This window comes from Lactobacillus amylovorus DSM 20531 (assembly GCF_002706375.1).
GTDB classification, from domain to species: domain Bacteria; phylum Bacillota; class Bacilli; order Lactobacillales; family Lactobacillaceae; genus Lactobacillus; species Lactobacillus amylovorus.
Window position 1 is genome coordinate 2,018,367 of record NZ_CP017706.1, and the last position, 115,343, is coordinate 2,133,709.

Sequence of the window (115,343 nt, forward strand, 5' to 3'; positions counted from 1 at the left end):
CTTGAAGCACAAGAACATGGCTGTCCCGCAGTTAGCTATGATATTAATTATGGTCCTAATGAGATTATTACCAATAACTACAATGGTAGATTAATTCAGGCGGGGGATGAAACGGCGCTGGTTAATACGCTGGATCTTCATCATGCAATGATTGAAGAATATTTGAAAAATGCTTATCAAAGTCGACAGAAATATAGTTTTGGCAATGTAGCCAATGCGTGGCATAATTTCTTGCAATTAAAGGAAATAATTTAAAAATTGCAGGGGATAGACTATGAAATCGGTTTGGAGATCAATGATTTGGATATTGATCGTCGAGATCTTTATAACATGGATGGGCTACCAGAATACTCATAGTGCTAAGGTGTTGCTTATCTGCGTGATAATTATTCTCATTGGAATGCCCATTAAATTCTTTGACGAGAGAAAAAAATATCTGAAAGAACAAGAAAAGAAAAAAGAGTAAATGAAAAGCAGGCAGGATTTGATTCCTGTCTGCTTTTTGTATGTTATTAAGGGTTAATTTTTACGTTTATTTTTGTCGTAATCTAGTCCAAATAAACCAGCCAATGCAGCAATCCTAGACCAATGATTCCTAAGTTAGATTTGTTTTCACCAGTTTGTGGAAGTGTATTTTGCTTATTAGTAGTTGTCTTTGAAATAACAGGCTTTATCTGACCCTTTGACTGAATAGCATCTTTTCAATGTAAGTACTGGTTGCCTTAGGGGCGCTGAGATAGTTGTAGTCGTGACAATGTTTTTGCGTTTGACTATGAGGAGCAACGTTAGTACTTGATTTATAGTTAACTCTTTTAATTTCAGATGGTTGTACAGGAGTAGTGTCTGGTAAAACCGTTGCGTTAGTTGGTTGAGCAGTTGCAGTTGGCTCGACAGTAGGAAGTGGTGTTACTGGAGTAGTGGGATCTGGTGCCGGAGCTAAAGTAGGTTGTTGAGCTGGTTGAGTTGATTTAGGAGTTGATGGATTTATAGTTTGAATATATGGAATTTGAACTATGATTGAACCACCATTTTGGTTATATAGAGAAGTTATTTCATCGTCATTAAATGAAATGCCTGGAATACTGCCATTATCACCCTTAATGATTAAAAATGGTTTGCCAGTATTGTTGTTCACAATAAATGTACCATTTGCATCAAGCTTGTAGTTTCCAACCAATGTTTGTGGTAATTGACTAAATGGAATAGCCGGAAGTGAAATTGCATTGCCATTAGCGTCTACGAGTTTCCAGTTGCCATAGGCAATTACTCCAGTTACCAAATCAGTTTGTCCATCACGAGTAAAATGCAATTCTTGATTTATTGGGGCATATTGATCAGGAACAGTTTGTCCTTGCTTTGAGCCGTTCTCGTAGTAATAAGAAACGTGTTCTGTTATCGTGGTTGATTGTGATTCAGCTGCTTGCTTTTTATGTGTAAAGTGGACGATGAAGTATTGTGGGTGAGAGTCAGTTCCGTCTGTGTTGTTATTGATATTATTGAATTGAGGAAGATGCCGGTTACGGCAAAACTAGCTGGATTACCATCGGAGTCTAAAATAGTATCTGCACTGTCGGCATTTTCACTTTGGTAATTATCAAAAGTTGTCGCAGCTTCATCACCAAAATTAATCCAGTTACCAGCTGGGTCATTTACAGAAATAGCTTGATTATTAAAATTACTATCAACGTTTAAAAATTGCTTTAAATCATCATAATAATATCTGATTACTGCTTGTTGTTGCACTTGAGTTTCAGATCCATTACCGCTATTGTTTTGCCAAACGATAATATGGTTAGAAGTAGTGCCAGTACCTTTACTGTGAATTTCTAACCACACTGGTGAATTTCTTGGATTTTCAACCGCGGCGTCAACTTGAATGAAGTAGGCGTGTCTACTATAAGAAGTGTCATTTTGACCATTAGAAGGAACATGAAAAGGACCGTCACTTGATTGATCAACAGAGAAGCCAGATGAATTGGAATGAGCTTTTAGATAATCCTCAAAAGCTGTTTATTCATCTGGATGAGTAGTTAAGTAACTATAAACATTTTGTGTTTGACCAGAAGGTATGTCATCAATACCGTAACGATTACCTTGACCATCTGAAACTAAATTTGTTGGGACTTCAAAGATGTTAATTGAACTTGGCAAGAAAATTTGATTATGGAAGGTTGTGCTAAACTGAGCATTTATAAGCGTGAGAATATCATTAGGGTTTAAGTTATTACCATAATTGAAGTAGAATCACCATTGATATATGGTATCGTTATCCTTTAAATTGTTGTCGCTATAGTCCTTGTCACTTATATTATTCCATTGTCTTTCTGATCCGGCATTGGTAGTTACCATTTGAATCCTTGAAGAATTTCGCCTGAACTAACCCTGTCTTGAGTAGGAATGTAATGAGCATAAAATGCAGTTTTAGTTTCCGTATTACCTGTAGGATATGTAATTTTTACGCTTACAGGAATGTCTTCACCAGTTTTACCAGCGTTGCTTGCAAGATAATCCTTTACTTTACTATTATTTGCAAGAACATTAACACTAAGGGTAACGCTGGTAGTTAAATTGGTTCCGCTATACCAAGCGTTTAGCTATATCGGTACGTTTTTCAAAGTACCAATTTCCGCCATTATTGATTCCGTCATTAGTCATTAAAGGATCGGTTGAGCCAGTATCACCGTTAACGATTTGAACGGTAATCGGATTATCATGAGTGACGGATCTAACGTTGTTTAAATTAACAGTGGTATCAACTTGAACAGTATCTTGATCAGATGCTAAGTTAGCTGGATTATTTGGGGTAGTTGTTTGAGTTAAATTTGTACCATTATTCTTCTTTGTTGCGGGAACGGTAGAAGAGTAGGAAGGCTGATCAGTATCAGCTTCGCTTTTAGCTAATGAGATTGCGAGCTTGCTGTCGTTCTGTTTTTCTTGGGATGCAGTACTGTCTCCATTTTTATTGTTAGAAGATGATTCTTGGGTGTTGTCCTTAGAACTGATTTCTGATGAAGTAGAATTATCCGTCTTTGTTTCAACATTTTGTTGATCGGAATCTACTGTTTGAGCATTTTCTTTAACTTCAGTAGTTTGCTGAGATGCATTATTTTCGTCTGCGTGAACAAGTTGACTATTGCTTAAGAAAAATGTAGTACCAAGTGCTACTGCAGCTAAACCTACAGATATTTTACGAAAGCCAAATCTTTGTTTACCGTAAAGTTTGGCATTAAAATCTAAATCTTTTTTATGTTCCATAATATTTAAACCTTTCTTGGGAATTAAGATTTTTATAACACCTTTACAATAACACTTTTAAATAACAAAGCTACACAGAAAATACAAAAAATCTTATAGAAGTATATGGGCATAGCTATACCTATAATTACAGATTGGTAGGGATCTTATTTAACAATATAAAATAACGGCAATTTTATATAAGTACATAAAAAGGAGTAATATAAAATTACTCCTTTTTAAATATAAATATTATTTTAGTCGTTATTTATTTTGCAATTGCTAATGCGGTTACCACGAAAGCGGCAATCATTGCAACTGTAAAACCAATGATACCCAATAAAATATTCATTTCAGTCATCTTCCTCTATATATGTTACTTCTATAAATGTGGCATAATTTAAGTGTAACATAAAAATCGTCCAATGGCTGAATAAATTGTAAGCGTTTTTATTCAAGCAGATCAGCAAACTTAGCTTCTGTAACTTTGGCCAAGTCTTCTGGATTTAAGAAAACACTGCGTCCAAGTTTACCACTTGAAACACCAACTTCGTCTGTTTCCTTCATTGTGTTATCTAGATAGATAGGGAAGTGGTGCGTAAAGTGAATACCAATAGGAGTATTAGCACCATGAACGTAACCTGTTGTCTTTTCTAGTTTCTTTAAAGGAAGCATTTCACATTTCTTATTTCCAGAAACCTTAGCAAGTTTTTTCATGCTTAAATGTTCAGTAACTGGTACAACTCCGACAAGTGGGCCGGTTTTATTTCCTTCACATACCAAGGTCTTGTAGACGAATTGCTCTTTGTCCCTTAGAATAGAGGTGTCCATTTGCGCAACTCCACCTTTATCTTTGGTGACCGCAAATTCGGCTTGACGATACTTGACCTTATGTTGGTCTAATATTTTTTCGACTAATGTTTTCTCAAGTTTATTCTTTTTATTTTTCTTCTTTGACATATTTATCACCTTTAACCATGATAGCATTGCTCAAAGAAAATCCCAAAGGAGTTTATATATTAATGAAGTTACTTATTATTAAAATTGACACAAGTCATGAAGTAGAAGATGCTTTAGGCGTTTATGCTCAAGACAACTTAAATGCACTCGGCATTGAATCAAGAAAGCGCAGCGACTTTGAACAAGCCGGTTGGCTTCATGATTCGACTGTCGTTGAGATGGACGACATCAAAGATTTGCCTAAGGATACCTATTTCTATGCCTACTTTGATGAAGAAGCTGATAAAGATGAACTTGTTAAAAAATTCCAAGCTAAGCTCAAGGAACTTGCAGGTTATGGCTTAAATATCGGTGAAGGTAAGATCACTACTTCTTATATTAAGGACCAAGACTGGAACACTGCTTGGCAAAAGTATTACCACGTAATCGACTTCTCCAGACACTTGGCTATTGTACCTGAATGGGAAGACTACAAGCCTGCCTTTAGCGATCAACAATTGATCAAGCTTGATCCAGGTCTTGCCTTTGGTACAGGTAACCACAAGACTACGCAACTAGCTATGATGGGACTTGAACGTGCCATGATTAAGCCAATGAGCGTAGTTGATGTAGGTACTGGTTCTGGTATTTTGGCTATTGCTGCTTCCAAGCTTGGCGCAACCGATGTTTTAGCTACCGATATTTCAGATGAATCAGTGACTGCAGCTAAACAAAACTCAGCTTTGAATGATTTAACCAGCATTCGCGTACAAAAGACTAGTTTGCTTGCGGATGTTAAGGGTAAATTCGATATTATCGTAGCTAACATTTTAGCTGAAATCTTGCTCGACTTGATTCCACAAATGGATGCTCACTTAAATGATGGTGGTCAAATCATTTTCTCAGGTATTGATTACTTACAATTGCCTAAGATTGAAAAAGCCTTAGATGAGAATGGTTTTAAAATTGACTTGACCATGAGACAAGGTCGCTGGATTGGGTTAGCTATTACTAGAAAAGAAAAATAAACGTGGTAAAATATTATCAATTAAATTAAACTTTGATGAGAGACACAAATTTTTAATGAAAAAAATTGGGGATAAAATAAAAGAAATTTCAGTAATCAAGAAGTTAAATGCCCATGCATGGATGCCGCTTGTCTGGTGGAGTATTTTGGTGGCAATTTTGCCATACATTTTCAGTATCTGCCGTTTGCCAATAGTTTTTAGAGTTGGTTTGCTGTTTTTCATCATTAATGGCGTGATTGCCTATCATTTAGGCAGTTTAATCAGTCATTTGAACTTAAGCAGATGGTGGTTAATATTGATGCCAGTCGTGTTCGATTTAGCAATTTTGCCAAAATTTGCTCTGTATAATTTAATGTTTGGTTTGATTTATCTAATAATCGAACTCTTCGGACTACTGAATAAAAATATTTACCGTTAGAGGGGATGACCTTAATGTCCAAATATGTTGAAATGACTCATGATCAGGTAATTGATGCCTGCAAAAAATATATGAATGATAAGCAAGTAGCTTTTGTAGAGAAAGCATATGAGTTTGCCAATAAGGCTCATGCTGGACAAAAAAGGGCATCTGGCCAACCTTATATTATTCACCCTACACAAGTTGCTGGAACGCTTGCAACCTTAGGCCTTGATCCAGATACAGTGGCTGCAGGATTTTTGCACGATACTGTTGAAGACACGCCAGTAACCAATGATGAACTGAAAGAAAAATTTGGCGAAGATGTTGCTTTTATTGTTGATGGCGTAACCAAGTTAAACAAGTACGAATATAAGTCACACCAAGAATTTTTGGCTGAAAATCACCGTAAAATGTTGATTGCGATGGCTAAGGACCTGCGGGTAATCATGGTTAAATTGGCTGACCGTTTGCACAACATGCACACATTGCAGCACCTGCGTCCAGACAAACAACGCAGAATTGCTTCAGAAACCATGGATATTTATGCTCCGCTGGCCGATCGTTTAGGTATCGGGACGATCAAGTGGGAGCTGGAAGATATGAGTTTCCACTACTTAAATCCTGAAGCTTACTACCGTATTGTTAACTTGATGGATGTTAAGAGAAGTCAACGTGAAAAGTACATTGCTGATACGATCAAAACGCTTAAGAAAACTTTAGATGAATTAGGCATCAAGTACGAAATTTACGGTCGTCCAAAGCATATTTACTCCATCTACAAGAAGATGGTGAATAAGCACAAGGACTTCGATGAGATCTATGACTTGCTGGCTGTTCGTGTAATTGTTAAAAATGTCCGTGATTGTTACGCAGTTTTGGGTGCCGTTCATACCGAATGGAAGCCAATGCCAGGACGTTTCAAGGACTACATTGCTATGCCAAAGGTAAACGGCTATCAATCACTTCACACTACCATCATTGGACCCGGCGGTCGTCCACTTGAAATTCAAATCAGAACTGAAGCTATGCACCAAGTTGCTGAATACGGTGTTGCTGCCCACTGGGCATATAAGCGTGGCAACTTCAATGGGGTTGAAGCTACTTCATCAGGTGAAAAGCTAGATATGGTTCGTGAAATCCTTGAATTGAAGGATGAAACCAAGGACGCCGGCGAATTTATGAAGTCAGTTAAGAGTGATATCTTCTCTGACCGTGTTTACGTCTTCACGCCAAAGGGCGAAGTTTACGAATTGCCAAAGGGCTCTGTAACTTTGGACTTTGCATACGCAATTCATACCCAAGTAGGAAGTCATGCAGTTGGTGCCAAGGTTAACAATAAGTTAGTGCCACTTGACTACAAGTTGAGAAATGGTGACGTCATTGAAATTATGACGCAAACTAATGCCACACCATCTCGTGACTGGGCCGACATGGTTAAGACCTCAAGAGCACGCAACAAGATTCGCCGCTACTTCAGAGGACAAGACCGTGAAGAAAGCATCAATCACGGTGAACAAATGGTAGCCAATATGATTCGTGAAGAAGGACTTGCTCCTAAAGACTTCATGGATAAAGAGCACATTGAAAAATTATTGGACCACTTCAATTACCATACTGAAGAAGAATTGTATGCCGCAGTTGGTTTTGGCGATTTGTCAGCTCAAGCCGTTGTTAACCGTTTGACCGTTGACTTGCGTCGTGAAGACGAAAAACAAAAGCAAAAGAAACTCGAAGAGAAGATTTTGAATTCTGGTCAGCAATCTGTTCAAGAAGAGCAGCCAAAGAAGAATTCAAATTCTGTCATGAAGGTTAAGCATAAGAATGGCGTCATGATTCAAGGCGTCAGTGACTTAATGCTTCACTTGGCTAAGTGCTGTAACCCAGTTCCTGGTGATAAGATTATCGGTTATGTTACTAAGGGGCGTGGTGTTACTATTCACCGTACCGATTGCCGCAACATTACCAAGGAAGCTGAAGAACAAGGGCGTTTGATTGATGTTGAATGGGAGAATGTTGAAGAAAACAGTGTTCAATCATTCAATGCCAACATCGAAATCTTTGGCTACAACCGTTCAAACTTGCTTAGCGACGTCATTAACAAGTTGAACTCACTTACCAAGAACATCAATAATATTTCTGGTAAGGTTAACGAAGACAATATTGCTCATATTTATGTCACAGTTGCGGTTAAGAATGCTAACCAGCTTGATGAAATCTTGAGCAAATTGCGTGATATTCCAGATGTTTATGAAACAAAGAGGTCAGATAATTAATGCGAGTTGTAATTCAAAGAGTCAATCATGCGCAAGTCGATATTGCTGGCGAGACAGTTGGCAAGATTGGCAAAGGATTTTTGCTACTAGTTGGTATTAAAGAGGGGGATGAACTTCCCGTAGTCAAAAAGGCAGCCGATAAGGTTGCCAAAATGCGTATTTTTGAAGATGAATATGGTAAAACTAACTTGTCTTTAAAAGATGTACATGGTGAAATTTTGAGCGTTAGTCAATTTACTTTGCTTGCTAATACTAAGAAGGGTAATCGCCCTAGTTTTGTTGAAGCAATGCGTCCACCAAAGTCCAAAGAACTTTGGGAAGATTTCAATCATGAGCTTGAGCAAGATGGCTTCCATGTTGAGACCGGTGAATTCGGCGCCGACATGCAAGTTAGCTTAGAAAACGATGGTCCATTCACAATTGTGTTAGATCTTTAGAGAAAATCGCTTTCAAAGGTTGACTTTAATACAATAAAAATATAAGCTAAAAAAGAATTATCGATGACAAAGAATGAAGATTAGCAGAAATCTATTTAAAGAGACTGCTCATTGTGGTGAGAGAGCAGATAGATCGCGGTCTGTGACACCTTTAACAGATAATGGATCGTCTGGCGAGCGTTAATCGCAGCAACCAAAAAGGTGGTACCGTGCTAATTTAAGCGCCCTTGATTTTAGTTCAAGGGCGCTTTTTTTTATTAATAAAGTTATCAAAATAAAAAAGGATGATTAAATGAGAGTACAAAAACCAAAAGGCACAGTCGATATTTTGCCTGAACAATCCGGTTCATGGCAAAAGGTCGAAGAAACTGCAAGAAATTTCTTCAACCGTGCCAACTACCGTGAAATTCGTACGCCAAGTTTTGAAAACTACGAAATTTTCTCACGTTCAAGCGGTGATAGTTCTGAAATCGTAGAAAAGCAAATGTACGACTTCAATGATAAGGGTGGTCGTCATATTGCCCTTCGTCCAGAAGGAACTGCCGGAGTAGTTCGTGCTTACGTTGAAGACAAGATGTATGCACCAGAAGTAGTTAAGCCATTTAACGTATTTTACATGGAATCTACTTTTAGATACGAACGTCCTCAAGCAGGTCGTCAACGTGAATTCCACCAAATCGGTGTAGAAAGCTTCGGTTCAAGCAATCCACTTGCTGATGTTCAAACCATTATGATGGGTCACGACTTGCTTGCTGAATTAGGCGTTAAGAACTATCAACTTCACATCAATACTTTGGGCAATGAACAAGTACGTAAGGATTACCACAACGCACTTGTAAACTACTTCACTCCAGTTAAGGATGAATTATCTGAAGATTCTCAAAGAAGATTGCGTGATAACCCATTACGTATTTTGGATTCTAAAGATGATCGCGACAAGAAGTTCTTGCCAGATGCTCCTAAGATTCGTGACTTCCTTGATGATGATTCAAAGCAAAACTTCGAATCAATTTTGAAGATGCTTGATCAATTGGGCATTGACTATGTTATCGACGATGACTTGGTTCGTGGCCTTGATTACTACACTGGCGTAATCTTTGAATTCATGGTTGAAGATAAGAGCCTTTGGGAATCAGCTACTACTATTTTGGGTGGTGGCCGTTACGATCACTTAGTTGAAGAATTCAACGGCCCAGCTACACCAGCTGTTGGTTTTGGTATTGGTGAAGAAAGATTAATGCTTGTTTTGGAAAAGCAGAATCCAGCTTTATTTGAAAATAGAGGCATTGATTTCTTCATCACTAATATTGGTGATGGTACTGCTCAAAAGGCTATTGAAATTACTAGAAGTTTGCGCAAGCAAGGCTTTGAAGCAGATTTTGATGTTAACCAAAAGAAGCTTAAGGCACAATTCAAGAAGGCCGACCGTGATCATGCTAAGTATGTAATTACTTTAGGTGAAAAGGAACTTGAAAACGGCGTTTTGAATATCAAGCGTTTAGCTGATGGTAAGACCATTGATTTAAGTCTTGAAGACATCAATGATATGAGTAAGGTAATGAAGGATTTAGAGGATTAACAATGGAAAAGATCGAAGAAAGAACAGACTATTGTGGCAATATTACTGAAAAATATATAGGCCAAGATGTAAACCTTTATGGTTGGGTACAACGTGTACGTAACCTTGGTAACTTGGTTTTCATCGATTTGCGTGATCGTGAAGGTTTAGTACAAATCGTTGTTAACAAGGATTCCGGTAAGGAATTGATGGATATTGCTGACTCACTTGGTAACGAATACGTTCTTCAAGTTAAGGGTAAGGTTGTTAAGCGTTCAGAAGTAAACCCTGACATGAAGACTGGTCAAGTAGAAGTTGATGCTACTGAAATCATCATCTTGAACAAGGCTAAGAACCCTCCGTTTGAAATTAAGAATGGTGTTGATATTTCTGAACAAACTAGATTAAAGTACCGTTACCTTGATCTTCGTCGTCCAGAAGTTCAACAAGCTATTATCTTACGTTCAAAGATTTTGCGTGCTACTCACGAATTCTTTGACGAAAACGGCTTTATCGATATTGAAACTCCAATTTTAGGTAAGTCATCTCCAGAAGGTGCACGTGACTACTTAGTTCCTTCAAGAATTTACCCAGGTAGCTTCTACGCACTTCCACAATCACCACAATTGTTCAAGCAACTTTTGATGGGTGCTGGCTTTGATAAGTACTACCAATTGGCACGTTGTTTCCGTGACGAAGACTTACGTGGCGATCGTCAACCAGAATTTACTCAAATCGATATGGAAATGTCATTTGCTGACGAAGAAACTATCCAAGGCTACACTGAAGGTCTTTTGAAGAAGATTATGAAGGATGTTAAGGGTATTGACCTTAAGACTCCTATTAAGCGTATTACTTGGACTGACGCAATGAACAAGTACGGTAGTGACAAGCCTGATACTCGTTACGGCATGCTTATCCATGACTTAAGCTCAATCTTTAAGGACAGCGACTTCAAGGTATTCTCAGGTGCAATTGCTGATGGCGGCTTTGTTAAGGGTATTGCTGTTAAGAACGGTGCTAAGGAATACTCACGTAGGAAGCTTGACAAGAAGGCTGACTTCATCAAGCGTTTCCACGCTAAGGGTTTAGCTTGGGTTAAGTACGAAGATGGTGAATTCTCAGGTCCTGTTGCTCGTTTCTTGACTGATGACAACAAGGAAGCTTTGAAGAAAGAATTCGACCTTGAAGGCGGCGAATTAGTAGTATTTGTTGCTGACAAGTGGAAGGTAATTTGTGACTCATTGAACCACCTTCGTCGTGAATTCGCTAAGGAAACTGGTATTATTCCTAAGGGCGTTTATGACTTTGTCTGGGTTGTTGACTGGCCATTATTCGAATACGATGAAGGTCTTGGCCGTTGGGTAGCAGCTCACCACCCATTCACCATGCCAGATGATGAAGGTGTAAAGCTTTTGACTACTGAACCACACAAGGCACACGCACGTAGTTACGACATCGTTATGAACGGTGACGAAATGGGTGGAGGTTCAATCCGTATTCACAAGCGTTCAATCCAAGAAAACATGTTTAAGGCACTTGGTTTCACTAAGAAGCGTGCTTACGAACAATTTGGTTACTTAATGGATGCTTTGGACATGGGCTTCCCACCACACGCAGGTCTTGCAATTGGTCTTGACAGATTTGCTATGATGCTTGCTGACAAGGATAATATTCGTGACGTATTGGCATTCCCTAAGAACGCTAGTGCTTCAGAACCAATGATGCACGCTCCAGCTCCAGTAGCAGATCAACAATTAGCTGACTTAGGTATTGAAGTTGAAGATAAGTACCAAGACAGTGTTAAGGCAACTGAAGAACGTCTTGAAAAGATGGCTGCAGAAGATGCCGAAGAAAACTCAACTTGGGACAAGTAATCTTTAAGTAAAAACACAAAAATAGACTTCCGAAAAGGAAGTCTATTTTTGTGTTTTTGTTTTATAAATCGTTAACGAAATCGGTAATTCGCTTTAAACTTTCGTATAATTGTTCAGTTGATGATGCATAAGATAGTCTTACGTAGCCTTCGCCACCTTTACCAAAATAACGACCAGGAGTTACACCAACTTTAGCCTTTTGTGCCAATTCAAAAGCAAATTGTTCATCATCGATGCCATATTTTTCAGGAATTTTGGCAAAGATATAAAAGGCACCTTGTGGCGTAGCCATTTCAAAACCAAGCTTTTCCAAGCCGATTTGCATAAATTGCAACCGCTTTTCATAGATTGCTCTTGCTTCAGCAGGATCACTTTGACCATTGTTCAATGCCTCAACGGCAGCCATTTGCACATTGTCAGTAACAGAGGTTACTAAAAAGGCATTAACTTTTTGAATGCTCTGCATGATTTGCTTAGAAGCAGCGATGTAACCTAAACGCCAACCAGTCATTGCGTATGCTTTAGATAAACCAGAAATTAAAATATTGCGATCTGGAATATATTCGGACAATGAATGATGTTCCGCATTGCCATAAACGAGTTCAGCGTAGATCTCATCAGTAATTGAATAGATTTTGTATTCTTTAATTACTTCGGCTAGTTGTTGCAAAGTTTCTTTAGCATAAACACGGCCGGTCGGGTTGGATGGGTCGGTCAAGATGATTGCCTTTGCTCCCTTGCCGCGACCGTTTAAAACGTGACGCAAATGTTCAGGCGTTAAAATGAAACCGTCTTTTTTGGTATCAAGTTGAATAGGGGTAGCACCAGTCATCTTGATCAACTGGAAGTATAGTGCCCAAACTGGAGTAGGAACGATAATCTTGTCCCCAGGATTAAGCAAAGTCATAAAGACGTCGTTTAAAGCACCGGTTGCACCAACAGTGACGCAGATTTCATCTTTGGGATCATAATGAACACCGATGGAACGGTCAAGGTAGCAGCTGATTGCTTTAAGTAGTTGAGGTTTACCAGCTTGTGGTGCGTAGTGTGAGTCATCATCGTTAATGTCGCGAATGGCAGCCTTTTTAATATGATCTGGTGTAGCAAGATCAGGCTCACCAATAGTTAACTTGATAATGCCAGGGATGCCTGAAACTTTTTGATCAAATGCACGAATTTTTGAAGCGGATAAGTTACTAAGGTTAGTATTGATAATTGATTTTAAATCACTAGATAAATTTGGCATATAAGTAAAGTCCCTTTCTATATTAATATAGATTCTAAAGTACAGAAATGAAGATGACAACCTTTTTATACTCAATCAAAAAAGAAGTTACTATATGTCACCCCTCTAAGAATTATCTTTTAAAATACCATTAGAATTGGTATAAATCGCTTTCTTTTCGTGAACTGGCTTTTGCCATGGAAGTAGTGGCAAAGGTCTAGTAGGTGGTTTAACTCTATTCTTCTTTTTCAAAGAAACTGGCTGATTAATTACTTTAACTGTAGTAATTTCTTTGTTAGGTGGTTTGGGTTGTGCCTGCTTGCTACAGCCAGCTAGTGAAGCAAGGCTTAAGGCAACCAGCGATAATTTTATTATAAGCTTCATTTTATCCTCCAAAAATTTATCCCTAGCCGTTATTCTACTATTTTTAGCAATAATGATAAAATAAAAATAAATTTGTTTGAGAAGAAGGAATAAAAAATGGCAAAAGTAGCAGTCTATATGACAGGCGGCATTGCTATGTATAAAGCCGTGCAAGTCGTGCGAAATCTTGAAAAAAGTGGTCATGAAGTACGGGTAGTAATGACTAAAAATGCGGAACGTCTGGTTACTTCTAACACATTGGCCGCATTGACTAAGTATCCAGTATTGGATAATCTATGGAAAAAAGAAAATGAAGCTAGCATACCGCATGTTCATTTGGCTCGCTGGACTGACTTAGCCTTAGTTGTTCCAGCAACGGCTAACTTTATTGCTAAAATGGCTAATGGTCTAGCTGATGATGCCGCTAGTACCACGATTCTGGCAACAAGCGCACCAAAATTGGTTGTGCCTGCAATGAATGATCAGATGTGGAGTAATCCTGCTACTCAACGCAATTTGCAATTTTTAAAAGAAAATCAAGTGCAGATTATGGAGCCAGCGGTGGGGATGCTGGCGGAAGGTTATGCTGCTAAAGGTAGAATGCCTGAGACAGAACAAATCTCTGCTTGGGTAGAAAACTTTTTGCAGCAAAAAGAAATCTTAAAAGATAAAACCATTATCGTCACCGCCGGAGGAACAGAAGAAGCAATTGATCCGGTTCGCTTTATTGGGAATCGTTCTAGTGGCAAAATGGGAATTTCTATTGCTCAAGCCGCTGCCGAGATGGGCGCAAAAGTAAAATTAATTTATGGGAATGTTACAGTTGCCTTGCCGCAAGATGAAAAGATTGAATTGTATCATACTGCAAGTAGCGAAGAAATGTTAACAAAAGTAAAGCATGAATTTGCCAAAAGTGATGTGTTAATTATGGCGGCTGCCGTAGCTGATTGGAAGATGGCTAAAGTGGCCGACCATAAATTGAAAAAGCAGGCAAATCAAGCTACTTTGAAATTAACTTTAGTTAAAACGAAAGACATTTTACGCGAAGTGGTCAAACATAAAAATCCAGGGCAATTAGTAGTTGGTTTTGCTGCTGAAACAAATGATTTGCTAAAGAATGCAGAAAAGAAGCTGCATGAAAAAGGAGCAGATCTGATCGTGGCTAACGACGTTTCGCAAAATGTCTTTGGCAATGATAATGATAAGGTGACTATCCTTAAGCAAGATGGCACGATCGATGAATGGCCTGAGATGAGTAAAAAAGTAATTGCTAAGAAATTATTGATATACGTGAATAACTTTATGCATAAATAATTAATGTAACATTTTTGTAACATAGCACAAACAGCCTATACAAATAGCATTGCAATAGGATTCTGACTATAAAATATAACCAAAATTGTGCAAAGATACGATAATTATGCTTGTTTTAGTACAGAAAACTAGTATTATAGGTTTTGGAATTAAGAGACTGAAGAGAAAGAGTTGATGGTTTATGAAATCAGCCCCTTCTTTTTTTGTATATAAAATCTCGTCTAAGAAATGACTGATAATCTGCAAAGAAATATCGCTATAGCCTATTTCATCGCGCTTTTTGCTCTGTTGTTTAAAATGACAATTTTGTTAAAAAGTAAAAATTATGAGTATATGTATAGGATTTTAATAAGATTTGGTGTATGCTATTCACAGTAGGTTCAATACATTAGATTACAAAAATAATGAATCTTTTTATTAGCTATGCACATATAGGAATTAAAAAACAACAGAGACATATTAGATAAAAATATAGAGGTGTAGAGTATGTACTCTGATAAAACTTTAACGCTTAACAACTGAATAAAGATTCCTCAGATACAATTAGGTACTTGGCTAATCAATAATGATGACGTAAAAAAGTCGTTCGTCAGGCCATTAGTGTTGGTTACCGCGCTTTTGATACCGCAAGAGACTATGGTAATCAGAATAGCGTAGGCAAGGGAATTTGGATTCCGATGTTTAACGCAGTGATATATATTTAACAACTAAATTGCCAACTGCCGTCAAAGACTATGAGGGCACTAAGAAGGCAATTGATGAAGCTTTGGATCGCTTCAGCTTAGAATACATTGACATGCTTCTGATTCACTCACCGCAGCCTTGGATTGAAGTAAATAGAACCAATGACCGTCACTTTGAAGGTAACCCTGAAAACTGGTGGGCTATGGAAGAAGCCGTAAAGGCCGGTAAAGTTAGATCAATTGGTGTGTCTAATTTCTTGCAAGAAGATGTGGCTAACATTGTTAATAATGGTACGATTAAGCCAGCTGTTAACCAGATCGAAGTTCATATTGGACATGTGCCAACAGATTTGATGAAATATTGTGAGAACTTAGAAATTCAAATCGAAGTATATTCACCACTTGCTCACGGACGTTTACTTAAGGATCGTAAGATCAATGAATATGCTAAAAAATATGGCGTAAGTCCTGCACAATTGATGCTTGTCTTCGACTTGCAACTAGGCTGTATCGTTTTACCGAAGAGTGACAATGTCAGTGAAATGAAAGATAACTTGAGTGTTGATTTTGAAATTAGTAAAGAAGATATGGACGAACTAGTTAAATTAAAAGAAAACACTCAGGCCATGTCAGTTTAATAAGTATCGCTGAAAAAGCGGTGCTTTATTTATTTTAAAAAGAAAAATGAAAAAGATAGATTTAGTCGCCATTGATATTGATGGTACTTTAGTAAACTCTAAAAAAGAAATTACCCCTGCCGTGAAAAAGGCAGTGTTAGATGCCAAAAATCAAGGTAAACAAATAGTGATCTGCACAGGAAGACCATTATCTGGTGCACAACGCTATTTGGATGAATTAGGTTTAAACAATCAAGATAACCAATATGTAGTCAGCTTTAATGGCGCAGTAGTTGAATCAACCAGTGGCCAAGTAATTTTTAAACAAGGGCTAAGATATGAAGACTATGTTGATCTAGAAGCAATTGCACGCAAATTGAATCTGCATTTTCATAGCGTTAGTTTAGATCGAATTTACACCTCTAATCGTGATTTAGGACACTACACGATTTATAACTCGCGGGTGGTTAAACTGGAAGTCTCATATCGTACACCAGAAGAAATGAAGCAAATACCGATTATCAAATGCATGTACATTGATGATCCAGATTATTTGGATAGTAAAATTACCAGTCCGCTTTTTGAGCAAATGAAAGATCGCGTCGTTTTCTCCAAAACTGAACCATTTTATTTTGAAGCAACGGCAGCCGGCGTTGATAAAGGAACTGGTCTTAAGCGCCTGTGTGATTACCTTAAGGTTAAACCAGAAAACGTGATGGCTTTGGGTGATCAAGCAAATGATATGCCAATGTTAAAATATGCTGGTTTAGGTGTGGCGATGGGCAACGCAGTGGACTATACTAAAAAGCATGCAGATGAAATTACTGCAGATTGTGATCATGACGGAGTGGCAGTCGCAATTAACAAAATTTTATAAAGGATATGGAATAGAGGCTTCATAATGAGTAAAGCAAAGATTTTAATTTTGGGTGGATTGAGAAAAGATTAGCTTACTGATTTAGAAAAGGAATGCGATGTTACAGTTGGTCCAGCAGTCCATCGCTTACATGATGATTGTGAATGGGTATTAGATCATATTGCAGATTATGACGGTGTCATTGTGGCAAAGATGGCTTTTGATAAAGAAATGATTGATGCTGCCAAGAATTTGAAGATAATTTCTACTTACGGTGTAGGTTTTGATCATGTAGATGTGGAATACGCTAAGGAAAAGGGATTTGTTGTTTCAAACTGTCCTAAGAGCGTATTGTGTCCAACTGCTGAATTGACTTTAACCATGATTATGGCTTCAGCTCGTCGCTTGCGCTATTATGACCATGCTTTGCGTGAAGGCGTATTTTTAGATGCTGACGAATATGATAACCAAGGCTACACGATTGAAGGCAAGACTTTAGCTATTTTAGGTATGGGCAGAATTGGCCAACAAGTAGCTCGTTTTGCTAAGGTATTGGGGATGAAGGTTATTTACCACAATCGTCACCAACTTGATAATGAATTAGAAGCAGAATTAAATGCTAAGTACGTTGACTTTGATACCTTAATTAAGGAAGCCGACTTTTTATCATTGCATGCTCCAGCAACTGATGAAACTTACCACATTATTAATGCTGATGTCTTTAAAGAAATGAAAGAAACGGCATATTTGATCAATGTAGCTCGCGGTTCACTAGTTGATAGTGATGCTTTGATTGCCGCTTTAAAGAATGGTGAGATTGCAGGTGCAGCTTTAGATGTCTTTGAAAATGAACCACATCCTAAGCAAGAATTGGTAGATATGGATAACGTAATCATGACTCCACACGTCGGCTCAGCTACTCACGTTGCTAGATTCAATTTATCTAAAGAAGCAGCTAACAATGTTTTATCATTCTTCAAAGATGGTAAAGCTGTTAACCAAGTTAACTAAAATAAATTAGAGTAAAACAAAAAAGCGGCTAAGCCGCTTTTTTTATTTTATTCATGTTCTAGTTGACTGTGACGATAACCATAAACGAAGTAGATAACTGTCCCAAGGATTAACCAAATTGCAGCCATTAAGTAAACTTCTGAGCTTAAGTGACAAATCATAAAGATACAGATTAAGCCAGAAATGATTGGCAGGTATGGATAACCAGGAACCTTGAAACCGTCGTTAACGATATCTGTTCTCTTTCTTAATTTTAAAATACCAAATGATACTAAGGTGAAGGCAAATAATGTGCCAAAGTTAACCAAGTTGGCTAATTTATCTACTGAGAAGAATGCCGCACCCAAGGCAATAATAATTGTTACTGTAACTAAGGCATTTTGAGGAGAATGGTGCTTTTTATCAAGCTTACTGAAAGTTGCTGGTAAAAGACAATCTCTAGCCATGGCGTAAATTAAACGCGAACTTGAATAGATCATCGTGAGCATCATGGTTGCCATTCCTAGCATGGCACCAAATGATAATAATTCGGCTACCCAGTCTTGGTGGACATATTGTAAGGCAAAAGCAACCGGATTAGCTACGTTTAACTTGGTGTATTTAACCATTCCTGTCAAGACAATGGAAACGCCAAAGTAAAGGACAGCCGCAATTGCTAGAGTACCAATAATGCCTAGTGGCATATTCTTCTTAGGATTCTTAACTTCGGCAGCTGATGAAGAAACAACGTCAAAGCCTAAGAAAGCAAAGAAAACGGTAGTTGCACCTTTAATCACACCAGAAGCGTGGTATGGCAAGAATGGGTGATAATTGCTTGGCTTAATAAATTGCATCCCTACAAAGATGAAGATCAAAATAATCGCAATCTTAATGAAAACCGCAACAACGTTAATCTTGATGGAATTTTTCATTCCACGTGACAGCAGGATACTAATAATCAAAATTATTAAAACGGAAACAAGGTCAAAGTAAACGCCATGTGACAAATTCATTGGCCCTGAAACGGCCTTAGGAATTTTTAAGCCAAACGGACTAATAAATGAACTAAAGTATGATGACCAACCTGCGGCAACGGTAGCCACAGATAGCATGTATTCCAAGATTAAGGCCCAACCAATGATCCAACCGGTGAACTCGCCGTAAACGATGTTACCGTATGAATAAGCACTACCAGCAACTGGAATTGCGGAAGCAAACTCGGCATAACACATTCCGGCAAAGGCGCACACGATTGCTGCGACCATGAATGACAAACTAACTCCAGGCCCAGCAGCTGTAGCAGCTACCGTACCAGGCAGAATAAAGATCCCAGTCCCGATAACTGCACCAACCCCAAGTGACATTAGGTCGAGGGCATTCATTGTTTTGGAAAACTTGATATCTTTTCCTAAGTAGTTTTGAATGCTTTGTTTCCTAAATATGTAAAATTTCATCGCAACATTCCCCTCTATGTAGTATGTAAAGATAGATTAATTTTACATGATATTTTTAATTTCTTGAAGGGCAAAAAAAGCACTATTAAAATAGTGATTTTAGTCTAATCAGCCTTTATTTTTGTTTTGTACCATTTAAATGAGCCATAGATAAGGGCAATGATGATGAAACCGGCAATGATCAGTGAGTATTCTTCAAAGATATTCACGATGACTTGCCAATTTTCACCCATGTAGGATCCTAATGAAACTAAAATGATGTTCCAGATCAAACTACCAAGAGTAGTGTAAATTAAAAACTTGGAAAGCTTAACGTGAGCGGTACCTGCTGGAATAGAGATTAAACTTCTGATAACGGGGATGCAACGACCATAGAAAATTGCGCCTGTTCCATATTTATCAAACCAGTCAATTGCCTTTTTAACATCACCCTTTTTGAAACCAAGCGTCTTGAACATTTTATGATTAAACACTTTTTCAAGACGGTCCTCACTCAGTAAAGTTCCGATCCAATAGAGAATGATTGCTCCTAAAGTGGCACCGATTGTGGCGGCGATTATCACTAAGGAAACGGTCATTTGCGAGTGATGCGTCGCAAATCCTGCAAATGAAAGGATTACTTCAGAAGGAATAGGCGGGAAGATATTTTCAACCGCAATTAAAAAGCTGATGGCCATGTAGCCAAATTGGTTAATTAAATCAAAAACTATATTAGTCATCGGTATTTCTCCTAAGCGTTTTCTTTTAATATAGCAAGTTTTGGTTTAGATAGCTATTTCTATAAGCAAAGTTAATATCTTCTTAAAAAAGCTGTGTTAAACTATTTAGTGCGAATTTTTTATTGGGGTGCGATAGAATGGCAACACAATTAATTGAGAATAAGTTGAAGCTATTACCAGAAAAACCGGGCTGCTACTTAATGAAAGATATCAATGGCACGGTTATTTATGTTGGTAAATCCAAAAATTTAAAAAATAGAGTGCGTTCATACTTTAAGAGTAAGCAAGTAGGACGGCGTGCTGAATTAGTGCGTGAAATTCGAGACTATGACATTATTACGGTTTCTACTGATAAGGAAGCTTTTTTACTAGAAATTACTTTAATTAAAAAATATCAGCCATATTACAACGTGCAGTTAAAGCAGGGGACAGGCTATCCTTACATTGAAATTACGCGCGAACATGATCCGCAAACGCGCCTGACCAGTATCGTGCATAAGGATGGTGGTTATTACTTTGGCCCATATCCTAACGTTTATGCGGCCCAGGCTACGTTAAAGTTTATCCAAAAAGTTTATCCATTAAGACGCTGCCATGGCTACCAAGGCCGCCCATGTCTTTACTATCATATGGGGCAGTGTTTAGGGGCCTGCTTTAAAAAGGTGCCGCAAAAAGAATATGACGAGCAAATTAAGAAGATTAAGAGCTTCTTGAATGGTGATATTGCAGAAGTAAAGCAAGACTTGACCGTCAAGATGGAAAAGGCTTCTGAGCAGTTAGAGTTCGAACGCGCAGCCGAAATTCGAGATCAATTGAAGTATATTGAAGAAACGGTTGAAAAGCAGAAAATCATTTCTAACGACAACACTCAACGCGATATCTTCAACTACTACGTTGATAAATCTTGGATTTCAATTCAGATTTTCTTCTTGCGTCAGGCTAAGCTACTTAGAAGAGAAACCAGAATGTTTCCTTTAACGGATACAACTGATCCAGAAGATGCATTTACTTCATTCATTGTGCAATTTTATTGGCAAAGAAACCGCGTTTTGCCAAAGGAAGTCTTAGTTCCTACTGGCCTTGATAACGATACTTTGGCGGAAGTATTAAAAGTTCCAGTTAGAACGCCGCAAAGAGGACAGAAAAAAGCGTTGCTTGATATGGCTAAAGATAATGCCAAGTTGAAATTAGATGATAAGTTTAGACTACTTGAATTAGGTAATCGTAAAACTAAGGGTGCGCAAAAAGAGATCTTTGATGCTCTAGGTTTGCCATATGGTCATATTATTGAAAGCTTTGACCACTCGCATATTCAAGGTGCAGATCCAGTTTCGGCCTTAGTTGTTTTTAAAGATGGTGAACCAGATAAAACTTCGTACCGAAAGTACAAATTAAAGGGTGAAGTTGAACACCAAAATGGCGGCGATGAAGTTCGTAACACCAGGGAAGTTGTTAGAAGACGATATGGTCGACTTTTACGTGAAAACAAAAAAATGCCTGATTTAATCCTGATGGATGGTGGTCAAATTCAAGTAGATGCTTGTGAAGACGTTTTGCGTAACGAATTAAACATAAATATTCCTGTTGCCGGGATGGTTAAAGATGATAAGCACAGAACAAACCACTTGTTATTCGGCGATCCGATCAATGGTATTCCGTTGAAACTGATCCCGCTTAATCCTAAGTCAGAAGGTTTTTACTTAATGACAAGAATTCAGGATGAAGTGCACCGCTTCGCCATTACTTTCCATAGAAGACGTCATGCCAAGAATGCTTTATCAAGCCGATTAGACTCGATTAAAGGCATTGGTCCTAAGAGTAGAAATAAGCTGCTCAGAAACTTTGGTTCATTAAAGAAGATTAAAGAGGCATCGGTTGATGAGCTTCGAGCTGCCGGACTTACTTTGACCCAAGCACAGACAATAAAATTGACGCTGTAAACCTAGAAAACGCCCAAGAATGCGCGTTTGTGTGGTATAGTAATAAAAGTTAGATTAAGACGGAAGGAAGAGATAAACATGCCAACATTTGTTGATCAGACTAAAATTGAAGTACAAGCTGGAAAAGGCGGCGATGGCATGGTGGCTTTCCGCCACGAAAAGTACGTTCCAAATGGCGGACCAGCTGGCGGCGACGGTGGTCGCGGCGGCAGCATTATCTTTGTTGCTGACAGCGGTTTGCGTACATTGATGGATTTTCGCTACCGTCGTAAATTTAAGGCGGACAATGGCGAAAATGGTCGCATCAAGTCCCAATATGGTAGAGCTGCTAAAGACCTTTATTTAAAGGTGCCTGTTGGGACAACAGTTTATGATTTTAATACCGGTGAATTAATCGGTGATTTAGTAGAAAAAGGACAAGAATTAGTTGTAGCTCACGGTGGCCGTGGCGGTCGTGGTAATATTCACTTCGCTACTAGTGTTAATACGGCACCTGAAATTGCCGAAAACGGTGAACCAGGTGAAGACCGCGTTTTACGCCTAGAACTTAAGTTACTAGCTGATGTAGGTTTAGTTGGTTTCCCATCAGTTGGTAAATCTATGCTTTTGTCAGTAACAACTAAAGCTAAGCCAAAGATTGCAGCTTACCAATTTACTACTTTGACTCCAAACTTAGGGATGGTAATTTTACCTGATGGTCGTGACTTCTCTATGGCTGACTTGCCTGGCTTAATTGAAGGTGCTAGCCAAGGTGTGGGTTTAGGTATCCAATTTTTGCGCCACGTTGAAAGAACTAAAGTAATTTTGCACTTAGTATCAATGGATCCTAATAATGGTCGCGAAGCAATTGACGACTATCACACCATCAGAAAGGAATTGCAAAATTATGAAACTGATTTGTCTAAGAAGCGTGAATTAATTGTTGCTTCACAAATGGATATTCCAGGTGCAGAAGACAAACTCAAGGAATTTAAGGAAGCTTTGCAAAAAGAAGGTAATGACGAACCAGTTTATGAAATTTCTAGTGTAACGCACCAAGGCATATCCAAGTTGATGAGCGACACTGCTAACTTGGTTGCCGAAGTCGAAGAAGAACGTGCACAAGAAGAACCTAAGACTGTTGAAAAGACTAAGGAATACAAGTACAAGGCACCACAAAAGAACGAATTTACCGTTGAAAGAGTTGGCGAGCATGAATTCGTTGTTAAGGGTGAGCAATTGCAGAGATTGGTACAAATGACCAATTTGGATCACCAAGATGGTATCATGCGTTTGGCTAGAAGACTTAAGCGTTTAGGCGTAGATGATGCCTTGCGTGAAAAGGGTGCGGTTAACGGAGACGATGTTGCAATCGGCAAGTTTGTCTTTGAATTTGTACAATAATATATGCGTAGAGATAGATTATGAGAAGAAATCGGTTTATTACAGGGTATTCTGGACTTAGAGCATTAGCGGTGATCGGAGTAATACTCTATCACCTTGATTCTAATTCGTTTATGGGAGGATATTTGGGTGTGCCGATTTTTTTCGTGCTCTCAGGTTACCTCGTCACGGATCATATACTTAATTCATATGACAGAACGGGAGATTACGATAATAAACACTTTTATTTAAGTAGAATAAAGAAGATTTATCCGCAGCTGATTTCGGTTTTATGGCTCAGTGCGGCGTATATTTTTCTGTTTCAACACAATCTTTTAGCTAAGCTGAATCAGATTGTCCTGGCTAACCTACTGAATGTCTACAATTTTTGGCAAATTCATAATGGTCAAAGCTACTTTGAACGTTTTGCGGTTAATGAATCGCCTTTTACTAACCTATGGACGATGTCAGTAGATGGGCAATTCTACATTTTGTGGCCGATTGTCATTTTCTTACTGGTAAAACTAGTAAAGAAAAAGAAGAATATTTTTGGGATTCTGATTGGACTTTCATTAGCATCTGCAATTGAAATGCTGGTTCTATATTTAATGAAAGCTGACATTAACCGTATCTATTATGGAACGGATACACGGTTCTTCTCATTAGGTTTAGGAGCCGCATTAGCAGTTATTTGGCCAATAGAGCAGCTGAATCCTAATGTGACCAAAAAGGATACACGAATACTTGATTTGGTTGGACTAGTTTCCTTTATTTTGATGCTGGTCATGTTCTTCTCAAAGGCAATTAATCCGCAACAGGCATTTGCTTATTGTGGTGGGATGCTTTTGTTTACTTTGATTGTCTGCGTGTTTGCCGGAGTAATTGCGCATCCAGGCAGTCACTGGAATAGAATTATGACTAATGTCATTTTTGATTGGATTGGTTCAAGAAGCTATGGGATTTATCTTTACCAATTCCCAATCATGATCTTTTTTGAAGATAAATTTACTAATATTGGTGATCATCCGGTACTGTACCATGTGATTGAAATCATCTTGATTTTGCTAGTAAGTGAAATTACTTACCGCTTAATTGAAAAGCCAATGGGCAAGATCACGTGGAGTAAAACCAAGGCCTACTTTGCTCGAATTTTGGATTTAGAGACTAAGGATTACGTCAAAAAGACGCAAGCAGTTTTTGCGGCATTTGTTTTGATTTTAGGTAGCATTGCTATTGCTGTTTCGCCTAGAGCAAAGGCGGAAGATTTTAATAAGACTCAACTTGCTCAAAGAATTCAAAAGAATACCAAAAAGCAAAAGAGCGACAATGCTAAGCTGATCAAGAAGTTAAAAAAGCAAAAGCAGAAAAAAGAAGGTAAGTCGAAAATCATTAGACAAGCGGAAAAAGATGCTAAAAAGCATCCAGTTAATAAATCATATGTTAAATATGGTATTTCGCAGCTTGATTTGCAGTTAGCACAAAAAATTCAAGTTACTGCAATCGGCGACTCTGTCATGGCCGGTTCAAGTGACAACTTAAAGAAATTAATGCCTAAGGCCTTAGTTGATGCGGCTGTTTCTAGACAATTAGATGTTGCATTTGGCCTACTTGACAGTTATCAAAAGCAGGGAGTTTTAGCCGATAACGTATTGATTGGTTTAGGCACAAATGGACCATTCTCGATGGATGACTTAGATCGAATCATGCATCAAGTTGGGCCTAAGAGAAAAGTTTTCTGGATTAATGTTCATGTACCAACTAGAGATTGGCAAAAACCGGTGAATGATTTGCTAAGACAAGGTGCAAAACGGTATCATAATCTTATAATAATTGATTGGTATTCATATTCGAAGAATCATCCAGATTGGTTTTATGGTGATCACACGCACCCTAATATAGAAGGATCGAAATATTATAGTGCATTTATTACCAAAGCAATTGTTAAACATTCAAAATTTTAAGATAGAAATAGGATTTTCATGGAATTACAATTTTTAGGAACAGGTGCAGGGCAGCCATCCAAGCAGCGCAATGTTTCTTGTGTAGCGTTAAAGCTACTAGATGAACTTAATGGGATTTGGCTGTTTGATGTAGGGGAGGCTACTCAGCATCAAATTTTAAGAACAAATATTAGACTACGCAAAATCACTAAAATTTTTATCTCACATAACCATGGCGATCATATTTTTGGTTTGCCAGGATTGTTATCAACCCGTTCTTTTCAAGGGGATGTTGGACCATTAACGATTTATGGTCCGGCTGGAATTGAGCAATTTGTGCGTACGTCTTTACAAGTATCAAGAACCAAGGTTTCTTATCCCATTAAGTTTGTTGAATTATCTGAACCAGGATTGATTTGTGAAGACAAGGGCTTTCGCGTTTATACGGACAGACTAGATCACCGTATTCCAAGCTTTGGTTTTAGAGTAGTTGAGGCTACTCATCCAGGTGAACTTTTAATTGATAAATTAGCAAAGTATAATATCCCTAATGGGCCAATTCTTGGTCAACTAAAACGAGGCGAGCAAGTGACCTTGGCTGATGGGACCGTCTTAAATGGAAAAGATTTCTTGGGACCAGAAAAGCCTGGCCGCATCGTCACGATCATTTACGATACCCGCTCAACGCCAAGCATTGCTCGTTTAGCAAAAGATGCGGATGTTTTAGTTCATGAATCAACTTTTGCTGGAGACGAAAGCAAAATGGCTCGCAATTATTACCACTCAACTTCTGTTCAGGCAGCTAAAATTGCTAAACAAGAAAATGTTAAGAAGTTGTGTTTGAACCATATATCTGCTCGTTATATGGGAGCAAAAGCTAAGAAATTAGAGAATCAAGCTAAGAAGGTATTTCCAAATACAGTTTTGGTAAATGACTTTGATCGTATTGAAATTCCGATGAAAGGTGCAGAATAATGAAAGATTCACTAAGAAATAAAGTTGTTATTATTACAGGTGCTTCTAGTGGCATTGGTCGTTCAATTGCTCTTGAAAGTGCTGGCCATGGTGCTACTGTCATTTTGATTGCCAGAAGAAAAGATCGTCTGGAAGAAATTGCGGCAGAAGCTAGAGAATTATCAGGTGCTGAAGCTTATGTCTTCCCAACAGATATGGGTAAGCCTGATGATATTGAAAAGACCTTTGATGAAATTACCAAGCAAGTAAAGCATATTGATTTCTTAGTCAACTGTGCCGGTTTTGGTAAATTCGAAGAATTTATGGAACAAAAGATGCAAGACGTAACCAACATGTTCCAAGTAAACATCTTAGGCTTAATGTACTTCACTAGACTTGTTGGCCGTGTCATGATGGAACAAAAGACTGGTCAAATTATTAACTTTGGTTCAATCGCTGGTAAGGTGCCAACTACTAAATCAGCTGCTTACAGCGCATCTAAGGCTGCAGTCATTCAATTTTCAAATGTATTGCGCCTAGAACTTAAACCATTTGGCGTCAAGGTAATGACCGTTAACCCTGGTCCTGTTTACACTAACTTCTTTAACATTGCTGATAAGTCTGGCAATTACGTCAAAAACGTTCAAGAGTTTATGCTTGATCCAGACGATGTTGCTTGGCAAGTGGTTCACTTCTTTGGCAGTGACAAGCGTGAGCTTAATTTGCCACTTAGCTTGGCAGTATTAGCTAAACTTTACAACTTGTTCCCAGTCATCGGTGATGAACTTTCCTTGAGATTTGCTTCTAGGAAGTAGTGGCGATGGAAAAACAAAGAAACTTAATTATTGGCTCAGTCGTTGCCCTAATTGCAGTCATTTTCGTGGTGCTTAATACTTCACCAGTTGCTATTAACTTTGGCTTTTTCAAGGTTAGATTGCCCTTGATTGTGGTGTTAGTAGTGATGGTGATCATCGGAATGATTATTGCCTGGTTTTTCGGACGCGATAGCCAAGAGCATAAAGCACAAAACAAGGTTGCTTTTTTGAATAAAAACAAGAAGAAAACTGAATAGATCTTGATTTATTCTTAATTTAATAGTATCATTGAATCACGTGAGTAATTCAGGACGCTCAGTCCTGAAGCTTAAGACTACAATAAAGGAGATCAATTAAATGGCAGTTCCTGCAAGACATACTTCTAAACAAAAGAAACGTTCACGTCGTGGTCACATTAAGTTGAGTGTTCCAGCAATGCACTATGATGCAACTACTGGTGAATACCGCTTAAGCCACCGTGTTTCACCAAAAGGTTATTACAAGGGTCGTCAAGTTGTTAACAACAACGATAACGGCAATAACTAATTAAAAGACACCTGTAATGATGGTGTCTTTTTTTATGCCTAAGAAAAGGATTTAGAACAATGAAATTAGTATTTTTGCACTCAAGTGATACGCATGGCTTTTTATTGCCAACTGATTACCATAATAAAACCGACTATGATGCACCCATCAGCTTAAGCCGAGTAAGCTCTGTAATTAAGTCAGAGAAGGAAAAATACGGTGCAGATCATGTTGTAGTAACAGATGCTGGTGATTGCCTGCAAGGTTCTCCATTAGCTTCTTACACCCATTCAACGGGTGATTATAATGATTTGTTGAAGTTTACCGAAGCATACAACGCAGTTGGCTATGATGCACGCTGTCTTGGTAACCATGACTTCAACTTTGGTCTTGATTATTTAAGCTACTACGTTGATCAAAATAAGGCACCTATCATCAATGACAATATTTTGGATGCTGAAACCAACGTGCCATTCTTTGGCAAGGAATATGTCATCATCGAAAAGAATGGACTTAAGATTGGTATTCTAGGGATTACCACGCAATATATTCCACATTGGGAACCAGCTAAAAATGTTGCCGGCTTAAAGTTTGCCTCCGCCTATGAAAAGATTAAGCATTATGCTAAGATTTTGCGTCCTCAAGTTGATGTCTTGGCTGTAATGTATCACGGCGGTTTTGAAAGTGACCCAGTAACAGGCAAGGCCACGGAACCTCATCGTGGTGAAAATGAGGGTTACAAGATTTTAACCGAGATTCCAGAAGTAGATGTCTTTTTAACTGGTCACCAACACCGTCGTTTGAATGTGGTAACTAAAGATACCGCAATCGTGCAACCAGGTTACCGCGGCGAAGCAGTAGCAGAAGTAGTTTTGGATATTGATGATCAAACTAAGAAGATTACTAATATGACTACCAAGCTGATTGACACCAACGATTATGATCCAGATCCAGCAGTAGTAGAAAAAGTAGCTGATTTGGATAAGAGAACGCAAGAATGGCTCGATCAACCTATTGCTCACTTAAACAAGTCTGCTCGAATTGAAAATGCGATGAAGGGCAGAATTGAAGGCGCACCATTCATTAATTTGATTCAACAGATGCAATTGTGGTTTACCAAAGCAGACGTTTCAGCTACTGCCGTAATGAGTGAGACTGCTAAAGGCTTTGATAAGACGGTTACGATGAGAGATATTTTACTTAACTACCCATATGCTAACCAATTATGCAGAGTGAAATTAACTGGTAAAGAGCTGCGTCATATTATTGAGCATAGTGCAGGATTTTTGAAGAAGGATAAAGATGGCAAGATTACCTTTATCGATCGCTGGATTAAACCTAAGCCAATGCTTTATCACTTTGATGTCTTTTATCCTGTCGAATATGAAGCCAATTTATCTAAGCCGGAGGGTGAACGTTTAACTAAATTGACTTTGCATGGCAAGCCAATTGAAGATGATCAGATTTATCACTTGGCCGTAAACAACTATCGTGCAATGGGCGGCGGCTTCTATCCGGAATACAGCATGGATAAGATTGAAACAACCCTTGATAAGGATTACGTGCAAATGTTTAGCGAATACTTAACTCATGGCGATGTTCAAGTAGACACTAAGAAGAATTACAAGTTCTATTAAAAGACAAAAAAATACACGTTAGATAAATGATTCTCACGTGTATTTTTGTTTAATTAATAAATTATTTTAACTTGCTGTACTTACTATTATCTTTTTTTGTGTGAGCAGTAATGGTTGCAATAATTGCTGAGAAAAGAATACCAAAGATAACGCCAACAATGACACAGTTTTTCATGTCGGTTACGTTAAATGAAGCACTTTGGGTTAAAGGACCAGCAATAAAGCCTACAATAAACATGTAGATTACGCTCCATACGATTGTAATGATATATCGACCCATATTAATTCCTTCTTTCGTGTAGAATTTTATCAAAATCCGAAGCTAATTTCAAACTCGATTAATGCAATTTGGTATACTAAATTTAATACAAGTTTGGCGAAAGGTGGTTACTATTATGCAAATAGCTGCACTGCAAAATCTAAGCTCATTTACATTGCTAGATAGTCCAACCAAAGTGGCGGATTTGATTAAGACGGCCAAAGAAAAGGGCTATAGTGCTGTAGGTTTGGCGGATATCAATGTAACGTATGGTTTAGTTAACTTCTATGAAATTGCTAAAAAAGAGGGGATTAAGCCACTTTTAGGGATCCAAATTCGCTTAAATGGCTTGATTGATAGCACGCAAAAATATGATTTGCTGGTCTTTGCGAAAACTAATGCGGGCTATCATAATTTGTTGCGGCTTTCTAGTGCGATTAATTTGTTAACCGAAAATGGTCAAAACGATAAGATTTTAACCCTCAAAGAACTGACCAAATACTTAGATGATTTATTGGTAATTATTCCCGCTAATACTAGAAGTGAATTAGTCTATCTTTTTGAAACTAACCAGCAACTGGGCAGTGACTATTTGCGTGATTTAAAGAAAATTGTGCCTGACTTTTATCTTGGCGTTTATGCGGCCGAAAATGCTCAGGACTATCTCGATTATGTTCGCTCTTTAAGCAAGCAGTTCGATTTACAATTAGTTGCCGTTGAAGACAGCGAATATCTAAGACCGCGCGATCAATTTTTACAAAAGACTTTGCGGGCCATTCGCTCAGGTCAAAAGATGCAGGATATGGTGCCACTAGCTAAGCAAGACGGTTCGCATTATATGGTTGATGCAGAACAGATGCTTGAAAGATACCATCGCTTTGATTTGGATGATGCGGTTAATAACACTGCTAAAATTGCCGAAAAATGCAATGCAGAAGTAATTTTTCAAAAGCCAGTTTTACCAAAATATCATCAAAATAAGTTTCCAACTTCTGAGGAGTATCTGCATTACTTAGCTCAGACAGGCCTGCAAGCAAGATTTGGGCAAGAAAAAATTCCGGCAGAATATCAAAAACGCCTCAACTATGAATTGCGAATTATTAATCAGATGGGCTTTGATGATTATTTCTTAATTGTTTGGGATGTCATCAATTATTGCCACCGCGTCAAAATTACAACGGGCCCTGGAAGAGGTTCCGCTTGTGGTTCGCTTGTCTCTTATTCATTAAGAATCACAGAAGTAGACCCATTGAAATACCATTTATTGTTTGAACGTTTCTTAAACCCAGCTAGACATGAAATGCCTGATATCGACCTGGATATTCCTGATATTCATCGAGATACGGTTATTAAATACATGTATCAAAAATATGGCATGGATCATGCGGCACAGATTCTTACTTTTGGTACTTTAGCTGCTAAGCAAGCCTTGCGTGATGTAGGCCGCGTTTTTGGTCTAACAATGGTTGAAGTTAATAAATGGGCCCGTGCTGTTCCGTTTTCTAAGGGAAAAATGACGTTAAAACAAGCCTACGAAGAATCACGTGAATTACGACTGCTTGTTGATGCCACAGAAGAAAATAAGCTGCTTTTCAGAACGGCAATGGCATTAGAGGGGTTGCCGCGACACTATTCAATTCACGCGGCCGGATTAGTCATTAGTGATGATTCGATTGCCGGAATTTCAGGCTTGCAAGCAGGTCCACTTGGCATCCCTGTTACTCAACAAACTAAGAAATATGTTGAATCTTTGGGTCTATTGAAAATTGACTTCTTAGGCTTGCGTAACTTAACTGTTTTGGGCAATATCTTAGACTTAGTGCGTAGTCAAGGAGTTAAGATAGATCCTAATAAGATCCCTTTGAATGACGCTAAGACATTAGAATTATTCCAACAAGGGAAAACTGATGCGATTTTCCAATTCGAATCTGAAGGAATCAGACGCGTTTTGCGTCAGCTTCATCCAGATAATTTTGAAGATCTTGTAGCGGTAAATGCTTTGTATCGTCCAGGTCCAATGCAAAATATTGATACGTTCGTTGCCAGAAAGAATGGCAAAGAAACAGTACGCTATCCTGATCCAAGTTTGAAGCAGATCCTGCAGCCAACTTACGGAATTTTGGTTTACCAGGAACAAGTTATGCAAACGGCACAAATTCTGGCTGGATTTTCACTAGGAGAGGCCGACATTTTGCGCCGGGCTATGTCGAAGAAAAAGCAAGATGTCATTGAGCAGGAAAAGAGCAAATTTATTGCTGGTGTAGTTAAAAACGGGCACGCTAAAGAAGTAGGTGAGCGCGTTTACCATTACATTGAGCAGTTTGCCAATTATGGTTTTAACCGTTCTCACGCTGTGGCTTATACCAAGATCGCCTTTTGGCTAGCTTATCTTAAAGTACATTATCCAGCAGCTTTCTATACTGCAATGTTAAATTCTGCTACTTCGGCTAAGGCTCAGCAATATGTAATGCAGGCTCAAGAAGCAAATATTCGTGTTCTAACGCCTGATATCAACCACAGCCAATTGGAATACACGTTGCAAAATAACAATATTTTAGTTGGCTTAAAGGCAATTAAAGGCTTGCGTGTAGACTTTGCCCAAGAAATTGCGGCTAATACTAAGCCGTATAAGTCACTTAGTGATTTCTTGCGTAGAATAGATTCTAAATTTTTACAAATTGATGCCATTGAAGCCTTGATCATGGCAGGAGCATTCGATCAGATTGAGGATAACAGAAATGAATTGTTGGCTAACTGTAAGGATATTATTGCAAATGTGCAATTGACGGGGCAGAATATTTCATTATCTGAGATTTTGGGGGATGCACCACTGAAGCCAGCTGAAAAACCAACTAACGGTGAAAAAGCCGAAATGGAAGAAAAAGTTTTGGGCTTTGCTACGACAACAACGCCGCTGGTTGCCGTTCAAAAATATGCGCAAAAGTTTAACGCCCTGCCTTTGAATCAGTTCCAGTTCAATGAATCAGGAATCGGTGTAGGCAAGTTAATGAGTCTTAAAAGAATTAGAACTAAGAATGACAAGACGATGGCTTTTGCCAGTTTTGCCGATTCTTCAAGTCAGCAGGAGGTTATCATTTTTCCAGCTGCTTATGAAAAGTTTAACGATGTTCTGAAAATAGGCGATATTTATTTGCTTGGATTGCGGACGCAGGGCGATCGTTTTGATCAAAATAAAATGCAATATTTGTTAACTAATCTGCGAAAAGTAAACTTCAAAGACTAAATTTTGTTAAAAGAAGAACAATTATCGCAGATGAAAGTGCTATCAATTCGATTTTCGAAAATAAAGCTTAAATTAGCGCAATTTTTATGAGCTTTTTGAACCAAAAAATGTTAATATTTACTTGATGTGAGAAATTACACAAAATAATCATGATGAGGTGAATTCATGAAACGGATTGGTATTTTAACTAGTGGTGGAGACGCCCCTGGCATGAATGCAGCAATTAGAGCTGTGACAAAGACTGCCATTCATCATGGCCTTGAAGTCTTTGGAATTCGTTACGGTTTCGCTGGTTTGGTTGCAGGTGACTTTGTTCCGCTAACTACGGAAAATGTTGACCACAAGATTAATGAAGGCGGTACATTCTTGTACAGTGCTCGTTTCCCTGAATTTGCACAAGAAGAAGTGCAACAAAAGGGTGTAGAGCAATTGAAGAAGCACGGTATCGATGCAGTTATCGTTATTGGCGGTGACGGATCATACCACGGTGCTTTGGCCTTAACTCGCCACGGCGTAAACTCAGTTGGTTTGCCAGGAACTATCGACAACGATATTCCTTACACTGACTACACGATCGGCTTTGATTCTGCTTGTCGTACTGCTATGGACGCAATTGATAAGATTCGTGACACTGCAAGTAGTCACCACAGAGTATTCATTGTTAACGTAATGGGTCGTGAATGTGGTGATATCGCTATGCGTGTTGGTGTTGCAAGCGGCGCAGATGCTATTGTAATTCCTGAACGTCCTTATGACATTAAGGAAATTGCAGAAACTCTTAAACGCGGATTTGCAGATGGCAAAGATCATGGTATCATTGTCTTAGCAGAAGGTGTCATGGCTGCCGATAAATTTAAGGATGAATTACTTAAATATGGTGACTTTGATGCCCGTGCTAATGTCCTTGCACATATGCAACGTGGTGGCTCACCTACTGTCACAGATAGAGTAAATGCTACTAAGATGGGTAACTATGCTGTTAAGTTGCTTCTTGATGGGAAGGGCGGTTTAGCTGTCGGCATCGAGAATAGCAAACTTGAAACCCACGACATTCTTGATTTGTTTGATGGTAAACACCAAGGCGACTATGCGCTTATGGATGTAAATGAAGAAATGACTAAATATTAATTTAGTTGATTTTTGGAGAGGATTTTTTTAATAATGAAGAAAACTAAGATTGTTAGTACTTTAGGGCCAGCTTCAAACGATATTGAAACTATTACCGCTTTAGCAAAAGCTGGTGCAAACGTATTCCGTTTCAATTTCTCACACGGTGACCACCCAGAACACCTTGCTCGTATGAAGATGGTTCGTCAAGTGGAAAAGGATACTGGTTTGCTTCTTGGTATCGACCTTGACACTAAGGGTGCTGAAATCAGAACCACTGAACAAGAAGGTGGCAAGTTTACTATTAACACCGGTGACATGATCCGTGTATCAATGGATGCTACCAAGAAGGGTAACAAGGACATGATCCACGTTACCTACGATGGTTTGTACGATGATACTCACGTTGGTGGTCACGTATTAATCGATGACGGTTTGGTTGACCTTTTGATCAAGGAAAAGGACGACTCAAAGAGAGAATTAGTTTGTGAAGCTCAAAACACTGGTGTTATCGGTTCAAAGAAGGGTGTTAACGCTCCTGGCGTTGAAATCCGCCTCCCAGGTATCACTGAAAAGGATACTGACGACATCAAGTTCGGTTTGAAGTTCGGTATTAACTTCATTACTGCTTCATTTGCACGTAAAGCTCAAGATATCTTAGATATCCGTAAGCTTTGTGAAGAAGCAGGTGCAGACTACGTTAAGATCTTCCCTAAGATTGAATCACAAGAAGGTATTGACAACGCTGACGAAATCTTGCAAGTATCAGATGGTTTGATGGTTGCTCGTGGTGACATGGGTGTTGAAATTCCATTCATGGAAGTTCCATTTGTACAAAAGAGCTTAATCCGTAAGGCTAACGCACTTGGTAAGCCAGTTATCACTGCTACCCAAATGCTTGACTCAATGCAAGAAAACCCACGTCCAACTCGTGCCGAAGTTTCAGACGTTGCTAACGCTGTTCTTGATGGTACTGACGCAACTATGCTTTCAGGTGAATCAGCAAACGGTCTTTACCCAGTTAAGGCTGTTAAGGCTATGGCTGAAATTGACGAACGTACTGAAAAGCAAATGCTTAAGCGTAACACTTTAGCACTTCAAAGATTCGAAGCTTACAAGGGTTCAAACGTAACCGAAGCTATTGGTGAATCAGTTGTACGTACTGCTCAAGAATTAGGTGTTAAGACTATCATTACTGCAACTAATTCAGGTTACACTGCACGTATGATTTCTAAATACCGTCCAAACGCAGACATCATTGCATTGACATTCGACGAAAAGATTCAACACTCATTAGGTATTGTTTGGGGCGTTCAACCAGTATTGACTGAAAAGCCTAAATCAACTGATGACATGTTTGAAGTAGCTGCTAAGGTAGCTAAGGAAAAGGGCTTTGTTAAGGATGGCGACCTTGTAATCATCGTTGCCGGTGTTCCAGTTGGTGACTCAGGTACTACTAACTTGATGAAGTTACAAATCATCGGTGACAAGCTTGTTCAAGGTTTAGGTGTTGGTAACGGTTCAGTTATCGGCAAGGCCGTTATAGCAAACTCAGCAGAAGAAGCTAACAGCAAGGTTAAGGAAGGCGACATCTTAGTTGCTAAGACTACTGACCCTGACTACAACCCAGCTATTAAGAAGGCTTCAGGCTTAGTTGTTGAAGCTTCAGGTTTAACTTCACACGCAGCAGTTATCGGCTTATCATTAGGTATCCCAGTTGTTGTTGGTGCTACTGACGCAACTTCAAAGATTTCTGATGGTTCAACTATTACTGTTGACGCTCGTCGTGGTGCTATCTACCAAGGCGAAATCTCAAACCTTTAATTTAAGATATAAAAAATAAGATTAGCTAATCAAAAAATAGTCAGCATTCGAGCTGGCTATTTTATTTTGCTCAAATTTCACTTATACTTATATATAAGAATATGTAAAGTAGGAGACGCTAAATATGCTTGGAACTGTTGAAAAAGGAAAAATTATTGATGAAAATGAGAATGCTTATTATGTTCAGATCGATGGAATTACTTATGAACTAAAGAAGCATGAAATCACTCAGGATGATATTCCTAAAGTTGGTGATGAAATTGAAGGCTTCATTTATGACAATAAGCATCATGATCGTGAAATGACGCAATTTTTACCGTTTGCTCAACCAGATCAATATGGCTGGGGGAAGGTCACTGAAGTAAGACCTGGTTTAGGTGTATTCGTCGATGTTGGCCTTCCTGATAAGGATGTTGTATTGTCAATGGATGATCTGCCACGCGAAAAGGAAAGATGGCCACGCCGTGATGATCGTTTATTGGTTAGATTGGAAACAGACTACAAGGATCGAATTTGGGCAAAGCTTGCTGATGAAAACATTTTTGATCAATTAGCTGCCAACTTCCCTAATAATATGAATAATCAAAATGTCTTTTGTACTGTTTATGCCAGTCGTGAAATTGGAGCCTTTGTTTTAACTGACGACTATTACTTGGGCTTTGTTCACGCTTCCCAAATGCCTCGTCCAATGCGTTTAGGCGAACAATTTAAGGGAAGAGTCATTGGTGTCAGCCAATATGGTCGTTTGAACCTGAGTGCTTTGCCTCGAGCATTTGAAGAAATTGACGACGATGCACAAATGATTTTGATGAGTTTGCGTAGACGTGAAACTAAGACTTTGCCTTTCTACGACAAGTCTGATGCTCAAGAGATTAAATCTTACTTTGGTATTTCAAAGTCAGCCTTTAAGCGTGCTGTAGGTCACTTGCTTAAAGATGGCTTAATTGAAGAAAATAAAGACGCAGGAACGATCACCTTGATTAAGGATCCAGAAGAGGATGTCGATGACGAATAATGAGTTGCAGGATCAAATAGACGATTACTTACGCTTTAGCCAAGTTGAGCGAGGCTTGAGCACCAATACAATTAGTGCTTATCGACAAGACCTCGAAGAATATCTTTCTTTTATCAAAAAAGAGGGGATGTCTTCATGGCCAACAGAAGCTAGTGATGTTGATGCCTTTTTAGCTAGACAGCGTGATTTGAATAAGGCAACGAGTTCGATTAGTCGACTTATTTCGAGCATGCGTAAATTTTATCAATGGCTAGCAAGACAAAGTATTCAAAAGTTAAATCCAATGCTGGAAATTGATTTACCCAAAAAGGAGCGGCGTCTGCCAACTGCTTTGAGTCGAGAAGAAGTTAATCGTTTGTTAGAACAACCAGATGTAGAACAAAAATTGGGTCTGCGGAATCGTGCGATTTTGGAAACTTTGTATGCTACAGGAATGCGGGTTAGCGAATTGATTAATTTAGAATTACAAGATATCCATGAAGATCTTGGCTTAATTCGTGTTTTAGGAAAGGGATCAAAGGAAAGACTGATTCCAATTAGTCCTGTAGCATTGCACTGGATTGATAAGTATCAAAAGCAAGTTCGCGATCCACTAATTCTTAAATCTGGGAAAAATGATGAACATCTTTTCTTGAATAATCGTGGAGGAAAATTAACTAGGCAAGCTATTTGGCAAATGATTAAGAAATATTGTCAAATGGCAGGTATCACTAAAGATGTTACGCCTCACACTTTGCGTCATACGTTTGCGACGCATTTATTAGAAAATGGTGCAGATTTGAGAGTTGTGCAAGAGATTCTAGGTCACTCTGATATTAGTACCACTCAAATCTATACTAATTTGTCGCAAAAACATATTTTACAAGTGTATCAAAAGACTCATCCACGTCTTTAGGTGAAAGTTATGCTAATACAATATAAAAAAGATTATGAAAAGACGGCTATGGGGTTGCTCTCATATTTGCCAGATTTCAAAAATATCGAAAACCTAAAAGAAGAAATCAGTTTGAATCAAGAAGACAATGATTTCGTGCTATTTTTGTACCGTAACAAGCAAAATAATGTTGTCGGTGTGTTGGGTACACAAATGACAGATAAGTTCATTATTATTCGCTACTTGTCTCTTGCTCCAGGTTTTCGTGAAATTAGTTATGAAAAGGATATTTTTGCCGAGTTAAAGAATGAATATCCAAATAAGCGAATTACGGCAGTACCCGAATATACCGACTTATTGAAGGCAGTTGAAGCAGATGGATAAAAAAGATTTAACAGTAGAATTACCTAATTTTGAAGGTCCATTGGATTTATTGCTGCACTTGATTCAGTCACAAAAAATCGATATTTATGATATCCCTATTGCCCAAATTACGAGTCAATATCTTGCATACTTGGGGCAAATGCAAAAACTAAATTTGCAAATTGCTGGTGAATACTTTGTGATGTCTTCGACTTTATTGCGGATAAAGTCACAATACTTATTGCCACAAAATGACTTTGTAGATGAAGTTGAACCAGAAGAAGATCCACGTGATGAGTTGGTTCAGCAATTGATTCAATATTCAGTGTTTAAAAAGATTTCAGCCTATTTTAAAGAGCGTAACGAAGAAGTGCCGATTACGGTTTCTAAAGAGGCTAGTGTCTCCAAATCGGTTAAAGTGCAGCCGTTGCCTAAAGGTCAAATTACGTCGGATGAATTAGCTACGACTTTTAGTATGGTTTTACGACGCTTAAAAATACGTAAGCCAAATACCGCTTCAATCGAAGTGGCAGAAACGCCAATTAACGATATGATTGATTATTTGCATGAGCGATTAGAGCAAAAAAAGAGAGTCAGCTTTTTTAGTTGTGCTGATCGCATGCGGTCTATTTCTGATGTGATTGGATTGTTTTTGGCGATGCTCGAATTAAGCAAAAAGCATGAAATTTATATTATGCAAGCAAGAGAATTCGGTGATTTGGATTTAGAAAGAGCGGATGTAAATGGCAAGTAAGGAAGCAAATTTAGAAGCACTTCTATATGCAGCTGGAGATAGCGGAATTGAAGAGCAAAATTTGACTGCGCTTCTTGAAGTAGATGGCAAAGAGTTAGGGCAAATTGCAGAAAAGGTTAAGCAAAGATTAGCTGCGGACAAAGATTCTGGAATTCAGTTAATTCATGTAGCTCACACCTATAAGCTGACTACTAGTCCTCAAACAGCTGAAATAATTGAAAAATATTTCCAAAAAGATTTAACGAAAAACTTAAGCCAATCAGCTTTAGAAATTTTGGCAATTGTCGCATATCGTCAACCAATAACTAGAGTAGAAATTGATGATATTCGTGGTGTTAATTCTTCGGGTGCGCTACAGACCTTGGTTTGGCGCGGTTTAATCGAAACCAATGGTAAGAAAGAAGCACCAGGCCATCCAAAGCTTTATGTGACTACTGATTACTTTTTACAATACTTCAATTATCAAAGTTTAGCTGATCTTCCACTAATTGAAGACTTTGAAGATAGTGCGAATAACGAAGAAATAGATTTGTTTGATCCTAAGAAGACAGATCAAGATACTCAGAAAGAAGGACAATAATGGCAGAAAGACTGCAAAAAGTTATTGCGGAAGCAGGCATTGCGTCAAGACGAAAAGCAGAAAAAATGATTACTGCTGGACGCGTTAAAGTCGACGGTAAAGTTATTACTAAATTAGGTACTAAGGTCGACACTTTTAGCAATATCACAGTGGATGATGAACCAATCGAAAGAGAAAGTCTACACACTTATCTTTTCTATAAGCCACGTGGTGTTGTTTCAACTGCTAGCGATGACAAAGATCGAAAGACAGTAGTGGATTATTTTGAAGACGTACCATACCGTTTATATCCTGTAGGTCGTCTGGATTACGATACCTCTGGTCTTTTATTAATGACTAATGATGGTAAATTGGCCAACTTGTTAATGCATCCAAGAAACGAAGTTTCAAAGGTTTATGTAGCCAAGATCAAAGGGATTTTGACTCCAGAAGAGATTAAAACTCTGACCCATGGTGTTAAGCTGGATCATTTTAAGGCTGCTCCTGCCAAGGTTAAAGTGCTTAAAACAGATAAGCGTAAGGATACTCAAATTGTCCAATTGACTATTCATGAAGGTCATTACCACCAGGTAAAAAGAATGTTTAAGGCAGTTGGCCATTTGGTTGAAAAATTGTCACGAGAAAAATATGCTTTCTTAACTTTGGATTCGCTTACTTCCGGTCAATATCGGGAATTATCGAAAAATGAAGTTGACAAGTTAATGCGTTTGGATTAACTTATAATTGTAAATTGAATATCAGGTTATTGTCTTCAGGGCAGGGTGAAAGTCCCGACCGGCGGTGAGAGTCCGCGACCCACTTTTGTGGCTGAATCTTTTATGATACCGATAGTTAGAGTCTAGATGGAAGAAGACAGATCAATAAAAATCTTACTTTACTTTTAAGGGTCTGTTGCTGAAGCAATAGACCTTTTTTCTTGGAAAGGAACGTAAGTTATGGATAAAGCTAGAACTAAATCTGGTAACTTAACCAATGTTGTCGCATATGCCTTAATTGGCTGTATTGCATTTGTAGTTATGAAATTCGAATTTCCAATTATGCCTGGTGTGGGCTTTTTGAAATTTGATTTTTCAGACGTCATTATTACCATCGGGATGTTTATTTTCGGAGCCGTTCCAGGAATTATCATCGCTGTGATCAGAATGATTTTGAGTTTAATTTTTAGCGGTTTTGCACTTCCAATTGTCATTGGTGAAATAACAGCGTTTTTGGCATCTATGTCGTTTTCATTGCCATTTTATTTCTTTAGTAGGAAAGTAACCCCTGAGAGTAGAAAGACGCTGAGAGGACGTTTAATGCCGGTTGTAGGATTAATCATTGGTGTTTTAGCAATGACATGCATCTTAGCTGTAGCTAATGCCTTTGTTTTAACTCCTGTTTATGCAATTACTGCAGTGCCTAATTTGCCAGCAATTAAAGGTTATGGTGCGCTTTACCACTTTACGGAAAAAGTATATTTGGGGCAATTGCTCCATTTGCCATCAATGAAGGCGTACATCTTTAGCATTATTGTTCCGTTCAACTTGTTAAAAGGTGTCATCAACAGTGTGGCAGTTTACTTGTTATTTGAAGCAACGATTACAACGATTAAACCATTTGTCCGTAAAAGATTTAATTTAAACTAAAAAAATATTCCATCAGCTGCAAAAGTTGATGGATTTTTTTATATTCAAAGCTTCGTAAAATATGCTAGAATTAATCCGTTAAGTGAATGGAGGAATTTATAGATGGATAAAAAATCAACGGGTCCATACAAGCACTATGAGCGTCCTACTGAGAAGCGAAGCGCAAAAGATCATCGACCTAACGGCTCTGGTCGCTGGATTGCAACAATTGCAATTCTAGCAGTGATCTTAATTGCACTTGTTCCAACAGTATATCGCTTAGCCTCAAATCATTCTTCTGAAAAAGCTACTGAAGTTCAAACAGTCAAGAAAACTTCTTTAAGTTCAAAGAGCAAGAGCTCTCAAGCTAAGAAAAAATCATCAGCTTCCTCAGCTTCTTCAAAGAGCAATGATTCTGCCAAAACTAGTTCTAGTTCATCGGAAAAGACTATTTATACAATTAAAACCGGTGATACTTTGACTAGTATTGCGCAAAAACATGGACTCACTGTTGATCAATTAGCCAAGTTAAATAATCTTAAAGACACTTCAAATGTCAATATTGGCCAGACACTTAAGTTAAAATAATCTTTCAGAAAGGATAAAAGAGGTCGACGGTAAGATCTCTTTTTTGTTGAAATGCAAGTAGCAGTTGATGGTCCTGCATCAGCAGGAAAGAGCACGGTTGCTAAAATCATCGCTAAAAAGTTGTCATTTGTATATATTGACACAGGTGCAATGTACCGTGCATGTACAGTTATTGCTCGTAATCATAATTTGGATTACGGGGATGAAGCGGGAATCTTAAAAGCCATTGATGAAGATGGAATCGAATTAAGATCCGAAGATGGTGAACAAAAAGTTTACGTAGCTGGAAAAGACGTTTCTAAAGAAATTAGAACTCCAGAAATTTCAGCTAACGTATCACAAGTTTCCGCTTTACCTAAGATTCGTGAAAAGATGGTTAGTTTGCAACGTCAAATGGCAGGCAAGACCAATGTTATTATGGATGGTCGTGATATCGGAACTACAGTATTGCCTAATGCTGAATTAAAGATCTTTTTGGTAGCTTCTGCTAGATCACGTGCTGAACGCCGTCTTTTAGATCTTAAGGAACGTGGGATCGAATCAAAGCAAACTGTTGATGAAATTGAAAAAGACATCGCAGCAAGAGATTACAAGGATTCACACCGTAAAATTTCGCCACTTAAAAAGGCAGATGATGCAATTGAAATTGACACTACAAATATGTCGATCGACCAGGTTGTAGAGGCAATTTTAGCTCAAATCAAAAAAACTCAAAAAATTTTTTAAAAAACAGCACAAAATAGTAGAAAAATATCTGACTTTCATTTAAAATGGAACGTGATATTGGGAGGTACATATGTCAGAAAACAGTAATCAATTTTTAGACGCATTAAAGCAAATGCAAGGAGTTGAGGTCGGAGATATTGTCGATGTCGAAGTATTAGACGTTGAAGACGGCCAAATCGATGTTGGCGTTGAAAACGCTGGTGTTGAAGGTGTTATCACTCGTCGTGAATACACTTCAGATCGTAACGCAGACTTACGCGATTTAGTTAAGCCTGGAGACAAGTTCAAGGCCTTAGTTTTAAGAAGAGCCGGTGGCGACAAGGAAAATGGTGAATTCTTCTTCTCAGTTACCCGCTTAAAGGAAAGAGAAGCATACGACAAGTTACAAAAGGACTTCGAAGAAGGCAAAGCTATCGAAGGTACTGTAACTTCATCAGTACGTGGTGGTTTACTTGTTGATGTTGGTACTCGTGGTTTCTTACCAGCTTCATTAATTTCAAACCGTTACGTTTCAGATCTTAAGCCATACATTGGTAAGGCTATGAAGCTTAAGATTACTGAAATCGATCCAAACAAGAACCGTTTGATCCTTTCACACAAGGACTTAGTTGAAGAAGAACGTGAAGAGGCATTCGACAAGGTTGCATCACAATTAGTTGTTGGCGACGTTGTCGAAGGTAAGGTATCACGTTTGACTAACTTCGGTGCATTCATCGATGTTGGTGGTGTTGACGGTTTAGTTCACATTTCAGAAATTTCTTACAAGCACGTTGACAAGCCAAGCGATGTTTTAAAGGCTGGTCAAGATGTTAAGGTTAAGGTCATTGGTATTGACAATGACAGACATCGTATTTCCCTGTCTATTAAGCAAACTGAACCTTCTCCTTTTGAACAAGCTACTGCTAACTTAAATGAAGGCGATGTTTTTGAAGGTGAAGTTAAATCATTGACTAACTTTGGTGCTTTTGTTGAAGTTGCTGACGGTATCCAAGGTTTGGTACACGTTTCAGAAATCTCAAACAAGCACGTTGACAAGCCAAGCGATGTTTTAAAGGTTGGCCAAACTGTTAAGGTTAAGGTTTTGAACATTGACCCAAGTGACAGAAGAATTTCACTTTCAATCAAGGCTGCTGACTCAAACGCTTCTTCATCAGACAACAACAGTTCTCGTCCACGTCGTTCACGTAACGAAAACTCAGTAAACAAGAAGTACATGAGTGACAATGACAACGGCTTTGCATTAGGTGACATCATTGGTGACCAATTAAAGGACCGTAAATAGTCATTTCTATTAAAAAAGCCGACAGACGTCGGCTTTTTTATTTTCTAATTTGTAAAGGAGGGTGAAAATGGCTTTACCAGTTGTAGCGATTGTGGGCCGACCAAACGTCGGTAAATCAACGCTCTTTAACAGAATTATTAATCAGCGCTTAGCAATTGTTGAAGATAAGCCTGGTGTAACTCGCGATAGAAACTACGCTCAAGCCGAATGGATGGGCCATAAATTCGATCTAATCGATACTGGGGGTATTACCTGGGAAGGCGGTAAAATCGAAGAGGAGATCCGTGCACAAGCTGAAATTGCTATTGAAGAAGCAGACGTTATCGTTATGCTAACTAGTGTAGTAAATCATATGACGGATCTTGATGAACGTGTTGCTCACTTGCTTTACCGTACCAAAAAGCCAGTTATCTTGGCTGTAAACAAGGCTGATAACCCTGAACAAAGAAATGATATCTATGATTTCTATAGTTTAGGTTTAGGCGATCCAATTCCTGTATCAAGTAGTCATGGTACCGGTATTGGTGACTTGCTTGATGCCATTGTTGATAAATTCCCTGAAGATAAGGATACCCAAGCTGAGGATGTTATTTCATTCAGCGTAATTGGTCGACCAAACGTTGGTAAATCTTCTATTGTTAACAAGTTGCTCGGTGAAGATCGAGTTATTGTTGCTAACGAAGAAGGTACGACTAGAGACGCGGTTGATACGCCTTTTACTAAAGATGGGGTAAAATTCAAGGTAGTCGACACCGCCGGAATCAGAAGACGCGGCAAGGTCTACGAAAAGACCGAGAAGTATTCTGTCTTGCGTGCTATGAGCGCTATTGAACGCTCAGACGTGGTTTTGCTGGTTCTTGATGCAAGTACAGGCATTAGAGAACAAGACAAGCACGTGGCCGGATATGCGCATGAAGCAGGCCGTGGAATTATCATTGTGGTTAACAAATGGGATCTGCCTAAGAAGAACAGTACCAGTGCTAAAGAATTTGAACGTGAAATCAGAGAAGAATTCCAATACTTGGATTACGCTCCAATTTTGTTTGTTTCTGCTAAGACTGGTCGACGTCTCGATCAAATTCCATCAATGGTCAAAGAAGTTTATGACAACCAAAACCAACGTATTCAATCAAGTGTCTTAAACGACTTATTGCTGGAAGCCAGCAAGCTTGTTCCTACGCCTATGGTTAAAGGAAAGAGACTTCGCGTTTACTACATGACCCAAGTAAGCACTAATCCGCCAACTTTTGTGGTCTTTGTAAATGATCCGGAATTGATGCACTTTTCATATGAAAGATTCCTTATAAATCAATTGCGTCAAAACTTTGATTTTACAGGAACACCGATAAAAATCATTCCTAGAAAGAGAAAGTAATAAAAAAGTTGCCAAATTTGCTAAAAAACCTTGTTGTAATAAGGGTTTTGTGATATTTTGGTTTCTAGGAAACAATGATTAGTCGTGATCATTATTCCTTGTTTTTTAAAAACAAAGAACAAACTTTGGACTTCGGGTTCAAATTCAGGAGGTGAATTATTTATGGCAAATAAAGCTGAATTAGTTTCTGAAGTTGCTTCAAAGACTAAATTGACTAAGAAGGAAGTTGCTGCTGCTGTTGATGCTATCTTTGGCTCAATCCAAGACAACCTTGCTAAGGGTGAAAAGGTACAATTGATCGGTTTTGGTACTTTTGAAGTACGCCACCGTGCAGCACGTAAGGGTCGTAACCCACAAACTGGTGATGAAATCGAAATCCCAGCAAGTGAAGTACCTGCATTCAAGCCAGGTAAGGCTCTTAAGGAAGCTGTTAAGTAGTCAATTACTTAAACATCTAATAAAAGACGTTGGGTTTTGTTCCGGCGTCTTTTTTTAGTACAATAATAGTCTGATTGGAGGCAAAACAATGAGTTATTCTGAACAATTGCTTGATTCGATTCAAAATCATGATTTTTCACAGAGCAAGCACCTTTTAAAAGAAGCACTAAATAATGATGATCCTGAAATTTTAGCATCACTAGCTGAAAACCTGACGGGTTTAGGGTTTACTGATTTAGCTAAAGAAGTATATCGTGCCTTAATTGTCAAATTTCCTAAAGAAGATTTGTTTAAAGTATATCTAGCAGAAATTTTACTTAATGATGGCGATGAAGACGATGGCTTGTCGCTGCTTTATAGCGTCTCTCAATACTCTTCTGCTTATCTGGATAGTCTGCTTGTTCAAGCTGATTATTACCAAACAAGCGGCTTAATTGAGACAGCAAAGGATAAATTATTGCAAGCACTGAAAATTGCACCTGAAGAAGATGCGGTTAAATTTGGTTTAGCAGAATTAGACTATTTAAGCGGTGACTACGAACAAGCTTTAGCCTTGTATAAAGATTTAGTTCAACGACAAGAAACATTTGGCGAAGTTAACTTAAATCAGCGTCTTTTTGCCACAAATGCTAAAATGGGCAACTATGAGCAAGCTGCTGAAATTATTAGAAAACGTAGCGACAGTATTTTCGATATTGATAGCAAATACGAAGCTGGGCTGGTAATGTTATCGGTTGGCGATGACGACAAGGCAATTAAGTTCTTAGATGAAGTAATTGAACAGAGTCCAGATTATGTCAATGCATATCCATTATTAGCGCAAGCTTATGAACATAAGCACGACAACGAACAAGTTTTGCGGACCGCACAAGCCGGTTTAGCTTATAACGAACTAGATGAAACTTTGTATTCATTAGGAGCCAGAGCCGCTGCTAATTTGAATGAAATGGATACTGCCAGAGATTTGCTTGAAAAGGGTCTAAAAATTGCTCCAGACAACAGTGATTTGCGTATGCAGCTATCTAACTTGTATCTTCATATGCATCAAGATAGCGGCAACATCGCTTTGTTCAAAGATTTGGATAATGAGAATATTGAACCTCAAGCTCACTGGAATATGGCCTTGTCTTATGAACGACTCGACAATAGTGAAAAAGCTCAAAGCGAATTCTTATTAGCTTACCCTGACTTTAAAGAAAATCCTGATTTCCTGCGTCAAATGATTATGTTCTTCAATGCTCAAAATAATAGCGATATTACTAAGCAACTGCTTGAACGCTACTTGAAGCTTGTCCCTGAGGACGATGAAATGCAGGACTTATATAATAATTTGTAAAAAAATAAACCGACTTTTCAGTCGGTTCTTTTTATTTTCTGATGAAGAAGTTGTGGCGTTTTTGCTTATAAGTAAATCCTTCACCCACAGCTTCGTGCACTTCAAGAATTGAAACGAAGGCATTAGGATCTTCCTGCTTGATTAATTGTTTAATAGCAGGAATTTCACGTGGTGCAACTACGACGTAGATTACTCTTTTTTCATCTTGTTTGTAGCCACCCAATGCTTGGAAATAGGTAAAGCCGCGTTCCAGCTTGAGGTCAATCATTTGGCCAATCTGTTCATATTTATCTGAGATAATCAAAAGACCACGAGCACTGTAGGCGCCTTGTTGAATTGTGTCCATCGCGCGGGATAAAATAAATGACGCAAGCAGCGTGTACATCATGTGCTTGATATCCAAGTATGATAGAGAAGCAAACAAAACTACGGCGTCGCAGAACAGCAGCATTTTACCAGAAGAAATACCAAATTTAATCTGACAAATTCTGGCAATAATATCAGTTCCTCCAGAAGTTCCATTATATCTAAAGACCAGTCCTAATCCGATCCCGGAAAGCACACCAGCAGAAATTGCTGAGAGGAAGAGGTCGTGTTCTAAATCTAATTGTTTTATAATAGGAACTGAGCGCCAAAACCAAAGGAAAAAGGAAAGAGACACCGTTCCCCAAATTGTATACGCTAAAAGGCGTTTACCCATGAAACGGTAACCTAATAAAATAAGAGGAATGTTTAGTATCAGGGTCGACAAACCCATGTTGATGCCCCAGAAGTGGCGTAATATCAACGATATACCACTTAAACCTCCGTCTGCTAGTTTATTGGGTACGGAAATCATATCTAGGCTGATGCCGTAGATGGCGCATCCAAGTGCAATCATCAAAAGATCAATGAATGTTGCTTTGTTGATTCTTTTCATCTTGCCTTACCTCCTTTAAATCTTTTCCTTCATTCTAACAGACAAAAAATTAAAAAGAATAAGAATTGAGATTTTATTAATGATTAGAATAAATAATTTACCAGAAATATTCGTTAAAGCAATGCCGGTCCTGCGAACGCTTGAAGATGCAGGCTTTGAGGCTTATTTTGTCGGCGGCTCCGTCAGAGACGTTTTACTGCATAGACATGTCCACGATGTCGATATTACTACCAGTGCTTATCCAGAAGAGGTTAAGGAACTTTTTGATAAATCAATTGATACTGGTATTAAACATGGCACCGTAACTGTCTTATATGGCGGTGAAAGTTATGAAATCACCACTTTTAGAACAGAATCCGGTTATCAGGATTTTAGAAGACCGGATCACGTAACTTTTGTTCAAAACCTTGATGAAGATTTAAAGAGAAGAGATTTTACGATTAACGCCCTAGCAATGGACATGCACGGTGATATCGTTGATTTATTCAATGGTATTGAAGATTTAAAGAATCATATCATTCGTGCCGTTGGCAATCCTGAAAAGAGATTCCATGAAGATGCCTTAAGAATGATGCGTGCCGTCAGATTCATGAGTCAATTGGAATTTAAGCTAGAAGAAAAAACTGAACAGGCTATCAAAGACAATCATGAGCTGTTAAAGAAGATTTCAGTTGAACGTATCCGCGAAGAATTTGTCAAAATGGGCTTAGGACCATTTTCAAGACAGGCATTTCAAATATTCCTAGATACGCAATTAAGTGAAGACGTGCCCGATTTTGCTGGTAAAAAGGACTTATTGCAAGTCTACCCACAATTAAAATTCAGTCCAACCATGGAAACTAGCCTGTGGGCAGTAATTATTATCTTGCTTAAAGTGCCTAATGAAAACATTGGCAAATTTATGCGCGATTGGAAGAACTCCAATGCCATGACTGAAAAAGTTGAACAAATTATTAAAATGTTTGATTTGATTGCAGATCATGTGCCAACTGATTACGAATTGTTTGAAGCTGGGGAAGATATAATTATCAATACCATTGATGTGGCTGACATTTTGGGTCAACCTGTTTCTTCTGAAGCTTTGGTGGATCGTTATTTGGCTTTGCCGATTAAAACTCCAAGTGAATTGGCAGTAGATGGCCGTTTCTTAATTAAGCGAGGGATGCGTCCAGGTGCTCAATTAGGCCGTACCCTTAACCAAATTCGAAAAAAAGTTGTCGCTTGTGAAATAGAAAATAGTGAAGAAGCTATCGAACAGTATTTGGATGATTTAGATTAAAAAAGTGAATAATAAAAATGCGGTAGAATTTTCTACCGCATTTTTTAAACGTAAAATAAAACTGAAAAGTACATCAAAATTGAACCCAGCATGACGAATAAGTGCCATATTGTATGAATAAATGGGACGTTGCGCATGCTGAACAAAATTGCACCGACTGTGTAGGCAATCCCGCCGCCAACTAACAGCCAAAATCCTGTTGGACTTAGACGGTTGTACAAATATGGTCCTGATAGAATTACCAGCCAGCCCATCGCTACATATAAAACCGTGTCCAAGATAACATGCTTGCCGCGGTTAAAGATGTAGTAGATAATACCGAAAACAGTCAGTCCCCAAATCAGGCCGAATAAGGTCCAGCCCCAGGTACCACCGATTGCAACAAGAGAATATGGGGTGTAGGAACCAGCGATGAGCAAAAAGATCGAAGAATGATCAAAAATTTGGAAAACATGTTTTGCCCGGGTAAAGATTAAGCTGTGATATAGTGTTGAAAAAAGGTAAAGCAGAACCAGACATGAACCGTAAATAGTAAAAGTTACGATTCTCATAGGGCTACCGGTATGAGCCGCCTTAACAATTAAGATGACCAAACCAGCCACTGATAAGCCAAAGCCAATTCCATGAGTGATGGCACTGAAAATATTGTCTAAAAGATAATATCTGTCTGACCTGTGTTCAGGCTCTTGCCAGAGTTTGCTAATTTTCATTTTGCAACAATCCAATCAATCCTTTATTAATTAGTAAATTTTTTGATACAATACATTATATATTGCTCATATTTTATCATAAAACGGGTAAATAAATTAGAATTGAAGGCGAATACGTTGTCAAAGATCAAGGTTATGACGGATTCATCCGTCCAACTAACAAAAGAAGAAATTGAAAAATATGATATTACTGTAGTTCCGTTAACGATCACTATTGATGGCAAGTCGTATGTCGATGGAGTTGATATCACTAGAAGCGATTTTGTCAAAAAGATGAACGAAGCAGAAAACCTTCCAAAAACTAGTCAGCCACCAATTGGCCGTTTTGTTGAAACGATTAAGAATTTGACAGCAGATGGCAGCCAAGTAATTGGCATCTTTTTAGCTAAATCATTAAGTGGAACAATTGACGCAGCTCGTCAGGCTGTAGAGATTGCTGAACAATCTGACAATGTTACGATCATCGATTCAGAATTAACTGATAGAGCAGAAGGCTTCCAAGTTTTGGCCGCTGCTAAAGATGCTCAAGCTGGCAAGACAATGGATGAAATTGTCGCTCATGTTGAAAAAATTATAGATAACCAAAAATTGGAAATGATGGTTGTCAATTTACAAAACTTAATTAAGGGCGGCCGTCTTGGTGCACTTTCTGGTAGAATTGCAACAATGTTAAACATTCGTATCGCATTGCAAATGCCTAAGGGTGAATTGAACGTCTTTAAAAAAGGCCGTGGCAAGAAGTTTAGTCGCGCCTTTGATAAACGAGTTTTGGATGAAATTGCTGAAAATAAGGATCGAATCAAAGAAGTTGGTATTTCTTACGTTGATACGCCTGAACCAATGCATGAATTAGCAGCTAAGATTAAAGAAATTAATCCTGAGATTAATGTTTTGGTTGCCGAAACCAGTCCAATTATTGCTACTCATGCTGGTAATGGTGCTTACGCAATTTTATATTATTTGGAGTAATGTATGGCTTATCGAGAAAGTTTTTATCGTTATTTGATGACGCAAAGGGATGCTGATTCAACAGATGAGGTAGCTCAATTTGCTAATAATGCACAACATGATTTGACTTTTCCAAAGCAAGAACAAAATTATGAGAAATTGTCAGATTATTTAGAACTTAATGCTAGTTATTTACCAAGCATGTCAATTTTTGATCGTGCATACAGAATGTACGAAGACAAAATGATGTATTAAGCCCAAGCCTCAAACCCGCCTGGGCTTTTTTATTAAATTAGAAATAAAACAATAAATGTAATAGTTTTTATCGGCTTTATCATGTTTGCTGTTGCTGTCGCAAACATGATTCAACAGCGCTTGTTTAGAAAAATCTCTGTCAATTATATTGCGATGCTCATCGGGATGGCTATTGCTTTAATTCCGCAAACCAATCAAATGATTGAAGGGTTTAGTTCGGAAATATTTATGGGCGTGATTGTTGCTCCGCTTTTATTTTTCGAGGGACAGCGGACGCGGTTATATAATGTAGTGCGCAGCTGGCGAGCCATCTTAGGCTTAACCGTGGTCATGATCATTTTGGCTACGATAACCGCCGCCTTTGGCATCTATTTAAGTATTGGTGTCTCGCTGCCTTTATCCTTTATTTTGGCGGCGATTTCTACGCCAACCGATGCGACTGCAACCGAATCAGTGGTTCATGGACTTAAATTGCCCAAGAAAATAGAATTTTACTTAAAAGATGAATCTTTATTCAATGACGCTTCCGGTATTATTTTACTTAATATGGCGGTTGATTGGTACATCCATAAGCAATTGCGCATAGGCGAAGCAATCGGCAACTTTATTTATTCTGCTGGTGGCGGGATCGTTCTTGGTGTTTTGATCGCCGTTTTCGTAATCTTCTTGCGACAATCAAGTTTAAGATCTAAACATCATTTGGCCAGTAGCGCCATAATGCCAATTGAGGTGCTGTATTTCTTAACACCATTGGTCATTTACTTTTTAGCAGAAAAAATCGATGTTTCAGGCATTATCGCAGTCGTAGCAGCTGGTTTGGTACATAATGTAGAATCTGAGCGCAGTCGTTTGACGAATGCGGTAGTTTTCTATGATAGTTATGCCTTTTTAGAAGTAATCATCAATATTCTGAATGGAATTGTTTTCCTATTACTTGGTATAATTATTATTCGCTCAATGCGTGAAGATGTTTTCAATCAACAAACTATCGATGCGATTATTATCGGTGTAATTCTTTATTTGGCTAATTTGGCAATTAGATTCTTATATTGTCGTTTTTCTCTTACGCTAAGAGGAAAGATTAGCTCTAAAGACGCGTGGATCTTTAGCTTAGGTGGAATTCACGGTGCAGTAACCTTCGCCTTGGCTTATACTTTGAGCGAATTAAATGTCAATTTGGCTGACTTCCATTTGATTTTGATTAGTGAAATTACTCTGATTCTTTTGAGTATGATCGTGCCAACCATTGCCTTTAGATTTATGCTGGAAAAAGATAAGCCAGATTATTCTCAAAGAGCAGAAGTTGACCGAGTTCGAGTAGAAATGGTGCAATATGCATTAAAGCAAATCGATAAGATTTATTTGCCGGTTAAAATTCGTAAACAGTTGGAATTTGACTTAAGAGCGCAAATGAATCAAACTTCGGTCGAAGATTTTATTAAAGAAATTAGGCATACGGCAAGCCAAAAAGAACTGCCAGATGATCAAAAGGAATTTAGGGCAATTGTTTACCGTTATGCTTTTAGACAAGAACGAAATTATTTAGGCAGAATAGCTCAGAGAGAACAAGAATATCGCCATGGTTTCTTGACTCTGTATAGAGAAATTTTGATGGCCGAAATTGTTTTCTTAACAGATGAAGAAAATTAATTATATTTAGAAAGAAGAGATATTATGGCAACAATTCAATGGTATCCAGGACACATGAACAAAGCCCGCAACCAATTAGAAGATAAAATGGGCCTCATCGATGTTTTAGTCGAAGTGCTAGATGCAAGAATTCCAGAAGCTTCGAGAAACCCAATGATTGAAGAATTGGTTGGCAATAAGCCACATATTATTATTTTGAATAAGGCTGATTTAGCTGATCCAGTTTTAACCAAGGAATGGGCAAAAAAATTAAGTGGTCCTGACAAATATGTGTTAGCTCTTGATTCTTTGCATAATACAAATATGCAAAAGCTAATTTCTCTAGTTAAAAAAGCAGCTTCAGAAAAGACCAAGAAACTAGAAGCACGCGGAGCTTCCAACCCAACTATCAGAATTGCTTTAGCCGGAATTCCTAACTGCGGCAAGTCTACTGTAATTAACCGTCTTGTAGGTCGCAACGTAGCAGAAGTCGGCAACAAGCCAGGTGTTACTAAAGGGCAAAGATGGCTAAAGACTAGTGCAAATATCCAAGTGTTAGATACACCAGGAATTTTATGGCCTAAGTTTTCAGATCAAGAAGTTGGCTACAAATTAGCCGCTTTTGGTGCGATTAAAGATAGTGTCTTCCATGCAGATGACGTAGCTTTATATGTTTTGAAAAACTTACGTGAATATTATGCTAAGGACCTAGTTAAGTTTTCTAAGCTAAATGAGGCCGATATTGCTAATATGGCAGATCCAGATCTTTTGCTGGCGATGACAGAAAAATATGGAATGCGTGATGATTACGATCGTTTCTCATTATTTATGCTGCGACGTTTACGTAAGGGTGCCATTGGAAGGATTACGCTTGATAGACCATGACCATTAAAGAGATAAAAGAGCTGTTGAAAACGGACGTCACTGAAGAACAAATCGCAGAATTAGAACGCGATCCGCGTAGTGGCGTACAAAAATTATTAGTTAGCTATCGTAAAAGACAAGCAAAGCTGCTAGAAAAAAAGCAAGCCTTTGAGCAGCGTTTTGCCTATGAAAAAGAATTCTGGACTAAAAAACAATTGGTAGCCGGCGTTGACGAAGTTGGACGTGGTCCTTTGGCTGGTCCTGTCGTAACTGCCGCTATGATTATCGATCATGATTTTGATCTAATCGATGTTAATGATTCAAAGAAATTAACGCCAGAAAGACGTTTAGTACTTTATCCTAAGATTCTTGAAGAAGCAGTAAGCGTAGGGATCGGTGTCAAAAGTCCGCAAGTTATTGATCAGATCAATATTTATGAAGCAGATAGACAGGCAATGGCTCAGGCTGTTCGAGCACTTGATGTAAAACCTGATGCTTTGCTGGTTGATGCCATGGATGTGCCGGTTGATTTGCCTCAAGTGAAGTTGATTAAAGGGGATGCTAAGTCCAACTCGATTGCTGCCGCCTCAATTGTAGCCAAGGTGTTTCGAGACAAATTGATGGATGATTATGATAAAATTTATCCTCAATACGGTTTTCCAAATAATGCCGGCTATGGAACCAAAGAGCACATTGCAGCCTTGAAGAAATACGGCCCTACTGCCATTCACCGTAAAACTTTTGCGCCAGTCAGTGACTTTTTTGAGAAAAATTAAATCTTTAAAAAGAAAATACCGATTTTTTGCGTAATAAACAGTGGAGGCTTTTATGAACAAGACAGAATTTTTATTGAAACTGAAACTGCAAAAAGGAATTGGTTACGTAAAACTGCTGACGGTCGCTAAGCAGATGAATAGTGAGAAAACGATTGAAGTAGAAGATCTCAAGGAAATGGAATTACCCGAGCAATTGATGGAGGCGTGTTTAAAGGCTTTTCGAGATAAAGATCTTGATCGCTTGGTAAAGCAGATTTATTGTCAGTGCGATGTGATTGGCTTTTTTGATGAAGAATATCCCGAAAAATTGCGGCAAATTTACCGTCCGCCCCTTGTTTTGTTTGCTCAAGGCGATACTTCACTTCTTTCAAAAGAGATTGTTACGATTGTAGGTTCACGTTATCCAACTAATTACAGCAGACAAGTAATGGAAAAACTGGTACCCAATTTAATTGAACAAAACATGGTCATTGCCAGTGGTCTGGCCAAAGGCGTTGATGCTTTAGCACATAACACGACTTTGAATAATCAGGGTCAAACGATTGCGGTGATTGGCAACGGTTTAAATTATTCCTATCCTAGACAAAATACCTGGCTGCAAAATCAAATTAAGCAAAAGGGTCTAGTAATTAGTGAATATTTGCCCGATACGCCGCCGCGTCCATATCGTTTTCCTGAGCGCAATAGAATTTTAGCTGGCTTAAGCAAAAGCGTAATTGTGACAGAGGCTAAAGAAAAATCGGGTTCATTAATTACAGCAAGCATTGCTTTGCAAGAAAACCGCGATATTTATGCGGTGCCGGGTGCGATAACCAGTGAGCTCTCCGCTGGTCCAAATCAATTGATTGAAGCAGGAGCAACTCCAATCGTAAATTTCAAATTTAAAAACGGAAAGATTTGACAATTCATAAAGTATTAATTAATCTGTGGACTGTAATTATAAAATAATATTTTAATAAGGAGGCATTTAATGCCTACTAAAGCAAAGAGTAAACCAAAAACTAAAAAACGTAAGAAAACTTTGGTAATTGTGGAGTCACCTGCAAAGGCCAAGACAATTGAAAAATATTTAGGCAGAAACTATCATGTAATCGCTTCAAAGGGTCACATTCGTGACTTGCCTAAATCTCAAATGGGGATCGATTTTGACGATAATTACAAGCCAAAATATATTTCTATTCGTGGTAAAGGTGACACTATTAAAGAATTAAAGAGTGAAGCTAAGAAGGCTAAAGAGGTATATTTGGCTTCCGACCCCGATCGTGAAGGGGAAGCCATTGCTTGGCACGTAGCTCATGCACTTAATTTGGATGAAAATGCCAAAAACAGAGTAACTTTTAACGAAGTTACCAAAGACGCTGTTAAAGAAAGTTTTAAACATCCTCGTACCATCGATATGAATACGGTTGATGCCCAACAAGCTCGTCGAGTTTTGGACAGAATCGTGGGTTATTCCCTTTCCCCAATTCTCTGGGCTAAAGTTAAAAAAGGCTTGAGTGCAGGTCGTGTACAATCTGTTGCTTTGAAGCTTGTTATCGACCGTGAAAAGGAAATCAAAGAATTCAAACCAAAAGAATATTGGTCAATTGATGCTGATTTCAAGAAGGGCAAAGATAGCTTTAAGTCAGCCTTTTATGGCGTTGACGGCAAGAAGAAGGAATTGCCTAATATCGATGCTGTTAAGGAAGTTTTAGCAAAGATCGATAAAAAGAAAGATTTCGAAGTTGCTAAAGTCATTTCTAGACAACGTCGTCGTCAACCAGCAGCTCCATTTACTACTTCTACTATGCAACAAGAGGCTAACAAGCGCTTGGGCTACAGAACTCGTAGAACAATGAGTATTGCACAGCAATTGTATGAAGGAATTAGTTTGGGTAAGCAAGGAACCGTTGGTTTGATTACCTATATGAGAACTGACTCTAAACGTACTTCACCTGTTGCTCAACAAGAAGCATCTAAGTTTTTGCATGAAAAATATGGTGCAGAATATGCGGCTAAGAGTCAAAGACACTTCAAGAATCAAGAAGATGCTCAAGATGCCCACGAAGCTATTCGTCCAACTAGCGTTTACAGAACACCAGAATCACTTAAGAGCGTGCTTACAACTGAGCAATATCGCCTGTATAAGTTGATTTGGTCAAGATTCGTTGCTAGCGAAATGAAGCCAGCTGTTTACGACACTGTAAGGGCAGATATCGTGCAAAATGGCGTCATGTTTAGAACTACTGGTTCTAAGATGAAATTTGCTGGTTTTACCCAAGTTTACGATAACCAACAAGAAAAGAACGTTGACTTGCCTGACTTAGAAGAAGGCGACAAGGTCCAAATGACTAAGTCCGACAACAAGCAACACTTTACTCAACCACCAGCACGTTATACCGAAGCAAGTTTGGTTCATGCTTTGGAAGAAAACGGTGTAGGTCGTCCATCAACTTATGCTCCAACCATTGATACCATTCAACGCCGTTACTATGTCAAGCTTGAAGGTCGTTCAATCGTTCCAACAGAATTAGGTGAAATTGTTGATACTTTGATTGAACAATTCTTTCCAGATATTGCTAACGTTGACTATACTGCTCACCTTGAAGACGAACTTGATGAAGTTGAAGATGGTAAAAAGCAATGGGTTAACGTTGTCGATGAATATTACCAACCTTTCAAGAAGGAATTGGATAAAGCCGATAGTGAAATCGAAAAGGTTCAAATTAAGGATGAACCAGCTGGCTTTAACTGTGATATTTGCGGTGCCCCAATGGTGATCAAGATGGGTCGTTATGGCAAGTTCTATGCTTGTTCACGCTTCCCAGATTGTCGTAACACTAAGCCAATCGTTAAGGAAATTGGCGTTGTTTGTCCAAAGTGTGGTAAGGGTCAAGTGGTTGAAAAGAAGTCGAGAAGAAACCGTAAATTCTATGGTTGTTCTCGTTACCCGGACTGTGATTTTGTTTCTTGGGATAAGCCAATTGGCAGAAACTGTCCAAATGATGGTCATTTCTTGGTTGAAAAGCGCTCAAAGAAGGGCCCAGTAATTCTTTGTCCAAACGGCGACTACCGTGAAGATCCCCAAGAAGATGAAACTGATAAGTAAAATTTAAAAATAAAGAAATAAAGGTGATTTGATGCCAAAAAATGTTACCGTAATTGGAGCGGGATTAGCCGGAAGTGAAGCTACTTGGCAATTAGCTAAGCGCGGAATCCATGTTGACCTCTATGAAATGCGTCCCAAGAAGGAAACGCCTGCACATGAAACTGGCGAATTCGCTGAGCTTGTATGTACAAACTCAATGCGTTCCAACCAATTGTCAAATGCAGTTGGTCTTTTAAAAGAAGAAATGCGTCAGATGGATTCATTGATCATGAAGGCTGCTGATAAGACTCAAGTTCCAGCAGGTGGCGCATTGGCTGTTGACCGTGACAGTTTTAGCAAGTATATTACCGACACGCTTCGCGGTCTTGATAATGTGACTGTTCATGAAGAAGAAATTACCGAAATTCCAGAAGATGGCATTACAGTTATCGCTACTGGTCCATTGACTAGCGATGCTTTAGCCGAAAAAATTCAAGAATTTTCTGGTACAGATAGTCTTCATTTCTTTGATGCTGCAGCTCCAATTGTGGCTGCGGACTCAATCGATATGGACATTGTTTACAAGAAGTCTCGTTATGACCGTGGTGAAGCTGCTTACCTGAACTGTCCAATGACTAAGGAACAATATGAAAAGTTCGCTCATGAATTGATTAATGCGGAAACTGCTCAACTTCACGGTTTTGAGAAAAATGACGTGTTTGAGGGATGCATGCCAATTGAAGTGATGGCTGCTCGTGGTGCCAAAACAATGTTGTTTGGTCCATTAAAGCCAGTAGGCTTGGAAGATCCTCATACTGGTGAAACTCCATATGCTGTAGTTCAATTGCGTCAAGATAATGCCGCTGCTTCAATGTACAACATTGTTGGTTTTCAAACTCACTTGAAGTTTGGCGAACAAAAGCGTGTCTTCTCAATGATTCCAGGTCTTGAAAATGCTCGTTTCGTTCGCTATGGCAAGATGCACAGAAACACCTACATGGCTTCTCCAGATGTTTTAACAGCTAGCTATGAAGCTCAAAATAGACCAGGATTGTTCTTTGCTGGTCAAATGACTGGTGTCGAAGGTTATGTAGAAAGTGCCGGTAGTGGTTTAGTTGCCGGTATTAATGCAGCAAGGGAAGCATTAGGCGAAGAGACTGTTGCTTTTCCAAAGGATACTGCATTAGGCTCAATGGCTAATTATATTACCACTACAAGTGCTAAGAATTTCCAACCAATGAATGCCAGCTTTGCTCTTTTGCCAGCTCTTGAAGGCAAGAAGATTCACAAAAAGCGTGAACGTCATGAAAAGATTAGTGAACGTGGCTTGGCTAGTTTAGATAAATTTAAGGCAGAAGTCCTAGACTAATGAAAAATGACATGGATGAACTAGATCAATTTATCTCTTACTTGCAATTTGAGCGGTACTATAGTAAAAAAACAATATCGTCTTATGCTACGGATCTGCATGAGGCAAAAAAGTTTTGGCAGGAAAACGGTGGCTTTGCAGGCTGGAAAAAGGTAACTGAACGCGATATTCAGATCTATATTCAGCACTTGGGCGACCGCAAGCTTGCCCGCAGCAGTCAAGCAAGACAAATGTCGAGTCTGCATTCGTTTTACCGTTTTTTGACTAGAAAACGGATCGTGAAAATAGATCCAACTCAGACAGTTGTCATCAGACGTGGCGAAAAAAAGCTGCCGCAATTTTTCTACCAACCAGAGATCAAGCAAGTATTTGATTCTTTGCAAGGAGACAAGCCGCTAACTGTGCGCAATCTGGCCTTGTTTGAACTGTTTTATGCAACGGGGATGCGGGTCAGCGAAGTTAGTGGCTTGACTTTGCCGCAGATTGATTTAGACTTGAAGACAATTTTAGTTCACGGGAAAGGCAACAAGGATCGTTATGTTGCTTTTGATGATCGAACTAAAAACTCCCTGCTTAATTATTTTAATAATGCTCGTCCGCGTTTACTAAAGGATAAAGATGAACAGCATGTTTTCTTGAGTAATCAAGGAAAAGCAATTAGTGATCGTGGAATTCAATATGTAATGCAAAAAACTTTTAATCAAGCAGGGATTAGTGGTAAAGTACATCCACATGAGTTGCGACACACGTTTGCAACGGCAATGCTAAATAACGGCGCTGATATGCGTAGCGTCCAAGAATTATTAGGACACAGCAGTTTATCTGCAACTCAGATTTATACGCATGTGACTACAGCTCATCTAAAATCAGATTATGAAAAATATTTTCCTCGTAATAAAGAAAGTTGAGGTTTAATAATGACAACAATTTGTTCAGTAAGATTTAACGGCAAGACTGCTATTGCAGGTGATGGTCAAGTTACCTTAGGTGAAAAGGTAATTGCTAAGGCAACTGCAAGAAAGATTCGCAGAATTTACCATGACCGTGTAGTTATCGGTTTTGCTGGTGGTGTTGCTGATGCTGTAAGCTTGCAAGAAATGCTTGAAGGCAAGCTTGAAAGCTACAGCGGTGATTTACGTCGTGCTGCTGTTGAAATGGCACAAGATTGGCGTAAAGACCCAGCTTTGCAAAAATTGAATGCAATGCTAATTGCGTTTAACGATAAAGACCTTCTACTTATCTCAGGTAATGGTGAGGTGCTTGAACCAGATGAAAATGTAGTAGCAATTGGTTCAGGTGGTAACTTTGCTCAAGCTGCTGCTATTGCGATGACTCGTCATGCTAAAGACATGAAGGCTGATGAAATTGCTCATGAAGCAGTTAAAATCGCATCAGGTATTGATGTATTTACTGATGATAAAATTATTACTGACGAAATTTAGGAGAAAAAATAATGGCTATTAAGACTCCAAAAGAAATAGTTAGAATCTTAAATGAATATATTATTGGTCAAGATGAAGCAAAGAAGTCAGTAGCGATTGCACTTTACAACCGTTACCGTAGAATGCAACTTAACAAAGAGATGCAAAAGGAAATCACACCAAAGAACTTGCTCATGGCAGGTCCTACTGGTGTAGGTAAAACAGAAATTGCTCGTCGTTTAGCAGATATTGTTGATGCACCTTTTGTTAAGGTTGAAGCAACTAAATTTACTGAAGTTGGTTACGTTGGTCGTGACGTTGAATCAATGGTCCGCGATTTGGTCAGTGAAGCTGTTCGCATGGAAGAAAAGGAGCAATTTGAACGCGTAAAGCCACAAGCTACTAAAGAGGCAAATAAGCAATTGGTACGTCTTCTTGCACCTGGTGTTAAACGCGAAAATCGTGAAAGCCAAATGCAACAAATGCAAGACATGATGTCAATGCTGATGGGTGGCAACAACCAAAATAATAATGACGAAGAAGAAGTTACTGATGAAGTACGCAACCAAAGAATGGATGTTGCTGAAAAGTTGAACAAGGGACTTCTTGAAGATCGTGAAGTTACTATTGAAGTTGAACAAGCTCCTAAGGCAAACCCAATGAGCGACATGATGGGTCAAATGGGCATGGACATGGGTTCAATGCTTAATGACATTATGCCAAAGAAGAAAGTTAAGCGTACCTTGCCAGTAAGAGAAGCACGTGAAGTCTTAATTCAAGAAGAATCACGCAAGATGGTCGATTACGATACTATTTACCAAAGTGCGATAGAAAGAAGTCAAAACAACGGTATTATCTTTATTGACGAAATTGATAAGATTATTGCTGGTAACAAGCGTAATTCTGGTGAAGTTTCCCGTGAAGGTGTTCAAAGAGATATCTTGCCAATCGTTGAAGGTTCAACTGTAAACACTAAGTATGGTCCTGTTTCAACTGATCATATTCTCTTTATTGCCGCTGGTGCCTTTGCTGAAAGCAAGCCAAGTGATTTGATTCCTGAATTGCAAGGTCGTTTCCCAATCCGTGTTGAATTGAATGCTTTGACTAAGGATGATTTCGTAAAGATCTTGAAGGATCCACAAAACTCATTGCTTAAGCAATATGTTGCTTTAATGAAGGCCGATGGCATTAAGTTAGTCTTCACTCAAGAAGCAGTTGACAAGATTGCTGAAATTGCCTTCAGTGTAAACCAAGGTACTGATAACATCGGTGCAAGACGTCTTTCAACTATTCTTGAAAAGTTGCTTGAAGATGTTCTTTACGAAGGTCCTGACATGGAAATGGGTGAAATTACCATCACTGAAGCCTACGTTGAAGACAAGTTAGGCGATATCATTACTAATAAGGACTTAACTAAGTTTATCTTGTAGAAATTAAAAAGCAGTCTGTTGACTGCTTTTTTTCTTGGCTAAAATTTGCTCTAACTTATCGGGTCATTATGTTAGAATAGAGTAAAAGCGATTACATTCCGATTTTTGTTATTTGATTTGATAGGTAGGGATAAATAGTATGGATTATACAATTGAAAATAATATGATCAAAGTGGTTATCTCAGACCACGGTGCAGAAATTCAGAGCGTAAAAGGCGTTCATACTGGTGAAGAATATATGTGGCAAGCTGATCCTGAAATTTGGGGCAGACATGCACCTATTCTTTTCCCAATTGTTGGTCGTTTAAAGAACGATGAATACACATATAAAGGCAAGACTTATCACATGGGTCAACACGGTTTTGCTAGAAACTGTGACTTTGAAGTTGAAAATCATACTCAAGAAAGCATTACTTTCTTATTAAAGGACAACGAAGAAACACGCAAGATTTACCCATTCAAGTTTGAATTCAGAGTTAACTACAACTTGATGAATAACTTGCTTGAAGAAAACTTCGGTGTTGTTAACAAATCCGATGAAACAATGATCTTCGGTGTTGGTGGCCACCCAGGCTTCAATTTACCAACTAAGAACGGTGAAAAGAAGGAAGACTACTACTTCGACATGCACCCATCAGTAGCACGTGTTAGAATTCCTCTTAAGGATGCTAGCCTTGATTGGGAAAACCGTTCATTGGCTTCAACCGATAGTATGATTGGATTGAGCGACGACTTATTTAAGAACGATGCCTTAATTTATGAATTGCACGGACGTGATAATAAAGTTTCACTTAGAACTGACAAGAGCAAGTTCCACATTAATGTTTGGACTAGAAACGCTCCATTCGTTGGTATTTGGTCACAATATCCAAAGACTGCAAATTATGTCTGCATCGAACCATGGTGGGGTATCGCAGACCGTAATGATGCGGACGGCAAATTGGAAGATAAATATGGCATGAATCACTTGGAACCAGGCAAGGAATTCCAAGCAGGGTTCAGTATTACTTACCACTCAGATTCAGATCCTGAATAATATGAACTATAAGGCGTTTAAATTTTTAAACGTCTTTTTTCGTGTTCAATTTCACCTAAAAATGTATATTTGTAAGGAAAAGAAAAGGGTGGAAATATGAATGAGAATAAGATAGTTGATCTACTAGTCAAATACAAGCAGTTAACTTTTATTAAAATATTACAGCAAACGATGGTCTCGATCTTTCCGTTTGCCTTAATTGGAACATATTGCTGGGCCTTAGCTAATAGTTTTTTAACGACTAATAGTTTCTTTGGGCGTTTAACCAACATTATTAAGTGGTTTCCAGCACATAATTTTGCTAGTGCAATCGTTAGCGATGTAAGTTTAGCGACAACCGGCGTTTTAGCGCTCTATGCGGCTTTTATTAGTGCCGAGTTAACTATCTATGCGCCATTATGGTAAAAATTCGAATATCGTAGGCGTAGCGAGCGTTGCATCGTATATTTTGATGTTTATTCATACGATCCGTAATACGCAGCAGTATGAAATGAATTATTATAATGCCACATGGTTTATTTTCGGGATCATTGTTGGTTATTTTGTAGGTTGGGTATTTGCCAAATTTGGCCACGATATACCAGAGATTAAGGATAGAGACCTCGTTAAAACGATTATCGTTAATATCAAACCACTGCTGATTGTTTTAGCTTGTGCGCTAGTTATTCACTTGGGCTTTGCTACATACAGGCAATACCAGATGGACAGAATAGTTGCTCAAAGCGTGTCGACAGTAGCTAACCAACATAGTAGTTATGGTTTGTCGATTTTAATTTCATTGATCACTACTTTTACGATTTGGTTAGGATATGCTGGTACTTTAAACTTTAGCAGCAATATTTTTGGTAATGAATCAATTGCCAATTTGTCATATGCCCTATCGCATAAGACACCTTGGAACATTCCTTATCCATATACTTTGCAATCACTTTTCAATGGCTTTGGAGGAATTGGTGGTGTAGGAGCTACCTTGGCCTTAGTTATTGCTTTGATTTTGTTTAGTAATAAAAAACAAAAAAGAGCAATTGCAATGAGAAGTTCCGTACCAGTATTCTTTAATGTTAATTTCTCACTGGTAGTCGGTATTCCAACAATCTTGAATCCTATTTATGTCATTCCATTTGTTTTAAGTCCAATTGTTAATATGCTTTTGGGCAGTATCGCCATTTGGATTAAATTGTTCCCACCATTGGTTTATCCAGTTCCAGACGGTACGCCAGGAATTTTAGCACCATTGATGGGAACAGGAGGTAATGTCGTAGCTTTAATTTATACGATTTTCATTTTAATAGTAGATGTCTTAATCTATGTACCTTTTGTTAAGTTAGATAATCAAGTAGCTAATAAATACGAGGCAAGTTTAAAATGAGAAAATATAAAAGATGGCTTTACCCAATATTGATTTTAGTGGCAACTATTGTTTGTGCGATTCCGGCCGCAGTTTATGCTAATCAAAATGCTAATAAATTACAGATGCGGCGTGATTCACGCATGTCACCAGTAATTATGATTCCAGGGAGTTCTGCTTCAGTAAATCGTTTTGATACTTTGGTGCAAAAAATCAATCAAAGAGATCGTGAAAACCATAGTTTGCTTAAAGTCTATTTTAAAGAAAATGGCCAGATGATTTTTACTGGAAGAATTAGACGTAACGACAATGAACCATTTATTGTTGTCGGCTTCCAGAATAATCATGATGGCTATAGCAATATTAAGAAGCAAGCCCGCTGGTTTAATATGGCTTTTAATGAACTGAAGCGGCGCTATAATTTCAATAACTTCAAGGCAGTAGGGCACTCCAATGGTGGTTTGATTTATACTGCATTTTTGGAAAATTACTTTAATACTACAAGTAATCGTTTGATCAGAATCAAGGTTTTGATGACAATCGGTTCACCATATAACTTTGCGGAAACGTCAAACCGTCCTACGCAAATGCTCAAAGACTTTATTAAAAACAGAAAGAAACTGCCTAGTTATTTGACGATGTATTCAGTCGCTGGGACGAAGAATTACGTGGCTGATGGGATTGTTCCTGTTTCTAGTGTAGAAGCCGGAAAATACATCTATCAAGGTGCTGTGAAGCACTATACGCAGATTACGGTAACAGGACGCTTAGCCCAACACTCGGAACTTCCACAAAACAACCAAGTGCTGCAGTTGATTGAAGAATATGTTTTGAATAATAATCATCGAGGCAGAGGTCCAGCACCAAGGAATTAGATAAAACAAAAGACGATTGTTCAACTAGAACAGTCGCCTTTTTTAGTCTAATTTAAAATCTTCGGTTTCAACATAAAGAGTCATATTCTTACGATAATAGGTAAGTGATTTAAGGGTGATGCGTAAAGTCTTCAATATCTGGTTATCAGACAGCTGGTGATCAGAAAGAATCGAATAAACGAAGCTCATACGCAATTTATGCGTTGTTAGCTGCATCCCAATTATTTGTCTGTCAGGTGCAATTCTCTGATTGATATTGAAGTCTGAGGCGTAGGGCTCACCATTTTTACGAGCAAAAATATAAGGATCAGCACTTTTGGAATAATCAGTATGATCTTTGATATATTGCTTAACTTCATCATTATCTACGTGCTTAAGCAAATCATTGGTTTTTAAAACAACGATTTCTTTTGGTTTGAATCCAGCCGCAATGGCCGCCATCATTCTTACGGTTTCGGGATGAATATCCTTAATTTTGATTAAATCAGGCAAATAGGGCATCCAATTGATAATATATTTTTGCTTGCGATCAAATTTATTGCCACGCAGACTTAAGAGCGGATAGGTGATGATATAGTCGTATTCACTTAAGAAAACAAAGTACATCTTAATGTGACTCAGGTATTTGTTAACTGTGTTGCTTTTGAAATGCAGTTTAGTTTCAAGAGAAGCCAAAAAATTGCGGATGTCACCAGCTCTAACATCGTTGACATTTGCATCTGAATCAACGTTAGCCGCATAGTAATTCCAAAAAGTCGTAACGGATTTATCTGCTAGAGAAATGGTTGAATCGGCTAGTTTTTTCTTTTGCTTACAATACGTGCGGAATTCTTTTTCATAAGGAAAATTCATTGTGCTCACCCTTTCTTTTGGATTAATTATATCATTTTCAAGTATATTGTTACTAAATTTGCACTTGAATGATTTTGGTGATTGTTGTATATTCAATATGTTAATTAAATAGGTGATGACGTTCACCATTAACCGAGAAATCTAATGACGTCTACTTTGTCCCATAGGGGTAGAGTAGGCGTTTTTTGTTTGGAGGAATTGTATTTGTCTACGAAAATTAGTAACTATATTAGTGTGGCATTTTTCGCTTTCTTTGGCGGAGTGGCACGTGCAAGTTTAAATGCTGGTTTTAGCTTTTATGGTACTTTCTGGGGAAATATTATTGGCTGCTTTTTATTAGCATTTTTCACGTATTTCTTTATGGAATTTAAAACAATGTACCAATGGTTGACGGTTGGATTAGGTACCGGCTTTGTTGGAGCCTTTACGACTTTTTCAACTTTTAATTTGGATATCTTGAAAAATATTCAGGCTAATTTGCCTGGTACGGCATTAATTTACTTTTTGGCATCGATCGTCTTTGGCTTTTTTTTCGCTTATTTAGGCATGGGCGTTGGTAAAGCTGTAGGTCAGTTATTGAGAAGGGAAGATTAAGTTGAATTTATTATTAGCTGGTATTGGAGCATCAATTGGTGCCATGATTCGGTATGCAATCACTAATTATGGTAAAAAGCACTGGGAATGGATCGGCAAAAAGTTTACTAATTTGCCTATCCCAACTTTGTTTATTAATTTAACAGGTGCCTTTATTTTAGGTTTTGTATTTGGCATTAAAGCAAATGTCTTTATTTATGCTGTTGTAGGGACTGGTGTTTTAGGAGGTTACACTACTTTTTCAACCATGAATACGGAATTAGTTGAATTATATAGAAGCAAAAATTATCGTGGACTAGTTTTCTACGCACTAGCATCATACATAGGCGGTGTAGTTCTAGTATTTCTAGGATATTACTTGGGTCATATTTTTGCATAGAAAAAGCATCTTTGCGTTTTGCAAGGATGCCTTTTTGATTATTAGTCTTTAGTTAATTCGTAGATTGCTTCTGCATAAATAGCAATTGAGTTGATCAAATCGTCAACTTTCATGTATTCGTTAGCTTGGTGCATGACCATTGGCGCATCTTCAGGTTGAGCACCGTATGCGACACCATGCTTAAAGAGTCGTCCGTAAGTACCACCACCGATGACAACTTCATGGCCTTTCTTACCAGTTTGACGTTCATAAACTGCAAGCAAGGTTTTAACTAATGGATCATCACCAGGTACGTAGTGAGGTTCTTCAAATGAAGCAAAGCTTGGAGTTAAAATGTCGCCAAATTTTTCGCTAACTTGCTTAACCATCTTGTCTGGATCGGTGCCTTGTGGGTAACGAATGTTGTCTTTAAGAATAGCCGCGCCATCTTCAGTGTATTCAAAAATTGAAGGAGCGGAGGATAAATCGCCCATTAGATCATCATGATGGAAGACGCCAAGCTTTTTACCTTGGAAGTCTTCGTGTTCAACGTCGGCTAAGAAGTGAAGGTAGTTTTTATCACGACCAGCAAAGTCGAATTGATCTAAGAAGAGACCTAAGAAAGTTGCAGCATTGCGGCCAACTTGAGGAGCTGAAGCGTGCGCACCTTGACCAGTGAGTTCAATCTTAGCAATGTTATCGTTGATATCGAATTGACCTTCAAGCTTGTTGTCAGTCAAGAATTGCTCGAATTTGGCTTTAATTTCATCAAGGTCATCTGCTTGAATAGTAGCATAAGCCTTTTGTGGGGTAACGTTTTCTGCGATACCTGCCTTGAAGGATTTAAGAATGACAGCGCTTTTTTCTTGATCATCCTTAAAGTTAAGTACTAAAGTGTAGATCCCTTGTTCACCATTGATGATTGGGTATTCGGCATCAGGAGAGAAAACTTGGTCTGGAGTAGGTTCATGCTTTAAGTAGTAATCAATACCTACCCAGTTGGTTTCTTCATTGGTACCGACAATAAAGTCGATTTTCTTCTTAGGTTCAAAACCAGCTTCTTTAAGTAAAAGCATACCGTAGTAAGCAGCTAATGCTGGGCCTTTGTCATCGGCAGAACCACGACCGATAATTTTATCGTCCTTGATGATCATTTTGAAAGGATCGGTTACCCAGCCATCACCGGCGGGAACAACGTCCATGTGACCGATAATGCCAAGACGCTTGTCACCTTCACCGTAATCAACACGGCCAGCATAGTTGTCAACGTTCTTAATGTGGAAGCCGTCGCGTTCAGCAAAAGACAAGAACTTCTTCATTGCCTTAACGGGACCTGGGCCAACAGGATATTCTTTAGAAGTGTTGTTTAAGTCTTCGGAAGAATCAATTGCGATTAATTCATCCAAGTCACGTAAAATATCATCCTTTTTTGCTTGAGCTAGTTTCTTGTAATCTAAGTCCATACTCATCCTCTTTTCTTATTTTAAGTTAGTTAAAATTTTATCGAAAAAATGGATTTTTGGCAAACGATTAAGGAAAAATTAATATATTTCATGAGCATTAAAATAGTATTATGTTTTAATCTCAGGTATACTTACTAATAAAAATATAGTTAAAGTTAAAAGAGAATGGATAAAGATTATGAGACAACATGTTCCCAATTTAGACACCAATTTAACTAATAATGACTTTTTAGATTTAATCGTTTCTTGTTTTCACTCTGCAATTTTTGGTACGGTTGACCAAAATGGTGAACCTCACACCAATATTGTTGACATTGACTTTAATGAAGATGGACGGTTAATCTTCGCAACTACTAACCAAAAGAACTTTTACCATAACATTAAAGGCAATAACCGCGTTTGTTTAACTGCTTTGCGCGGCAGAGAGAAGCTAAGCAGCGTAGGTTTTACGCTTAAAGGCTATGTCGATGAGATTAGTCCATCATACATAGATAAGATTCTTGAGATTAAACCAGAAATGCACCGTATTTATGCAAATAAAACCAAAGATATTAATACTTTGCGTCCATTTGCACTTACGCCTGTTTTAGGCTCTGTTTATGACTTGAGAGAGGGTCGTGCATTTCAAAAGCAATTTGATTTTATGAATGAAAAAGAACCAGTTTAAGGTCAAGTTATCAAACTGAAGAAGGCTTAATTCCGGTTTTGTTCGGAATTGAGCCTTTTTTCTGTGCTTCATATTTTTGTAAGGTATCTATATTTGTTATTTAAAAATATAATCTTATACCGCAAATTTGAGATGTTGTGTTCCAAAGCTGGAATAATATTCTATTTTTATGGTATATACCAAAACCACTCCAAACTATTGTCTTATTTTTTGTTCCTCTTAAAATAAGGATTGCGAATGTGATAAAAGGAATAAGGAAAAACGTTAGATAGGATATAGAAGATGAAGAATAGGTATAGTTTACGAAAATTATCAGTAGGTTTGTGTTCTGTAGTATTGGGTTGTATGTTGTTGCAAAATGCGACTACCCAAGAAGTAAAAGCAGATGCTGGGACTACTGGAACTACACAAGCTCAATCAGCAGGTTCTACTTCTGATGGTACTGCTACTGGCAAATCAGGTTCAAACCCTGGTGGTGATGAAACACGCACTGCTAATGAAGGTCAACAAGTTCAAGGACTGAAAGCTTCTGATTATCAAGAAGAAACTGTAACTTCTAAGGATTTGAAAGACAAGTTTAATTTTCATAAATATGATAATGGAACAAAAATAGACCTATCTCTTAAGCAAAATGAAAAAGAAATACAAAATTATGATGGTTCGATTACACTAACGTATGTAAACAAGGGACCGGTGATGAAGAAGGATGGCAGGGTAGCGCCGTTTGGGCTGATCGATATCAAATTGGTCAGATCAATCTAAAAGATAAGATTGATACTAATACTGATTTTGAAATGAAAGGCCAGATTCAGCTTCGTAATAAAGAACATTTTCATGACTATAATTATAAGGATAATGAAAAGGTGATGGCATCGGCATTGCATTTCAACTTGGAAATCCAGATGAATTAGGAATTGCTGGTGGTGACTTAGGTATAGGTGGATTGCCAGATGCTGTTGGCTTTAAATTTGATACATTTTTCAATAAAGATGGAAATACTTATCCTCAAACTAATCCTAAAGCTTTGACAGATGATAAATGTATAGGACATAAATACGGTGATGTTCTTGTTCCATCAATATCAGGACCATATGGAAGTTACCCTGATGATACAACTCCAGATCCTCAAGATCCAAATAAGTATTATTTTGATACTCACATTAATACTACCAGTACAATGGATAAAGGCTTCGTTTACACATCTGATATAAAAGATCCTGACAAGGTTTATGGTGATACATATGTTGATAAAGATGGTAACTTACAAGGCCAAATCAGAATTTTGGATAAAAATGATCCTAACTGGTATAAAGGATATACTCGATATTTTACTCATCCCATTACAAGTGAAAGTGCCAATTAATTGATATCGAAGGATGGCACGATTTCAGCATTTTATATAAAGGTGACACACACGTTTTAACAGTAACGTATGGTTCTTCTCAAAGCTGGAGTGTAGACCCTGATGATGTATATGGTAAAGATAAGCTAATCAAGACAGATCTTCCTAAGTCATTATTTTTGTGTATTACTGGATCAACTGGTTGGTCCAGTAATACACAAAAGATAAAAATCGACCAATTCACCTATAGATCTAGACCAGATGGTAAAATAACCTACATCGATGATGATAAAAATGGCGAAACTTTAAATAATTTATTCGTTCATAATGGAGAGAAAATTGATGAAAACAACACTTCCATTTCAAATGGTATTAATTACTGGACAAACCAAAATTATGAATTGATTGATTCAAATTGGCTTGTAAACAAAGGCAATGGCCACTATGAAATCCACTTAAAGCATAAAGTCAATACAGTTTCTGAATTGAAGACCTTTGAAGAAGTAATCAATTATGTTGACCAAAATGGCAATGAATTGGCTCCATCTACAGCGCAAAAGATTACTGTTTCTAGAAAATTGAAACATGATTTAGTTACTGATAAATATACTGAAGTAAGTCATAATGGTACAACTACATTTGATGAAGTTCCCGTAAATGCAGTTATCACTAAGAATGGAGTTGACTACAGACTTGATTATGTTGATCCAGGTTATGCTGCTGGCAATAAGAGTGTCAAGGCTATTAGTCCAAATCTTGACGGAACTACACTAATAAGTATTACGGTTCATTACACAAGCGAAACACCAGACTCACGTTCCGATGTAACTAATGATTCAGGTGCCAAAGAAAATACTACTTAAGAATCAACAACTAATGTTGAAACACCAACTGAAGATACATCAACAGTTGAAAGCTTTGCACCATCCAAAAACAAGAATCGAAAAGTTAAATTCCTTTCAAAGAAGAAAGCAAGACGTGTGAACTTGCAAAAGCATGGCAAAAACACTCCTAAGGCTAGACAAGATGCCCTTGTTCTTAAAAAGAACGAAACAGGAAAGCCTAGTCCAGATTTGAAGTTCACAAATGCTAATGAAAATAACAATTCAGAAGCAGTTGTCAAGGCTAACGAAAAAAGCCAAAAGGCACGATTACCACAAACTGGTGATAAGAAAGCAACTGGCTTAACTGTTTTCGGTATGCTTGTTAGTCTCTGGGGTATGGCTGGCTTGTCTGTTTCAGATAGATTTAAAAAGTTGTCTAAAGCTAAGAAATCAAAATAAATAGAATATAAAAAAGGCAGATGAAGAAAAATTCATCTGCTTTTTTGATTTACTAGATTAAAATAATTTTTACATCTCATTTTCACGTTTTTCTTCACGTTTACGTAACCATGGTAATAAGAAACCTAAACCAAAGAGTACGATAACAGTGATGATGTTCATCATTAATTGGTGGTTAAATGCGACACTACCAAATGTTGCTTCTGCTTCTTGAGGGATGAAACCTAAAGTTGCACAGATAAAGGTGAAGATTAAGCACCACCAACCCATGATTAAGGCACCGGTTCTGTTTTTAATGAAGACATAATCTGAATGGTAGTTCTTTTCATGCATGCGAAGCATTACGAGGGCGAAGAATACCCAGCAAGTCTTGTATGGTGAAATAATACCGTTGATGTTTAACAACCAGTTATAGATTGAGTTAATGTTTGGCAAAGTACCAGTAAGTAAAAGAAGGAATAATGCCAAACCACAAGTCAAAGTGTAAGAGTGAACTGGACGACCAGTCTTGTCCTTCTTACCAGTAAGCCACTTAGGCATGTATCTGTCGGCAACGTCACCAGCAAATACACGACTTGAAGCATCAAGTAAAACAGCTAATTGAGCCATCATAAAGATAGCTTGTACAACTGCGAAGATGTACATCAAGCCTTTGCCCCAGCCTAAACTTTCACCTAAAAGTTGGAAAGCGTAGTAAGGACCGTTCATCTTAAAGTCATGTGGAATGTGGTGGGAATTGAAGAAGACTGCCAATGCCAAAGTACCAAAGATGGTTAAGAAACCAGTCATGATAGCTAACATCCACATAGCCTTAGGAAATTCGTGCTTGGGATCACGCATTTGGACAATGTAAGGTGCAGCAAGTTCGGCACCAGACATAGCGAAGATCAACAAACCAGTAGTTGAGAAGTATCTCAAACTAAATGATGGCTTAAATGAATCCCAGTTGAATGGTTGGGTGGCAATGTGGTGACCGTGCATCACTGACCAAGCTGCAAGTAAAACAAAGAGCATGGACATGATGAACATGGCACCACCACCGATTAAGGAAAGAAGCTCAAGTGAGTTCTTAATCGTATTTTCAATTAGGATAAATGCCAAGATAATTACAAAAGTCAAGATCCCGAACCAGAAAGTGGACATGTGCTTGTCCAAGGTGTTATTGCCCAAAATAATCCATGAGAATGAAACAATAACTGAGTTGGAAACGTCTACTAGGTAAGGAACGGTTTGTACCCAGTACATCCATGAGGTCCAGTAACCCAAAGTATCGTTAGATGAGTGACGAACCCATGAAGCAAGACCACCGGCTTGGTCTTTGAAAGTCAATCCCATTTGACTACACATTAATGCGTAAGGGATAACATAAGCGAATAACAGGAATATCCATGAAACAACTACAGATAAACCTTGGTTTTGAAATGGGTAAAAGATGTTTTCAAAACTGATAATAGTTACGAAGTCGATTAAGGCAATAACCGGCCACTTCATGTAATGTTTTTTGCCCGGCTCGAAATTAATGGTTTCGATTTCTTCTGACATAAAAAATATTTTCCTCCAAGAATGTACTTAATTGTGAAACAAAAAAATTCATCTATCCCTGCGGAGGAGAACACGGCAAGTGCACTTGTCTAAAACCTCCAATGTTTATATAATAATGTGTACTGTAAATTACGAATATAGGCCAGATTACAACCTTACTGTAAAAAAAGATTATAAAGATTTTCATAAGATTTGCAATAAGCAACTTAAAATTGTAATCAAATTGGAAAGGGAAAAGATGGATTTTTTAAAAATTGCTATTGGAAATGGAGTAAATATTAGTCAATTACGGGAATGGTCATCTGTTCCGCTTGATCAAATCGACAACAGTTCTGAATTAGCAGCTATTGTCATTAAAAATGGCGATCGAACTGCTAAGCAGGAAGCAACAGATTTGCGAGCACAATCTGATTTTCCTATTCCTGTGATTGAGGTGGATGGTCAAGCAAGCAAGGCTGATATTGCCAAAATCAACCAAGCTGCTAAAGACTATGAACAAAAGATGGTGCCAGGCTTTTTGACTGATTTAATCAACTTCGCTGAAGCAAAGCCAATTAGTTTTACTACGCCTGGCCACCACAATGGCCAATATTATGATTTGCATCCCGCTGGCGTTGTCTTTAACAAATTCTTCGGCAAAAACTTAATGTTTGCCGACACCAGTGACACCGTACCTCAATTAGGCGATACGATGACTCATACTGGTACGCCTCTTGATGCAGAAAAATTGGCCGCCCAAACTTATCATGCCGATAAAGTTTACTTTTGTACCAACGGTACAACCAGTGCCAACTAGATTTGTGCCAGTGCACTTTTGTCAGAAGGCGATTTAGTATTATTTGACCGCAACAATCACAAATCTTTATACAATAGTGCTTTAGTCATGAGTGGGGCAAAGCCAGTTTATATTCCAACTGACCGTAATGGTTTAGGCTTAATTGGAGAAATGGATCCCGACTTTTTAACTGAAGATAAAATCAGAGCTAAAATTGCTAAAGTCGATCCGGAAAAAGCTAAGGCAAAGCGTCCATTTAGATTAGCTATTGTGCAAGCTGAAACTTACGATGGTGTCTTCTATGATGCTAAGTGGATCGTTGATAAGATTGGAAAACTCTGTGATTACATCTTATTTGATTGTGCATGGGGCGGTTTTGAAGAATTTGTGCCAATTATGGAGCACCTGTCACCATTACTCCTTAACTTAGGACCAGATGATCCTGGTATCTTGGTAACCCAATCTTTGCATAAGCAACAAGTTGGTATGGCCCAAGCTTCACAAATTTTGAAGAAAGACTCACACATTAAGGGCCAAAAGCGCTACGTTGATCACAAGCACTTTAACCATGAATACTTGAAGTTTGTTACTTCTTCATATGCTTACCCACTTTATGCCTCACTCACTGTTAATTCATACGTCACTGCTGGCGAAGGCAATAAGATTTGGTGGGACAAGATCTTGCGCATGGGGATTGAATGGCGCAAGCAACTTTTGAAGAAGTCTAAGTTGTTTAAACCATTTGTTCCAGATAACTTTGCGGATATTCCAACTGATGAATTAGCAACTAACGCTAAGTACTGGAATATGAGCAAGGAAGATAACTGGCACGGCTTTACCAAGATGGGTCAAGGCGAAGCCATGATTGATCCGCTTAAGATTACAGTTAAAACACCAGGTATTGATGTCAAGAATGCTAAATACGAAGAAACTGGTATTCCTGGTGCAGTTGTAGCGGAATTTTTGATGGAAAATCATATTATTCGTGCCAAGAACGACCTGAATTCACTTTTATTCTTGGTAACTCCAGGCGATACCAAAGAAGAGCTTGATACCTTGCTTGATGCATTTTTGAAGTTTGAAAAGTACTACAATGACGATGCTTTAGTAAAAGACGTTTTGCCTGTTTTGTACAAGGAATATCCTGACCGCTACAAGGGCTACACTGTTAAGCAGCTTTGCCAGGAAATGCATGAATACTACAAGAAGAACAATACTTTTGTTTTGCAGCAAAAGTTGTTCGAAAAGCCAGGGATGCAAGACTACAAGATGACGCCTTCAGAAGCTGATCAAATGTTTAAGCGGAATGAAAATGAAGTCGTTGATCTTGAAGATGTAGTTGACAGAACGGCAGCTGAAGGTGCGTTGCCATACCCACCAGGTGTTTTTATCGTAGCTCCTGGTGAAAAGTGGGACACAGTTGATCAAAAGTACTTTGAAGTTTTAGCCCATGCCATTGAAAAATTCCCAGGCTTTGTACCAGAAATTCAAGGTGTATACTTGGATCAAAATGAAGATGGTACCTTAAAAGTACAGGCGGAAGTCATTAAAAAATAAGAGAAAAGGGAGTAAAGAATGAGTTTTTCTTGGAAAGAAAATTTACCAGAAGAATTAAAAGAAAAGGTAACTAAGGTTGAAAAGATGATTCAGCCTCGAATCGAAGAAATCGATGAACAAGTTTTATACAACCAACAAAGAGTGCTTGATTTGTTTAGAAAGCACCATGTTGGTGAAGAAGACTTAGTTCCATCAACTGGTTACGGCTACGATGATATTGGTCGTGACAAGATTGAGGATATTTATGCCGACTACTTCAAGGTAGATGACGCTTTAGTAAGACCACAATTTGGTTCAGGTACTCATGCTATTACCGTTGGTCTTTTCAGCATGCTTCGTCCAGGCGACACCCTTTACTACTTGACTGGGACTCCATATGACACCATTCAAGAAGTTATCGGTTTAGCAGGTAACAAGCCAGGCAACATGAAGGAATGGGGCATCAACTTCAAGACCACTGAATTAACTGATGATGGTCAAGTTGATTACGAAAAGGCTAGAGAAGATCTTCAAGATAAGTCAATCAAGGTTGTAGCTATTCAAAGATCTCTTGGCTATGCAACGCGCAAGACTTTTACCATGGACAAGATCAAGAAGATGCTTAAATTTGTTAAGGAAGTTCGTCCTGACGTTAACATCTTTATTGATAACTGTTACGGTGAATTCTCAGAATGTGAAGAACCAACATTTTATGGTGCTGATATGATGGCCGGTTCACTTTATAAGAACGCAGGTGCCGGTTTGGTTAAAGGCGGTGCTTTCTTGGTAGGTCGTCAAGACTTGATCGATGGTGCCGGTTCACGTTTGACTGTACCAGGTGCTGGTAAAGGTGAAGGCGCAACTTGGGGCTACTTACGTGATATTTACCAAGGCTTCTTCATGGCACCTCATACAACTGGTGAAGCGCAAAAGGGTATGGTCTTTACAGCTGCACTTTTGGAAGAAATGGGCCTGGAAGTATCACCTAAATGGAGCGATCCTCGTAGTGACATTGTGCAAACTGTTACCTTTGGTAAACCAGATCCAATGGTTAAGTTCTGTGCCGCAATTCAACACTACTCACCAATGAACTCATTCGTTGATCCAATTCCTTACCACCAAGATGGTTATGAAGATGAAGTTGTCATGGCTTCAGGTTCATTTGTTGAAGGCTCAACTATTGAATTATCATCTGATGGTCCGCTTCGTGATCCATACATGTTGTACATTCAAGGCGGTTTGTCTTATGCTCATGATAAGATTGCCATCACGCATGCGGTTGAAGAAACATTTTACAAGTAATAAAAAAAGGCAGATAATGCCTTTTTTGTTTGAGTTAAGGATAATCAGGATAAGAAAAATAAGTAAAATAAAACTGCCTTGAAATAATTCTCAAGGCAGTTTTTTATTAACGATTTTTATTACTTATCTTCTTGTAAGATATCGTCAATTTTTTGAACAGCTTCATTAGAGCCAATCAAAGTAATTTGATCATGTGGATTAATGACATCTGTGGCAAGAGGCACCTCATTCAAGTGTCCATCATGAACAATGCCAATTACGTTAACGTCGTAGTTCTTACGAAAATCTAATTCGCCGAGTGACTTATTAAAGAAACGTGGATTTTCAACGCTAACTTCAATCAAAGAAACATTTTTAGAAAGGTGAAAGAAATTAACCACGTTAGGGTGAAGTTGACGGAAAATCAATTGACGGGCCATATCTTGTCCAGGTTCAATCACATGATCAGCTCCAATTTTTTCAAGAACCAAGCGGTGATTGTGGTTATTGGCCCGCGTTGTAACGTCAGGTGCGCCAAGTTTCTTAGCTAGCATAGTTGCGATAATGCTACCTTCGACGTTTTCACCCATGGTGACAAAAACATGATCGAAAGAACCAATATCCAAATCACGCAGTTCATCTTCATCGGTGGCATCCGCAATAACTGCGTGGGTAACCAGGTGGGCTACATCGTTAATTACTTCTTCGTTTGAATCAATTACTAAAACATCTTGTTCGGCTTTTAAAAGGGCAACAGTAAGTGCCATGCCGAATTTTCCTAGTCCTAAAACAGCAAAACTTTGATCAGCCAATGATAATTTCCTCCTCTGGATAACGATAACTTTGTTTTGTAGGATGTGACTTGAAGATAGAATACATGAAAGTGTAAATTCCAACACGTCCAATAAACATCAAAGCCATAATAATGATTTTGCCAAATAAATTAAGGTGAGGTGTAAGTCCTAATGTTAGACCTACGGTACCGAATGCGGAGACTGCTTCAAAAACAGCCTTGGTAACACCATTATGACCTAAACTTGGTTGGGTCATAGTTAATAATAGAGTCGCTAAAATGATTAATAAAATCGCAGAAAAGAATAGGGTTAAGGCGCGATTGATGTTATCACGAGTGAAGCGGCGGTGCGAAAAGGCAGGTTCTTTTCCAGTAAACGTACCGATACTTTGCAAAAAGAGAATTCCGATAGTTGAGGTTTTAACACCACCAGCGGTGGAGCCAGGGGTACCACCGATGAACATCAAGATAATGGTAATGGCAATCCCGGCCGTACTTAGTTTAGAATAAGGAACCGAGAAAAATCCGGCCGTTCTTGGTGTTACTGCCAAAAATAGGGTGTTAAAGAAACGATCTACGCCATTAAGACTACCACTGAATTGCTTAAGGTTTTGCTCACTGAACAAGAAACCGATGATTGATAAAACTAAGATAATCAAACCAACCGTTAAAGCAAAACGGGTATGCAGGGTGATCTTGTGGCGAATATGGTAAGTTAATAAATCGCGCCAAACTAAGAAGCCAAATGAACCAGCCCCAATTAAGAGCATAATCACAGTTAAAACATAAGGATTATTATTCAATTGCTCAAGCGACGGACCAAACAAGTCAAAACCGGCATTACAATAAGCAGCTACCGAATGGAAAAGACTGTACCAGATACCTTTGCCAAGGCCAAGTTGGGGTTCTAGAGCAATGAAAAGCAACCCTGCTCCGATTAACTGAATCACCAATGAAAGGCGAATAATTAAACGAACAACCCGAAATTGAGAAAGGTGGTTCAGATTAAGGGCCTCCCCCGTTAACATTCTTGCACCTAAACTCATGCGCTGGTGAGCAAAGTTGCTGAGCATGACGGCAAAAGTCATAAAGCCCAAACCGCCAACTTCAACTAAGATCATGATCACAAGCTGACCAAAAAATGACCAGTGCGTAGCCGTGGTAACTGTACTTAATCCGGTAACGCAGACTGCCGAAGTTGCAGTAAAGAGCGCGTCAGAATAAGCAGTGGCTTGGCCTGCTTTATCCGCAAACGGCAGCGATAAAAGAATGCTGCCGATAAGGATCATGATTAAGAAACCAATGGTTAAAGCAAGTGAAAATGTGATACGTCGATGAAAAAGATGTATCAAGTTTTTTCCTTCTTTCTGAGATAGAATACTTTATTAATTATAAGGCAAAAGAATTTTCATTGATACTTTGCTAAAATAAAGAAAGTATTTCATGCAAGTTAGGAAAATTAGATGAATCCAGAAAAAGTATTAAAACAAACTTTTGGCTATGATAGTTTTCGTCCAGGACAAAAGAAAGTCATTGATTTAGTTTTAAATAAACAGAATGTACTGGCGGTAATGCCGACTGGTGCAGGGAAGTCGCTGTGTTATCAAGTTCCAGCCTTGATGAATGCTGGCGTCACCTTGGTTATTTCACCTTTAATTTCATTAATGAAGGATCAGATTGATACCTTAAAGCAAAACGGAATTAATGCGGCTGCTTTAAACTCTGCGACGCCGCAAGAAGAAATAAATCCGATTTTGCGTCAGGCCTATGAGGGCAAGATCAAATTGATCTATATTACGCCAGAACGTCTAGCAATCGACTATTTTAGATATCAACTTAATTTCTTAGATATCGATTTAGTTGCAGTTGATGAAGCACACTGTATTTCTCAGTGGGGGCATGATTTTAGACCGGCTTACCGACAGCTGCTTGATGGAATAAATTCTTTGAAGAGCAGACCAAATATTTTGGCCTTAACTGCAACTGCCACGCCAGCGGTTCAAGATGATATTTGTGAGCAGTTGAATATTCCTAAGCAAAATATGGTTATCACTTCATTTGCCCGTCCAAATTTGAGCTTTAAGGTGGTTAATTCACCGCAAAACACGCCACTTTATATTGCACAGTACATCAAAATGCATCCCGATGAAGCAGGGATCATCTACACCAATACGCGTAAGAAAGTAGAGAGCCTAACTGATTATTTAGCTAAAAAAGGTATCTCAGTTGGAGCCTATCATGGCGGGATGGAGACTAAAGAAAGAGACGAAGTACAAGAAGCGTTTCAATTTGATCAAGTTCAGGTAATTGTTGCCACTAATGCCTTCGGAATGGGAATCGATAAAAGCAATGTCCGCTTTGTCATTCATGCCTCAAGTGCTCGTAATATTGAAAGCTACTATCAAGAAGCAGGACGTGCTGGTCGAGATGGCGAAGAAAGTGAAGCAATTATGATCTACCATCCGGGAGATTTGCGCCAGTATCGCTTCTTTATCGATGAATCAACGGCTGATGAAAAATACCGCGAATTGCAGTATCAAATATTGCAAGCAATCACCGATTATGCCAATACGGGTGAGTGTTTGCAGCAGTTTATTGTGCGCTATTTCGGGCAAGACTGTGAACCTTGCGGCAAGTGCTCTAATTGTTTAAACCAAGATGAATTAACTGATATTACGGCCGATGCGCAAAAAGTGATTTCGATGGTTTACGAACTTGATGGTCGTTTTGGTAAAAACGTTGTAGCGCAGTGTCTAGTTGGTTCAAATAATCAAAAAATGAAAGAGATGAATGCTTCACAGTATGATCATTTTGGTAGCTTAAAAATGAATCAAAAAGAGGCAATCAGCTTAATTGACTATCTAATTGCGTCTAGATATTTAGAAATTGAAGGCACGAAATATCCGTTAGTTCATGTGACTAATCGTGGTTGGGATGTGCTTGATGGCAAAATAACAGTAAAAAGACGAATTGCCAAGGTCCAAAAGAAAAAGCAAATTTTTGCTCAGGATGAAAATCCAGATTTATATGAAGCATTACGAAAGAAGAGAATGGAATTAGCCAGAAAGCAAAGAGTACCTGCATTTATGATCTTTTCTGATCGCAGCCTGCATGATATGGCTAAGACCAAACCACAAAATGAAGCAGAGTTCTTAGAAGTCAGTGGGGTAGGTCAAGCCAAAATGCAAAAGTATGGCGCAACCATGATTCAGGTAATTAAGAGCTTTTAGTTATTACTTATAGAAAAATTAGCACCTTTATATTGGCTTACTTATTCTTTTTAATTTACAATAGGGGTATTAAACGAAAGGAAGACTAAAGATGGCTAAAAAAACTTTAATTTTGTATTACTCATGGTCAGGCAATACCAAGGAAATGGCTGAGAAGATTAGTGGTGAAATTGCCGGTAATGACATTGAAGAAGTAACTGTAGCTGATGGTACCTTCGATTCAGATATGTATAAGACTAATGACATTGCATTAGATCAAATCCAAGGAAAAGAAGAATTTCCTGAAGCACAAGTTAAAGATATCGACTTTAATAAATATGATTTGATTTTAGTAGGTAGTCCAGTTTGGTCAGGTTATCCTGCAACCCCAATCAAATCACTTCTTGAAAATATGAGAAACTACAAAGGCGAAGTTGCTTCATTCTTTACTTCTGCAGGAACCAACCATAAGGCTTACGCAAGTCACTTTAAAGAATGGGCTAACGGCTTAAATGTTATTGGCGTTGCTCGTGACGATAGTGAAGTTAGCGACTGGGTAAAATAGTTAAATAAAAATTATTATGTAAAGCAGCTGATGGGCTGCTTTTTTGTTAAATGAAAATTAAAGGTTGATTTACTCACTTTATTAATATAAGATTAAATTAATATTAATTATTGAATATATTAATGTGAATAAGGTGAGGATATGGATTTGATTAAACAAATTTCTAGTATGGGTCTTGTTTTGGATGGTGCGATGTCAACAGCACTTGAGAAACAAGGAATTGATACAAATACAGATTTATGGACAGCTGTAGCTTTAGACAAAGACCTAGATAAAGTTTATAAAGTTCATATGAACTACTTCCAAGTCGGTGCTCAAATGACAATTACTGATACATACCAAGCAAATGTGCAAGCTTTTGAAAAGCACGGTTATTCTGAAGACAAGGCTAAAGAAATGATTGCTGATGCGGTAAAAATAGCGAAAAAGGCGAGAGATGATTTTGAAAAGAAGACAGGTATCCATAACTATGTAGCCGCTTCTGTGGGTTCATATGGCGCTTATTTAGCCGAAGGCAACGAATTTCGTGGCGATTATGATCTAACTAAAAAACAATACTTGGATTTTCATTTGCCACGCTTGCAAGTATTGCTTCAAAATAAGCCAGATTGTTTAGCTATTGAAACGCAACCTAAGCTTGATGAGGTAGTTGTCCTTTTAGACTGGTTAAAAGAAAACGCACCTGAAATGCCAGTGTATGTGAGTTTTACTTTGCATGATACAACAAAGATTAGTGATGGCACTCCTTTGAAAAAGGTGATGGAAAAAATAAATGAGTATGATCAAGTCTTCGCGGTTGGTGCCAATTGCTTTAAGCCATTTTTAGCCACTACCGCAATCGATAAGATGCGCGAATTTACCAAGAAAAACATTATCGTTTACCCTAACTTGGGTGGCGTATATAACGAATTCGAGAGAAATTGGATTCCGTTTAATGCTAAGTTTGATTTTGGTAAATTAAGCAAGGAATGGTATGAGCACGGTGTTTGCATTATTGGGGGATGCTGCTCAACTGGAGTTAAAGAAATTAGTCAAATCGCCGCCTTTTATAAAATTTTGAATAATCAGAAGAGCAAGCAAAAATTAGATCTTAAACCCAATAGTAATTTAATGAAGTCAACTAGATCAAAAGTGTAATTTTTTAAAACAAATCTCTTCCAATTTTTTAGATAATTTGGTAATATGATAGCGGAGCGTGTGATGAGCGCTCCGAGGATGAAAAGGCTAAGCAAGATGTCTCTTAGGGCATCTGCTGATAGGAAGAAATTTGAAGGTGTAGAAAAGCCATTAAGGACATTTTCCTTAGTGACTTTTTTTGTAAAAAAAGACCACTAGCAAATGCTAGTGGTTATTTTTCTAGAAATCATTTTTTGCTGTTCTCGGAGTTACCTTGTCCCAAATTGCATCGACAATGCCAATCCACATTGCACCAAGTGCAACTGAACCACAGACATCTGATGGAAAGTGAGCATACAAGTAAACTCTTGAGATCATTACTAGAACAAGCCAGACGACCAAAAGTACGTCTAACCAAACTCTAGTAGTTCTGTTTTTGACTAATGCTGGAATTAAAATGAGCATTAACCAAAAGACGATGATTGACATGCCCAATGTGTGGCCACTTGGAAAACTGAAACCGTCATCTACTGCCAGGTGAGCAGCTGGACGGGCACGTTGGACAATGTGTTTAACGATCCAACCAAACGCATCAGCAGTAATTAATGAAACGACAATGCTGAGCGAGAGGGGACGCTGCTTTACAATCCATAGAATAATTGCAATAAGTAGCATCCAAACCAGATCAACCTTGGTATCGGCCAAGAACGTAATCTTGAGCATCAGGCCCTTTAAGCCAGGGATTGTATGCACAAGTTGTTCAAAGAAGTTGTCGAATTCATTGATCCAGCTCGCATGCATCATGATTGAAATCGCCAAAATTAAGAAGATTGGCAAACCAACACAAATAGCTGTGATATTTTTCTTTCGCATATTTTCCTCGAAGTAAATTAATTTTTAAACAACATGAAAAGTTTACCATATAAAATATAAATAAAGATAATTTTCTTGGTAAGAAAATTGAAAAATGAAAGTTTAGAGGAATTATCCTTATTAATAAGTAAAAATTTATATAATATGTAACTTCAATGAAAAAAATAAATGCTAAGATTATGCTATGAAGAAATTAACATTTCTGGAGGGTTTTGAAAACGAGACATTTTAAAAGAATATTAATCAAAACGGCCATTTCGCTTACTGCTGTTTCTGCATTGCCAATTGCTTCAATTGCAACAGCAAAGACTGCAAATGCGGCAGATGATCAAACTGAAATGCGCAGTTTTGTAAGAAAAACAATTGCAAACGACTATGCAAGAGGAACTACTGTTGTTGTTAAAAATGGTCAACCACAACAAATTAGTTACGGCTATGGCTATTATGGTAAGCGTCTTGGCGCAGGCAACAGCAAGGTGGTTTATCCAGTTTGTTCATTGCAAAAAGTAATTACTGCGGCAATTATTACGCAATTGATTTATGCAGGAAAGTTTACGCAAGATACTAAGATTTCCAATTGGTATCCTAACTTGAAGGGTGCATCAAATATCACTGTAGGTAACTTGATGACTCATACTTCAGGTCTTAAGGCAACAGATACTGAAGTTAACCGTGGTCGCATTTATTCAGAAAATGATGCGATCAACTGGGTGGTTAACAAGTTGAACTCAACTACCCAAAACCAACCGGGCAAGTTTTCTTACAACAACACTAACTACATCTTGCTTGCAGGTATTATTCGCCAAGTAACCGGTAAGTCTTACAAGCAAAATGTCCAAGAACGTGTGATTAATCCATTAGGCTTGAAGAGAACCTACTTCCTTGAAGACATTCCTTCAGGCATGACCGATGGGATTTCATATACTTGGAACTACAAGAACTATCAATGGGCTCAATACGTTAAAAAGCAACAAGCTTCACAACTTGTAGGTGCTGGTAACTTGTTCTCAACCCCAATGGATTACTACAAAATCCAAGTTGGTTTGACCAATGGCAAGATTTTGGACCAAGCTGAATTCAATTATATGACTAACCTTGATACTAAACCTTCAAACGGTTATTCAGGTGGGATGTACGTTAAGGGCAACCTTAAGTCCGCTTATGGTAACTTGTACAATACTCACTTTGGTAACTGGGTACAATTGACCAAGGATAATCAAAATGGTTTAATCATGTTCTTGAATCAAACTCAAAACGATGAAACTAGAAACAAGAAAATTGGTTACCAAATTTTGAACCACATTCAACCTAATACTTTTAGTTCAAATTAGTTCAAAATAGAATATTATTTTAGTCCTGCTACTAACCTATGATAAGCTAGTAGCAGGATTTTTATTTAGGAGTGAGGAAATGATTAATGGAGGAGTTTTAATCAGTCAGGACCTGTCGTGTGCAGGGCAAGTGTCATCTTCGGTAGCTCTGCCTATTCTTGGTGCATGTGGCACAAGGCCAATTCTTCTGCCTACGGCCATTTTGTCTACGCATACCGGTTTTCAAGGCAATACTTATCTAGATTTAAGTAGTGAAATGACTAAAATAGTTACTCATTGGCAAAAAATTAATTTGAACTTTGATGCTTTATATTTAGGCTACTTAGGTCAAAATGCGTTAGATTTTTGGCTTGATAAGATCGAACAAATAAAACGTACCGATCAGGTAGTTTTAATTGATCCTGCGATGGCCGATCATGGCAAGATGTACCGCGGCTTGGACGAGGAATATGTCAAAAAGATGCGCCAGCTGATCCCCAAAGCGACGATTTTAACGCTGAATATGACTGAAGCAGCATTTTTATTAGGCAAAGATTTAACAAAAGTATCATTAGAAAAAGCACAGGAATTTGCCAAAGAATTAGCTAAAAAGTTTTCTATTCCCAATGTGGTAATTACGGGAATTTCTATCACTAAGGAGAAAATCGGTGAAGTTGGTGTAACAGATGGTAAAAACTGGTCATTAATTCAAGAAAAATTGTCTGGCAGCTTCTTTGGCACCGGCGACATGTTTGCTAGTGCATTTTTAGCAGCAGTTTTACATGGCAACAACTTAGAAAAAAGCTGTTCAATTGCGGCCGATTTTATTAGAATATCAATTATGAATACGAAACAAAATCCGCTGTTTGGGCCTAACTATGCGGCAGGCTTGCCATGGTTATTGGATGAAATAGAAAAGTAGGTGTGAGATATGAGAAAAGATATTAATTCGTTACAATCTTTAATTTTTACTGGTTTATTTGCGGCAATTATTTATATCGGGATCTGGGTACTGCGTATTCCCGTACCAGCAATGGTAGGTCGCCCGTTTATTCACTTCGGTAATACTTTAACTGCTGTAGCGATCCTTTATTTAGGCTATCGCAACGGTATGATTGCCGGGATTATCGGGTTAGGTGGCTTTGATCTACTTAACGGTTATGCGGCAACTTCATGGTTGACGATGCTGGAAGTCGTAGTTGTAGCAACGGTTTTAACCGCTGTTTATCGCGGGATGAACTATCGCGACTCCAAGAAGAACATCATTATTTTAGGTATCATTGCTGGGGTGACGAAAATTTTTACTACTTATTGTGTTTCAATTGTCGAAGCACTGATGGTGGGAACTAGTTTACAAGTTGCTTATATTGGAGCTTTTGTCAGTCTGCCAGCAACCGTCATCAATTCAATTTCCACCGCAATCTGTACGCCAATTTTGTACTTTGCTCTAAAAGATGCGGTGAAGGCAATTATGAAAAAGGCCAATTAAAGAAACAATAGATTTTACACACGTATTGATGGGTGCTATATTAAATCTGTTGAATGATAAAAAGGATAGAATTTTATGAACGAAGATCTGAGGAAAAGAAATAAACGAAATAATCTGATCATCTTAGTGGTCGGAATTGTCATTATCATCGGTATCATTGCCGGTTTTAGCATCCATAATCACCGTGTTGCTACACAAACTGCAGCTGAAAAGTTTGCACGAACTCACTTTAATCCTAATGTAAAAATCGATGGGGTTAAGGTAGGCAAGCTAACTGTCAAGAAGGCTACAGATAAGGTTAATAAGAATGCCAAGAATGTAGTTACATTGAAAGACAACAAGTTGGTGTACAGCTACAGCACTACTAGTCAAACAATTGATGAGCAAGAAACTAGTGAGCTATTTAAAAAGCAACAAACTAAGACACCATCAGACAAGAGCTACAGTTACACCACTAAGGATTTAGCTACTGCCAAGAATAAGTTGAATAGTCTTAAAAAGGCAACTATTAACTATAAGATTAATGGTAAAAGCTACAAGTTAAAGGCTAGCGAACTCTTAAATGATGTTTCTTACCAAAATGGCAAATACCAATTTGGCAACACAATTAAGTTGACTGACAAGTTGAACCAAATTGATAAAGAAGTTTCTACTTTGCATAAGAGCTACAAGTTTACTGTTCCAACTGGCAATAAAGTAAAGGGTAAGACCATTACTGTTAAGAACAAGACTTGGGGTTGGGGCGTATACGTACAAAAGACCCGTCGTCTCTTGCTTGATGCCTTTGCACAAGGTAAGACTACTTTTGATGGTGCGGATGCCATTTATGGTTTAGGTTACAGTACTTATGCTCACGGCTACGGCAGATCAAATCATGAAATCGGCAATACTTACGCCGTTGTTTCTTTGAAGAGGCAAGAAGTATGGCTTGTAAGAAACGGCAAGCTTAAAGTTCACTTAAGAGATGTCGTTACTGGTACTATGGAAGGTAGCAAGGGCGATCAAACTCCTCGTGGCGTTTGGTACATCCACTACAAACAAAGAAATGCCACTCTCCGTGGTAGTAACGATGATGGTTCAAGTTATGCTTCACCAGTTAGTTACTGGATGCCATTTACTTTGAGTGGTTGTGGCTTCCACGACGCAAGTTGGAGAACTGACTGGAGCAAGACAGCCTACTTAAAGGGTGGTTCACACGGCTGTGTCAACGTTAAGCCAAGTGAAATTAGAAGCGTTTGGAACAACATTTCTAAGAACGAACCTGTAATTATTTACGAATAATTATAATCTTTCATTTATAAATTAAATTTAACAAATAAAGAAAATAGGACTACCATAACAAGTGGCCGGATAAAAATCCTTCCTCCTGAAGTGATTATTACATAACCTATTTTCTTCATTATAAATCTCGCTAAGGTCGCAGTAATGTTATGTACATTGCTGCGGCTTTTTTATAATTTAATGTTTATAACCATAAAAAGAATGTTATAGTGTAAGCGTCTAAAAACCAAGTACCTATCTTAACTACAATTTCTGTCATATACTGACTTCATCACTTATTTTGGAGGTTATTAGTTATGACTGAAAAACATGAAATTGTTCCTATTGAACCAGTTCAAGATAGCCAGCTTCTCTTATCTTTGAAAAGAAACGATCTTGAATTCAAGGCTTATACTTCACTGGATCCAATGGTCTTACAAGATATCGTGGATCGGATACTATCATGATCAAATTATCAGATTTAGGTCAGGTTTACATTGTTTGCGGTAAGACTGACATGAGACGCGGGATCGATACTTTAGCTAGTATGGTAAAAGACAAGTTCAATCTTGATCCTTTTTCTGGTCAGGTATTCTTATTTTGTGGCGGTAGCCAAGATATATTCAAAGCTTTGTATTGGGACGGTCAAGGATACTGGTTACTCTATAAAAGATTCGAGAACGGTAAGATGAATTGGCCCAAAAACCAGGATGAAGTTAGAGAACTTAGCCCCGAGCAAGTTGACTGGTTAATGAAGGGCTTCTCAATTGAACCGAAAATTAGTGAAGCAACTGCACGTAATTTCTATTGATTTTACGTGCAGTTTTTCGTATTCTTATAACTATCGAAAAACGAGGAGGCTATTTCATCATGTCAGAAACAACATTAGAAAAGATCATCCAAGAACAAGCTACAACTATTCGTAACTTAACCGAAGAAATCTCCCTCCTCAGAGAACAAGTAGCGTACTTAACGCAAAAGAGATACGGCAAGTCATCTGAACAAACGGCTATGTCCGGTCAGACAAGTCTGTTTGAAGAAGAAAATACTGATGAAGACGGAGATCTTCCCAGGAGAAGAATCCCCAGAAGACATTATTACCTATAAGCGCCGCAAGCATAAGGCCAAAAGACAAGATGTTCTGGCAGTTTTCCCGTCTGAAGAAGTTCATCATGAGTTATCAGAGAAAGAGCAATATTGTTCAGATTGTCATGAAAAGCTCAAAGAGATCGGTTCATGGCCTGCGCGTAAGGAACTAGTCTTTATTCCAGCTCAACTTAAGAGATTAGATCACATCCAGCATGCTTATAAGTGTGAACATTGCAGTTTAAATAGTGAAACAGATAAGATCATTAAAGCTCCTGTTCCTAAGGCAGCGCTAGCACATAGTTACGGCTCTTCGTCAATTATTGCTCATACAATTTATCAAAAATATGAGTTGAAGGTGCCGGCTTACAGACAAGAAAACGATTGGCAAAAGCTAGGACTTCCTATCCATCGCCAAGACTTGATTAACTGGCATATGAAGGTCACAGACTATTACTTCAAGCCTGTTTACAGTCTACTTAAAGAAATATTGTTAACTCAAGCGGTCCTTCACGCCGATGAAACGAGTTACCGCGTCCTTGAGAGCGATACTCAGAAGACTTACTACTGGACTTTTTTATCAGGTAAACAAGAGAAGAAACCAATAACTTTTTATCATCATGATCCTCATCGTAGCAGCCAAGTTGCGACTGACTTCCTAGGCAATTATTCAGGATATTTGCACTGCGATATGTGGCAAGCCTACAAACAATTACCTGAAGCAACACTAGTGGGTTGTTGGGCTCATGTTAGAAGAAAGTTCAAAGAAGCAGTGCCACCCACTACTAAAGGAAAATCCTTATCAAAGCAAGGCGTTCACTACTGCAATCAGATGTTTACTCTAGAGAAATCTTGGGAAAACCTTTCTAATGAAGAACGCCATCAAAAACGCCAAGAGAAACTAAAGCCACTATTTGATGAATTCTTTAAATGGTGTAGAACAAATCAGCCTTTGGTTTTACCAGGATCCAAACTTGGAAGAGCCATTGCTTACGCACTTAATCATGAAGATACTTTCAAGAATGTTTTACTTGATGGTAAATTAGTTTTATCCAACAATCTCGCAGAACAAGCAATCAAGACTTTGGTAATTGGCCGAAAGAATTGGTTATTTTCGCAAAGTTTCGAAGGTGCACAATCTTCTGCGATTATTTTGAGTTTGATTGAAACAGCCAAGAGAAACAATCTAGATCCAGAGAAATACATTGAGTATCTGCTGGATAAATTACCAAATGAAGAGAATCTGACAGACCAAGAGCATCTGTCGGCTTATTTGCCATGGACAAAAGAAGTTCAGGAAAAATGTAAAACACGAATAGAACAAAGAAAGGCAGCTTAGCTGATCAATCGATGATCAGAACAAGGCTGCCTTTTCAATATACTTTGTTTTTAGACGCTTACGTTATAGTAAGCAATGTAGGAAAAGAGGATTTTGAAAGATGATCGATATTTATAATGAAAAACTTGCAAAATATGAAGATGGTAAACGCCGTATTTTTACTGCAACCTTTTTGCGTCCTGATGATCGTAAGGGAATTTTTCAAAATTTGACAGTTAATAATGAAGACAATGTTGTAGTTAAACAAATTGTTTTGCGTATGAATAAGGCTTTCAAGGAATTAAACCTTGAAAAGGGTGACGTTGTTCAATTTGAAGCAGTCGTTAAGCAAAACAGCCGTGGTGAATACACTGTTGAACGTCCTACTGGAGTGGAAAGAATTAGTTCTGGTCAAGATGAGGAAGACAGCGGTATTCACGTTGTCGGCGACGATTGGGATTGGTTTGAAAAGTAAAAGAGATAATTAAAGATAGAATTTGGTTAGCATGTCCAGACGGACATGCTTTTTTATAGAAGAGTTATAACAAAAAGCAATAGTTAACATGAAACTAACCATTGCTTTTGTTTCTATTGATTTACTTTTGAGAAATCATATTTCCGATATTTCAGTGCAGCCTTTTTATCCTTGAAAGCTACACCATTAACAGCTTTAGGATTAGTGCCATAGCTCATAAATAAGCAATCTTGGCCTTTAAATTGTCCTAACTTGTAGGACATATCGACGGTGTCTAAAAATCCACGTTCTTTTAATGCGCCACTATCTGTTGAGATCATGACAGCATTTCCGGCGTATTCCTTGTTTTGCTTTTCTGAGTTGTGGTCTAACTTCAAATTTGGATCAGTTTTACGGTAAGTGACGTAGCCATTGAAGGTATGTGTTGTAATGACCAACTTAGTAGCTTTCTTGCTATAAGGATCAGCACGGTACCAGGTGCCACGATATTCTTCTGGCACTGTTGTTAATGCAAAGCCTTTGTATTTCTTATGTAAGTCAATTTTAGGTGCAACACTATTATGTTTTTTTGTGTGGAAATGCGTAGAATGCTTTTCCACTTGGAAACCCGTTTCAGTATGAGTGGCCTCATGTTTAACAGGAGTACAGCCTGCAAGAAGCAATCCAGTCAATAAAACGGTAGAAGTAAAAAATAGTTTTTTCATAATGGACTTATTCTAGTTGGTTTTCATGACGTTTTCAATAGAAAATAAAATGCCAGTAGAAATTAATCTACTGACATTTTTATTTGTCAAGTTTACTTAGTACCTGGGCGTTGCTTTTTTTCAACTTTCTTACCCATAGTCATATTGTCGTTGTAGCCCCATACCCAAGTTACGATAAAGGCGACCACGATTGAAACAGCACTAGCGATTAAGAATGTGTAGAAACTGTTTAATTGAGTTGGGTGAGCTGGGTTGAAGAAACTTGAGAATCCGATCAAACCACCGGTGAAGCCATACATAGTACCGTGCATTAAACCAGTAACAAGACCACCGAATGCTGAACCGATACAACCTGAAGCAAATACTTTATTGTATCTTAAGTTAATACCGTAGATAGCTGGTTCAGTAACACCGCAGAATGCTGAAATAGCAGCAGCGATACCTAATTCCTTCATGTCAGGTTTCTTTGACTTAACGGCAACCGCCAATACAGCAGCACCTTGAGCAATCATAGTTGAACAAATAATAGCGTTTAATGAACTTTGGCCAGTTGAGGCAATTTGTTGAGCAACCAATGGAACAACACCCCAGTGAAGACCAAAGATAACAAGTAATTGGTAGAAGGCACCGATTACTAAACCACCAAGCCAACCAGATGCTGAAACTAACCAGTTGATGAATACGGCAATACCGTTAGCGGCACCTTGGATAACTGGTCCAGTAATTACCAAAGTAATAGTAGAAACAACCAAGATAGTAATCAACGGTACGAAGATCATTTGCAAGTAGCTTGGCAAAACTTTCTTGAGCCAGTCTTCACATTTAGCAGCAAGCCATGCAGCCAAGATCATTGGGAAGATTGAGTAACTGTAGTTCAAGAATCGGAAGTTCCAACCACCAAGGTTGAACATCATTTTACCAGCAGTACCCCAAGTAATCATTTGTGGGTAGGTAATAAATCCACCGATTACGGCTGCGATAATTGGATCACTGCCAAGACGTTTAGCAGCTGAGAATCCTACTAAAATTGGTAGGAAGAAGAAGGCTGAGTCAGCCATTGCGCTAACTGTAATGTAAACTGGACTCTTAACGTTAAGCAAAGCACCAAGTTGAGGCAAGGTTAATAATGCTAAAAGACCTTTGATGATACCAGAAGCAGCGATTACACCGATAACCGGACTCATTGAACCGGTGATAAAACCGATTAAGTTACCGAATGCTTTAGCAACTGGGTTGCGGTTATCATTTTCATTAGTTTGTGGAGCAGGTTTATCACTTAAACCAGGAAGTTGCTTCATTACAGCGTCGTAAACATTAGTAACTTCATTACCAATAACAACTTGGTATTGACCACCTGCGTGCATGACATCAAGAATACCGCGTTGGTTCTTTAAGACATCATCGTTAGCTTTTGATTCGTCCTTTAAGTAAAAACGCAGACGAGTAATACAGTGGATCAAATTATTAATGTTGTCCTTACCACCGACGTTCTTAATGATAAAAGTAGCAAGTTCATCATATGAAAGCTTCTTATCTGAATTTTGATTTTCGTTTGCAGTTTTTAAGTATGCATGTGCAACAACGTCGCCAGTTTTGGCAGGACCTTCTGAAACATCAAGACCATCAAGTTTGTCGTTTGAATTAGTGATCAAAACCATAATGGTGGTATCAAGGCCTTTATCATTGATAAATTTAAGATCCATTGTGGCAATATCTTGACCAGCTTCAACTGTTTGACCATCCTTAATAAGAATTTCAAAAGGTTCACCTTTAAGTCCAACAGTATCGACACCCATGTGGACTAAAACTTCAAGTCCATCATCGGTAGTAATTCCGACTGCGTGCTTAGTGTCTGCAATCATTGAAACTTTACCGCTGACTGGTGCAACAACTTCGCCATCAGATGGGGTAAGACCGAAGCCTTGTCCCATTGCACCTTTACTAAAAATAGGATCGCTTGTTTTACTTAACGCAATAACTTTGCCGTTTGCAGGAGCAAGAATTGCAATTTCATTATTTTCTGACATAATCGTTCCCTTCTCTAAAACGCTTTCATTCAATTCACTAATTATATTAAACTTGTATATACAAGTTGTCAACATATTTTTTGAAAAGGATTTCAATACCAAAGTAATAATATTTATATTTACTATTTACTTGTACGTACAATTATGAATATAATATGCGATAGATAGAAAGGAAAGATATTATGGCTGAATCAAAATCAGATATTATTGCACAAGATATTGCTGCAAAAATACAGCACCATCAATATGAAGCAGGTGATTTTCTTCTTAGTGAAAGTAAATTGACTACTTTATATGGTTCATCTCGTGAGACAGTACGAAAGGCTCTGAATCAATTAACTGCTTTAGGTTTGATCCAGAAGATTAAGGGTAAGGGTTCAATTGTTTTGGACTTGGAGAAGTATTCTTTTCCTATCTCAGGTATTACTAGTTTTGCGGAATTGAATAAGTCGCTTAATATGCATGCGCAGACCAAGGTAATTACTTTGAAAAAGATGACCGATTTGCCAAAAATGTTTAAGGAAAAGTTTCCTGAACAAAAAAAGCAAGCAGGTATTTACGTTGAACGTCTGCGTTTGATCGACGATGAGCCAGCCGTGCTTGATTGCGATTATCTTTTTTCACCGCCAATCGATGATTTACCTAAAGAAGCAGCGGAAAATTCAATTTATGACTATATTGAAAATAAGTTGGGATTGGATATTTCTTATGCTACTAAGGTAATTACGGTAGAAAAGATCGATGACAAGTGTCAAAAGCTGTTGCAGTTAGAAGATAGTTTGGCCGTTTTGGTTGCTAGTCATAATTTTTTAAATGACACGACACTATTTCAACTAACATTATCTTTCCATAATCCAAGCAAGTTTAAATTCGTGGATTTTGCAAGAAGACAAAAAATTAAGTTATAAGATGGGGAAAAGTAAATGACAGATTTAGGTAAGAAAGTAATTTATCAAATTTATCCAAAATCATTTTATGATTCAAATGGCGATGGCATTGGTGATATTCCTGGTATCATTCAAAAGATTGACTACATCAAGAAACTGAATGCTGATATGATCTGGTTCAATCCATTCTTTGTTTCACCACAAAATGACAATGGCTATGATATTGCCGACTATTACAATATTGATCCACGTTTCGGGACGATGGCGGATTTCGAAGAACTGGTTAAAAAGCTAAAGGAGATCAATGTTGGCGTCATGCTAGACATGGTGTTGAATCACTGTTCAACTGAGAATATTTGGTTTAAAAAGGCACTTGCTGGGGATGAAAAGTACCGTAAGTTCTTCTACCTGAGAAAGGGCAAAGACGGCAAATTACCTAACAACTGGCAAAGCAAATTTGGTGGTCCCGCTTGGGCAAAATTTGGCGATACTGATTACTACTATCTTCACTTGTATGATCCAACTCAAGCTGATCTTGATTGGCATAACCCAGAAGTACGTAAAGAGTTGTTCAAGGTAGTCAACTTCTGGCGGAGCAAGGGCGTACACGGTTTCCGTTTTGACGTAATCAACGTTACTGGTAAGGCAGAAGAATTAGTTGATTCCACTGATCCAGTTGAAGAAAAGAGCCTGTATACTGATACGCCTGTAGTTCATAAGTACTTAAAAGAATTGAATGCAGCAACTTTTGGTCAAGATCCTGATTCAATTACAGTTGGTGAAATGTCATCAACCACAATTGCTAACTCAATTGAATACTCCAAGCCAAGTGAACATGAATTATCAATGGTCTTCACTTTTCACCACTTAAAGGTTGACTATAAAGATGGTGAAAAATGGTCCAAGATGCCATTTGATTTCATAAAGTTAAAGAGTCTCTTTACTGAATGGCAAGAAAAGATGGATCAAGGTGGCGGCTGGAATGCGCTCTTCTGGAATAACCATGACCAACCTTGGGCATTGACTCGCTTTGGCGACACCGGTAAATATCGTGAAAAGTCAGCTGAGATGTTAGCAACTGCAACCGACTTTATGCGTGGTACTCCTTACATTTACATGGGTGAAGAAATCGGTATGATCGACCCAGATTATTCTTCAATGGACGATTATGTAGATATTGAAGCTAAGAATGCCTTTAAAGCTTTGACTAAGAATGGTTTGAATGAAAAAGATGCCTTTGAAATTGTGAAATCAAAGGCACGTGACAATTCACGTGTGCCAATGCACTGGAATAATGAAAAATATGCTGGCTTTAGTGAACATAAGCCATGGCTGATGCCAACTGACCAGGATCGAATTAACGTCGAGGATGAGTTAGCACATGGTGAGATCTTTAACTACTACCAAAAGCTAATTAAGTTGCGTAAGAGTGAAAAATTGATCTCTGATGGCCATATCAAGATGTTCTTGGGAGACGATCCACAAATCTTCGCTTATGAACGCTACTTAGAAGATAGCGATGAAAAATTGCTTGTTTTTACTAACTTCTATGGTAAAAAGCATAGTGCTAAATTGCCTGAAAAATATCAAGGCAAAGACTATCAAGTATTGCTTAGCAACCATGATGTGGAAAATGGTAAGTTGACTGATGAAATTACTTTGGCACCATATGAAGCATTGGCTATTAAGATTAAGTAAATAAGACAAAAACAGAAGTTGAATGAAAATCAGCTTCTGTTTTTTTATATGCCCAGATAGACTATACTTATTATTGAAGAATAGGGAGAAAATTATGAATGAGAAAATAGGGAAACATTCCAATAATTCACCGCCTAAATCTATGAAATATTCTTTTTTTGTTTCATAGGGGAGGTAAATTTTTGGATTCTTTTGATACTACGCATAAGCGTAAATTAATTTCTTGGCCAGTATTGGCCTTGATGGACTTTGTCACCGTTATTGGTTTTGATGACATTATCTACAACTTTAAAAACCAAGGTTTGGCAACTATTTCAGAGTGGGTTATCATGCTTGCTTTGTACGTTGTCCCATATGAAATGATGGTAGGACAGTTAGGTTCCACTTTTTCTGAAACAACCGGTGGTTTAACTTCCTGGATTCGTCATACTTCAGGCGACAAAATGGGTTACTTCATGGCCTGGGCTGGCTGGGTTTGTGCTCTGCCATATCTAGTCGATGTTGCGAACTCAACTGTCGTTTCATTTGGTTGGCTCTTTGCCGGCAATAACTCTTATGAAGATAAAATGAACAACTGGACATTTGCTTTGCTTACTGCAGCTGTCTTCATCATCTTTATCTTCTTCCAGCACCGTTTTGCTAACTCATTGCAAATGTTGTCGGTAATTGGTGGTGGGGCAATGTTTATTATCACTGTCCTTTACATCATCATGACTTTTGCATACTTAGGCAAGGGTGGTCATATTGAAACTCAACCATTCAATTGGCGTTCAATTTTTCCAACCTTCGATACTAAGTTCTTCACTTCATTAGGTTTGTTCATTTTTGCGATGGATGGTGCGGAATTCGTTGCTCCATACGTTACTGAAATGAAGAATGGTGCGCGTGACTTCCCTAAGGCAATGATTATGTTGGCTGTCATGACTGGATTCTTGACGGTCTTTGGCTCATTTGCATTAGGTGTCTTCTTCAACGCTCACCACTTGCCAGATGATTTGAAGATGAATGGTTCATATTATGCCTTTGAGGCAATGGGTAAGGACTTCGGTTTAGGTAAATTCTTCTTGTATCTGTTCATTGTGACGCAGGCACTTTACATGATCGCTCAGCTGGCAATGCTGGTTGATGGTATGTCACGTGAGTTCTTGTCAGACACTGCCAAGAAGTACTTACCAAAGGGCTTAACTAAGAAGGATAAAAACGGTTTGCCAATTCATGGTTACTGGTTGACCGCACTTCTTTGTTCTTTCATCATGTTCTCTTCAGCAACTTTGCCTAACATTAACTCAATCTTTAACCAGTTGCTGAACTTGAACGGTATTATCGACCCATTCACCACTTCATTCATTTTCTGGGCCTTCATTAAGATTCGTGAGGATGAAAAGAAGTACCATGCTGAATATGTTTATATCAAGAATAGACGCATGTCATTAATCATGGGTTGGTGGTGCTTCCTCTTGACCTTGGTTGCCGCATTTGGTTCAATCTTCCAAGTTGATGCACCAACAGGTTCAGCTGAATACTACCAGACTATTTTCTTGAACGTCTTTGAATCATTTGTCTTATTAGGTTTAGGTTTGATTTTGCCTTTAATCGCAAGATGGCAAAGAAATCACGAAAATGCTTAGTAGATTTTTATTGAATAGAAAAGAAAATGTGCTTTAATTTGTACTAAAGCACATTTTTTGTTTTGGAGGGATAGATATGAAAAAGAAATTTTTAATCAAAGCCGCTGCAGCTGTAATGTTGTTGACACCAGTGACTGGCAGTTTTGTTATTGGAAATACTAATACTGTTTTAGCAAAAAAATAAGACTTTAAAGGTTAAGGATATCAAGAAGCCAGTTAGAACCGTCTATCTTAAGATGAAGCCTAAGAATTTTTTATATCAAACAATAAAGCAGGCGATGAAAGCTTGGAACAATACTGGTGCATTTACTTTTAAGCAGGTTAAACGACAGAGGGATACCAACATCATTGTGACTGATATTAAGAGAAAGGACATTCCAATGCCTGGGATCGCATTTGTTAAAGATGATGTCTTGCATATCGATCGCAAAGCTAGCAAGTTGAATCCAGTGATTAACCTTAATCCAGCATTTTTGAATAAGTCATATGTGAGAAAACAATTGAAAGACAGTGGAATTCCGGCAGATCAAGCTGATCTTGCTTTTAGTAGATTGACATTAGCAATCTGTGAACATGAATTAGGTCATGCCATTGGATTGAAGCACTATAAGGGAGCAAAGCCATCAGTGATGAAAGAAAATCCAGGTGTGCCAATTCAACCAGTTGACGTGCAAAATGTACGCAAATTGTATCATCTTGGTCAATAGCCGACATTTTTGTATAATGGACTTATCTTGTAAAGAAAGCAGATTTGATAATGTTAAAAGACGAAAAGAAATTTGATGAGTTAGGTCAAAAGTTGTTCATGAAGGGTGTGTTGCAAAACTTCGAACAAAAGCATGGCCCAATCAAAGGCAGAATGATGGTTACTGAAGGCAAGATCCCACCTGAAATGCTTTCTAAGTTGCAACCAGAGTTGATGAAGAATCCTAAGTGGATCGTGGTTGAAGGCAGTTTTGACTTTTCTAACTATACAATTGGCATGGTTGTTGGCCTTAACCCAATTAGACCAATATCTGAAGGTTGGTTAACCCCACAATTGAATCACCCAGGTATTAAGCCAACGCAAAATTGGCAAGAATTCTTTATGGGAAAGGTTATGGAGAATATGGACGAAAATGGTAAGATCGACTTGCCATTGTACAGTTGGATCTCAGACAAGAGCGATTTAACCTTGACTGATAAGGAACGAGAAAAATAAGAGAGACAAAAAGCTTGGTTAGTGTGATGCTAATCAAGCTTTTTGATTTTATTTCAAAGTCAAACCTTCCAAATTACCCAAGGCAATCTTAGCTGATCTTTTAACGCTCAAAGTTTTGCCATAATCGCGGTATCTTTGCTGCATTTCTTTTAACTCTAGGGGATGCTCGAACCAGTAATCAATCTTTTCAGCTAAGGTTGTACTATCACCAGCAGGGAAACGATTGTTGTCAGTCAAAGCATAGCTAACAGTAGAAGACAAGGGACTGTCGGCAATTACAGGTACGCAGCCACTAGCAAAGGCCTCCATGCAAGCCATGCCTTCAATCTCGACATCAGCGCAGTGCACGATCAGGTCGGCTTGAGACATAATCTTTCTCAAATCAACTGGTGCAAAATAGTGCATGATTGGTTTCTTAGGGAGCTGATTTGCCAACTTTTCATATTCTTTTTCTAGAGGACCTTGGCCAGCAAAAATAAGGCGAATTTCTGGGGCATGTTTAGCTAGTTGCATTGCTTTGAATAAAGTTTGTTGCTGTTTTTCATGCGAAAATCGTCCAATACACAAAATGGTGAAGGGATGCCCGACTTCTTCTTTGTGTGGATTTTGAATAAACTTTTCACTAATTCCATTTGAGACCACAAAAAGCTTTTGCTTGAAGTGATGTTGTCTTAACCATTTTGCTACCTTAGGTGTAGGAACCTGCAAGGCATCACAATTTCTGAATGACTTGACCTTGAAGAAAGTCATAAAGCACCAGTTGCCAAATTTGTTGTCCAAAATCGGTACGGAAGCAGTGATGTTTTGCGGATAAATGTGAAAGGTTCCGGTCACTGGTTTAGCCTGTTTTTTAGCAAGCTTTGCTGCTCGCCAAGAAACAGGAAAAGGTGTTTCAACTTGAACAATATCTGCCCAGCTGATCGCTTTTTTTAATGTTTTGTTGATTGGCTTAGCAAAGTGGAAACCCTGCTTTTTAATCAAGCCGTAGATAATAGGAATGTAAATTTTTAGTTCAGGCACAGAGTAATCGGCATCTTTTCCAGTAGAAAGGATACGAACCTCTTGGCCCATTTTCTTGTATTCGTGAGCAAATCGTTGCGTCGAGATGCTCATACCATTACTTTGATTGAAATAATTGTCAATTACAATTAAGATTTTCATGATTTTCTCTAAGTGTGTTAATAGAAGAATTTCGCTATAATATAACCAATAGATATGTAGATAAAAAATGATCTTGGGTTTTCATAGGCGACAAGTTATAGCTAATATTAAAAGAAATGTAGCTAAAAAGCAATTTAATAGCAAGGCTGAGCTGCACGATCCGGTGCTTGATCAAGAGCAGACGAATAACATTGTAAATAAATATTGGAAGTATACTTCATCAATCGGCTATCGCATGATCAATCCGGTTATTCGAGGTATTTTTGCTGCGGCGTCGCAGATTCTGACAGGACGTTGCCAGATTGAAGGGTTAGAGAATTTGCCTGATATACCGACGGCTTTTGTTACGGGTAATCACTACAACCAGTTTGATGTCTTGCTGATGAAAAAGTTGGCGATGAAGAAAAATAAGAGAGTGTTTATCGTGGTGGAGGCGAGTAATCTAGCGATGCCGCATCTGATTGGCTGGGCGGTGCGAAATTTTGATTCTTTGCCAATTGATAAAGATATGCATTATTTGAGTCGCGTTTTTCCGAAAAAGTTGAAAGAGACACTTAAGAAACCATGTTGGGTGTTGATCTATCCTGAAGAGGAGTTGTGGTTCAATTATCGTAAGCCGCGTCCATTAAAAAAGGGTGCATATTACTATGCGGCAAAGTTGAATCAACCAATTATTTCGACTTTTACAGAAATTAGAGCGACTTCGAGACGTGAAGTGTTTCATCGTGATTTTTATAAGACGAGAAAGATCTTGCATGTGTTGCCAACAATCTACCCTAATTCTGATTTGAAGTTGTCAGAAAATGTGAATCTGATGTGGCGTAAGGATTATGAGCAAAAGAAGGCAGCTTATGAGAAGTGCTATGGTAAAAAGCTGACTGATGAATTTAGTTATAATGATATTGCTGGGTATGCACCGAAGAAGTAAGGATACTGATGCAAAACCGGTGGTTGATGAAGAACCCGCAGTTGAGTCTGATAATTCAGGTGATGCCGAAGATGGTGCATCTAAAGGAAAAGGTTCGGATCATTTGGGGAATGCAAAGAAAGATGAGAATACTGCATCATCCGATGACAAACATCTAATTACTGATGGCAATAAGGTCAAAGAAAATGATGATGAAGCTAACGAAGACAAGAAGGAAGAACATGAGTCATCAGATAAGGGAGACTCCGGAGATAAACTAGCGGATAGTAAAATCATGGCTAGATTAGCTCGTGCCCCTAGGAGGGTGAAGGATCCTACTTTTAAAATTCCTGCTGCCGTTAAGACTGGACATGATGATAAGGGCGATTATTATATAGAGCATGCCGATGTTGAGCGAGAGTTTAATATGAATCTCCATTATAACGATGTAAGGGTTAAACTTGATGATAAAGGACTATTTGATATTGGTGGCTATGATATCGTTAAAAAGGATTTTATACCATTTAAAAAATTTACACTCTGACATTAAAATATAGCGGGGATAAATACTATTCTACTTCTTATGAAGAGACTTATACTGCAAATGAAGACGAAAATGGAAATATCCTTATAGATGGACCTTATGAAGGGACTTTTGAAGTTTATGGTTTCGACCAATATCATGGAGCAGAAGTTGATTCAAACATTTCAAAATATGGAGTCTCAGTATGGATGGGCATAGATGATTCGATGATAATGGTAATCTAATTTCGAGCTTAGATCATCTTAATCCACGAGGCACACTTACTTATACCTCTGTAGTTGGCGGTGGTGATAGTATAGAGGATATAAAGAAAGATGGGCTGGCTTCATTACCAAATATTTTGGATGGTTACGCAGGTTCGGCCATGATTGATATATCTAATTGGTATCAAAATGGGTATCACTTAGCAGATTTAGGTAAAGATGAAAATGAGATATTTGGTTTTCTTGATTATACTGAGGGGAGCGACTATGCACAAGGATTAAAAAACTTTGCTAAAAATAATAATTTCAATATACGCGTGGTGCTAGTTAAATCGTTCTAGACAATAAGCCAAATTATAAGCTAAAATTGCAATTTCCAACCGGCTTTGAAAGCCTATCAGACTACGTGCTCGATTGTTCTCGGCATTGTAATAGGTCAGAAGCGAAAAGTCGCTTTCAATTGTTCTGCGAATAGCCATCAATTGATGATCATTGTGCTTTTTAGCTCCTGTCATATTTTTACGATATGGTGTCCAAAGTTCGTAACCCATTTGTTTTAGCTGTTGATGCAGTTCTTTGCCTAAATAGCCTTCGTCGCCAAGAAGATAGTAATTAGATGGATGGGTATTTCCCATCAGTTCAACTGTCTCCCTGGCATCATGAACTGATGCCTTTGTTACGACATAATCAAGAATGTAACCGTCATCGCTAACAATGGCATGAACTTTGAAACCATAGAAGTAAATTTTCTTGGTGGCCTTATAACCAATGTCAACAAAGGTTGTTAACTAGTGCTGAGAAGAGCTCTGAGTTGCAAAATAAAGTTGATAAGATTGAGAATGCATCACTTTGGCAAAGGATTACGAGGAAATTTGACTAAAAATAATAAAAATATTAATTTAGCGTTGATTTTTATTAAAAAAGAATTATAATAATTTTAATAAAAGATTTCAGGATGTAATCTTATGAAAAAAGTGTTTTTATCTTTAGTCGTGTTGGCATCTGTTGGTGCAGGTCTTTTTGCTGGGACTCAGACAAAGGTTTCTGCTGCAACTTATAGAGTAAATCGTTTCATTCATACACTTCCTGGTGGTGATTGTGGTCAACATAATGTGCAAAATTAATAATAGAGTTACTGCGAAACATCTGCTATAATCTTAAATTATGAAATACGAAACAGCTAAAAATTTAAACAATACCAGATTCAAGCGTCTGATCGGCGTTGCCAAGCCTGTCTTTGACGAAATGGTCAAAGTATTAAAAGCCGAATATCAAGTCAAGCATGCCCGAGGCGGCAGAAAGCCCAAGCTGGCAATTGAAGACCTGCTTCTGGCTACTTTGCAGTACCTCAAGGAATACCGTACTTATGAACAAATAGCTGCCGATTACGGTGTGCATGACAGCAACCTGATCAGAAGAAGCCACTGGGCCGAAGAGACTTTGGTTAAGCATGGCTTTAACATTGGCAAGCAAGAAATCAAGCCAGACGATGTTGTCTTAATCGATGCCACTGAAGTAAAGATTCAACGCCCAAAAAAAGACAAGCAGCTTATTATTCCGGCAAGAAAAAGCAGCACGTTTTAAAAGCCCAGGCGATTACAGACACTACCGGCAGAATTATTCATTTAGACAGCTGCCAGGCATACCGGCATGACATGCGGCTGCTGCGTGAGTCAAGGCGCAGTCTGCACCGATCCGGTTTGATTTTAGCGGATAGCGGCTATCAGGGATTGGACAAGATTTACTTTCAGGCAAAAACACCGGTCAAATCCAGCAAGAAGAAACCGCTGACTCAGCAGGACAGAGAGCTGAATCATTTAATTTCTTCAATTCGAATCAAGGTCGAGCATGTATTTGGCAAGGTCAAAGCATACAAAATATTTTCTACTACGTATCGCAATCATCGCCGACGTTTTAATTTAAGAATGAATTTAATCTGCGGGATCATCAACCAAGAACTGGCTATCTAGTTTCGCAGTAACTCTAATAGAAATGGACATAATTTTAATCGTAAATTGCAATAATAAATTGAACATTTATACTGCTTGATAGATATGATCTAATTCTTTCTCAAAGATTTCATCTGGTGTATGATATGCCAAGATCTTTCTTGGTAGTGAATTGCACCAGGTTTCAATATTAATGATATCTTGAAGAGAATAGTTATTGATGTAATCACCTTTGGGAATAAATCTGCGAATAAGGCCATTGTGTCTTTCAACAGTGCCTTTATCACAAGAAGTATATGGATGAGCATAGTAAGCCAGGGTTTTTGAAACTGTCTCCAGATTGGATAAATCCGCAAACTCTGATCCATTATCAGTTGTAATTGTCTTAAAGATGTCATTCCAATGTTCACTATACTGTTTGCGCAGAGCCTGAAAAGCAGTCATCACACTGGCGGCTGTCTTATCAGGAATACGCAAGATTAAAAATTCACGGCTCATTTGTTCAGACAAAGTTAGCAGTACTTGATCATCCTTAGTTTTATGTCCTAAGACTAAATCGCATTCCCAGTGGCCAAATTCCTTACGATCATTGATCTCCTTGGGACGTTCTTCAATACTTCGGCCAAGCTTTTTCTTATTTTTACGAATTGCGATGTATTTTAGTATTGCGCTTTAACTTTTCTGGCAAATCAGAATTTCTCATACCCATTAAGCATTGATCTACATAGTTGTACAAGGTTCTAGTGCAAACTACCTGATCACGAGAAAATTCTCCTAAAGCTAAGCAGCGATTGGCACATACATCAAGAGACCAGCCATCTTCGCAGAAATGCTTATTAACGTATTTGATAAAGTCAGATTTCTTTAAGAAATCTGATTTACGACCGCAATTCTTACGATGTATTTGGTAAGCTTTATCACCTTGTTGTGCCTTATAGCGTTTTTGCTTACCATGATAAAGCAAAACAGTACCACGTTTAACCTCATAACTGATAGTAGAAGGAGAGCAATCAAGCTCACGAGCAATAGCCCTAAGAGAGAAACCGTCTTTAATACGGGTTTGAATAACAACCCGTTGCTCAAATGATAAATGCTTTCTCTTTTGGTGCTTAGGCATGATAGAATGTAAAGAGTCCATTTGTGACCTCCAATAGATGTTTTTGTGATTATTAACATTCTATCAAACAGGTCCAAATGGACTTTTTATTTTTCTAAAGTGTTCAATTTGATTTTACAATCAGCGACATAATTTTAATTTAATTATGTCCATTTTTATATAAGGAGGTGAACTGGGTGAATAAAACTAAAAAATTTATTCGATCAAGACGAATTTCTGCCATTCTTCCTTGGATAGGAATGTTGGGTATGTTGTATTTGGTCTTTTCGCTGATTATGCATGGATTATTAGCATTTATAATTAATTTGGGATTTATAGCAAATTTTTATTACATAATTGATGAGTATAATTGGTTGATCGAAAGAATATCATTTGATTCTCAAAGGCTGATAGCAAATAAAAGAATGGGTATTAATCGTTTAGTTATGATAGTAAGTATAGTGATAGCTGTACTTAATACAATTATTTTAATATTGTTAAAGAGACAAGATTTTATTAGTTTTTGTGTTGGGCTCTGCTTTATTAGTGAAATTTACTTCGTAAGTCGTTTAATTGAAAACTTTCAAGTAATATTGCATATTGCATTTGATAGTTGGAAGAAATTTTATATTTTGGTTGTAATAGGTACTGCAGTTTCATCCAGTGTATATCTACTTTTATTGTGTTTTAGTATAATAGCTTATTTTATATATTTTGCAATTATTGGCATCATGTACGTGATAACATATTATATTTTAATAGAAATTCATGATAGGGTCGAAAATGATCTAGGTGGGCATAAATACTTTATAGATTTACCTGACAATCGATTTGGAAAAAGGTTTTAGTTCGTGAGATTTACAATTTTACGAACTAAAAAAGATATTAATCATAATACGCGTGGTGCTAGTTAAATCGTTTTAGTTAATAAAAAAGTCCAATCGGACTAGACTCAAGTTGTAGTATCAAAAATAAAAGAGTCTGATCTGATTGAACTGCCTTAAGCTTAAGCGTTTTAGCCACCATTTACAAGTTAGTTTTAAAGATTTAGTGATAATTTGTCGGCACTGGTATCGTTTGTATGCACCGGCTGAGTTTACTCATCGGCGAAATATTGATCAAATTAAAACTACGGACAGTCTGATTTTGGCTTTACTTATCTGGCAAGCTAAGACAGGAATTGAATCACAAAGAAGATTCTGTGAATGTTTCAATTGTTTATCACACTCACGTTTTAATCGGCGTTCACGTCAGCTATTGCAATTGATTTATCAGATACGGCAAGAAATGAATAAAAAGGTTGACCTGAATGGACAGTTCTTGATCATTGACAGCTTTCCGGTACCTGTTTGCCAACCAATTCGCAACTATCGTGCTAAAATTTTTCGCGGTTATGCCAACATTGGTTATAAGGACACCAAGAAAATTTACTTCTATGGTTTCAAAGTTCATGCCATTGTTAGCGATGACGGTTACATTCTTGATTATGTCGTAACAAAGGCATCAGTTCATGATGCCAGGGAGACAGTTGAACTGATGGGAAATACCCATCCATCTAATTACTATCTTCTTGGCGACGAAGGCTATTTAGGCAAAGAACTGCATCAACAGCTAAAACAAATGGGTTACGAACTTTGGACACCATATCGTAAAAATATGACAGGAGCTAAAAAGCACAATGATCATCAATTGATGGCTATTCGCAGAACAATTGAAAGCGACTTTTCGCTTCTGACCTATTACAATGCCGAGAACAATCGAGCACGTAGTCTGATAGGCTTTCAAAGCCGGTTGGAAATTGCAATTTTAGCTTATAATTTGGCTTATTGTCTAGAACGATTTAACTAGCACCACGCGTTTCAATATAGAAAATACGCGATTTTACAGCGATGGTAACAGGGGCTTTTTTATGACAAAAGATAGAGAAGGAATGATTTTGACGGCGACTCATGATGGTTATGGTCTTACTAAGGAAAATCGTTCTTAGAATGAAACGGGTGGTACCGGTCCAATCTTCATCTTAGTTGACCCGTACGAACATAAAAAGGGTGATCCTTTAATTAACGACAAGCCAACGTTTGAGATACCAAAACCAGAAAAGAAGCCTGACGACAAACCAAAGACACCAGACAAGCCAAAGGTACCAGATAAGATAACTGTTCCTGATATCCCTGACATTCCTGAACCAAATCCGGCTGTTGTAACTACAGATGAGCCTAAAGAACCAAAGGGCGAAAATGTAGATGAAACTTTAACCACTGGTGTGAAAGGCCAAGATGTAACCAAGACTAAGCAGAATAATCCAGTCAAACCAATGGCTCAAGACATAAAGCAGCCTAAGCAGCCAGTCGTTCAAAAAGTTTCCCTAAACAATCCAAAAGCCACTTTGCCTCAAACAGGTGAACGTAGCTCAATTTTGTTGAGCGTGCTCGGCGGATTAGTTGCATTAACTGGTTTGCTTTATCTTGATAAGGACAGAAAGAATAAGAAAGCTTAATAAACAAAAAGACGAGAAATACTAAAAAGAAATCTCGTCTTTTTTGATGCTCTTAAAATTTTTATTACTTAACGTTCAAAATATCTTCCTTAGCATGAATCAAACGCGTGATGAAAGCACAGTATGGAGTGGCAACACTATGCTTCAAGCCCTTGCGCCAAACGGCACCGTCAATATAGTCGATCTCAGTTGGACGATTGTTTTGAACCAAATCCTGATGCATTGAAGGATAGTGTGGCGTATCAAACAAACTTTCAACGTGTTCAATAACTTCCTTGCGATCCAAGTTGACGCCCTCGTATTGAGCAACATCCGCAAATTCTTGTACGATATTTCTAGTCAACTCGTCAGCTTCCTTAGTGTGACCAAATTGCTTGCAGTCAGCATCAAGCAAAGCACAAAGAGCATTAACCACGCCGTTAACACAAGCTTTACGCCAGATAGAATACATGACGTTTTCACTGTAACTAGCATTCAAACCAGCATCAGTCAAAATCTTAACGATCTTTTGCGTCTCGTCTTTACCTTTTGGATCAAGGCATTGGATTTCGACGTTACCATTGTCATTGGCGAAAGTAATGTGGCCAGGAGCCGTCATCATTGATGCCCACATCGTGACACCCATAATGATGTGATCGCGAGTGACAAATCTCTCTAGCACATCTTCGTGACCTAAGCCATTAAGCAAGCAGAGCACATAAGTATCTTTGCTAATGATTGGCTTCAGACTGTTTAACATATTTTCTAACTGCATTGACTTGGTAAAGACGATTAACAGATCAACGCTTTCATGTTGCTCATCGATTTCTTCAGGACTGTAAATTGGCATCTTTTCCGCAATTTCTTCGTCCTTAACTCTAGCGACCACGCCATTTTCACGGATGGCGGCAATGTTTCTGTCCCAAGTATCGATTAAAGTAACGTCATTTCCAGCCTTCTTTAAATGCCAGCCGAATTTTGAACCCATTGCGCCAGCACCGGCAATTGCAATTCTCATATTTTAAGCCTCCTGTATAATTAGTAATCGTTTTCAGCATAAGATAAAATAGATAAATTAGCAATTGAAAAGAATGCTATAAATAAGTTATTATTAAAGCGTATAAACGGTATCATATTTTTGTAGGCTTATTATGGTTATTATTAATAATGATTTTCATGATGTTTTAACTGGAAGACATTCTGTACGTAGATTTGATCCTTCAGTAAAAATTAGTCGTGAAGAAATGACCAAAATGCTTAAAGAAACCATCACGGCACCATCTGCATGCAACTTACAGGCTTGGAGATTTGTGGTTGTTGATACAGGTAAAGGAAGAGAAAAACTGCATAAATATCTTATGAAGTTTAACTTCCCACAGATCGATAAAAGTTCGGCAATTGTTCTATTCTTTGGCAATACCTTAGCTTTTAAAAAGTATAGTAAATTATGGCATAGCATGTATGAAGCCAAAAAGGTAACTAAAGAAGCTATGAATGCTGCTTTAAATACTTTCATGCCTTTATATGAAAAAGCACCAAAGGAAATGTTAGTTGCTGATTCAATGGTTGATACTTCACTTGCTGCAATGCAGTTTATGTTGAATAGCTCGTGAGCATGGCTATGATACTAATGCAATGGCCGGTTATGATTCAACTCAAGCTGCAGCCACAATGGGACTTGACCCTAAGCAGTATGTTCCGGTGATGGCAATTGCGGTTGGTAAGCATGATCCCAAGGCTGAACCTGAGATTGCTACGACTAGATATCAAATTTCAGATTTAGTTGATTTTGAATAATTGCTTATATAGAAACTTTTTTTATGATGAAAGGACTAATAGTAGGAGGGACTTGTTATGAGAAAGAGATATTTGTTCCTAATGTCATTAGTTGCATTCGTTAGTATTTTCTTTGTAGGGATGCAAAGTCAAAATGTTTATGCAGCTAGTCAATATGGCATTGCTCGTAAATATACAACACCTAAGGCAACTCGGGGAACTTGGTACTATCGTGAAACTGACAAGTTCAGCAGTGATAAAAAGACCATTCATACTTTGAAAATTACTGCTCACACTGCTAATAAAGATAAGTTGTATGTACCTTCACAAAAATTCTTTAAGAAGAATGTATATAATGTTTCTTCAAAGAAGCGTAATGCTTTTATCAAGAAGGTTATGAAGAAGAATATTTATGCAGCTTATAACTTTAAGAAGGGCTTTAACGTTAATAATTGGGTTAACTTGGCTGGTGATGGTGTTTATTACATCCCTGTAACCAGAACTGTTAAAGGTAAAAAGGTGAAGGCTTTGAAGATTGCTACTGGTGCAGATCAACATGCCAGCGCTTATGCATTCAAGACCAAGGCTTTAGCTAAGGCTGCTAAGTAATAGAAATCTTATTTTAATGAATATTTTAAAAAGACATAGTTAGAGTAAATCTGACTATGCCTTTTTGAATGCTTGATAAGTGGTAAAATATCGTTGAATTGGAAAGTTGAGGATGAAATGAAAAAGATTGGGAAAATATCAGTAATTGTGTTAGCAGGTTTAGCTTTAGCCGGCTGCAGTCAAAAGCCGAAGCAAAAAAATGCATCATCTAAAGGCAGTGCAACTATCAAAGTAACTAAGAACAAGAAACAGCCCACAAAGATGGGACATTTGTCTGATCAAGATCTAAGTCCACAAAAAACAGTAGCGGTTATAGTGGCATATGCTGGTGATCGTTATTCTGGTAGTTGGACCAAGGCTTTGCTTGATGGTAAGCAAAACGGTATTGAAGTCGATTTAAAGAATCAGTCAAATTATTCATATATGAATGAGGGTAGCGGCGTAGCTTATATGGTATCGGCAGATGCTGGATATACTCTTAAGCAAGTGAATGGAGAGAATATTTATTATCTCTTTTCAAATGGTAAAAAATTAGGATCTGTGACCATGAAGCAAATGGTTGATTATTTGAATAAACGTGACTCAGATAGTTTGGTAAATAGTTTAGCTCAAAATGCCAAGGTGAACGATGAGCGTTCGGATTCAGGCGATGATTCTTCAGATTCTGCTGGTAAAAAATCAAACTTACCAGGAGACGACGGATTGTTTAATGTGCCAACTGAATTTCAAGGTACTTGGTATACTTATAATGATGATAAAATGTCTATTATTAAAATAAGTCAAAACAAAATCAACGTTGATAATTACGTACAAGAATTGCATAAAGTAAAAGCTGGTTTTCTTGATAAATATACTTATGGTGATATGTCTGCATCATATCATAAAGCAACCAAAAATTGGGGAATGGCTGGTATGGGAAGTCAACGTGTTCATGGAATAAATTATATGAATGTCCGTGGTTGGATGCAGGAAGCAGGGGATGGAGACTTCTATGGTCTACATACTGAGAACGGTCAATCTGTTTTAGTACTTGCTCAAGGAGCCGGTCCATGGGTAAGTAGCGTTGCCTGGAAGACGCCACAACTTGCTCAACAATATAAGCATAAGAAATTTAAGGATTTGTATTACCAAGATGACCAATAATATGAAAAGGATACCGTTAATCTTAATGTTGGGGCCACAAGCTTCAGGTAAATCTAGTTTCATTAAGATGAACGATTTACAAAACTATACTATCTCAGCTGATGAGATAAGAATTCGTTTAAATGGAATTAATTCAAATAATGGGCATCCCCAAATAAACTTTGTTGGTCAAACTGAGAAAATTGTTTGGCAGATTTTTAATCAAATACTACAAACACGGTTACAAAATGGCCTACCAACTATTGTCGATAATACAAATTTAGGCGGGCATGGATTTAATCCAATTAATGATATCTTGAAAAGAGTACCAGATAATTATCAAGTGTATGTGATCGATTGTTTTAAACCACTACTGGATGCCAATGATCCACTAAGTGAGGAATCATTAACTCATGCGTTAAAAATTCTCGACCAACGCAATCGTGATCGAGAATATTCAGTGAATATGGATATTATTCAACGTTTTGTTGATTATTATGCTCACTTCGAAATACCAAATAAGGTAAAAGTGATTAGCTCTGCTGATCTGCAGAAAGCACAGGATTTGATTGATCTAATTCTAAATTTTAATAGGTAAAAAATTTAACTTAAATTAAAGAGTCAGCATACTATGGAATGCTATAGTGTGCTGGCTTTTTGTTATAATAAATATAAGAAATACGTTAACAAGGAAGATAAAATGAAAACATTAACTTTACAGTATACAATTAGTCAAAAAGGTTGGACGGATTTAAGACAGAACGGCAAGATCAGCATTGATGAGCAATCATATTTACTTAATGCGATTCGTGCACAAGATCAATATTTCAAGAATATCTATCTTGAACAATATCTGTTGCAAAAGATTATTAAAGATACGTTGCCAGAAGCAAAAAAGCCAATTTTGGCTAAAAAGATACCGATCTCTTGTACACCATTTCCAGAGCATGTAACCGAAATGCCGGATGCCGGTGAAATTTTGTTGGAACTTGAAGTTCCAGAGAATGAGGTTGTAACAGTTGATTATCGTACTTGGCTTTATTTAGCTAGCGAAGTAAACAAGACAGTTGAAAAGTACAATAGCATGAAAGATATGAATACAATCTTGAAGTTGCCTGAAAAGAAATTAAAGATTGATAAGATGATGCGAGTTCAATTGCTTGATGTGTTAAATCCAGCTAAGACAATGAATTTTATCCCTGAACTCAAGTTAGATCAAGTCAAGAAGGCTTATCAGTCGGCTGATGGTCAACTTGAAGAACTTGAGGATTATTAAGCAGAAGAAGGTTAAAACTATGAAGAGGAGAGGCTATTTAATTGGTGCAGTAGCTGCTGGTGCATTGCTATTTAGTTTGAATACTAACGTTCAAGCTGCAACAGTACCAATTTCTGATAATGCAACCAGCTATGTGAGAAAAGGCAATCAATACCGTTTCTATTTCAAAGCACCAACCAGATTAACTGTTGCCACTAAGGCAAAATATAAGATCCTTAATACTTCAAATTGGGAATGCATCCCTTATAAGGGTAAAAACAAGAATACCAAAGTCTTCTATTTGCGTTCTGGTCATTACAATTTGACTACTAAATCTGGTAAAAATGTAAAGATTAAGACTAGCGCTACACGGATTACCAAGATCAGAAATAAGCTGGAGACTTTCTCTCATAAAACTTATCCGTTAGAAACGCGTTTTACCTCAGCTATCCCAATAAAAATAGGACAGACGGTTACTGGTATGACTGATATGTATCATACTGAAAAGCTGAATACGATGAATAGATATAAATTTACGCTGGATAAAGATCAAAAAGTAACGATGAATATGTCTGTTCAACCTGTGTATGAGAACAGTCGGTCTAATATTTTTAACAATAATGACATTCAAATTGTGCAGGACACAGATTATGGTTATGCGTTAAATCCATGGAAAACTAAAGGAACCTTAAAAAATGGAAAATATTCCTGGAATTTAGAGAAAGGGACTTATTATCTAGAAAAAGGTTCTGCTCGTGGTCGTTTCAGCTTTAAGTTGACTAGCGAAGATACGAATGCTCTTCCAAGTACGCCTAAGTTGACTAAGGTTAGCTCAACTGAAGATGGAATCAAGGTTGATTATACTAAAGCTGATAATGCGACTGGTTATGGAATTTATGGTTCTTCTCTAAGACGGTATAGATCAAATGATCCTTTGCTTGATGCCGCATCAATGATTGGACATAGTAATTTCACCCCTGACGGCAATTATCCTGATGTTTTAACTCAGACAATTTCAAAGAATAGACTGATTAACGGTGAAACTTACGATATTGCTGTTCGTGCGGTGAATGATGAAGAAGGTAGAAGCTTTAGCCCAGTTTCAGCAAATCAAAAGTTTACTTACTATATTCCTTTAAAGGGCAGTCATGAGAAACCAAAGACGCCAACGCTTAAGGTTAGCTATTATAATGACCATGGTTCAGATGAACCATATATCAACATTGAATGGGACGTTAACCCAGAAGCTGATAGCTATGAGATTCAGTATAGATTGAAAGGTAGCAGTAAGTGGGCAACCTTCTTTAGCAAAACTAGAAGCGGCGATATAGTAGATGATCCAACGAATGATTTTGGACAAGACTTTAAGAAGGGCCAAGTTTACGAAGTTCGCGTTCGTGCACTTCACAGTAATTTGATCAGTGACTGGTCCGAGGTTAAAACAGCACGCGTTGATGTTACGCCGAATAGGTAGAAAATAGTTAAAAATGTCTTTTAATTGGGTTATTTTGACTTAGTCAAGAGACTTTTTTATAGCATTCCAGAGAGGGATGCTTTTTATTTTTCAGTAATCGTAATTACAGTAATTATAATTATTGTAAGTACGATTACTGTAATTTAAATTACTGAAAAAGAAGATTCGAGACCGTAAAATAGTTTGTGTAAGGATGAATGATTCCTTAAATTAATTTCTTAAAACATTAGAAAAAGGAGTTCCTTTCTCGTATGATTGGTTTGAACAAAAAACACATACAGAAAGAAGAACTCCTTCATGAATGATTTTACCAAAAATATGGCACAAGCTCTATTCAATCAAGACAAAATAAACGATTTATTGCGCAAAGAACTCCAGCAAGCAGTTAATGACCTATTAGAGGCTGAACTGACTGCGTTTTTAGGCTATGATCCTTATGCCAGAGCTGGCTGGAATACAGGCAAATCACGCAATGGTGCTTACTTTCGCAAGGTTGATACGCAATTTGGCGAGATTGAAATTCAGATGCCTAGGGATCGCAACGGCATGTTTCATCAGCACACGCTCCCTGACTACAAGCAGCACTCCGATGTTTTGGAAAGCATGATTATCAAGCTATATTCCAAAGGCGTAACCACCAGAGAAATAGCCGACTTGATTGAAAAGATGTATGGCAGTCATTACAGCCCAGCTCAGGTATCTAACATCTCCAAGCAGATGATTCTAAAAGTCGAGGCCTATCATCAGCGCAAACTCAGTGACAAGTTCTTCTGCGTTTATTTGGACGCTACCTACATTCCTTTGCGTCGCATAACCTTTGATCGTGAAGCAGTTTATATTGCCATTGGCATCAAGCCTAATGGCCACAAGGAAATCATCGATTACCGCATTGCTCCCAGCGAAAACGTCGAGAATTGGACGGAAATGCTTCAAGACATGAAGTCTCGCGGTCTAGAACAGGTTGAGCTCTTTCTTTCAGATGGCGTTGTGGGCATGAAGACAGTGCTGGAGCAGACTTATCCGAAAGCTCATTTTCAACGCTGTCTAGTTCATGTCATGCGCAATATTTGCGCTAAAGTACGCGTAGATGATCGCGAAACGATCATGAATGAATTCAAGCAAATTCATCAACAGCAAAATAAAGAAGCTGCGATCAAAGTCTTGCACGCCTTCTATGACAAGTGGAACAGAGCGTACAACCATGTCATCAGAAATCTCAAAGATATTGAACCTGATCTGCTGGTCTTTTACAGCTATCCTAAGCAGATCAGAGCTTCAATTTACTCTACCAACATGATTGAATCTTTTAACAACGTCATTAAGCGCAAGGCTAAGCCTAAAGCAGAGTTTCCGACTGAACAGTCGCTTGATACTTTTATTGGCATCCAAGCAATGAGTTACAATGACCGCTACTTCAACCGAATTCACAAAGGCTTTGGTCAGGTTAAGGACACCTTAGAATCTTACTTTGACTAAATAAAGAATAAAAAATCAATCTATGAGAAAGATCTATTTACACAAAAGATTTGACAGTTTCGATCTGAAGGATAAGATTAAAGATAAAGAATAATTTGTTAGTTTTAAAGCACTTAGTTTTTAATATTAAGTGCTTTTTTCTTGATGGTCGTCAATTTCTGCTAACAACATTTCTCCTAAACTAAAACATGAAAAACAAAGGAGGAATATAAATGGTAAAAATTCAACAATTTTTTGTTAAACATCAAAAAATAATTTTGTCACTTAATACTGTGCTGATTTTGCTTGCGGAAGCAGCTAAATGGTTATTCCATATCAATGCTGCTTATCAAACACCCTAAAGTATAAAGGTAGATAGAAACATGACGATGTTTTTATCTACCTTTTTTCTTATACTTAGATTGAGGTTGAGGTCGACAACAGAATGGAATATTAAATTCGACTGTCAAACGGGCCCATAAATGTTTATTTTCAATCAAACTAGATTAAGGGTGTGGATCTCAGAGATCGTATAATCAAGAAATGGAGCTGAAAATAAATATTTGCCTCAATTGATTTAAAACGGGGTGATTAGGTGAATATTATTGGTATTGATGTTAGTCAAGGTGAAAGTCATGCCACTTTGATAACAAAAGAAGCGGAAGAAATAGCTTTTAAATTTAAGCATAATAAGAGCGGTTTCCAAATATTAAATTCTTATATTAAACCCGGTACAATAATAATATTTGAAACTACAGGTGTTTATTCGGCTCAGCTTACTACTTATTTAAAAAATAAAAAGGTCAAATTTTATGAGCTAAATCCCCTAGAAGCAAAATTAAGAATGGCTTCTTTGAGAAGAAATAAAACTGACAAGAATGATTCATTTAAATTAGCTTTATTGGGTAAAACTCAATTAGCGGAAATAAAGAATCACTGTAATAAACAATCTAATTCGTTGTATGAATCTTTACGGATTTTATCTTTGAGATATAAGCAGTTAATTAAATGTAGAACCAGAATACTTAATTTCCTTCGTTCTAGCTTAGAGCTTACTTTCCCAGAACTAAATCAGATTTTTAAAAATGCTTATGCAGTTTTAGCTCTTCAAGTATTTAGAATGTATTGTCATCCTGACTTTTTGGTAGGATTAACTCTTAAAGAAATGACCACTAGAGTTTACCAATCTGTTAGCAGGCGAATACATAAAGATGTAATTCAAAGTTATTGTGCTCAAGTTTGGTTAGCAGCTAAAGACTCTTATCCTGCTGTCCCAGCAGATTCTTTAGAAATTGAAATTATTTCAGAATACTGCGACGAAATAGAAAGTTACAATAAAGAAATAGCCTATATTCAGAGCAAATTAATTAAGACAGCTGTTGGATTAGATGATTTCAAAGTTATTTCCAGTATTCCTGGAGCAGGTCAATTAAATAGCGCTTTATTACTGGGCTTTACTGGTGATATTGCTCGCTTTGATAATTATAAACAACTCAATGCTTTCCTAGGTTTGGATTTAAACAGATATCAGTCTGGTAAATACGGTAAG

The 115,343-nt window shown here is 38.0% G+C and carries 113 protein-coding genes, 7 pseudogenes and 2 riboswitches (2 of these 122 cut by a window edge); of the genes and pseudogenes, 94 read left to right on the top strand and 26 right to left on the bottom strand.

The window, feature by feature from the left end; genetic code table 11:
* A protein-coding gene (locus LA20531_RS11695; RefSeq protein WP_056939336.1) for a glycosyltransferase crosses the window boundary here: on the top strand, positions 1-255 show its 3' portion. Its footprint begins 126 nt before the window's first position; the window shows 255 of its 381 coding nt (coding positions 127-381); its start codon lies beyond the left edge, outside the window; it ends in the stop codon at positions 253-255.
* Between the two features lie 293 nt (positions 256-548).
* Here the strand turns inward: LA20531_RS11695 and LA20531_RS12030 are convergent, their stop codons facing one another.
* The 6 genes from LA20531_RS12030 to ybaK all read right to left on the bottom strand — a co-directional run bounded on the left by LA20531_RS12030 (position 549) and on the right by ybaK (position 4,194).
* A complete protein-coding gene (locus LA20531_RS12030) occupies positions 549-692 on the bottom strand; it encodes an LPXTG cell wall anchor domain-containing protein (protein ID WP_156399023.1) in 144 nt (47 codons plus the stop codon).
* Entirely contained in the window at positions 671-1,492 is an 822-nt protein-coding gene (locus LA20531_RS10360) for a mucin-binding protein (protein ID WP_162252719.1), read from the bottom strand. The genes LA20531_RS12030 and LA20531_RS10360 overlap by 22 nt, the downstream gene beginning before the upstream one ends.
* Positions 1,393-1,836: a hypothetical protein gene (locus LA20531_RS11385; RefSeq protein WP_056939339.1), complete on the bottom strand. Its 444-nt coding sequence runs from the start codon at positions 1,834-1,836 to the stop codon at positions 1,393-1,395. Before LA20531_RS11385 ends, LA20531_RS10360 begins: the two co-directional genes overlap by 100 nt.
* A 174-nt stretch (positions 1,837-2,010) precedes the next feature.
* Positions 2,011-2,151, bottom strand: coding sequence for a hypothetical protein (locus tag LA20531_RS11700; RefSeq protein WP_224429438.1), 141 nt, complete (start codon positions 2,149-2,151; stop codon positions 2,011-2,013).
* A gap of 426 nt (positions 2,152-2,577) precedes the next feature.
* Positions 2,578-3,255, bottom strand: a complete 678-nt coding sequence (locus LA20531_RS11705; RefSeq protein WP_236704122.1) for a YSIRK-type signal peptide-containing protein — start codon at positions 3,253-3,255, stop codon at positions 2,578-2,580.
* A 429-nt stretch (positions 3,256-3,684) separates the two neighbouring features.
* Complete coding sequence (gene ybaK, locus LA20531_RS10380; protein WP_013437740.1) at positions 3,685-4,194, bottom strand: Cys-tRNA(Pro) deacylase; 510 nt, start codon at positions 4,192-4,194, stop codon at positions 3,685-3,687.
* 62 nt (positions 4,195-4,256) lie between these two features.
* Here ybaK and prmA point away from each other — a divergent pair, with 62 nt between their 5' ends.
* The 6 genes from prmA (at position 4,257) to aspS (ending at position 11,746) form a co-directional block, all read left to right on the top strand.
* Positions 4,257-5,201, top strand: coding sequence for a 50S ribosomal protein L11 methyltransferase (gene prmA / locus LA20531_RS10385; protein ID WP_056939340.1), 945 nt, complete (start codon positions 4,257-4,259; stop codon positions 5,199-5,201).
* 55 nt (positions 5,202-5,256) lie between these two features.
* Positions 5,257-5,619 (top strand): hypothetical protein, encoded by a 363-nt coding sequence (locus tag LA20531_RS10390; RefSeq protein WP_056939341.1) that lies wholly within the window; start codon positions 5,257-5,259, stop codon positions 5,617-5,619.
* A gap of 14 nt (positions 5,620-5,633) precedes the next feature.
* Positions 5,634-7,874, top strand: coding sequence for a RelA/SpoT family protein (locus LA20531_RS10395; protein WP_056939342.1), 2,241 nt, complete (start codon positions 5,634-5,636; stop codon positions 7,872-7,874).
* Complete coding sequence (dtd, locus tag LA20531_RS10400; protein WP_056939343.1) at positions 7,874-8,311, top strand: D-aminoacyl-tRNA deacylase; 438 nt, start codon at positions 7,874-7,876, stop codon at positions 8,309-8,311. The genes LA20531_RS10395 and dtd overlap by 1 nt, the downstream gene beginning before the upstream one ends.
* 292 nt (positions 8,312-8,603) lie before the next feature.
* The gene (gene hisS, locus LA20531_RS10405; protein ID WP_056939344.1) at positions 8,604-9,890 is read left to right on the top strand and encodes a histidine--tRNA ligase; all 1,287 of its coding nucleotides are present in this window, start codon (positions 8,604-8,606) and stop codon (positions 9,888-9,890) included.
* Positions 9,891-9,892: 2 nt separating this feature from the next.
* The gene (gene aspS / locus LA20531_RS10410) at positions 9,893-11,746 is read left to right on the top strand and encodes an aspartate--tRNA ligase (RefSeq protein ID WP_056939345.1); all 1,854 of its coding nucleotides are present in this window, start codon (positions 9,893-9,895) and stop codon (positions 11,744-11,746) included.
* Between the two features lie 61 nt (positions 11,747-11,807).
* On the opposite strand, the gene LA20531_RS10415 is transcribed toward aspS, so the two are convergent.
* Positions 11,808-12,992: an aminotransferase class I/II-fold pyridoxal phosphate-dependent enzyme gene (locus tag LA20531_RS10415; protein WP_056939346.1), complete on the bottom strand. Its 1,185-nt coding sequence runs from the start codon at positions 12,990-12,992 to the stop codon at positions 11,808-11,810.
* 105 nt (positions 12,993-13,097) lie between these two features.
* Positions 13,098-13,355, bottom strand: a complete 258-nt coding sequence (locus LA20531_RS10420) for a hypothetical protein (RefSeq protein WP_013437748.1) — start codon at positions 13,353-13,355, stop codon at positions 13,098-13,100.
* A gap of 96 nt (positions 13,356-13,451) precedes the next feature.
* Here LA20531_RS10420 and coaBC point away from each other — a divergent pair, with 96 nt between their 5' ends.
* From coaBC to LA20531_RS10440, 4 genes and pseudogenes are all read left to right on the top strand, one after another.
* The gene (gene coaBC / locus LA20531_RS10425; protein WP_056939347.1) at positions 13,452-14,648 is read left to right on the top strand and encodes a bifunctional phosphopantothenoylcysteine decarboxylase/phosphopantothenate--cysteine ligase CoaBC; all 1,197 of its coding nucleotides are present in this window, start codon (positions 13,452-13,454) and stop codon (positions 14,646-14,648) included.
* 522 nt (positions 14,649-15,170) lie between these two features.
* Positions 15,171-15,969 (top strand): annotated as a pseudogene (locus tag LA20531_RS10430) (aldo/keto reductase family protein).
* Between the two features lie 46 nt (positions 15,970-16,015).
* Positions 16,016-16,825, top strand: coding sequence for a sugar-phosphatase (gene yidA / locus LA20531_RS10435; protein WP_056939348.1), 810 nt, complete (start codon positions 16,016-16,018; stop codon positions 16,823-16,825).
* A 24-nt stretch (positions 16,826-16,849) separates the two neighbouring features.
* Positions 16,850-17,815, top strand: a pseudogene (locus LA20531_RS10440) (NAD(P)-dependent oxidoreductase).
* 47 nt (positions 17,816-17,862) lie between these two features.
* On the opposite strand, the gene LA20531_RS10445 reads toward LA20531_RS10440, so the two are convergent.
* Positions 17,863-19,248 (bottom strand): APC family permease, encoded by a 1,386-nt coding sequence (locus LA20531_RS10445; protein ID WP_056939349.1) that lies wholly within the window; start codon positions 19,246-19,248, stop codon positions 17,863-17,865.
* A gap of 104 nt (positions 19,249-19,352) precedes the next feature.
* Positions 19,353-19,967, bottom strand: coding sequence for a DedA family protein (locus tag LA20531_RS10450; protein WP_056939350.1), 615 nt, complete (start codon positions 19,965-19,967; stop codon positions 19,353-19,355).
* 137 nt (positions 19,968-20,104) lie between these two features.
* On the opposite strand from LA20531_RS10450, the gene uvrC reads away from it, so the two are divergent.
* From uvrC to LA20531_RS10490, 8 genes are all read left to right on the top strand, one after another.
* Positions 20,105-21,907, top strand: coding sequence for an excinuclease ABC subunit UvrC (uvrC, locus tag LA20531_RS10455; RefSeq protein ID WP_056939351.1), 1,803 nt, complete (start codon positions 20,105-20,107; stop codon positions 21,905-21,907).
* A gap of 78 nt (positions 21,908-21,985) precedes the next feature.
* Complete coding sequence (obgE, locus tag LA20531_RS10460) at positions 21,986-23,290, top strand: GTPase ObgE (protein WP_056939352.1); 1,305 nt, start codon at positions 21,986-21,988, stop codon at positions 23,288-23,290.
* 20 nt (positions 23,291-23,310) lie between these two features.
* The gene (locus LA20531_RS10465) at positions 23,311-25,230 is read left to right on the top strand and encodes an acyltransferase family protein (protein WP_082588989.1); all 1,920 of its coding nucleotides are present in this window, start codon (positions 23,311-23,313) and stop codon (positions 25,228-25,230) included.
* An 18-nt stretch (positions 25,231-25,248) separates the two neighbouring features.
* A complete protein-coding gene (gene rnz, locus LA20531_RS10470) occupies positions 25,249-26,184 on the top strand; it encodes a ribonuclease Z (RefSeq protein ID WP_056939353.1) in 936 nt (311 codons plus the stop codon).
* Entirely contained in the window at positions 26,184-26,978 is a 795-nt protein-coding gene (locus LA20531_RS10475) for an SDR family NAD(P)-dependent oxidoreductase (RefSeq protein WP_056939354.1), read from the top strand. Before rnz ends, LA20531_RS10475 begins: the two co-directional genes overlap by 1 nt.
* A gap of 5 nt (positions 26,979-26,983) precedes the next feature.
* A complete protein-coding gene (locus LA20531_RS10480) occupies positions 26,984-27,235 on the top strand; it encodes a lipopolysaccharide assembly protein LapA domain-containing protein (protein WP_013437759.1) in 252 nt (83 codons plus the stop codon).
* A gap of 100 nt (positions 27,236-27,335) precedes the next feature.
* Entirely contained in the window at positions 27,336-27,524 is a 189-nt protein-coding gene (rpmF, locus tag LA20531_RS10485) for a 50S ribosomal protein L32 (RefSeq protein ID WP_003547064.1), read from the top strand.
* A 59-nt stretch (positions 27,525-27,583) separates the two neighbouring features.
* Entirely contained in the window at positions 27,584-29,140 is a 1,557-nt protein-coding gene (locus LA20531_RS10490) for a bifunctional metallophosphatase/5'-nucleotidase (RefSeq protein WP_056939355.1), read from the top strand.
* Positions 29,141-29,201: 61 nt separating this feature from the next.
* Here the strand turns inward: LA20531_RS10490 and LA20531_RS10495 are convergent, their stop codons facing one another.
* Positions 29,202-29,420 carry a YjzD family protein gene (locus LA20531_RS10495; protein ID WP_056939356.1) on the bottom strand — a complete coding sequence of 73 codons (219 nt, stop codon included), beginning with the start codon at positions 29,418-29,420 and terminating at the stop codon, positions 29,202-29,204.
* A 115-nt stretch (positions 29,421-29,535) separates the two neighbouring features.
* Here LA20531_RS10495 and LA20531_RS10500 point away from each other — a divergent pair, with 115 nt between their 5' ends.
* The 16 genes from LA20531_RS10500 (at position 29,536) to LA20531_RS10575 (ending at position 46,509) form a co-directional block, all read left to right on the top strand.
* Positions 29,536-32,643 carry a DNA polymerase III subunit alpha gene (locus LA20531_RS10500; RefSeq protein ID WP_056939357.1) on the top strand — a complete coding sequence of 1,036 codons (3,108 nt, stop codon included), beginning with the start codon at positions 29,536-29,538 and terminating at the stop codon, positions 32,641-32,643.
* A gap of 165 nt (positions 32,644-32,808) precedes the next feature.
* Complete coding sequence (pfkA, locus tag LA20531_RS10505) at positions 32,809-33,771, top strand: 6-phosphofructokinase (RefSeq protein ID WP_013437764.1); 963 nt, start codon at positions 32,809-32,811, stop codon at positions 33,769-33,771.
* 33 nt (positions 33,772-33,804) lie between these two features.
* Positions 33,805-35,574: a pyruvate kinase gene (gene pyk / locus LA20531_RS10510; RefSeq protein ID WP_056939358.1), complete on the top strand. Its 1,770-nt coding sequence runs from the start codon at positions 33,805-33,807 to the stop codon at positions 35,572-35,574.
* A gap of 124 nt (positions 35,575-35,698) precedes the next feature.
* Positions 35,699-36,589 (top strand): CvfB family protein, encoded by an 891-nt coding sequence (locus LA20531_RS10515; protein WP_056939359.1) that lies wholly within the window; start codon positions 35,699-35,701, stop codon positions 36,587-36,589.
* Positions 36,579-37,484 (top strand): site-specific tyrosine recombinase XerD, encoded by a 906-nt coding sequence (xerD, locus tag LA20531_RS10520; protein WP_056939360.1) that lies wholly within the window; start codon positions 36,579-36,581, stop codon positions 37,482-37,484. Before LA20531_RS10515 ends, xerD begins: the two co-directional genes overlap by 11 nt.
* A gap of 9 nt (positions 37,485-37,493) precedes the next feature.
* A complete protein-coding gene (locus LA20531_RS10525) occupies positions 37,494-37,847 on the top strand; it encodes a reductase (RefSeq protein ID WP_013437768.1) in 354 nt (117 codons plus the stop codon).
* Positions 37,840-38,580, top strand: a complete 741-nt coding sequence (locus LA20531_RS10530) for a segregation and condensation protein A (RefSeq protein WP_013437769.1) — start codon at positions 37,840-37,842, stop codon at positions 38,578-38,580. The genes LA20531_RS10525 and LA20531_RS10530 overlap by 8 nt, the downstream gene beginning before the upstream one ends.
* Positions 38,570-39,160, top strand: a complete 591-nt coding sequence (gene scpB, locus LA20531_RS10535; RefSeq protein ID WP_056939361.1) for an SMC-Scp complex subunit ScpB — start codon at positions 38,570-38,572, stop codon at positions 39,158-39,160. The genes LA20531_RS10530 and scpB overlap by 11 nt, the downstream gene beginning before the upstream one ends.
* Positions 39,160-39,876, top strand: coding sequence for a pseudouridine synthase (locus LA20531_RS10540; RefSeq protein ID WP_056939362.1), 717 nt, complete (start codon positions 39,160-39,162; stop codon positions 39,874-39,876). Before scpB ends, LA20531_RS10540 begins: the two co-directional genes overlap by 1 nt.
* Before the next feature lie 27 nt (positions 39,877-39,903).
* Positions 39,904-40,018, top strand: a riboswitch (FMN riboswitch).
* Between the two features lie 77 nt (positions 40,019-40,095).
* Positions 40,096-40,785, top strand: a complete 690-nt coding sequence (locus LA20531_RS10545) for an ECF transporter S component (protein WP_056939363.1) — start codon at positions 40,096-40,098, stop codon at positions 40,783-40,785.
* Positions 40,786-40,887: 102 nt separating this feature from the next.
* Positions 40,888-41,352, top strand: a complete 465-nt coding sequence (locus LA20531_RS10550) for an SAG1386/EF1546 family surface-associated protein (protein WP_056939364.1) — start codon at positions 40,888-40,890, stop codon at positions 41,350-41,352.
* Between the two features lie 51 nt (positions 41,353-41,403).
* The gene (cmk, locus tag LA20531_RS10555; protein WP_013437774.1) at positions 41,404-42,078 is read left to right on the top strand and encodes a (d)CMP kinase; all 675 of its coding nucleotides are present in this window, start codon (positions 41,404-41,406) and stop codon (positions 42,076-42,078) included.
* Between the two features lie 70 nt (positions 42,079-42,148).
* Positions 42,149-43,360 carry a 30S ribosomal protein S1 gene (rpsA, locus tag LA20531_RS10560; RefSeq protein WP_056939365.1) on the top strand — a complete coding sequence of 404 codons (1,212 nt, stop codon included), beginning with the start codon at positions 42,149-42,151 and terminating at the stop codon, positions 43,358-43,360.
* 67 nt (positions 43,361-43,427) lie between these two features.
* Entirely contained in the window at positions 43,428-44,735 is a 1,308-nt protein-coding gene (der, locus tag LA20531_RS10565) for a ribosome biogenesis GTPase Der (protein WP_056939366.1), read from the top strand.
* A gap of 162 nt (positions 44,736-44,897) precedes the next feature.
* A complete protein-coding gene (locus LA20531_RS10570; RefSeq protein WP_003547110.1) occupies positions 44,898-45,173 on the top strand; it encodes an HU family DNA-binding protein in 276 nt (91 codons plus the stop codon).
* A gap of 88 nt (positions 45,174-45,261) precedes the next feature.
* Positions 45,262-46,509 carry a tetratricopeptide repeat protein gene (locus LA20531_RS10575; protein WP_056939367.1) on the top strand — a complete coding sequence of 416 codons (1,248 nt, stop codon included), beginning with the start codon at positions 45,262-45,264 and terminating at the stop codon, positions 46,507-46,509.
* Between the two features lie 31 nt (positions 46,510-46,540).
* Here the strand turns inward: LA20531_RS10575 and LA20531_RS10580 are convergent, their stop codons facing one another.
* Positions 46,541-47,428 (bottom strand): YitT family protein, encoded by an 888-nt coding sequence (locus LA20531_RS10580; protein WP_056939368.1) that lies wholly within the window; start codon positions 47,426-47,428, stop codon positions 46,541-46,543.
* A 79-nt stretch (positions 47,429-47,507) separates the two neighbouring features.
* Here LA20531_RS10580 and LA20531_RS10585 point away from each other — a divergent pair, with 79 nt between their 5' ends.
* The gene (locus LA20531_RS10585) at positions 47,508-48,707 is read left to right on the top strand and encodes a CCA tRNA nucleotidyltransferase (protein WP_056939369.1); all 1,200 of its coding nucleotides are present in this window, start codon (positions 47,508-47,510) and stop codon (positions 48,705-48,707) included.
* Between the two features lie 44 nt (positions 48,708-48,751).
* Here LA20531_RS10585 and trhA read toward each other — a convergent pair whose 3' ends face one another.
* Positions 48,752-49,417 carry a PAQR family membrane homeostasis protein TrhA gene (gene trhA, locus LA20531_RS10590; protein ID WP_056939370.1) on the bottom strand — a complete coding sequence of 222 codons (666 nt, stop codon included), beginning with the start codon at positions 49,415-49,417 and terminating at the stop codon, positions 48,752-48,754.
* A 117-nt stretch (positions 49,418-49,534) separates the two neighbouring features.
* On the opposite strand from trhA, the gene LA20531_RS10595 reads away from it, so the two are divergent.
* The 15 genes from LA20531_RS10595 (at position 49,535) to LA20531_RS10660 (ending at position 64,435) form a co-directional block, all read left to right on the top strand.
* Complete coding sequence (locus LA20531_RS10595; protein WP_056939371.1) at positions 49,535-50,386, top strand: DegV family protein; 852 nt, start codon at positions 49,535-49,537, stop codon at positions 50,384-50,386.
* 3 nt (positions 50,387-50,389) lie between these two features.
* On the top strand, positions 50,390-50,620 hold the full coding sequence (locus LA20531_RS10600; RefSeq protein WP_013437782.1) for a YozE family protein: 231 nt from the start codon (positions 50,390-50,392) through the stop codon (positions 50,618-50,620).
* 51 nt (positions 50,621-50,671) lie between these two features.
* Complete coding sequence (locus LA20531_RS10605; protein ID WP_056939372.1) at positions 50,672-52,270, top strand: cation:proton antiporter; 1,599 nt, start codon at positions 50,672-50,674, stop codon at positions 52,268-52,270.
* Between the two features lie 24 nt (positions 52,271-52,294).
* Positions 52,295-53,134, top strand: coding sequence for a ribosome biogenesis GTPase YlqF (gene ylqF / locus LA20531_RS10610; RefSeq protein ID WP_056939373.1), 840 nt, complete (start codon positions 52,295-52,297; stop codon positions 53,132-53,134).
* A complete protein-coding gene (locus LA20531_RS10615; protein WP_056939374.1) occupies positions 53,131-53,889 on the top strand; it encodes a ribonuclease HII in 759 nt (252 codons plus the stop codon). Before ylqF ends, LA20531_RS10615 begins: the two co-directional genes overlap by 4 nt.
* A 52-nt stretch (positions 53,890-53,941) precedes the next feature.
* Positions 53,942-54,790: a DNA-processing protein DprA gene (gene dprA / locus LA20531_RS10620; RefSeq protein WP_056939375.1), complete on the top strand. Its 849-nt coding sequence runs from the start codon at positions 53,942-53,944 to the stop codon at positions 54,788-54,790.
* A 69-nt stretch (positions 54,791-54,859) separates the two neighbouring features.
* Positions 54,860-56,977, top strand: a complete 2,118-nt coding sequence (gene topA / locus LA20531_RS10625; RefSeq protein WP_056939376.1) for a type I DNA topoisomerase — start codon at positions 54,860-54,862, stop codon at positions 56,975-56,977.
* 31 nt (positions 56,978-57,008) lie between these two features.
* On the top strand, positions 57,009-58,325 hold the full coding sequence (gene trmFO, locus LA20531_RS10630; RefSeq protein WP_056939377.1) for a methylenetetrahydrofolate--tRNA-(uracil(54)-C(5))-methyltransferase (FADH(2)-oxidizing) TrmFO: 1,317 nt from the start codon (positions 57,009-57,011) through the stop codon (positions 58,323-58,325).
* Positions 58,325-59,233, top strand: a complete 909-nt coding sequence (xerA, locus tag LA20531_RS10635; RefSeq protein ID WP_056939378.1) for a site-specific tyrosine recombinase/integron integrase — start codon at positions 58,325-58,327, stop codon at positions 59,231-59,233. Before trmFO ends, xerA begins: the two co-directional genes overlap by 1 nt.
* Positions 59,234-59,242: 9 nt before the next feature.
* Positions 59,243-59,767 (top strand): HslVU peptidase proteolytic subunit, encoded by a 525-nt coding sequence (gene hslV / locus LA20531_RS10640; RefSeq protein ID WP_056939379.1) that lies wholly within the window; start codon positions 59,243-59,245, stop codon positions 59,765-59,767.
* Positions 59,768-59,778: 11 nt separating this feature from the next.
* Entirely contained in the window at positions 59,779-61,176 is a 1,398-nt protein-coding gene (gene hslU, locus LA20531_RS10645) for an ATP-dependent protease ATPase subunit HslU (RefSeq protein ID WP_056939380.1), read from the top strand.
* Between the two features lie 139 nt (positions 61,177-61,315).
* Positions 61,316-62,212, top strand: coding sequence for an aldose 1-epimerase family protein (locus tag LA20531_RS10650; RefSeq protein ID WP_056939381.1), 897 nt, complete (start codon positions 61,316-61,318; stop codon positions 62,210-62,212).
* Between the two features lie 96 nt (positions 62,213-62,308).
* Positions 62,309-62,617 (top strand): hypothetical protein, encoded by a 309-nt coding sequence (locus LA20531_RS11710; protein ID WP_236704124.1) that lies wholly within the window; start codon positions 62,309-62,311, stop codon positions 62,615-62,617.
* Positions 62,601-63,581 carry a PTS transporter subunit EIIC gene (locus tag LA20531_RS10655; protein WP_236943756.1) on the top strand — a complete coding sequence of 327 codons (981 nt, stop codon included), beginning with the start codon at positions 62,601-62,603 and terminating at the stop codon, positions 63,579-63,581. Before LA20531_RS11710 ends, LA20531_RS10655 begins: the two co-directional genes overlap by 17 nt.
* Positions 63,578-64,435: an alpha/beta hydrolase gene (locus tag LA20531_RS10660; protein WP_056939382.1), complete on the top strand. Its 858-nt coding sequence runs from the start codon at positions 63,578-63,580 to the stop codon at positions 64,433-64,435. Before LA20531_RS10655 ends, LA20531_RS10660 begins: the two co-directional genes overlap by 4 nt.
* Positions 64,436-64,477: 42 nt before the next feature.
* Here the strand turns inward: LA20531_RS10660 and LA20531_RS10665 are convergent, their stop codons facing one another.
* Positions 64,478-65,287 carry a site-specific integrase gene (locus LA20531_RS10665; RefSeq protein WP_056939383.1) on the bottom strand — a complete coding sequence of 270 codons (810 nt, stop codon included), beginning with the start codon at positions 65,285-65,287 and terminating at the stop codon, positions 64,478-64,480.
* Between the two features lie 102 nt (positions 65,288-65,389).
* A riboswitch (Fluoride riboswitch) is annotated at positions 65,390-65,448 on the top strand.
* A gap of 43 nt (positions 65,449-65,491) precedes the next feature.
* Between LA20531_RS10665 and LA20531_RS10670 the strand changes: the two genes are divergently transcribed.
* Positions 65,492-65,881 carry a fluoride efflux transporter FluC gene (locus LA20531_RS10670; protein WP_056939384.1) on the top strand — a complete coding sequence of 130 codons (390 nt, stop codon included), beginning with the start codon at positions 65,492-65,494 and terminating at the stop codon, positions 65,879-65,881.
* Between the two features lies 1 nt (position 65,882).
* Positions 65,883-66,260: a fluoride efflux transporter CrcB gene (gene crcB, locus LA20531_RS10675; protein WP_056939385.1), complete on the top strand. Its 378-nt coding sequence runs from the start codon at positions 65,883-65,885 to the stop codon at positions 66,258-66,260.
* A 41-nt stretch (positions 66,261-66,301) separates the two neighbouring features.
* On the opposite strand, the gene pepV is transcribed toward crcB, so the two are convergent.
* Entirely contained in the window at positions 66,302-67,702 is a 1,401-nt protein-coding gene (gene pepV, locus LA20531_RS10680) for a dipeptidase PepV (protein WP_056939386.1), read from the bottom strand.
* Between the two features lie 178 nt (positions 67,703-67,880).
* On the opposite strand from pepV, the gene LA20531_RS10685 reads away from it, so the two are divergent.
* The 5 genes from LA20531_RS10685 (at position 67,881) to LA20531_RS10705 (ending at position 70,994) form a co-directional block, all read left to right on the top strand.
* On the top strand, positions 67,881-68,369 hold the full coding sequence (locus LA20531_RS10685; RefSeq protein WP_056939387.1) for a pyridoxamine 5'-phosphate oxidase family protein: 489 nt from the start codon (positions 67,881-67,883) through the stop codon (positions 68,367-68,369).
* A 282-nt stretch (positions 68,370-68,651) separates the two neighbouring features.
* On the top strand, positions 68,652-69,131 hold the full coding sequence (locus tag LA20531_RS10690; protein ID WP_082588990.1) for a YSIRK-type signal peptide-containing protein: 480 nt from the start codon (positions 68,652-68,654) through the stop codon (positions 69,129-69,131).
* 181 nt (positions 69,132-69,312) lie between these two features.
* Complete coding sequence (locus LA20531_RS10695; protein ID WP_056939388.1) at positions 69,313-69,732, top strand: hypothetical protein; 420 nt, start codon at positions 69,313-69,315, stop codon at positions 69,730-69,732.
* 158 nt (positions 69,733-69,890) lie between these two features.
* Complete coding sequence (locus LA20531_RS11715) at positions 69,891-70,574, top strand: mucin-binding protein (protein WP_236704125.1); 684 nt, start codon at positions 69,891-69,893, stop codon at positions 70,572-70,574.
* A gap of 117 nt (positions 70,575-70,691) precedes the next feature.
* The gene (locus LA20531_RS10705; RefSeq protein WP_056939389.1) at positions 70,692-70,994 is read left to right on the top strand and encodes an LPXTG cell wall anchor domain-containing protein; all 303 of its coding nucleotides are present in this window, start codon (positions 70,692-70,694) and stop codon (positions 70,992-70,994) included.
* Between the two features lie 69 nt (positions 70,995-71,063).
* Here the strand turns inward: LA20531_RS10705 and LA20531_RS10710 are convergent, their stop codons facing one another.
* Complete coding sequence (locus LA20531_RS10710; RefSeq protein ID WP_056939390.1) at positions 71,064-72,536, bottom strand: APC family permease; 1,473 nt, start codon at positions 72,534-72,536, stop codon at positions 71,064-71,066.
* Positions 72,537-72,774: 238 nt separating this feature from the next.
* Here LA20531_RS10710 and LA20531_RS10715 point away from each other — a divergent pair.
* Positions 72,775-74,868 (top strand): annotated as a pseudogene (locus tag LA20531_RS10715) (putative ornithine decarboxylase).
* 18 nt (positions 74,869-74,886) lie between these two features.
* On the top strand, positions 74,887-76,149 hold the full coding sequence (locus LA20531_RS10720) for a methionine gamma-lyase family protein (RefSeq protein ID WP_056939391.1): 1,263 nt from the start codon (positions 74,887-74,889) through the stop codon (positions 76,147-76,149).
* 119 nt (positions 76,150-76,268) lie between these two features.
* Here LA20531_RS10720 and LA20531_RS10725 read toward each other — a convergent pair whose 3' ends face one another.
* Together LA20531_RS10725 and LA20531_RS10730 are read right to left on the bottom strand one after the other, a co-directional pair.
* Positions 76,269-76,940 (bottom strand): potassium channel family protein, encoded by a 672-nt coding sequence (locus LA20531_RS10725; RefSeq protein WP_056939392.1) that lies wholly within the window; start codon positions 76,938-76,940, stop codon positions 76,269-76,271.
* The gene (locus tag LA20531_RS10730; RefSeq protein WP_056939393.1) at positions 76,933-78,273 is read right to left on the bottom strand and encodes a TrkH family potassium uptake protein; all 1,341 of its coding nucleotides are present in this window, start codon (positions 78,271-78,273) and stop codon (positions 76,933-76,935) included. The genes LA20531_RS10725 and LA20531_RS10730 overlap by 8 nt, the downstream gene beginning before the upstream one ends.
* Positions 78,274-78,384: 111 nt before the next feature.
* On the opposite strand from LA20531_RS10730, the gene recQ reads away from it, so the two are divergent.
* From recQ to mmuM, 3 genes are all read left to right on the top strand, one after another.
* Positions 78,385-80,151, top strand: a complete 1,767-nt coding sequence (gene recQ, locus LA20531_RS10735; protein WP_056939394.1) for a DNA helicase RecQ — start codon at positions 78,385-78,387, stop codon at positions 80,149-80,151.
* A gap of 91 nt (positions 80,152-80,242) precedes the next feature.
* Complete coding sequence (locus LA20531_RS10740; protein WP_056939395.1) at positions 80,243-80,695, top strand: flavodoxin family protein; 453 nt, start codon at positions 80,243-80,245, stop codon at positions 80,693-80,695.
* A gap of 141 nt (positions 80,696-80,836) precedes the next feature.
* The gene (gene mmuM, locus LA20531_RS10745; protein ID WP_056939396.1) at positions 80,837-81,832 is read left to right on the top strand and encodes a homocysteine S-methyltransferase; all 996 of its coding nucleotides are present in this window, start codon (positions 80,837-80,839) and stop codon (positions 81,830-81,832) included.
* A gap of 219 nt (positions 81,833-82,051) precedes the next feature.
* Here mmuM and LA20531_RS10750 read toward each other — a convergent pair whose 3' ends face one another.
* Complete coding sequence (locus LA20531_RS10750) at positions 82,052-82,684, bottom strand: phosphatase PAP2 family protein (RefSeq protein ID WP_056939397.1); 633 nt, start codon at positions 82,682-82,684, stop codon at positions 82,052-82,054.
* 242 nt (positions 82,685-82,926) lie between these two features.
* Between LA20531_RS10750 and LA20531_RS10755 the strand changes: the two genes are divergently transcribed.
* The 9 genes from LA20531_RS10755 to LA20531_RS10790 all read left to right on the top strand — a co-directional run bounded on the left by LA20531_RS10755 (position 82,927) and on the right by LA20531_RS10790 (position 89,622).
* A complete protein-coding gene (locus LA20531_RS10755) occupies positions 82,927-84,015 on the top strand; it encodes a serine hydrolase domain-containing protein (RefSeq protein WP_099202388.1) in 1,089 nt (362 codons plus the stop codon).
* A gap of 79 nt (positions 84,016-84,094) precedes the next feature.
* Positions 84,095-84,916 carry a PfkB family carbohydrate kinase gene (locus tag LA20531_RS10760; RefSeq protein ID WP_056939399.1) on the top strand — a complete coding sequence of 274 codons (822 nt, stop codon included), beginning with the start codon at positions 84,095-84,097 and terminating at the stop codon, positions 84,914-84,916.
* A 9-nt stretch (positions 84,917-84,925) separates the two neighbouring features.
* Positions 84,926-85,483, top strand: coding sequence for an ECF transporter S component (locus LA20531_RS10765; protein ID WP_013437815.1), 558 nt, complete (start codon positions 84,926-84,928; stop codon positions 85,481-85,483).
* Between the two features lie 75 nt (positions 85,484-85,558).
* Entirely contained in the window at positions 85,559-86,764 is a 1,206-nt protein-coding gene (locus tag LA20531_RS10770; protein ID WP_056939400.1) for a L,D-transpeptidase family protein, read from the top strand.
* Between the two features lie 296 nt (positions 86,765-87,060).
* Complete coding sequence (locus LA20531_RS11305) at positions 87,061-87,210, top strand: hypothetical protein (RefSeq protein ID WP_022087145.1); 150 nt, start codon at positions 87,061-87,063, stop codon at positions 87,208-87,210.
* Positions 87,207-87,554, top strand: coding sequence for an IS66 family insertion sequence element accessory protein TnpB (gene tnpB, locus LA20531_RS10775; RefSeq protein WP_056939401.1), 348 nt, complete (start codon positions 87,207-87,209; stop codon positions 87,552-87,554). The genes LA20531_RS11305 and tnpB overlap by 4 nt, the downstream gene beginning before the upstream one ends.
* Before the next feature lie 59 nt (positions 87,555-87,613).
* Entirely contained in the window at positions 87,614-87,850 is a 237-nt protein-coding gene (locus LA20531_RS10780) for an IS66 family transposase (RefSeq protein ID WP_013436867.1), read from the top strand.
* Positions 87,795-89,168: an IS66-like element short variant transposase gene (locus LA20531_RS10785; RefSeq protein ID WP_013436866.1), complete on the top strand. Its 1,374-nt coding sequence runs from the start codon at positions 87,795-87,797 to the stop codon at positions 89,166-89,168. Before LA20531_RS10780 ends, LA20531_RS10785 begins: the two co-directional genes overlap by 56 nt.
* A gap of 100 nt (positions 89,169-89,268) precedes the next feature.
* A complete protein-coding gene (locus tag LA20531_RS10790; protein WP_056939402.1) occupies positions 89,269-89,622 on the top strand; it encodes a hypothetical protein in 354 nt (117 codons plus the stop codon).
* A 113-nt stretch (positions 89,623-89,735) separates the two neighbouring features.
* Here LA20531_RS10790 and LA20531_RS10795 read toward each other — a convergent pair whose 3' ends face one another.
* Together LA20531_RS10795 and LA20531_RS10800 are read right to left on the bottom strand one after the other, a co-directional pair.
* Positions 89,736-90,326, bottom strand: coding sequence for a hypothetical protein (locus LA20531_RS10795; RefSeq protein WP_056939403.1), 591 nt, complete (start codon positions 90,324-90,326; stop codon positions 89,736-89,738).
* A gap of 92 nt (positions 90,327-90,418) precedes the next feature.
* On the bottom strand, positions 90,419-92,353 hold the full coding sequence (locus LA20531_RS10800) for a PTS sugar transporter subunit IIABC (RefSeq protein ID WP_056939404.1): 1,935 nt from the start codon (positions 92,351-92,353) through the stop codon (positions 90,419-90,421).
* 182 nt (positions 92,354-92,535) lie between these two features.
* Between LA20531_RS10800 and treR the strand changes: the two genes are divergently transcribed.
* The 5 genes from treR (at position 92,536) to LA20531_RS10825 (ending at position 97,767) form a co-directional block, all read left to right on the top strand.
* The gene (gene treR / locus LA20531_RS10805; protein ID WP_056939405.1) at positions 92,536-93,261 is read left to right on the top strand and encodes a trehalose operon repressor; all 726 of its coding nucleotides are present in this window, start codon (positions 92,536-92,538) and stop codon (positions 93,259-93,261) included.
* A gap of 15 nt (positions 93,262-93,276) precedes the next feature.
* Entirely contained in the window at positions 93,277-94,938 is a 1,662-nt protein-coding gene (treC, locus tag LA20531_RS10810) for an alpha,alpha-phosphotrehalase (RefSeq protein ID WP_056939406.1), read from the top strand.
* A gap of 182 nt (positions 94,939-95,120) precedes the next feature.
* Entirely contained in the window at positions 95,121-96,566 is a 1,446-nt protein-coding gene (locus LA20531_RS10815; RefSeq protein ID WP_056939407.1) for an APC family permease, read from the top strand.
* Between the two features lie 236 nt (positions 96,567-96,802).
* Positions 96,803-97,273, top strand: coding sequence for a zinc metalloprotease (locus LA20531_RS10820; RefSeq protein WP_056939408.1), 471 nt, complete (start codon positions 96,803-96,805; stop codon positions 97,271-97,273).
* A gap of 50 nt (positions 97,274-97,323) precedes the next feature.
* Positions 97,324-97,767, top strand: a complete 444-nt coding sequence (locus LA20531_RS10825) for a hypothetical protein (protein ID WP_013437823.1) — start codon at positions 97,324-97,326, stop codon at positions 97,765-97,767.
* Positions 97,768-97,815: 48 nt separating this feature from the next.
* Here LA20531_RS10825 and LA20531_RS10830 read toward each other — a convergent pair whose 3' ends face one another.
* Positions 97,816-98,928 carry a glycosyltransferase gene (locus tag LA20531_RS10830; RefSeq protein ID WP_056939409.1) on the bottom strand — a complete coding sequence of 371 codons (1,113 nt, stop codon included), beginning with the start codon at positions 98,926-98,928 and terminating at the stop codon, positions 97,816-97,818.
* Between the two features lie 67 nt (positions 98,929-98,995).
* On the opposite strand from LA20531_RS10830, the gene LA20531_RS10835 reads away from it, so the two are divergent.
* The 3 genes from LA20531_RS10835 (at position 98,996) to LA20531_RS10845 (ending at position 100,923) form a co-directional block, all read left to right on the top strand.
* Positions 98,996-99,856, top strand: coding sequence for a lysophospholipid acyltransferase family protein (locus LA20531_RS10835; RefSeq protein WP_056939410.1), 861 nt, complete (start codon positions 98,996-98,998; stop codon positions 99,854-99,856).
* A gap of 19 nt (positions 99,857-99,875) precedes the next feature.
* Positions 99,876-100,379 carry a hypothetical protein gene (locus LA20531_RS10840; protein WP_162252717.1) on the top strand — a complete coding sequence of 168 codons (504 nt, stop codon included), beginning with the start codon at positions 99,876-99,878 and terminating at the stop codon, positions 100,377-100,379.
* A gap of 340 nt (positions 100,380-100,719) precedes the next feature.
* The gene (locus tag LA20531_RS10845) at positions 100,720-100,923 is read left to right on the top strand and encodes a hypothetical protein (RefSeq protein ID WP_162252718.1); all 204 of its coding nucleotides are present in this window, start codon (positions 100,720-100,722) and stop codon (positions 100,921-100,923) included.
* Here the strand turns inward: LA20531_RS10845 and LA20531_RS10850 are convergent.
* Positions 100,906-101,355: pseudogene (locus tag LA20531_RS10850) on the bottom strand (IS982 family transposase); the annotation flags it as partial. The gene LA20531_RS10845 and the pseudogene LA20531_RS10850 overlap by 18 nt on opposite strands.
* A 192-nt stretch (positions 101,356-101,547) precedes the next feature.
* Here LA20531_RS10850 and LA20531_RS11310 point away from each other — a divergent pair.
* A complete protein-coding gene (locus tag LA20531_RS11310) occupies positions 101,548-101,706 on the top strand; it encodes a hypothetical protein (protein ID WP_003627907.1) in 159 nt (52 codons plus the stop codon).
* A gap of 40 nt (positions 101,707-101,746) precedes the next feature.
* Positions 101,747-102,552 (top strand): annotated as a pseudogene (locus LA20531_RS10855) (IS5-like element ISL2 family transposase).
* 66 nt (positions 102,553-102,618) lie between these two features.
* On the opposite strand, the pseudogene LA20531_RS10860 reads toward LA20531_RS10855, so the two are convergent.
* Positions 102,619-103,669: pseudogene (locus LA20531_RS10860) on the bottom strand (IS30 family transposase).
* Positions 103,670-103,824: 155 nt separating this feature from the next.
* Here LA20531_RS10860 and LA20531_RS10865 point away from each other — a divergent pair.
* Together LA20531_RS10865 and LA20531_RS10870 are read left to right on the top strand one after the other, a co-directional pair.
* Positions 103,825-104,475, top strand: a complete 651-nt coding sequence (locus LA20531_RS10865) for a hypothetical protein (RefSeq protein WP_082589075.1) — start codon at positions 103,825-103,827, stop codon at positions 104,473-104,475.
* Positions 104,476-104,617: 142 nt separating this feature from the next.
* Complete coding sequence (locus tag LA20531_RS10870) at positions 104,618-105,475, top strand: IS982 family transposase (protein WP_099202228.1); 858 nt, start codon at positions 104,618-104,620, stop codon at positions 105,473-105,475.
* A 135-nt stretch (positions 105,476-105,610) separates the two neighbouring features.
* Here LA20531_RS10870 and LA20531_RS11180 read toward each other — a convergent pair whose 3' ends face one another.
* Complete coding sequence (locus LA20531_RS11180; RefSeq protein WP_157771642.1) at positions 105,611-105,886, bottom strand: hypothetical protein; 276 nt, start codon at positions 105,884-105,886, stop codon at positions 105,611-105,613.
* 4 nt (positions 105,887-105,890) lie between these two features.
* Here LA20531_RS11180 and LA20531_RS10875 point away from each other — a divergent pair, with 4 nt between their 5' ends.
* Positions 105,891-106,124 (top strand): LPXTG cell wall anchor domain-containing protein, encoded by a 234-nt coding sequence (locus LA20531_RS10875; protein ID WP_056940635.1) that lies wholly within the window; start codon positions 105,891-105,893, stop codon positions 106,122-106,124.
* Between the two features lie 64 nt (positions 106,125-106,188).
* Here the strand turns inward: LA20531_RS10875 and LA20531_RS10880 are convergent, their stop codons facing one another.
* The gene (locus LA20531_RS10880; RefSeq protein ID WP_013437829.1) at positions 106,189-107,121 is read right to left on the bottom strand and encodes a 2-dehydropantoate 2-reductase; all 933 of its coding nucleotides are present in this window, start codon (positions 107,119-107,121) and stop codon (positions 106,189-106,191) included.
* 133 nt (positions 107,122-107,254) lie between these two features.
* Between LA20531_RS10880 and LA20531_RS10885 the strand changes: the two are divergent.
* From LA20531_RS10885 to LA20531_RS10920, 9 genes and pseudogenes are all read left to right on the top strand, one after another.
* Positions 107,255-107,900, top strand: a pseudogene (locus tag LA20531_RS10885) (nitroreductase family protein).
* Between the two features lie 57 nt (positions 107,901-107,957).
* Positions 107,958-108,488, top strand: a complete 531-nt coding sequence (locus tag LA20531_RS10890; protein ID WP_056940636.1) for a hypothetical protein — start codon at positions 107,958-107,960, stop codon at positions 108,486-108,488.
* Between the two features lie 117 nt (positions 108,489-108,605).
* Positions 108,606-109,631: a hypothetical protein gene (locus tag LA20531_RS10895; protein ID WP_236704192.1), complete on the top strand. Its 1,026-nt coding sequence runs from the start codon at positions 108,606-108,608 to the stop codon at positions 109,629-109,631.
* Positions 109,632-109,656: 25 nt separating this feature from the next.
* Positions 109,657-110,208 (top strand): AAA family ATPase, encoded by a 552-nt coding sequence (locus tag LA20531_RS10900; RefSeq protein ID WP_260191479.1) that lies wholly within the window; start codon positions 109,657-109,659, stop codon positions 110,206-110,208.
* Positions 110,209-110,310: 102 nt separating this feature from the next.
* A complete protein-coding gene (locus LA20531_RS10905) occupies positions 110,311-110,886 on the top strand; it encodes a hypothetical protein (protein ID WP_236704194.1) in 576 nt (191 codons plus the stop codon).
* A 19-nt stretch (positions 110,887-110,905) separates the two neighbouring features.
* Positions 110,906-112,339 carry a fibronectin type III domain-containing protein gene (locus LA20531_RS10910; RefSeq protein ID WP_236702979.1) on the top strand — a complete coding sequence of 478 codons (1,434 nt, stop codon included), beginning with the start codon at positions 110,906-110,908 and terminating at the stop codon, positions 112,337-112,339.
* A gap of 297 nt (positions 112,340-112,636) precedes the next feature.
* Positions 112,637-113,815 carry an IS256 family transposase gene (locus LA20531_RS10915; RefSeq protein WP_056940641.1) on the top strand — a complete coding sequence of 393 codons (1,179 nt, stop codon included), beginning with the start codon at positions 112,637-112,639 and terminating at the stop codon, positions 113,813-113,815.
* A gap of 212 nt (positions 113,816-114,027) precedes the next feature.
* Positions 114,028-114,156 (top strand): hypothetical protein, encoded by a 129-nt coding sequence (locus LA20531_RS11850; protein ID WP_257790260.1) that lies wholly within the window; start codon positions 114,028-114,030, stop codon positions 114,154-114,156.
* 233 nt (positions 114,157-114,389) lie between these two features.
* A protein-coding gene (locus LA20531_RS10920; protein WP_099202190.1) for an IS110 family transposase crosses the window boundary here: on the top strand, positions 114,390-115,343 show its 5' portion. 249 nt of this gene lie beyond the right edge of the window; 954 of the gene's 1,203 nt are visible here — the first part of the coding sequence; its start codon is at positions 114,390-114,392; its stop codon lies off the right edge, out of view.

Bases quoted from the DNA above. Each gene is read 5' to 3' on its own strand.
- LA20531_RS11705 (WP_236704122.1), bottom strand. From the start codon at position 3,255: ATGGAACATAAAAAAGATTTAGATTTTAATGCCAAACTTTACGGTAAA.
- ybaK (WP_013437740.1), bottom strand. From the start codon at position 4,194: ATGTCAAAGAAGAAAAATAAAAAGAATAAACTTGAGAAAACATTAGTC.
- LA20531_RS10575 (WP_056939367.1), top strand. From the start codon at position 45,262: ATGAGTTATTCTGAACAATTGCTTGATTCGATTCAAAATCATGATTTT.
- LA20531_RS10495 (WP_056939356.1), bottom strand. From the start codon at position 29,420: ATGGGTCGATATATCATTACAATCGTATGGAGCGTAATCTACATGTTT.
- dtd (WP_056939343.1), top strand. From the start codon at position 7,874: ATGCGAGTTGTAATTCAAAGAGTCAATCATGCGCAAGTCGATATTGCT.
- LA20531_RS10420 (WP_013437748.1), bottom strand. From the start codon at position 13,355: ATGAAGCTTATAATAAAATTATCGCTGGTTGCCTTAAGCCTTGCTTCA.
- topA (WP_056939376.1), top strand. From the start codon at position 54,860: ATGCCTACTAAAGCAAAGAGTAAACCAAAAACTAAAAAACGTAAGAAA.
- LA20531_RS10395 (WP_056939342.1), top strand. From the start codon at position 5,634: ATGTCCAAATATGTTGAAATGACTCATGATCAGGTAATTGATGCCTGC.
- aspS (WP_056939345.1), top strand. From the start codon at position 9,893: ATGGAAAAGATCGAAGAAAGAACAGACTATTGTGGCAATATTACTGAA.
- LA20531_RS10515 (WP_056939359.1), top strand. From the start codon at position 35,699: ATGCTTGGAACTGTTGAAAAAGGAAAAATTATTGATGAAAATGAGAAT.
- LA20531_RS10415 (WP_056939346.1), bottom strand. From the start codon at position 12,992: ATGCCAAATTTATCTAGTGATTTAAAATCAATTATCAATACTAACCTT.
- LA20531_RS10685 (WP_056939387.1), top strand. From the start codon at position 67,881: ATGAGACAACATGTTCCCAATTTAGACACCAATTTAACTAATAATGAC.
- LA20531_RS10895 (WP_236704192.1), top strand. From the start codon at position 108,606: ATGAAAAAGATTGGGAAAATATCAGTAATTGTGTTAGCAGGTTTAGCT.
- LA20531_RS10785 (WP_013436866.1), top strand. From the start codon at position 87,795: ATGAAGACGGAGATCTTCCCAGGAGAAGAATCCCCAGAAGACATTATT.
- LA20531_RS10890 (WP_056940636.1), top strand. From the start codon at position 107,958: ATGAGAAAGAGATATTTGTTCCTAATGTCATTAGTTGCATTCGTTAGT.
- LA20531_RS10910 (WP_236702979.1), top strand. From the start codon at position 110,906: ATGAAGAGGAGAGGCTATTTAATTGGTGCAGTAGCTGCTGGTGCATTG.
- LA20531_RS10720 (WP_056939391.1), top strand. From the start codon at position 74,887: ATGAGTTTTTCTTGGAAAGAAAATTTACCAGAAGAATTAAAAGAAAAG.
- LA20531_RS10740 (WP_056939395.1), top strand. From the start codon at position 80,243: ATGGCTAAAAAAACTTTAATTTTGTATTACTCATGGTCAGGCAATACC.
- LA20531_RS10750 (WP_056939397.1), bottom strand. From the start codon at position 82,684: ATGCGAAAGAAAAATATCACAGCTATTTGTGTTGGTTTGCCAATCTTC.
- rpmF (WP_003547064.1), top strand. From the start codon at position 27,336: ATGGCAGTTCCTGCAAGACATACTTCTAAACAAAAGAAACGTTCACGT.
- tnpB (WP_056939401.1), top strand. From the start codon at position 87,207: ATGATCAAATTATCAGATTTAGGTCAGGTTTACATTGTTTGCGGTAAG.
- prmA (WP_056939340.1), top strand. From the start codon at position 4,257: ATGAAGTTACTTATTATTAAAATTGACACAAGTCATGAAGTAGAAGAT.
- yidA (WP_056939348.1), top strand. From the start codon at position 16,016: ATGAAAAAGATAGATTTAGTCGCCATTGATATTGATGGTACTTTAGTA.
- LA20531_RS10795 (WP_056939403.1), bottom strand. From the start codon at position 90,326: ATGAAAAAACTATTTTTTACTTCTACCGTTTTATTGACTGGATTGCTT.
- cmk (WP_013437774.1), top strand. From the start codon at position 41,404: ATGCAAGTAGCAGTTGATGGTCCTGCATCAGCAGGAAAGAGCACGGTT.
- LA20531_RS10915 (WP_056940641.1), top strand. From the start codon at position 112,637: ATGAATGATTTTACCAAAAATATGGCACAAGCTCTATTCAATCAAGAC.
- LA20531_RS10835 (WP_056939410.1), top strand. From the start codon at position 98,996: ATGATCTTGGGTTTTCATAGGCGACAAGTTATAGCTAATATTAAAAGA.
- hslU (WP_056939380.1), top strand. From the start codon at position 59,779: ATGGCTATTAAGACTCCAAAAGAAATAGTTAGAATCTTAAATGAATAT.
- LA20531_RS10600 (WP_013437782.1), top strand. From the start codon at position 50,390: ATGGCTTATCGAGAAAGTTTTTATCGTTATTTGATGACGCAAAGGGAT.
- LA20531_RS10480 (WP_013437759.1), top strand. From the start codon at position 26,984: ATGGAAAAACAAAGAAACTTAATTATTGGCTCAGTCGTTGCCCTAATT.
- LA20531_RS10465 (WP_082588989.1), top strand. From the start codon at position 23,311: ATGAGAAGAAATCGGTTTATTACAGGGTATTCTGGACTTAGAGCATTA.
- LA20531_RS10390 (WP_056939341.1), top strand. From the start codon at position 5,257: ATGAAAAAAATTGGGGATAAAATAAAAGAAATTTCAGTAATCAAGAAG.
- LA20531_RS10760 (WP_056939399.1), top strand. From the start codon at position 84,095: ATGATTAATGGAGGAGTTTTAATCAGTCAGGACCTGTCGTGTGCAGGG.
- LA20531_RS10710 (WP_056939390.1), bottom strand. From the start codon at position 72,536: ATGTCAGAAGAAATCGAAACCATTAATTTCGAGCCGGGCAAAAAACAT.
- LA20531_RS10540 (WP_056939362.1), top strand. From the start codon at position 39,160: ATGGCAGAAAGACTGCAAAAAGTTATTGCGGAAGCAGGCATTGCGTCA.
- LA20531_RS10650 (WP_056939381.1), top strand. From the start codon at position 61,316: ATGGATTATACAATTGAAAATAATATGATCAAAGTGGTTATCTCAGAC.
- LA20531_RS10500 (WP_056939357.1), top strand. From the start codon at position 29,536: ATGCAAATAGCTGCACTGCAAAATCTAAGCTCATTTACATTGCTAGAT.
- LA20531_RS10450 (WP_056939350.1), bottom strand. From the start codon at position 19,967: ATGACTAATATAGTTTTTGATTTAATTAACCAATTTGGCTACATGGCC.
- LA20531_RS10525 (WP_013437768.1), top strand. From the start codon at position 37,494: ATGCTAATACAATATAAAAAAGATTATGAAAAGACGGCTATGGGGTTG.
- LA20531_RS11310 (WP_003627907.1), top strand. From the start codon at position 101,548: ATGAAAAAAGTGTTTTTATCTTTAGTCGTGTTGGCATCTGTTGGTGCA.
- LA20531_RS10665 (WP_056939383.1), bottom strand. From the start codon at position 65,287: ATGAATTTTCCTTATGAAAAAGAATTCCGCACGTATTGTAAGCAAAAG.
- hslV (WP_056939379.1), top strand. From the start codon at position 59,243: ATGACAACAATTTGTTCAGTAAGATTTAACGGCAAGACTGCTATTGCA.
- LA20531_RS10530 (WP_013437769.1), top strand. From the start codon at position 37,840: ATGGATAAAAAAGATTTAACAGTAGAATTACCTAATTTTGAAGGTCCA.
- xerD (WP_056939360.1), top strand. From the start codon at position 36,579: ATGACGAATAATGAGTTGCAGGATCAAATAGACGATTACTTACGCTTT.
- treC (WP_056939406.1), top strand. From the start codon at position 93,277: ATGACAGATTTAGGTAAGAAAGTAATTTATCAAATTTATCCAAAATCA.
- obgE (WP_056939352.1), top strand. From the start codon at position 21,986: ATGCCAACATTTGTTGATCAGACTAAAATTGAAGTACAAGCTGGAAAA.
- LA20531_RS11850 (WP_257790260.1), top strand. From the start codon at position 114,028: ATGGTAAAAATTCAACAATTTTTTGTTAAACATCAAAAAATAATTTTG.
- LA20531_RS10820 (WP_056939408.1), top strand. From the start codon at position 96,803: ATGAAGCCTAAGAATTTTTTATATCAAACAATAAAGCAGGCGATGAAA.
- LA20531_RS10585 (WP_056939369.1), top strand. From the start codon at position 47,508: ATGATTAGAATAAATAATTTACCAGAAATATTCGTTAAAGCAATGCCG.
- rpsA (WP_056939365.1), top strand. From the start codon at position 42,149: ATGTCAGAAAACAGTAATCAATTTTTAGACGCATTAAAGCAAATGCAA.
- LA20531_RS11305 (WP_022087145.1), top strand. From the start codon at position 87,061: ATGACTGAAAAACATGAAATTGTTCCTATTGAACCAGTTCAAGATAGC.
- der (WP_056939366.1), top strand. From the start codon at position 43,428: ATGGCTTTACCAGTTGTAGCGATTGTGGGCCGACCAAACGTCGGTAAA.
- LA20531_RS10690 (WP_082588990.1), top strand. From the start codon at position 68,652: ATGAAGAATAGGTATAGTTTACGAAAATTATCAGTAGGTTTGTGTTCT.
- LA20531_RS10545 (WP_056939363.1), top strand. From the start codon at position 40,096: ATGGATAAAGCTAGAACTAAATCTGGTAACTTAACCAATGTTGTCGCA.
- trmFO (WP_056939377.1), top strand. From the start codon at position 57,009: ATGCCAAAAAATGTTACCGTAATTGGAGCGGGATTAGCCGGAAGTGAA.
- LA20531_RS10445 (WP_056939349.1), bottom strand. From the start codon at position 19,248: ATGAAATTTTACATATTTAGGAAACAAAGCATTCAAAACTACTTAGGA.
- LA20531_RS10825 (WP_013437823.1), top strand. From the start codon at position 97,324: ATGTTAAAAGACGAAAAGAAATTTGATGAGTTAGGTCAAAAGTTGTTC.
- scpB (WP_056939361.1), top strand. From the start codon at position 38,570: ATGGCAAGTAAGGAAGCAAATTTAGAAGCACTTCTATATGCAGCTGGA.
- LA20531_RS10830 (WP_056939409.1), bottom strand. From the start codon at position 98,928: ATGAAAATCTTAATTGTAATTGACAATTATTTCAATCAAAGTAATGGT.
- LA20531_RS10780 (WP_013436867.1), top strand. From the start codon at position 87,614: ATGTCAGAAACAACATTAGAAAAGATCATCCAAGAACAAGCTACAACT.
- recQ (WP_056939394.1), top strand. From the start codon at position 78,385: ATGAATCCAGAAAAAGTATTAAAACAAACTTTTGGCTATGATAGTTTT.
- xerA (WP_056939378.1), top strand. From the start codon at position 58,325: ATGAAAAATGACATGGATGAACTAGATCAATTTATCTCTTACTTGCAA.
- hisS (WP_056939344.1), top strand. From the start codon at position 8,604: ATGAGAGTACAAAAACCAAAAGGCACAGTCGATATTTTGCCTGAACAA.
- LA20531_RS10800 (WP_056939404.1), bottom strand. From the start codon at position 92,353: ATGTCAGAAAATAATGAAATTGCAATTCTTGCTCCTGCAAACGGCAAA.
- pepV (WP_056939386.1), bottom strand. From the start codon at position 67,702: ATGGACTTAGATTACAAGAAACTAGCTCAAGCAAAAAAGGATGATATT.
- LA20531_RS10490 (WP_056939355.1), top strand. From the start codon at position 27,584: ATGAAATTAGTATTTTTGCACTCAAGTGATACGCATGGCTTTTTATTG.
- LA20531_RS10880 (WP_013437829.1), bottom strand. From the start codon at position 107,121: ATGAGAATTGCAATTGCCGGTGCTGGCGCAATGGGTTCAAAATTCGGC.
- LA20531_RS10765 (WP_013437815.1), top strand. From the start codon at position 84,926: ATGAGAAAAGATATTAATTCGTTACAATCTTTAATTTTTACTGGTTTA.
- coaBC (WP_056939347.1), top strand. From the start codon at position 13,452: ATGGCAAAAGTAGCAGTCTATATGACAGGCGGCATTGCTATGTATAAA.
- LA20531_RS10570 (WP_003547110.1), top strand. From the start codon at position 44,898: ATGGCAAATAAAGCTGAATTAGTTTCTGAAGTTGCTTCAAAGACTAAA.
- LA20531_RS10660 (WP_056939382.1), top strand. From the start codon at position 63,578: ATGAGAAAATATAAAAGATGGCTTTACCCAATATTGATTTTAGTGGCA.
- pfkA (WP_013437764.1), top strand. From the start codon at position 32,809: ATGAAACGGATTGGTATTTTAACTAGTGGTGGAGACGCCCCTGGCATG.
- trhA (WP_056939370.1), bottom strand. From the start codon at position 49,417: ATGAAAATTAGCAAACTCTGGCAAGAGCCTGAACACAGGTCAGACAGA.
- mmuM (WP_056939396.1), top strand. From the start codon at position 80,837: ATGGATTTGATTAAACAAATTTCTAGTATGGGTCTTGTTTTGGATGGT.
- rnz (WP_056939353.1), top strand. From the start codon at position 25,249: ATGGAATTACAATTTTTAGGAACAGGTGCAGGGCAGCCATCCAAGCAG.
- LA20531_RS10475 (WP_056939354.1), top strand. From the start codon at position 26,184: ATGAAAGATTCACTAAGAAATAAAGTTGTTATTATTACAGGTGCTTCT.
- LA20531_RS10905 (WP_236704194.1), top strand. From the start codon at position 110,311: ATGAAAACATTAACTTTACAGTATACAATTAGTCAAAAAGGTTGGACG.
- LA20531_RS10900 (WP_260191479.1), top strand. From the start codon at position 109,657: ATGTTGGGGCCACAAGCTTCAGGTAAATCTAGTTTCATTAAGATGAAC.
- LA20531_RS10615 (WP_056939374.1), top strand. From the start codon at position 53,131: ATGACCATTAAAGAGATAAAAGAGCTGTTGAAAACGGACGTCACTGAA.
- LA20531_RS10655 (WP_236943756.1), top strand. From the start codon at position 62,601: ATGCGCCATTATGGTAAAAATTCGAATATCGTAGGCGTAGCGAGCGTT.
- LA20531_RS11710 (WP_236704124.1), top strand. From the start codon at position 62,309: ATGAATGAGAATAAGATAGTTGATCTACTAGTCAAATACAAGCAGTTA.
- ylqF (WP_056939373.1), top strand. From the start codon at position 52,295: ATGGCAACAATTCAATGGTATCCAGGACACATGAACAAAGCCCGCAAC.
- LA20531_RS10580 (WP_056939368.1), bottom strand. From the start codon at position 47,428: ATGAAAAGAATCAACAAAGCAACATTCATTGATCTTTTGATGATTGCA.
- uvrC (WP_056939351.1), top strand. From the start codon at position 20,105: ATGGCAACACAATTAATTGAGAATAAGTTGAAGCTATTACCAGAAAAA.
- LA20531_RS10770 (WP_056939400.1), top strand. From the start codon at position 85,559: ATGAACGAAGATCTGAGGAAAAGAAATAAACGAAATAATCTGATCATC.
- dprA (WP_056939375.1), top strand. From the start codon at position 53,942: ATGAACAAGACAGAATTTTTATTGAAACTGAAACTGCAAAAAGGAATT.
- pyk (WP_056939358.1), top strand. From the start codon at position 33,805: ATGAAGAAAACTAAGATTGTTAGTACTTTAGGGCCAGCTTCAAACGAT.
- LA20531_RS10790 (WP_056939402.1), top strand. From the start codon at position 89,269: ATGATCGATATTTATAATGAAAAACTTGCAAAATATGAAGATGGTAAA.
- treR (WP_056939405.1), top strand. From the start codon at position 92,536: ATGGCTGAATCAAAATCAGATATTATTGCACAAGATATTGCTGCAAAA.
- LA20531_RS10550 (WP_056939364.1), top strand. From the start codon at position 40,888: ATGGATAAAAAATCAACGGGTCCATACAAGCACTATGAGCGTCCTACT.